Consider the following 115,343-nt stretch of genomic DNA (forward strand, 5'->3'; position numbering starts at 1 on the left):
CTGGCGCAGCCCCGTGCGCGGCCCCTGGCTCACCTCGGTGCTGGGCCTCGTCCTGCTCGGCGGCATCACGCTGCTGTTCGTGACGGGACTGCTGTCGTACGCCGCCTACAACCCGGACCTGTCGCCGGTGAACGACAAGACACCCGGCAAGGGCCTCCTCGGCTTCTACCTCTTCGCCTGGCCGACCGACCCGCACTGGCTGTACCGCCTCACCCAGGGCGTCCACGTCACGCTCGGCATCACCCTGATCCCCGTGCTCCTGGCCAAGCTGTGGTCGGTCGTGCCGAAGCTCTTCGCGCTGCCGCCGGCCCGTTCCGTGGCCCACGCCCTGGAGCGGATCTCGCTGCTCCTGCTCGTCGGGGGCGGCCTGTTCGAGTTCGTCACCGGCGTGCTCAACGTCCAGCTCGACTACCTCTTCCCCGGCTCCTTCTACCCCCTGCACTTCTACGGCGCCTGGATCTTCTTCGCCGCGTTCGCCGCGCACGCCGTGCTCAAGACACCGGCCGCCTTGCGCAACCTGCGGCAACTACGGGAGGAGGAGCGGGATGAGTTGACGTCTCCGGCGCCCGACGCGCCGACCGTCTCCCGCAGGGGTGCGCTGGGGCTGGTCGGGGGCGGCTCGCTGCTGCTCTTCGCCACGACCGTCGGGCAGGACTTCGACGGACTGCGCTGGACGGCGCTCTTCGCTCCCCACGGCCGCCGCGACCCCGGCACCGGACCGGGCGGCTTCCAGATCAACAAGACCGCCGCGTACGCCGGCATCCACCCGGCCGAGACCGGCGAGGAGGCATGGCGGCTGGTGGTGACGGGACGCACCGGCACCGTGCGCCTGAGCCGTGCCGAACTCCTCCAACTCCCCCTGCACAGTGCCGCGTTGCCCATCGCCTGTGTGGAGGGCTGGTCCACCTCCGACCAGTGGTGGCGGGGCGTACGACTGCGGGACCTCGCGGCGCTCGTCGGGTACGACGCCGATCCGCCCGACGTGTTCGTTCAGTCGTTGCAACGGCACGGCTCCTTCCGGCGGGCCGCCCTGCGGGCCAACCAGGTCGCCGACCCGCGTTCCCTGCTCGCCCTGTCCGTGAACGGCGCGGACCTGACCCCCGACCACGGCCACCCCGCCCGGATCATCGTGCCCGCGGCACCCGGTGTGCTCAACACCAAGTGGGTGGCCCGACTGACCTTCGGAGACCTGTGATGCGCCCACGGACCGTCATCGGCAGCCCCCTGCGCATCCTGCTGCTCACCTGCACGTTCGCGCTCGCCGCCTACGCGGGGCTGCGCCTGTTCGACGGGGACTGGTTCGGGATCGCGCTGTGGATCGTGGGCGCGGCCCTCCTGCACGACCTGGTGCTGCTGCCGCTGTACGCGGCGGCGGACCGGGCGCTGATCTCGGTGGCGGGCCGGGAACGGGTCATGTACGTCCGGGTGCCGGCCGCGCTCTCCCTGCTGCTCCTGCTCGTGTGGTTCCCGCTGATCGGCGGACAGGTGGCGGCGCGCTACACCGCCGCCACCGGCCTGTCCGCCGACGGCTACCTCGCCCGCTGGCTGCTGGTGACCGCCGCGCTCTTCGGCGGCTCGGCGCTGCTGTTCGTGCTGCGCCGGACGCGTCGGCCGCGCTGGGCGCGGGGGACGCGGGGGCTGCGCAGGGCGACGAAGGAGCGGCCGCCGGTCGTCCACTGAGCGCCGGGCCGCCAGCGGTGTGCGTGCCGCAGCAGGGCCGCCGTGCCGAGCCGGGCCCAGGGGAAGGGGGTGCCGGCGGCTCCCCGGGCGTCGGTGACGTGCACGAGGACGCGTTCGTCGACGTCCGGGTCCGTGACCGTCTCGACGATCAACAGGCCGCCGGGGATGAGGAGTTGGGTCATCCTGTCGAGCAGGGCTCGCGGGTCGCCGCCGATGCCGATGTTGCCGTCGATCAGCAGGGCCGTGCCCCAGCGGCCCTCGGCGGGGAGCTCGTCGAAGACGCTGCGGTGCAGGGCCCGGCCGCCGAGGGTTCTGGTGCGGCGGACGGCCTCGGCGCTCACGTCGATGCCGAGGGCGGGGTGGCCGCGGGTGGTCAGGGCCGCGACGAGGCGGCCGGGGCCGCAGCCGACGTCCAGGACCGTGCCCTCGCAGCGGCGCAGTACGTCCAGGTCGGCGGCGTCGGCTTCGGCGCACCAGCGTTCCACGTCCAGGGGGAGGAGCCAGCCGTCGGGGCGGCGGAGGAAGAGGGGGCCCTGGCCGGTGTGGAGGGCGTGGGTGTAGGGGTCGGTGGACCAGGGGTGGGTGTCGAGGGTTGTGGGTGCCGTTGTCGTCATTTGGCTGCGGGTTCGTTGTGGTTGATCGCCCCCCGCGGCGGAGCCGCAAACCGGTGCAGCCCCGCGACCCTTCGGGGCGCGTTCAGTTCCGCCAATTTGGTTGCGAACCGGCTGTTCGGGGCCTGCTTGGCGACCAACGTCGCGTCGTGCGCCGTGTCCACGTCCCGGAGGGGCGGTAGGTCCCGGACGCGCAGGCCCGTCAGTCGTGCCCTCTGGATCGCGCCCGTCTGAGGCGTCGACATGGGGACGCCCCGCAGGAGCCCGGGATCCGGGGTCGCCAGGCCCAAGGCCCAGAAGCCGCCGTCCTCCGCCGGGCCGAAGTACGCGTCGCAGGTGGTCCAGTCGACGGCCAGGAGCTGTGGGGTCACCTGGGGGGTGTCCATGCCGATGAGGAGGGTCGGGCCCGTGCAGTGGGCGAAGGCGGCGGCCAGGCGTTCGTCGAGGGTGCCCGCGCACTGCCGTACGACCTCGAAGCCGGGCGGCAGCCAGGGGCCGGGGTCGCCCTCCAGGGCCAGGACGCGGCGGTGGGCCGGGGTGCGGGCGACCGTGTGCAGGGTGTCCGTGAGGGCCGCCTCGGCCAGCGCGGCGGCCTGGTGCGGGGTGAACGGCGGTGTCAGGCGGGTCTTGACCCGGCCGGGGCGGGGTTCCTTGGCGATGACGAGGAGGGTGGTCACGCGCCGGCCTCCTTCTCGGCCAGGACGCGGCTCATGTCCCGCACCGCCTGCCAGGTGCCGCGCCAGGTGCCCGTGACCTTCGAGGCGCCGGTGCGGGGGCGGTACGGGACGTCGTACTCGGCGATCCGCCAGCCCGCGTCGGCGGCGCGGACGACCATCTGGAGCGGGTAGCCGCTGCGCCGGTCGGAGAGGCCGAGGGCGAGCAGCGGCTCGCGGCGGGCGGCGCGCAGCGGGCCGAGGTCGCGCAGGCTCAGGCCGGTGCGGCGGCGCAGGAGGCGGGCGAGGGCGAGGTTGCCGGCGCGGGCGTGCGGCGGCCAGGCGCCCCGTGACTGCGGGCGGCGGCGGCCGAGCACCAGGTCCGCCTCGCCGGTCAGGATGCGGTGGGTGAAGGGCACCAGGTCGGCCGGGTCGAGGGAGGCGTCGCAGTCGCAGAAGCAGACGAGGTCGGCGGTGGCCGCCAGCAGGCCCGCGTGGCAGGCGGCGCCGAAACCGCGCCGCCGCTCGGACACGACGGTCGCGCCGAGGGACCGGGCGAGGTCGGCCGAGCCGTCGGTCGATCCGTTGTCCACGACGAGCGCGCGCCAGCCGGGCGGGATGCGGCGCAGCACCCACGGCAGGGCCTCGGCCTCGTCGAGACAGGGAAGGACGACGTCCACGGACGCCGCGACCGGTTCTCTTTCGTTGGAAGGGGTCGTCACCCGTCTCACCCTACGGACGCAAAACGGGTGAAACGGGCGGCGGCTCCTTACGAAACGCGGACGTCGGAAGCCGGGGAGCCCGCTCGCGCGCGGGGGGTGCGAGGCTGGCTCCATGGAGCAGCAGCAGGGTGCACGGGCCGGGGCCAGGGTGCTCGTCGTGGACGACGACCCCACCGTGGCCGAGGTCGTCACCGGGTATCTCGACCGGGCCGGATACGTCGTCGACCGGGCCGGCGACGGCCCCGACGCGCTCGCCCGGGCCGCCGCGCACTGGCCGGACCTGGTGGTCCTCGACCTGATGCTGCCCGGAATGGACGGCCTCGAGGTGTGCCGGCGGATGCGCGGGTACGGGCCCGTGCCGGTCATCATGCTCACCGCGCGCGGCGACGAGGACGACCGCATCCTCGGCCTGGAGGTCGGCGCCGACGACTACGTCACCAAGCCCTTCAGCCCCAGGGAACTGGTGCTGCGCGTGGAGTCCGTGCTGCGCCGCAGCAGGCCCGCCCAGCCGGCCGGCCCGCTGCGCGCGGGCGGGCTCTCGGTGGACCCCGGGGCCCGTCGTGCGCTCAAGGGAGGCACCGAACTCGCCCTCACCATCCGCGAGTTCGACCTGCTCGCGTTCCTCCTGCGCCATCCCGGCCGGGTCTTCAGCCGGGAGGACCTGATGCGCGAGGTGTGGGGCTGGGACTTCGGCGACCTGTCGACCGTCACCGTCCATGTGCGGCGGCTGCGCGGCAAGGTCGAGGACGATCCGGCCCGGCCCCGGCTGATCCAGACCGTGTGGGGCGTCGGCTACCGCTTCGACGCCTCGGACCAGGGGGCCTGACCGTGCGCGCCGACCTGCTCATCGCCCTCTTCGCCTTCCTCGGCGCCGCCGTGGCCGGTCTGCTCGGCGCCGGTGTGCTGCTGCTGATCCGGCGCCGCTCGCTCGCGCTGCACCTCGGCGTCGTCGCGGCCGTCGGCGTCACCGCCATGTTCGCGGGCACCCTCGCGGTCGCGCAGGCCATGTTCCTGTCCGGGCACGACCTGAAGGTGGTCACGACCGTCGTCGCGATGGCCGCCGTGGTCTCCCTGGCCACCGCCGTCCTGCTCGGCCGCTGGGTCGCGGCCCGCAGCCGCGCCCTCACCCTCGCCGCCCGCTCCTTCGGCGACGGCGGCGACTTCCACTCTCCCGCCGGCCCCGCCACCGCCGAACTGGCCGAGCTCAGCCGCGAGTTGGAGATCACCAGCGCCAAGCTCGCCGAGTCCCGGGAACGCGAGCGGGCGCTGGAGTCCTCCCGGCGTGAACTCGTCGCCTGGATCTCCCACGACCTGCGCACCCCGCTCGCCGGTCTGCGCGCGATGTCCGAGGCCCTGGAGGACGGTGTCGCCGCCGATCCCGACCGCTACCTCAAGCAGATCCGCACCGAGGTCGAGCGTCTCAACGACATGGTCGGCGACCTCTTCGAACTCTCCCGCATCCACGCGGGCGCGCTGGCGCTGAGCCCGAGCCGTATCTCCCTGTACGACCTCGTCGGCGACGCGCTCGCGGGCGCCGACCCGCTGGCGCGCGAGCACGGCGTACGGCTCGTCGGGGACGGGGTCGAGCCGGTGCCGGTGGAGGTGGACGGCAAGGAGATGAGCCGGGTGCTGGGCAACCTGCTGGTCAACGCCATCCGCCGGACCCCGGCCGACGGCACGGTCGCGGTGGCCGCCGAGCGCTCGCCCGAGGGGGTCGTGCTGTCCGTCACCGACGGCTGCGGTGGCATCCCCGAGGAGGACCTGCCGCGCGTCTTCGACACCGGCTGGCGCGGCACGGACGCCCGGACTCCTCCCGCCGGCGCGGGACTCGGCCTCGCCATCGTCCGGGGCATCGTGGAGGCGCACCGGGGCACGGCGACCGTGCGCAACGTCCCGGGCGGCTGCCGCTTCGAGGTGGTGCTGCCCGCCGCCGCTTCCTGAAAGGCGGACAGCACCACCGGTCCGGTAGGGGCCGGGCCGGCCCTATGCCTCCCGCATCCCGGCCCGCGCGAACTCCCGCATCCCCTCCGCGAAGCCCACCTCCGGCTTCCAGCCCAGTTCGGCGCGGATGCGCGTCGAGTCCGCGGTGATGTGCCGTACGTCGCCGAGGCGGTACCCGCCCGCGACGACCGGCTCGGGACCGCCGTACGCGGCCGCCAGTTCCCGTGCCATCTCGCCGACGGTGTGCGGCTCGCCGCTGCCGGTGTTGTACGCCCTCAGCGCGCCCGGGGGTGAATCCGCTCGCAGGGCGGCCACGTTGGCCGCCGCGACGTCCCGCACGTGGACGAAGTCGCGGCGCTGGCGCCCGTCCTCGAAGACGCGCGGGGACTCGCCGCGGGCCAGGGCCGAGCGGAAGAAGGAGGCGACCCCGGCGTACGGGGTGTCGCGGGGCATGCCCGGCCCGTACACGTTGTGGTAGCGCAGGGACACGGCCGAGCCGCCCGTGGCGCGGGCCCAGGCGGCCGCGAGGTGTTCCTGGGCGAGCTTGGTCGTGGCGTACACGTTGCGCGGGTCGACCGGGGCGTCCTCGTCGACCAGTCCGGGGGCGAGATCCGCGCCGCACTGCGGACACGGGGGCTCGTAGCGGCCCGCGTCCAGGTCGGCGACGGCGCGCGGGCCGGGGCGTACGACGCCGTGGCGCTCGCAGGTGTAGCGCCCCTCGCCGTAGACCACCATGGACCCGGCCAGCACCAGCCGCCGTACGCCCGCCTCGGCCATCGCGGTGAGCAGGACGGCCGTACCGAGGTCGTTGCGGGAGACGTACTCCGCCGCGTCCGCGAAGCCCGTGCCGAGTCCGACCATCGCGGCCTGGTGGCACACGGCGTCCACACCGGCCAGCGCCCGGCCGACGGCACAGGGGTCGCGCACGTCCGACGGAGGGGCGGAGCGGACGTCGTAGACGACGGGCTCGTGCCCGTGGGTGCGCAGAGCGCTCACGACATGGGACCCGATGAATCCGGCACCGCCGGTGACCAGTACGCGCATGCGGCCACGCTAGGGCCGTGCGCGGCCGGAACAGGCGGGCCGCGCACGTGATGTCACCGGTCCGTAAGACCTCCCGGCGGCAGCCGCACCGTGAAGACGGTCGAGCCGGGCTCGCCGCTCAGCTCGATCGTGCCGCCGTGGGCGCGCACCAGGGCGCTCGCCACCGACAGGCCCAGCCCGCTGCCGCCCCGGTCGCGGCTGCGGGCCTTGTCGACGCGGTAGAACCGGTCGAAGATCCGTTCCCGGTCGGCGGCCGGGATGCCGGGGCCGGCGTCCTCGACCCGGACGACCGCCGTCTCCCCTTCCAGCGCGACCGCCACCGACACCTCGGTGCCGGCCGGTGTGTGCACGGCCGCGTTGGTGAGCAGGTTGTCCAGGACCTGCCGGATGCGGTGCGGGTCCAGGCGCAGCCGCAGCGCGGGCGGACCCGGCCGCACCGTCAGCGGGCGCTGCGGGTGACTCGCCCGGAAGGCGGCGGACGCCTCCCCGACCAGCTCCACCAGGTCCGCCTCCCGCACCCGCAGCGGCGCGTCCACCTCCGCCGCGTCCAGCCGGGCGAGCAGCAGCAGGTCGTCGAGGAGCACCCCCATCCGGGCGGCCTCGGCACGCAGCCGGGCCAGGTGCTTCTCGCGCTCCTCGGGGGCGTTGGCGGCGGCGTACTGGAAGAGGTCCGCGTAGCCCCGTACGGACATCAGGGGCGTGCGCAGCTCGTGCGAGGCGTCGGCCACGAACCGGCGCAGCCGCTGCTCCGCCTCCGCGCGCACCGCGAGAGAGCCGTCGATGTGCTCCAGCATGGTGTTGAAGGCCGTGCGCAGCTCCTCCACCTCGGGCCCGCCGCCCCGCTCGTCGGCGCGCAGCGGCAGCCGGGCCGCGGACTCGGTCAGGTCGTGCGAGGCGATGCCGTGCGCGGTGTGCGCCATGTCGCTGAGCGGGTTCAGACCGCGTCTGAGCATCCTGCGGCCGAACACCACCAGCGCCGCCAGCGCCAGCCCGAAGGCGACCACCTGCACGGTGATCAGCCGCCGTACGGTGGCGTCGATGTCGTCCGTCGGCGCCCCGCTGACCAGCACCACACCGGGCTCGACCTCGCAGGCCCGCAGCCGGTACTCGCCCTCGCCCGCGATCCGCGCGGTGCGCAGCACCTCGGTCCGCCCGCCCGCCTGGGCCCGGGCCAGGGAGGTGAGGGGGGCGAGGTCCGCGGGCAGGTCGCCGGCCTCCTCCGGCTTGCGCAGCACGGCGGCGCCGCCGGACACGTCGTACACCGCGTAGTACCAGCGGTAGTACTTCTTGCCCTGCAGGGTGCCGTTCTCCGCGATGCTCTTGGACTGCGCGACCTGGGCCAGGCCCAGCTGGTCGTCGAGCTGGGCGGAGAGATAGTCCCGCATGTAGGTCGTCAGGGCCGTGCCGACGACCGCGAACACCACCAGCGCCAGCGCGCCCAACCCCAGCGCCAGCCGGGTCCCGAGCCGCATCCCGCGGTACGCCCGGCGCAGCCGCCGTATCACTCGGCCGCCTGCCGGACGACGTAGCCGAAGCCCCGCACGGTGTGGATCAGCGGTGCGCCGGTGTCGTCCAGCTTGCGGCGCAGCCGGCTGACGACCAGCTCGACGACGTTCGAGCGGCCCCCGAAGCCGTACTCCCACACATGGTCGAGGATCTGCGCCTTGGTCATCACAGTCGGCGACTTGCGCATCAGGAAGCGCAGCACCTCGTACTCGGTCGGGGTGAGCGTGAGCAGTCGCTCGCCCCGGCGGACCTCGCGGGTGTCCTCGTCCATCGTCAGGTCCGCGACCCGCAGCACCGAGCGCTGGAAGGCGGGGCCGGCGCTGCGCCGCAGCACCGTGCGCAGCCGCGCCATCAGCTCCTCCACCGCGAACGGCTTGACCAGGTAGTCGTCGCCGCCCCGGGTCAGCCCCGCCACCCGGTCGGCCACCCCGTCCCGCGCGGTCAGGAACACCACCGGCACCATCGTGCCCGAGCGCCGCAGCCGGTCGAGCACACCGAAGCCGTCCACGTCCGGCAGCATCAGGTCCAGCACCACGATGTCCGGGCGGAACTGACCGGCCAGGGCGATCGCCTCCTCACCGGTGTTCGCGGTGACCGCGTCCCAGCCCTCGTAGCGGGCGACGGTCGCGACGAGATCGGCGATGGGCGGGTCGTCGTCCACGACCAGGAGGCGTACTTTGTCCACCCGCTCATACTGCGGCACACGGCCGGGCGGACCGTGTGGTCCAGAACACAGCGAGCACATCGATAAGTACTTGAAAGTTGTCCGACAGCTCCTCGACAGCTCCCACCGGCCAAGCTCGGTCACCCAGGATCCGATCAAGGAGCTGCCGTCACCGTGACGACCGTCCAATCACCCCCTGCGCCCCCCACGGCGACACGCCCCAGGGTGGTGGCCCGCACGGGCCTGTTCGCCGTGCTCGCCGCGAACGCGGCCGTGGTCGCCTACTTCTTCGCCCAGGCGGGCTTCGCCTCCAACGCGCTCATCGTCCTCGGCCGCCTCGCCGGCCTGTACGGCGCCCTGGTCATGGCCTTCCAGCTGGTGCTGGTGGCCCGGCTGCCCTGGCTCGACCGGCGCATCGGCATGGACCGGCTGACCTCCTGGCACCGCTGGACGGGCTTCGCCCTGCTGTGGACCCTCCTCGCCCACGCCGTCTTCATCAGCTTCGGGTACGCCGACGGGGCGGGCGTCGGTCCCGTCACCGAACTCGTGGACCTCGCCGAGACCACCGAGGGAGTGCTGCGCGCGATCGTCGCCCTCGGCCTGATCCTCGTGGTCGGCGCCGTCTCGGCCCGCTACGCCCGCCGCCGGCTCGCCTACGAGACCTGGCACTTCATCCACCTCTACACCTACGTCGCCGTGGTGCTCGCCTTCACCCACCAGGTCGCCGTCGGTACGACGTTCACCGCGTCGTCCGCCGCGAAGGCGTACTGGTACGGGCTGTGGGCCGTGGCCCTCGGCGCCCTGGTCCTGGGGCGGCTCGTGCTGCCGCTGTGGCGCAACACCCGCCACCAGTTCCGGGTCTCCGCGGTCGTCCCCGAGTCCGACAACGTCGTCTCGGTCCACGTCACCGGCAAGGACCTGGACAAGCTGCCCGCCCAGGCCGGCCAGTTCTTCCTGTGGCGGTTCCTGACCGCCGACCGCTGGTGGCAGGCCAACCCCTTCTCCCTCTCCGCCGCCCCCGACGGCCGCACCCTGCGCCTGACCGTCAAGGCGGCCGGCGCGGGCAGCGCCGCCCTGCGCCATGTGAAGGTCGGCACACGCGTCTTCGCCGAGGGCCCCTACGGCGCCTTCACCACGCTGCACCGCACCAGGACCGAGTCCCTGCTGATCGCGGGCGGTGTCGGCGTGACCCCGATCCGGGCGCTCCTGGAGGACATCGAGGGCCACGCGGTCGTCGTCTACCGCGTGGCCGGCGAACGGGACGCCGTGCTCTACGACGAACTGCGCGACCTCGCCGTCGCCAAGGGCGCCGAGCTGCACCTGGTCACCGGCCCGCCCGTCCCCGACAAGCTGGCCCCCCGCGAACTGGCCCGGCTCGTGCCCGACATCGTCGAGCGGGACGTCTTCCTGTGCGGGCCGCCGCCGATGATGAAGGCGGTGCTGGGCAGCCTGGACGAGCTGGGCGTGCCCAAGCGGCAGATCCACTTCGAACGCTTCAGCCTGGCGGGATGAGGAAGAGAACGTGAAGCGAGCCATACCCGTCGTCGTCCTCAGCATCGCGGGCCTGGTCCCGGTCTGGCGCTACGAGCCATCGGCCGGGGGTACGACGTCCACCACCGCCGAGCCCGCGGTGACACCGTCCTCCTCGGCCTCCTCCTCCGGTTCGGGATCGTCCTCGGCCTCCGGGAAGGTCGTGAAGGGCACGACCGTGAACACGGACAAGGGGCCCGTGCAGGTGCAGGTCACCTTCGCGGGCGACCGGATCACCGCCGTGTCGATGCTCCAGCAGCCCAACCACCCCCAGACCACGGCCGCCGTGCCGAAGCTGATCGCGGAGACGCTCCAGGCGCAGAGCGCGGACATCGACTCGGTGTCCGGGGCGACCATCACCAGCGAGGGGTACAAGCAGTCGCTCCAGGCCGCGATCGACGCCAAGGGCGCCTGACGTGCGCCGCGTCGAACACGTCATGGGGTTCCCGGTCTCGCTGCGGGTGGACGACGAGGGCGTGTCGGAGGAGGCAGCGGACGCGGTGTTCGCCTGGCTGCGCGAGGTCGACTCCCGCTTCAGCCCCTTCAGGGCCGACAGCGAGGTGTCCCGCCACGGCCGGGGCGAGCTGCGGCGGGACCAACTCAGCGCGGACCTGGCCGAGGTGCTCGACCTGTGCGAGCACTACCGCGTCGCCACGGGCGGCGCGTTCGACGCGTGGCCGCCGGGGCGGGGGTTCGACCCCTGCGCGGTGGTCAAGGGCTGGTCGGTGCAGCGGGCCGCGGACCTGCTGAGGGCGGCCGGGGCCGGTCGGTTCGTGCTGAACGCCGGCGGTGACGTCGTCGCCTCCGGCGGGCCCTGGCGGGTGGGCGTACGACACCCCGAACAGGCCGACAAGCTGTGCACGGTCGCGGAGCTGACCGACGGCGCGGTGGCCACCTCCGCCCGCTACGAGCGCGGCGACCACATCGTCGACGGCCGCACGGGACGCCCGGCGACCGGACTGCTCAGCATGACGGTGGTGGCCGCCTCGCTGACCGAGGCCGACTCCGTGGCCACGGCCGCCTTCGCGCTGGGCGCCGAGGGCGTCGCATGGGCCGCCGCGCGGCCCGGCTGCGAGGTGTTCGCCGTGGACGCGGCGGGAGGGGTGCTGCGGACGGAGGGGTTCCCGGTGGCCTCGCGGTCCCGGGCCGCATGATCCACCGGGCTGGCTAACCTGGCCCGGTGACCATCGAGTTGACGCTCCTGTCCGCCGTCTCCCACCGCGGCCGGGAGATCACCGCGCCCCGGCTGCGGGGGCTGCTCGCGCTGCTGGCCGGCGAGCTCAGGGCGGGGTGCGGCACGGCCCGGCTGGTCGAGGGGCTGTGGCCGGAGGAACGGCCCGAGAACCCGGCCAAGGCCCTGCAGATCCTCGTCTCGCGGGCCCGCCGCCGGCTCGGCGCCGACGTCATCGCCAGCACTCCCACCGGCTACCGGCTCGCCCTGCGCGAGGACCAGGTCGACACCGCCGCCGCCCGGCTGTTCGCGGCCGCGGCCGCCGAGAAGAGCCGCGCGGGGGACCACGCGGGCGCCCTGGCGGAGGCCGAGGAGGGGCTCGCGCTGTGGGACGACGCCCCGGCCGTCGAGGAACCCCCTCTCGGTGACCCGGTCGCCGAGCTGCGCGCCGAGCACGCCGGCACCCACCGCGCGCTCGTCCGCTCCCGTGCCCTCGCCCTCGCCCGCACCGGCCGCCGCGAGGAGGCCGTCGGTCCGCTCACCGACCTGGCCGCCGCACGGCCGCACGACGAGGAAGTCCTGCTGGAGCTGATGCGCTGCCGGACCGCCACCGCGGGACCGGCCGCCGCCCTCGCCACGTACGACGTCCACCGCCGCCGGCTGCGCGACGAACTCGGCACCGACCCCGCACCCGCCCTCCAGGAACTGCACCAGGAGCTGCTGCGCGGCGAGGCCCCGGCCGTCCGGCGCGGGGTGCCGCACGAACCCAACCCGCTGCTCGGCCGGGACGCCGACGTCGCCGCCGTGACCCGCCTGCTGCACGGCGCCCGCGTCGTCTCCGTCGTCGGCGCCGGCGGTCTCGGCAAGACCCGGCTCGCGGCCGCCGTCGCCCGGGACGCCGAACAGCGGGTCGTGCACCTGCTGCCGCTCGCCGGTGTCCGCCGCGACGCGGACGTCGCCGCCGAGGTCGCCTCCGCGCTGGGCGCCGGCGAGAGCCTGCGGCCCGGCGTCGGGGGCGACGCGGTCACCGGGATTCTGGCCGCCCTGGGTTCCGGGCCCGCGCTGCTGGTCCTGGACAACTGCGAGCAGGTCGTCCAAGGCGTCGCCGACCTCGTCCAGGCGCTGGTGTCGCGGACCAGGGACCTGCGCGTCCTCACCACCAGCCGCGCCCCGCTCGGCCTGTCCTCCGAGACCGTCCATCCCCTGCCGGAACTCGATCTCGCCACCACCGTCGAGCTGTTCGAGCAGCGGGCCCGCGCCGCCCGCCCCGACGCCGAGCTGCCCGCCGACACCGTCGCCGCCCTCTGCCGCCGCCTCGACGGACTGCCGCTCGCCGCCGAACTGGCCGCCGCCCGGGTGCGGGTGATGTCGGTCGCCGAGATCGCCCGCCGGCTCCAGGACCGGTTCGCGCTGCTGCGGGGCGGGCGGCGGGACGCACCCGAACGCCACCGCACCCTGCACGCCGTCGTCGACTGGAGCTGGAACCTCCTCGACGAGCGCGGGCGGTCCGCGCTGCGCGCCCTGTCCGTCTTCCCGGACGGCTTCACGGCCGGGGCGGCGGAGCAACTCGTCGGCGATCCGGACGTGCTGGAGATCCTGGAGGACCTCGTCGACCAGTCCCTGCTCAAGGTGACCGAGCTCAAGGTGACCGACACCGCGACCGGCACCCGCTTCCGGATGCTGGAGACGGTACGGGAGTTCGCCGCCGCGCACCGGGAGGGAGCCGGGGAGGACGCGGCCGTCACGGAGCGGTTCCTCGGCTGGGCACGGGAGTTCGGCGTCGCCCACCACGACGCGCCCTTCGGGGCCGAGCCGTTCGCGTCCTGGCGGCTCCTGCGCGCCGAGCAGGACAACCTCGTCCACGCCCTACGGCGGGCGCTCGGCCTCGCCGACCAGGACACCGTCGTCGCGGTCACGGCCGTCCTGGGCAGCCTGTGGTCCACCGAGGCGGGCGCCAACCACGCCCGCCTCCGCGCCCTCACCGAGGACACCGCACCGCTGCTCTCCCACTACCGGCCCGCCCCCGGACACGTGGAACCGGCGCGCACGGCGGCCGCCCTGCTGGCCGCCAACTCCCTGCTGGGCCTCGGCCCCGGCGCCGGGCGGGTCCTCGTCACGCTGCGCCGCCTGCCGCCCGCCCCGCCGGACACCGTCATCCGGGCCGTGGCCACCGTGCTCAGCGCCCTCCCCGAGGTGCTCGCGCCCGGCGGCCGACCCGTCCTCGACGCGCTGTGCGACAGCGACCGGCCCCTGCTCGCGGCCATCGCCAACGGCGTCGCCGGCTACGTCGACGAGCACGACCGGGACCCCGAGCGGGCCCTCACGGCCGCCCGCCGGATGCTCGACGCGGTCGCCGGGCAGGACATCCCGCTGCTCCGGATCTGGCCGCGGGCCCGGTTCGCCGAACTGTGCCTGCAGACGGAACGCGGAGCGGAGGCGATCGGGCCGATGAAGGCCGCCCTCGAAGCCCTCGAGGAGTTCGGCGAGTGGACCGACACGATCGGACTGCGCTGGGGCATCATGCTCGCCAGTCTGCAGGCCGGGGAGATCGACGAGGCGGAACACTGGCTGGAGCAGGCACTGCGGCACCAGCCCGAGGGCGCCGTCTCCGATCCCTTCACCCCCGACCTGGGAGCCCGCGCTGAGATGGCGCTCGCGCGCGGCGACATCGAGACCGGACTCGGCCTGTGGCGCCGGGCCCTGGACCGGCTGGCGCACACCGCCGACCCGGCACCCGGCGGGGAACCGGTGATGGAGGCCTGGGGACCCGAGCTCCAGGCGGTCGCCGTGACCGCCCACGCCCGCCACGGCCGCACCGACCTCGTCGACCGGGTCCTCGCCGGCTTCCCCGGCCGCGTCACGCACCTGCTGACCCGCTCCCCGGCCGCCCGGACCGCGTACCTCCCGCTGTGCGGCGCGCTGCTGCTCGCCCTCGGCACGGCCGACCTGGCGCGGGGGGACACGGGCGGCGTACGGCTGATCGCGCTCGCCGAGCGGCTGCGGTACCTGCGCAACTTCCAGCCCACCATGTCCCTGGCCCGGGCCCGCGAGGACGCCCGGAACGCCGACAGGGCGACGTACGAGGACGCGGTGTCCCGGTACGCCGCCCTGGACGACGACGGGTTGTGCGAGGCCGTGCTCGGCCTGGTGCGGCAGCGGGTCACAGACTGACCGGGAGCGCCAGCAGGTGGAAGCCGTCGCCGGGCCAGTGCCCGAAGGCGAGTTCGGTCCGGTCCACGGCGAGCTTCGGGGCGGTGGGCCGCCGAACCACCAGCTCGTCGAGGACGACGCCCGTCACCAGCCGGCCGAGGGCCGCGCCGATGCAGTAGTGCGGGCCGTGCCCGAAGGCGAGATGACCGTCGCCCCGCCCGAACTCCCTTGACACGTCGAGGCGTTCGGGGCAGTCGTAGGCGGCCGGATCGTGGTCGGCGGCGAACAGCGCGACCGTCACCGCCTCGCCCTTCCTCAGGAGGGTCCCGGCGAACTCGAAGTCCTCGGTGGCGTACAGGGTGGCGCCCATGCGCACCAGCGTGACGAACCGCAGGAGTTCGGGCACCGCCCGGCCGAGCAGCTCCGGCTCGGCGCGCAGCCGCTCCAGCTGGTCGGGGTGGTCCAGCAGGGCGAGCATCGCGTGCGCCAGGAACAGGGCGGGCGGGGTGATGCCGGTGTTGACCAGCAGGAAGAAGACGGTGACGATCTCGTCGTCGGTCATGCCGCCGTCGGCCAGCAGCGCCGACACCAGGTCACCGGCGGGCTCGGCCCGGCGCCGGGCGACCAGGTCCTTGGTGTACTCCACGAGCGCGCCGAGCCCTTCGAGGACCCGGCTGCCGTCGCCGTACGCGAAGTCCCGGATCCAGCCGCAGACCCTCTCCTGGTCGCCCGCGTCCACACCGACCAGCGCGCAGATCACGGCAGTGCTCAGCGGATAGGCGAACTCGCCCAGCAGATCGGCCTGTTCCCGCCCGGCGAGGGTGTCGGCCAGGTCCCGCGCCGTCTTCTCCACGAAGGGGCGCAGGGCGGCCACCCGGCGGGCGGTGAAGGCCCGGGTGAGGGGGCCGCGCCGTCTGCTGTGCTCGTCGCCGTCGAAGAGGGCGAGGTGGCCGGAGAGGTACCGGGCGTACTCGGGCGGGAGGCCGTCGGCGCCCTGGGCCAGCAACTCGGCCTGGGGGTCGGGCATGGCGGAGCCGGAGACCGTCGACCGGTCCCGGACCAGGCGCGGTTCGGTGAGCGCGGCCTTCACGTCCTCGTGCCGGGTGACCAGACGGACGGGGGTGCTCAGGCCCGGCAGGACGACATGGCCGAGGCCGGGGCGGGAGCGCAGGGCGGCGTAGGCGCCGACGGGGTTCTCGACGAGTTCGGGGGTGAGGGAGACGGCGTCCATGGCGACTGCCTTTCGGTAGAGGGAGGTTCAGCGGGGGTCGCGGTCGAAGAGGCGGAGCGACCACACGAAGCCGAGGACCGCGATCGCGAGGCTCCACGCCACCGCCATCCAGCCGTTGTGCCCGATCGGCGTGCCGGTGAGCAGGCCGCGCACGGTCTCGATGACCGTGGTGAAGGGCTGGTACTCGGCGAACCAGCGGATCCAGGACGGCATCGAGGAGACCGGCACGAAGGTGCTGCTGACGAAGGGCAGCAGGAAGGAGATCGGCAGCGGGGCGTTGCTGGCTCCCTCGGGCGTCCTGCTGATCAGCCCCAGGGCGACCGAGAGCCAGGTCAGCGCGAGGACGAAGAGGACGAGCAGACCGCAGGCCGCCAGCCACTCCGCGGGGCCCGCGTCGGGCCGGAACCCGATGGCCAGGGCGACCGCCGTGACCAGGGTCAGGTTGACGACCGTCTGGATGACACTGCCGACCACATGGCCCACCAGGATCGACGCCCGGGAGATCGCCATGGTGCGGAAGCGGGCGACGATGCCCTCGGCCATGTCCGTGCACACGGCGACCGCGGTCGGCACCGACCCGGTGCCCGCCGTCATCAGCAGGATGCCGGGGACGAGATAGGCGAGATAGGCGGTGCGGCCGCCGCCCTGGCCGATTCCGGCGCCGAGCGCGGAGCCGAAGACGTACACGAAGAGCAGCAGCAGGAAGACGGGGATGAGCGCGACCTGGAGCGTCATCGAGGGGTAGCGGCGGGCGTGCAGCAGATTGCGCCGCAGCATGGTGAGGGAGTCGCGCAGGTGCGGGGTCGCGGGCTGGACGGCACTGCTCATCGGCTCTGCACCTTCTCGTGCTCGGGGCGGCCGGTGACCGCGAAGAAGACGTCGTCGAGATCGGGGGTGTGGACGGTGAGGGAGTCCACGGCGACACCGTGGGCGTCCAGGACGTCCAGCAGGGCGCGCAGGGTGTGCACGCCGCCGTCGCCCGGCACCTGGAGGGTGAGCGCCTCGTCGTCGCGCAGACCCAGGTCCAGCACCCGGGCGGCGCGGTCGAGTTCGGCCGGGTCGAGGAACCGGAGGCGCACATGGCCGCCGGGGACGAGACGCTTGAGCTCGTCGGGCGTGCCCTCGGCGACGATCCGGCCGCCGTTCAGCACCGCGACGCGGTCCGCGAGCTGGTCGGCCTCCTCCAGGTACTGCGTGGTGAGGAAGACGGTGACCCCGCCGGCGACGAGCTCGCGCACGATCCCCCACACCGCGTGCCGGGAGCGCGGATCCAGCCCTGTGGTCGGCTCGTCGAGAAAGATCACGTGGGGCGAGCCGATCAGCGTCATGGCGATGTCGAGGCGCCGCCGCATGCCGCCGGAGTAGGTGGCCGCCGGCTTCTTCGCGGCCTGAACGAGGTCGAAGCGGGCCAGCAGTTCGGCGGTGACGCGGCGGCCCTCGGCGCGGGGGAGGTGGTGCAGGTCCGCCATCAGCGCCAGGTTCTCCTCGCCGGTGATCAGCTGGTCGACGGCGGAGAACTGGCCGGTGACGCCGATCGCGGCGCGCACGGACTGCGCTGCCGCGCGCACGTCGTGCCCGGCGACGCGGGCCTCGCCGGCGTCGGCGCGGATCAGGGTGGAGAGGATCTGGACGGTGGTGGTCTTGCCGGCGCCGTTGGGGCCGAGCAGCGAGAAGATCGTGCCGCGCGGGACCGAGAGGTCGATCCCGTCGAGGACGACCTTGTCGCCGTACGCCTTGCTCAGGCGGGTGACCTCGATGGCCGGTGTCGTGGTCTGGTTCATGCCGCAGAGCGTGCCGGGGGCCGGCTTCAGGGCGGCTTCACGGCGGTTTCAGCGGGGGGCCGCGGGCTGAAACCGGGGGCGCGTGCGCAAGGGCGGGCCGCCGGCAGGGAGTCCGGCGGCCCGCCCGCTGGGGGTGGGGGAGGAAGGGTCAGCCGACGTCGGAGGCGTCCAGGCGGTACAGGCCGCTGTACGCGCTCACCGCCGTGCCGTGCTTCTTCACCCAGGTGGCGATCTCGGAGTTGGTGGACTGGCCGCCGTTGCTGCTGACCACGACGTAGTGCAACTTGCCCGACTTCACCAGGGACTTGAGCTTGGCGAGGGTCATCGCGTTGTCGCTGCCGGACCAGCCGCCCATGGAGATCACCGGCTGACCGGACTCCAGGATGATCGAGGACGCGGTCTGGTCGGTGGCCACGGCGACCAGCCAGGTGGCGCCGTCCTGGTGCTTCTTCAGGTACGAGACCATCGCGGAGGAGACCTCACCGCCCATGCCGCCGGCGGTACGACCGCTCTGCGACTGGCTGTTGCTGTTGTTGCTGCTACTACTGCTGTTGCTGCCGCTGCCGCTGCCGCTGCTGCTGCCTCCCGTACCGGACGGCGGCTGCCCCATGGACTGCCCACCGGTGCTGCCCGATCCGCTCGGCGCGCTGCCACCGGGCTTGCTTCCGCTCGGACCTCCGCCCATGCCGCCGCCCATCCCGCCACCCGTGTTCGGGCCGGCCGTCGGATTGGTGCCGTTGGTGCTCGCGGTGGTCGCCGCCGAGACCGAGTAGGCGGCAGGACCGGCGAGCAGCGCCACGATGGCCGTCAGCGCCGCGAGACCGACCAGCTTCCGCCGCCGCGTGAACCGCCCGGCCACCAGACCGAGCACCGCCGCGGCGCCGGCGAGCGCGACCACGACCTCCGCGACCGTGTACAGCGTTCCGGAACCGGATGCCCGCCGCAGCAGGACGACCGCCCAGACCGCGCTGACCGCCACCGCACCCGGCAGCACCCAACCCCATGTCGCCGAACCCTCCTTGAAGGCGCGGTACAGCATCACCCCGCCCGCGCCGGCCAGCGCGGCGATACCGGGGGCCATGGCGGTGACGTAGTACGGGTGGAAGGTGCCCTCGGCGAGGGAGAAGGTCAGGTAGTGCAGGACGAACCAGCCGCCCCACAGCATCAGCGCGGCCCGCCTGGCGTCCGTGCGCGGCGCCCGGCCGCGCAGCACCAGCGCGCCGGTCAGGGCGATGGCCGCGAAGGGGATCAGCCAGGAGATCTGGCCGCCCATGATCTCGTTGAACATCCGGTAGAAGCCAGCGGTGCCGCCGAAGCTCGCCCCGTTGCCCTGCGCGCCCACCGAGGAACTCGCCCCGAAGATACGGCCGAAGCCGTTGTAGCCGATGACCAGGTCCCAGACCGTGTTGTCGGTCGAACCGCCGATGTAGGGACGCGAGGACGCCGGGATCAGGTCGACGACCACCATCCACCAGGCGCTGGAGACCACCAACGCCACCGTGGCGACGGCCAGGTTGCGGATCCGGCGGCCCAGCCCGCACCGGGCCGCCCACACGTAGACCAGGAAGAACGCGGGCAGGACGACGTACGCCTGCATCATCTTGGTGTTGAACGCGAAGCCGATCGCGACCGCCGACCACACCAGCGGCATCAGCCGGCCGGTCCGCACCGCCTTCAGCAGCGCGGCCGTCCCGAGCAGCATCAGGAAGACCAGGATGGGGTCCGGGTTGGTGTCGCGGTTGATGGCGACCGTGATCGGGGTCAGGGTGAGCGTGAGGGCCGCGATCGTGCCCGCCACGACCCCGAAGTCCCGCTTGACCATCCGGTACAGCAGCGCCACCGATCCGGTGCCGACGGCCACCATCGGCAGCATCAACTGCCAGGTGCCGTAACCGAACACGCGGGCCGACAGGCCCATCACCCACAGCGCGAACGGCGGTTTGTCGACCGTGATGAAGCTGCCGGAGTCCAGCGCGCCGAAGAAGAACGCCTTCCAGCTCTTGGTGCCGGAGTAGACGGCCGCGTCGTAGAAGGTGTTGCCGGTGATGGAGGTCAGGTTCCAGGCGTACAGGGCCGTGGCCAGCACCAGGATCGCCCACAGCGCCGGGCGGGCCCAGCGGGGGTCCTCGGGGGCGCCGGTGAACAGCCTCCTGATGCGGGAGGCGGGCGGGGTCGAGGCCCGATGCCTGCCCTCCCGGGCCGGCGCGGGAGGCGGGGCGAGGGTCGTCATGACGCGTTCTCCAGTTCGCTCATGGCCATGACGATCGGGGCCGTCGCTGTGAACTCGCTGAGCCGGCGCTGAGGGAGAGTTGAGAATCAGTGGACTCACAGGTCGGTCACAGAGTGATACCGCCTCGCTGCATACCGGTTTTCGCCAGGTTCCCGACTGAATTCGGAAACACATACGGTCTAGAATCTGCACCCAACGATCCAGTCCCGAAGGGCGTTCGGCGTTTTGATACGGATAGATTCAGTCACCAAGCGCTACCCCGATGGCACGGTGGCGGTCGACAACCTCTCCCTGGAGATACCCGACCGATCCATCACGGTCTTCGTGGGCCCGTCGGGCTGCGGCAAGACGACAACTCTGCGCATGATCAACCGGATGATCGAGCCGAGCGAGGGCACGATCACGATCGACGGCAAGGACATCACCCAGCAGCCGGTGAACACGCTGCGCCGGTCGATGGGGTACGTCATCCAGAACGCGGGCCTCTTCCAGCACCGCACGATCATCGACAACATCGCCACCGTGCCCCGCCTGCTGGGCTGGGACAAGGCCAGGGCCCGGGCGCGCGCCCGCGAGTTGATGGAGCGGGTCGGCCTCGACGGATCCCTCGCCAAGCGGTACCCCTACCAGCTCTCCGGCGGCCAGCAGCAGCGCGTCGGCGTGGCCCGGGCGCTCGCCGCCGACCCGCCGGTCCTGCTGATGGACGAGCCCTTCTCCGCCGTCGACCCGGTGGTGCGCAAGGGCCTCCAGGACGAACTCCTGCGCATCCAGGACGAGTTGGGCAAGACCATCGTCTTCGTCACCCATGACATCGACGAGGCCGTGAAGATCGGCACCATGGTCGCCGTGATGCGCACCGGCGGCCATCTCGCCCAGTTCGCCCCGCCCGCCGAGTTGCTGACCGACCCCGCAGACGCCTTCGTCGAGGACTTCCTCGGCGCCGACCGGGGCATCCGCCGCCTGTCCTTCTTCTCCTCGGCGGGCCTCGACCTGCTGACCACCCCGATCGTCGCCGTCGACGCCACCGCCGAGCAGATCGCCGCCCGCACCTCCAAGGACGTGCCCTACCTCCTCGTCACCGACGTCGACGGCAGGCCCCTCGGCTGGAGCGAGCCGGCCACGCTGACCGCCGGGTCGGTCGACCCGGCCCGACTCCTCTCCCACGGCCGCCCCTTCGAGCACGGCAAGGAGTCCCTGCGCGCCGCCCTCGACGGCGCCGTGCTCTCGCCGACCGGCTGGGCCGTCGCCGTCGGCGCCGACGGCCGGGTCACCGGCGTGGTCTCGCAGCAGACCATCGGCGAGGCCATCCGCGCCGCCCACGCAGAGGGCCGTACGGAAAAGGTCGCCGGATGAGCGGCGGCCTCTTCGACATCCCGAGCGACCTGCAGAACACGTACTGGGGCCTGGTCGGACTGCATCTGCGCGAGGCGCTGATCCCGGTCGCCGTCGGCCTGGTGGTGGCGCTGCCCGTCGCCCAGCTCTGCGTGCGGCTGAGATGGCTGTACCCGCCGGTGCTGTGGGTGACGACCGTCCTCTACGCCATCCCCTCACTGGCCTTCTTCGTCGTGCTCATCGACTACACCGGCCAGACCGAGACCACCGTGATGATCCCGCTGGGCGTCTACAGCCTGGTGGTCTTCGTCCCCGCGATCGTGGACGGCGTCCGCTCGGTCCCGCAGGAGACCCTGGACGCGGCCACCGCGATGGGCCTCGGGCCCGTACGCCGCTACTTCCAGGTCCAGTTGCCCATCGCCGCGCCCGCCATCATCGCCGGCCTGCGCGTGGCGACCGTCTCCAGCATCTCCCTCGTCAGCGTCGGCATGCTGATCGGCAACCAGGGCGGGCTCGGCAACCTCCTCAACGACGGCATGATCTACCACCAGAACCGCCTGATCTGGCTGTCCGTGATCGGCACGGCCGTCCTCGCCATCCTCGCGGACGCCCTGCTGGTCCTCGTGCGCGTCCTCGTCACCCCCTGGATGCCGCGCGGAAACCGCACACCCCGCCCCGTCGACGAACCCGAGCCCCTGCAGGCCGCCCTGGAGGACGCCGTCCGATGAACGTCCTCCACTTCATCAACAACTTCTTCAGCGACAGCGCCCACTGGCACGGCTACGACGGCATCCCCACCCGGCTGCGCGAGCACATCCAGTACTCCCTGATCGCCCTCGCCATCGCGGCCGCCATCGGCCTGCCGGTCGGCCTGCTCACCGGCCACACCGGCCGGGGCGGCAACACCGTCGCCTTCATCGCCACCGCGGGACGCGCCCTGCCCAGCTTCGGCCTGCTGGTGCTGATGTTCGTCCTGCTGGGTCTCGGCCTCACCCCGGTGATGATCCCGCTGGTCGTGCTCGCCGTACCGCCGATCCTGGTCACCACCTACGAGGCGGTGCGCTCCGTCGACCCGTCCCCCGTGGACGCGGCCCGCGGCATGGGCATGGCCGAGTCACGGGTCCTCTTCCAGGTCGAACTCCCCGTCGCCCTCCCCCTGATCCTCAGCGGCCTGCGCTCGGCGGCCATCCAGATCGTCTCGACGGCCACGATCGCGGCCTACGTCTCCCTCGGCGGCCTCGGCCGCTACATCGTGGACGGCCTCTACCAACGCAACTACGAGAAGGTGGTGGGCGGAGCGACCCTGGTGGCGGTACTCGCTCTGCTGGCACTCGGGTTCTTCTGGCTGGTGGCGAGGTTCACCGTGTCACCGGGGGTACGCCGAAGCGCCCGCTGAGGGGCGCGGGGCTGTGCTCGATGTGCGGCTACCGCCGCGCGGGCGCGACAAGCCCCCACCGGCCCGCGGTTGACCACGAGCCGATGGGGGCTTGTCGCAATGTCATCCTCCGCTGCGCGCCAACGCCTGCTCCAGCACAACCAGCAGAGCGTCCCGCACGGACCCCCGCTCCCGCGCGTCGAACACCACCACCGGCACCCGCTCGGCGACGTCCAGCGCCCAGCGGACCTCCTCCAGCGTGTGCTCGACCTTCCCGTCGAACGCGTTGACGGCGACCGCGAACGGGATCTGCTTGTGCTCGAAGTAGTCCACGGCGGCGTAACAGTCGTCGAGCCGGCGGGTGTCGACGATGACCAGCCCGCCCACCGCGCCCTCGACGATGTCGTCCCACATGAAGCCGAACCGCTCCTGACCGGGCGTGCCGAACAGGTACAGCTTCAGCGTCGGGTCGATGGTGATGCAGCCGAAGTCCATCGCCACCGTGGTGGTGGTCTTGCGCGGCGTGTGGCTGAGGTCGTCCACGCCCGCCGCGACCTCCGTGATGGCGGCCTCGGTGGTCAGCGGCTCGATCTCGGAGATGGAGCCCACGGCGGTGGTCTTGCCCACGCCGAAGCCGCCCGCGATCACCAGCTTGACCGGCAGCGGCGGTGCTACGGCGGCCACCGGGGCGGCCACGGCGGGGGCGGCCGGTTCAGTCCGAGTCACGGAGAACCCCTCGGGAGTCGGGGATGGCACGCAGGGCCTCGATGACCCTGCGCAGGACGGAGGCGTCGTGGGTGACGCCGGAGTCGGGCACGTGCACCGTCAGATGGCCGGCGGCACGCAGGTCCTCGGTGAGGACCCGGACCACGTTGAGGTGCAGCCGCAGCCGGGCCGCGAGTTCCGCGACGGACTGCGGCCGCCGGCAGGCGGCGACGATGTCGTGCTGCTCGAAGGTGAGTTCGTCGAGCACGAGGAGACCCTCGGCGGTGGCCACCACCTGGGTCTCCACCGGCACCGGCCGGTCGGACGCGGTGGGCGCGACCCGGCCGGCGGTGACCAGGAACGGCCGTACGGCGGGGGCGGGCCCGACCGGGTCCGGGTCGTCCGGCGGTGGGGAGCCGTCCGCCATGGGGTGTCTTCCTCCTCGATCGCGCCCTCAGGACGTAGTCCCGGGGGCGGCAACCGGTCAGCGCGCGGATGCCGCGCCGACGCTGTTCTTGAGCTGGAGCACCAGCTGGGGGCTGAGGGCGCTGCCGGCCCGGTTGGCGAACAGCGTCATCTCGTAGGCGATGTTGCCCAGCTTGGCCTCCTTGTCGGTGACCACGCCGAGCACGGCGCCGCTGCCGATGGCGGAGACCAGGACATGACCGCCCTCCAGGTCGATGATGACCTTGTTGAGGGCGCCCAGTCCGTAGTTGCCGGAGGCGCCGGCGGCCAGGGACGTGATGCCGGAGACGATCGCGGCCAGCCGCTCCGAGTCGGCGTGCTCACGCAGCTCGGAGACGGCGATGAGCAGTCCGTCGGAGGAGACGGCGATGGCGTCCACGACGCCCGCGGTCTCGGTCGCGAAGCGGTTCAACAGCCAGGTGAAGTCGGCTGCCGCGGCCTGCAGTTCGGCCGGCGTGGTGGCTCCCGCGGGGGGAGTGTCACCTGTCGACGTGCTCACTGCTCGGCTCCTTCCGGGAGGTGGTTCTGGTCGTGCGGATCGGTGGTCCGATGGGCGGCACCGGGCGAGGCGCCCGCACCGCCGGCGTTGCCGTCGGCTGCGACGGCACTGTCGCGGTTGGCCCGTTCCACGGCGGCCTCGAACTCGTCGAGCGCGTCGCGGACGGCGTCCGCGTCGGCGGGCCGGGCGGCCTGCCGCGCCGCGTGCTGGGCGGCGGCGTCGACGGTCGTCCGAAGGGTCGCGCCCTTCACCCGCCGCCGCAGCGGACGGGTGGAGCCGTCACCGGGGAACGCCGGGCTCGCGCCGCCGCTCGTGTCCTCGGGGGACAACGCCGTCTCGCCGCCCGGGGCCGCGCCCGACGATACCCAGTCGCCGGCACCGGGACGACGCGCGGGGCTCGCGTCCTCGCTCCAGCGGGAGCGGGTCGGGCTCGCGGGCTCGTGGGACGCCGGGGCGTCGGTCCACCGGGAGGGCGTCTCACCGACCGCCTCGTGCGCGTGCGCGCTGTCCTCGGACCGGAGCGGTTCGGTGTCCCTGGCCCAGCTCGGGCGGCTCGCCTCCTTCGCCCCGGACTGCGGCGGTGCCTCGCTGCGGGCCTGGGGGATGAAGGGGGCACGTTCACCGGCGGGTTCGGCTGCGGGAGCAGGGGCGTCGAGCGGGGCCGCCGGCCGGGACGCGGAGGCGTCCGTGCCCGTCGGGATCTCGCGGCGCGGCACGCGGCGGGGCAGCGGGCCCGGCTGAGCGCCCCGCGCGGTGCCGGACGACACCCGGGCGTTCTCCTCGACGGCGGACGAGGGACGGGGTCCGGACGCGGCTGCCGACGCCGAGGCGATGGAGCCCCGTCGGCCCGTCGAACCGCCGACGGCGACCTCCACCGGGCTCATCGCGAGCAGCAGCGACGGCGGCACCGTCACCTCGGCCGTCACACCGCCGCCCGGGGTGCGGGAGAGGTTGACCCCGACGTCCCAGCGTCGCGCCAGGGTGCCGACCACGAACAGGCCGAGCACCTTCGTCGGTACGACGTCCAGCCGCTCGCGGCGGACCAGCCGGGCGTTCTCCTCGGCGAGCCGGTCGGCGCTCATCCCGAGGCCGTGGTCGGCGATGACGATCGCCGCGCCGCCCGGCGCCTCCTCACCGGAGGTGTCCCGTACGTACACCTCGACGGGGCTGCCGGCGGGCGAGAACGACACCGCGTTCTCCAGCAGTTCGGCCACCATCAGCGTGAGGTCGCCGATGATGTCCGGCTCGACCATGACCTCGGTGCGCGCGTGCAGCCGTACCCGCTGGAAGCCCTCGATCTGGCCCAGCGCGGCGCGTACGACGTTGGTCAGCGCCGTCGGTCCGGAGTCCAGGACCGTCTCGCGGATGCCGGCCAGCAGCATCAGGCTGTCGGCGTTGCGGCGCAGCCGGACGGCGATGTGGTCGATGGAGTAGAGGCGCTCCAGCAGGGCCGGATCGGTCTCACCGCGCTCCACCGCGTCGATCAACGCGAGCTGACGGGTCGTCAGGTTGCTGACGCGGCGGCCCACGTTGCCGAACATCTCGGCGACGTTGCGCCGGCTGAGCACCTGGCGTTCCAGCAGGGCGATCGAGGTGGTCTGCACACGGTTGAACACCTCGGCCAGCTCGCCGATCTCGTCGTTCGCGGTGACCGGCATCTCCCGCAGCTTCGGCGGGCTGTCGTCCTCGGCGTCGTCGTCGGCGACCCGGGCCAGTTCGCGCCCGGCCACGTCGGCGACCTCCTGCGCGGCACCGGTGAGGGCCTGCACCGGCCGCACCACCGAGCGGCGCACCAGCACCGAGAAGGCGATCCACAGCGCGAAGCCGAGCAGACCGATGGCGAGCAGCAGTCCGGCCCGCCACTTCGCGTCGCTGGAGGCGCTGTCGGCGCGGTGGGCGATCTGGCCGATGAGCGAGGAGGTGATCTGCAGTCGGCCCTGCGCCTGTTCGGGGTAGGCGGGGTAGTCGCTGAGGGCGTCCTGGAAGGCGGCCTTGATCTCGGCGGGGGTGGTGGCCTGCAGGGTGCTGGGCGCGACCTGGAGTTCGGCGTACGCCTCGGAGATGTCCCGCATCGCGCTGGTGTGCTCGACGCCGTTGAGCTCGTCGGCCTGGTCGGCGGTGGCGAACCGGGCGAAGCGGTCGGCCTGGTTGCCGTAGAGCTCGTAGGCGCCGACGGCGGTGGTGAACTCGATGAGCGCGTTGGTGTCACCGGTCGTCGCCGAGAACACGCCGGTCTCGAAGGAGCCGTGCGCGGCGTCGGCGCGCAGCAGGGAGTCCAGGAGGTTGCCGGTGAAGGTCGCGGCCAGCTCGGGGTTGCGGTCCAGGCCGAGACCGTCGATCAGGGTCTTGGCGGCGTTGTCGTAGGCGGGGTCGATGTTGCTGGCGGGCAGATAGCTCTGCTCGACCGTGCCGCGCAGGCTGGTGAGGCCCTCGACCTCCTTCAGCGCCTGCGCCTCGCCGTCCGGCAGAGCCCCGCCGAAGACCGACCGCACCTTGGCGATCTGGTCGTCGACCGCCCGCTGTGCCTTGCGGTAGGCGGTCCGGGTGGCCTCGGCGCCCTTGCCGCCGGCCTCGTAGCGCACGGAGAGCAGGATCGCCAGCTGGTGCTCGCTCTCCACCTCGTTGACCAGGGTGGCCACCTGCTCGCTGTTGCGCACCAGGTCCGCCGCGGACGTGGCGTCCTGCGCCTGGCCGATCTGGTCGGCGATCAGATACGAGAGCAGGGCGGCTACGACGGCCAGCGGAACGCCGACCAGGAGGTTGAGCTTGCGCCGGAACGGCCACCGGTCGGCGAACCCCCGGATGCCGCCTACGGGCGACGGCGGGGCGGGCCGGGCGGTCGCGTCCACCTCTTTCGTGGACACCGGGCCTCCTTCGTGCGGTCTCGGTCGCGCGCGACGACGCGCCCTGACCGATTCTGATCGATGTCTGGATCATGAGGATTGGTGCGGATGACACCGCAGCGGCCCCCGCACACCGCTGTGACCGACGCCAACTTCGGTGAGACTACCGTCTCTTTGAATGGTCAAGCGCATCGCCCTACGTCAAGAATCCGTTACAAAGCGCCTCCGCTTCCGCTTCAGTCCGTTCACACTGCATTCACAACCGATCACGCATTGAGGCCAATTGGTGACCGGGCTGCTCTTGACTGAGGGAGAACCGGCTGGATTGGATCAGTGGCAACGCTTGCTTCTCATCAATCCCCCGAGTCCGGAACGGGAATCGTGACTTCCAACGCCCCACGCCCCAGGTCCTTCAGGAGCTACCCCGCGGCGGCCGTCGCGCTCGCCGCGACCACGGCCCTGCTGGCGGGATGTGGTTCCTCCTCGTCCTCCGACAGCACGTCCTCCGACCCGCTGCAGGGCGGCAAGTCGGACGGCAAGACCGTCGTCGTCGGATCCAACAACTTCCCCGAGAGCATCCTGATCGCCGACATCTACGGCGAGGCCCTGAAGGCCAAGGGTGTCAAGGTCACCTACAAGCCGAACATCGGCAGCCGCGAGACGACGTACGGACTGCTGAAGAACGGCTCCATCACCGTGCTGCCGGAGTACAACGGCGCGCTGCTGGCCTACCTCGACCCGAAGGCCACGCCGAAGACGGTGGAGGCCACGACGGCGGCCATCGAGGCCAAGCTGGACTCCAAGCTGACGCTTCTCGACCCGGCGTCCGCGCAGGACAAGGACTCGGTGACGCTCAACAAGGCCACCGCCGACAAGTACAAACTGACGTCCCAGTCCTCCATCGCGGACCTCAAGAGCATCGCGAAGGACCTGACCATCGGCGCCTCGCCGGAGTTCCAGACCCGGCAGCAGGGCCTGGTGGGCCTGAAGTCGGTGTACGGCCTGGAGTTCAAGGGCTTCAAGGCGCTGGACGCGGGCGGCCCGCTGACCCTGGCGGCGCTGAAGAAGAACACCGTGCAGGCCGCGGACATCTTCACCACGGACCCGAACATCACCAAGGAGAAGTTCGTCGTCCTGCAGGACCCGCAGAACCTGTTCGGCTTCGAGAACGTCCAGCCGCTCGTCTACAAGAGCGGGCTGTCCTCGGACGGTGTCGCCGCGCTGAACGCGGTCTCGGCCAAGCTCGACACCAAGGCCCTGCTCGAGCTGGACTCGCAGGTCCAGCTCGAGAACAAGGACCCGCTGAACGTGGCCAAGGCCTGGCTGAAGACGGCCGGCCTGAGCTGAGCCCCTTCGCACGATCCGGCGCGGGTGCCCCCTTCTCGGGGGCACCCGCGCCGCCGTTCGGTATCCGACGTGGAAGGTCGCGGCCTGCCGGTCGGTCGAGGTGGAGAGTCAGTTGACCGCCGCGGCGATCAACTGGTCCAGCAGCGCGATGAGTACGTCCCGGCACGAGCCGCGCTCCCGCGCGTCGCACAGCAGGACCTGGACGTGCTCGGGAAGGGCCAGGGCCTCGCGGATCTCCTCGGGCGGGTAGGGGTGTTCGCCGTAGAAACCGTTGACGCCCACGACGAAGGGGATGCCGCGGCGTTCGAAGAAGTCGATCGCGGCGAAACTGGTCTCCGGACGGCGGACGTCGATGAGCACGACCGCACCCAGCGCGCCGATCGCGAGGTCGTTCCACATGAACCAGAAGCGCTGCTGGCCGGGGGTGCCGAAGAGATACAGGACGAGGTCGTCGCCGATGGTGATCCGGCCGAAGTCCAGGGCCACGGTGGTGGCCTGCTTCTCCTCGATGCCCTCCAGGTCGTCGACGCCGAGGCCGGCGGTGGTCAGCCGTTCCTCGGTGCGCAGCGGCGCGATCTCGCTGACCGACCCGACCATGGTGGTCTTGCCCACGCCGAAACCGCCGGCGATCAGGATCTTGACCGTGTCGGGTGCCGACCGGGTGATGGTGTCAGAGTCGGCCAAGGCCGTCCCTCACTTTCTGCAACAGGTCCAGGTCCGGGGTCCGGGTCACCGGATGGGGCGGACGGAACGTGATCCGGCCCGACTCCAGGAGATCGCAGAGCATGATCACGATCACGCTCACCGGGAGGTCGAGCCGGGCGGCGAGTTCCGCGACGGCGATCGGCTCGGCGCAGTGGCGCAGGATGCGCTGCTGCTCCGGCTGAGGTCGGGTGGCCCAGGTCGGCGGCGGGTCCACCGCGGTAACCGTCGTGATGAGCGTGAAGTCGGCGCGGCTCGGCCGGGTGCGTCCGCCCGTCAGCGCGAACGGCCGTACCAGGCGGCCTGCCGTGTCGCCTCCGCCCACCTCACGCGCCGGAATCGACGGTGGGGCCGATACCGGCCCGTGGTGCGGCGCTGAGATGCTCACCGATCTTCTTGACGAGCATGTTCATCTGGTACGCCACGACGCCGACGTCGGCGCCCTGGCTGGTGAGCACGACGAGATGGGCGCCGGGCCCGGCGGAGGTGAGGATCAGATAGCTGTGGGCCATCTCGATCAGCGCCTGCCGCACCGGCCCGCCGCGGAAGTCCATGCTGACGCCCTTGCTGAGGCTCATCAGCCCGGAGGCGGTGGCCGCGAGCCGCTCGGCGTCGTCCCTCAGGAAACCGGTGGACTTGCTGACGACCAGGCCGTCCTCGGAGAGCACCACGGCGTGGTTCACCTCGGCGACCCGGTCCACAAGGCCGGTCAGCAGCTGATCGAGCGCGGTATGGGTGGCTGGGATGGGGCGTGTCATGACGTTTCCTTCGTCAGCGATCGGCGGGGGTGCCTGCGGCGGATGTACCGGGGGCGGGGCTGGATGCGTCCGTGTCGTCCGTGTCGTCCGTTACGGCGGCCTCCTCCTGGTCGTACTCCGTCGCGGCGCCCTCGTCACGTGCCCGGAGCGTCCCCCGCTGGAATCCCCCGAGCGAGGAAGCGGCATGCTCGGGGGTGAACTCCGCGAAGGGGCCCTGCTGTTCGCCGCTCGGGCCGTCCTCGAGGAGCTCGGCGACCAGACTGGTCTGCGGGACCCGCCGGGGGAGCGGGGCGAGCCCGGGCCGACGGGCGTGTCTGCCGGGCTGCCCGGCACGGTCCCCGGTGCCCGCCTCACGCTCGGCCTCACCGCCCCGCGCGGCGGCCGCGGCATGCCGGGCGTCCGACACCCAGCGCTCCTCCCCCGGATACCGAGCCCGTCCCGGACGCCCGGGAGCGGGCACGGCCCCTTCGGGGCGACCGGCACCGGGTACGGCCCTCTCGGCATGTCCGGTGGCGGGGACGGTTCCTTCGGGGCGCCCGGCCCCGGGTGCGGTCCCTTCGGCGCGTCCAGCCCCGCGTGCGGCCCCTTCGGGGCGTCCGGCACCCGGAACGGCCCCATCGACGCCCCCCGTACCGGGTACGGCCTCCGCGGGGCGTCCGCCCGTGGGGATGGCCCCCTCAGCGCGCCAGCCGGCGGATACGGCCTCATCCCCGCGCCCGGCGTCCCCCACGTCCTCGGTGCCGTAGGCGCCTGCCGTTGCCGCGTCTCCGGTGCCGTGGAGGCCGGTGTCCGTCGCGCCTGGGGTGCCGTAGGCGCCGGCCGTTTCCGCGCGTCCCGTGCCGTAGGTGTTGTTGTCCCCCGTGCCTGCGGCGCCGCCGTACGGGTCGGACGTGGGGCCGGTGCCGTGGACGCCGGTGTCTGTCGCCCCTGGGGTGCCGTAGTGGCCGGTCGTTGCCGTGGGGCCGGTGCCATGAAGGTCCGTGTCCGCCATGCCCCCGGTGCCGTAGGGGCCGTTGTCCGCCGTACCCCCGATGCCGTAGGCGCCGGTCGCCTCCGTGGGCCCGGTCTTCTCCGCGCGGGCGTGTTCCGTGCCGTTGAGGGCGCCGGGCTGCGGGCGTGGGCCGGGGGCCGTGCCGCCGCGCGTGTACGCGGCGTCCCCGGTCCGCGCGGTCGGCGTCCCGACAGTGCTCTCGTGCCACTCCGGCCCGTCCGTGCCGGTGACCCCGTCCCAGGCCTGTCCGGCGGACCGGGCCGGCTCCGGCACCTCGCGCACCACGATGTCGTGCGGCAGCAGGACGATCGCCGTGGTGCCGCCGTACGGCGACGGGCGCAGGGTGACGGCGATGCCGTGCCGGGTGGCCAGTCGGGCGATCACGAACATGCCGAGGCGCAGGTCGTCGGCGAGGGCGACCACGTCGAACTTCGGCTCCACCGCCAACTGGGCGTTGAAGGAGGCGTAGTCCTCCTCCGCCATCCCGAGCCCACGGTCCTCCACCTCGACGACCAGGCCCTTGGCGACCAGCGCGGCCCGGACACCGACCGGCGACGGCGCGGGCGAGTACGCGGTGGCGTTGTCGATAAGCTCGGCCAGCAGATGGATCACGTCGGCCACCGCCGGCGGCACCAGGTACACGTCCTCGTCGGTGTGCACCTCCACCCGCTGGTACTGGGCGACCTCCCCGACCGCGCTGCGCAGGATGTCGATCAGCGCGACCGGCTCCCGCCAGCTGCGCCGGGGCTGCTCCCCGCTGATGATGACCAGGTTCTCCTCGTACCGCCGCAACTGGCTGGCCGTGGAGTCCAGTTCGTACAGGCCCTTGAGGACGTCCGGGTCGGTGTGCTCGCGCTCCAGCGTGTCCAGCTTGGTCAGCTGCAGGTTCACCAGGTTCTGCGACTGCCGCGCGATACCGAGGATCACCTTCTGGAAACCCCGCCGGATGTCGGCGAGTTCGACCGCCGTGTGCACGGCCGTCCGCTGCGCCTTGTTGAACGCCCGCGCCACCTGGCCCAGTTCGTCACGGCCGTAGTCGAGCGGCGGGGTCGCCAGATCCGCGTCCACCGTCTCGCCCCGGTCCAGCCGCGCCACCACGTCCGGCAGCCGCTCCTCCGCCAGGCTCAGCGTGGCCTCCCTCAGGCCCCGCAGCCGGCGCGACAGCGAGCGGGTGATCCGCCAGGACATGCCCACGCACAGCAGCAGCGCCACCAGCCCGCCCGCGCTCAGCGACGCGGCCGTCACCAGCAGGCTGTGCGCCTTGTCCCCGCTGCGGTCCAGCAGCCCGGACGTCTGGGCCCGGATCATCCGGCCGTACTCGTCGCCGACCTTCGCGAAGGCCGCCGCCCACTGGTCGCGCGCGGCGGGCAGGGCCACCTTGCCGTCCGCGCCCGGCCGGGCCGCGAGCACCTTGTCCTCGATGCTCTGCACGCTCTGCCACTCGGCGCTCTGCAGGATCCGCTCGGTCTGGGTCTTGGCGCTGCCCTGCAGCGAGGGCACGATCTGGTCCTGGACCAGCCAGCGCCTGGTGTCGACCAACTGCGTGAAGGTCGCCCACGACTTGTCGGTCAGCCGGCCGGCCGGCCAGGCCAGGGTGAGCTGCGCGTCCTCCTGGGCGACCAGCTCCGCCGCGTGCTCCAGGGCGACCAGCGGACCGGCCTGCGAGGTCAGGTCGCCGTCGTCGACCTGGGACAGCTCCTGGAAGGCGTGGATCTGGTCGTCGATGATCGAGCTGTACTGGTCCAGCGCCTGCGCCGCGGTGATGTCGGTCGGGTCGTCCACCTGACCCCGGTAGTACTCGAGGCTGCCCACCGAACCGAGCACCGAGTACAGCCGGTCCGAGATGCGCGCCGGGGCCATCTTGATCGCGTCCGACTGGCCGACCAGTTTGCCGACCGCCCGGTCCGTCTCCTTGCGCTGCGTCTCCAGCGCGGCCCGCGAGCCGCGCGGGTCGCCGGCCAGCCAGGCCGCCGACAGACTGCGCTCCCGCTGCAGAGCGAGCGTCGCCTCGGTGCCCATCGCGCCGGTCGACCGGCTCAACTGCGTCTGCGAGCGCAGCCGCAGCCCCTCCGTGAACATCTGCGTCGTCGTCACGCCCCACATCGCGGCGAGGGTGACGCTGGGCACCAGGGCCAGCAGGATCAGCGACAGACGTATGGAGCCGAGACGGCGGGGCTGGGCACCTGTCCGTGGAGACATGGTCGTCCTAGGCGGTCAGCGGAGCGGAGCGGAGAGTGACGGGGGTGGCCGTGAGCAGGGCGAGAAGGGGTGCACAGGATGCTATCCGCACAAGTGACCGCACGCGCCACGGGTCTCCGGAATCTTTCGCGACATCGGCATACGAAATGTCGCGCACAGGGCGGCTCAGCGGGTCCCGCCGTCGGCGAACCGGGCGACGGAGGCGACGTTGGCCTTCGTCACGAACGCCGGGCCGGTGAGCACCGGCGAGACACCGCCGCCGCTGATGTTGCCGTTGGTCCGGTACAGCCACAGCCCGTCCACGGCGAGGTAGCCCTGCAGATACGGCTGTTGGTCCACCGCGAACTGCACGTCCCCGCTCTGCACGGCCTTGACCAGGTCCTTGTTGAGATCGAAGGTCGCGACCCTGGCACTGCTGCCGGCCGCCTGCACGGCCTTGACGGCCAGCAGCGCGAACTGGGCGCCGTTGGTGACCACTTCGTCGATGCTCGGGTCCTGCCGCAGCTTGGCGGTGATCGCGGCGGAGGTGGCGGTCGGGTCGGTGCCCTCCACGTAGAGGTTCTCGGTCTGGCCGCCGAAGGTCTTCTTCACTCCGGCGCAGCGGGCCTCCAGCCCCACGTTGCCGCGCTCGTGGATGACGCACAGCGCGTGCTTGGCGTCGAGGCCGTTGAGCTTGTCGCCGACGGCCCGCCCGGCCACGCTCTCGTCCTGACCGAAGAACTCCAGGAGCCCGTCCGGCCGCCATGAGTCGGTCCCCGAGTTCAGGCCCACGACGGGTATGCCCACCGACTTGGCCTGGGCGACCGGCCCCCGCATCGCCTGCGGTTTGGCCAGGGTCACGGCGATGCCGTCGACCTTCTCCCTGATGGCGTCGCGCACCAGCTCGGCCTGCCCCGCCCCGTCCGGGTCGCTGGTGTACGTCAGGTCGACGTCGTCCTTCGCGGCCGCCTCCTCGGCGCCCTTCTTCACCAGGTCCCAGAAGGCGTCGCCCTTCGCGCCGTGCGTGACCATGGCGATCCTGATACGCCCGCCGCTGCCGGCCTTGCCCGCGGAGCCGGCGTCGGACTCCGACTGACCGCCGAAGACGGAGCACCCCGTCACGAGAAGCCCGACGGCCACCGCGAGAGCGGCGACACGCACGGATCTGTGGGAGGCGGGAGGCGGGGGAGGAGTGTTCATGAGGGTGCGGCACCTCGCTGTGCGGCCGAACAGGAGAAACGGCGAGAGGAGCCCCCGGACGCCGCCCGGCCTGCCGTGCGCCGTCCGCGTGACTCTCGTTGGCCGGAGCCAATCGTGTGTGACCTCCGGTAGTCAAGTGAGCAGCCACTTTCAGTGAGTTGCCGCTGCCGCATCGTGATGTCCGCGGCCCCCCCGAGTACGGTGGGCCGCTTGCGGACCGGTCGGCCGAACAGTTCGTGTCAGAGCCGCGCGGAGATGAACTTCCTGACCTTGTCGGCCACGGCCTTCGAGCCGCCGTTCGAGGTGGTGATGGCCGAGACGTGGGCCTGCGCGGAAACGGCGCCCACCAGGACGAACTGCTGGCGGGGGTTGGCCTTCGCGGCGGCCTCCGTCGCTCCCCTCATGCCGGTGCCCACGGCGAAGATCAGGCCGCATTGGTGCTGCACGGCACCGTTGACGTACGGGAGCGAGCCCGTGGCATCGATGGTCGGGTCCGGGTAGCGCTGTGCGTTGACCTTGCCCGTGGCGGCGGCGCCCTGCATACCCTGCCAGGTCGCCCGGGTGAGAACGGCGTCGGTGGAGTTCGCGGGAGTATCCAGCAGACAGACGCGCAGATTGCGGGAGACGTTGGCGGCCCGTGGGGCGGAAGGGCCGGCGGGCAGGACGAGCGCGAGCACCACGGCGGTCAGCACGGCCAGTGCGACGACTGCGCCGCTCAGCGCAGGATGGCGGCGTGCCAGGGCGACGAGGCGGACGGCGGGAGAGGATGCTTGCATGGAAGTCCTTGGTGGGCGATGGGATCAGCGGGCGCGCGCAGTGCGCCGACGGTGACGGGCGAGGACGAGGGCGGCCGCCGTGAGGCTGGCCACCCCGGCACCGCCCGCCGCCCAGACCGTCGGCCCCCAGCCCCTTGCCGGACCGCGGTTTGCTGCGGGAGTGGCCGCGGAAAGCAGCGGGTTGGCGCGGGAGGCGGGTTCGGGTGCCCGCAGCGCCTTCAGCGGGTCCACGATGCCGTAACCCATTCGCTCATCGCGCCGGGATGTGCTCCCGGAACGGTCGGCGGTGTCGATGAGCCTGGCGACGATCTGCCCGGCACTCTCTTCGGGGTACCGGGAGCGCAGCAGCGCGGCCGTGGCCGCGACGTAGGGTGCCGAGTAACTGGTGCCGTCCTCGGTGAGGTGGCCACCGCTGCTCCTCGTGGAGTAGATGCCGACCGCGGGCCCGGCCAGGGCGACGTACGGGCCCGACTCGCTGGTTGGCCAGAAGCTTCCCTCGGGGGTGGTTCCGGAGACGGCGACGACGCCCGGGAAGCCCGCCGGATAGGTCACCGGATTCCCTGTGCGGCCGTTGTTGCCCGCGGCGGCTACGACGATGACGTCGTGCCGGACGGCGTAGGCGACGGCGTCACGCAGTTGCGGGTCGGCGCTAGTGGTGACCATGGACACGTTGATCACAGCGGCGCCGTGTCGAGCCGCGTAGACGATCCCCTCGGCCAGGGCGAGGGGATCCGCGGCAGCGCCGACGCTGACGCGGACCGGTAGGACGCTTGCCCTCGGAGCCAGGCCGGCTACAGCCCCGTCCGTGCCGTCGCCGGCGATGACCCCGGCGACGGAGGTGCCGTGGGAGTCACCGGAGAGGTCCACCTGCCCGGACGCGGCCTGGTGGGTGAGGTCCGTGCCCGGCAGTACCCGGCCGGTCAGATCCGGATGCCGGGCGTTGACGCCGGTGTCCACCACGGCCACGGTGACGTGCTCTCCCTGGCTCAGCGACCAGACCCGAGAAGCGTTGAAGTGCCGGGCGTCCAGCGGCCATTGCCCGGCGGCCGGCACGGGTGCCGACGGGGCCGACGCCGTGGACAGCGCCAGCAGCGACGGCAGGACGGCGTACGCCCAAGACCTGACAAGCCCCCGTGTCACATCCGCTCCCGCGCTTCCTCTGACGGAACATCAACTTTGCTCTGCCAAAGGTAGATTGACCGCCAAGCTGACATGGATCAGTCAAGACTGACTCATGAGATCTTCAAACTTGCGAGTGCCTTGTGGTGTTTCTGTGGCGATGTCCGGAGTTGCATGACTGTTGCAGCGATGTGACCCGCTGGTACAACCCCTCGCTGACAGCCGTCAGTTGACGGACCATTGCGGTGGCGGGGGAATCCACATGGCTCGCTCTTGGGCATCTCATCGGCGTGCACGCCTGTCACCGAGGTCGACGGCGCTGGTCGCGGCCGGTGCCTTGATCGCCGTGCTGGCAGGACAGTCCGCCCAGGCCCTGCCCGCCGATGCCGGCCGGCCGGCGACCCCGCAGCAGCAGGTCGGCACGGCCGCGGGCAAGAAGCACGAGGTGTCCGCCGCCGTGACCGGGAGCAGAGCCCGGTCGAAGATCGGAGCCTTCGGCCCCGGCAAGGTGAAGGGTGCCGTCAAGTCATATCGGCCCCATGGCAGACAGGGTGATCCGGTCAACTCCGGCAGCAGGGTCCACAAGGCCCCGAAGTCCGTCTCGGCCCCGTCGGCGACGAAGCCTCGGGGCTTCGAGGTTTCAACCAGTGTGGAACAACACGGGCTCGACACCGCTACCACGACCGTATACAAGAACGCCGACGGCACCTACACGGCCCAGATCCACACTCACGCCGTCAATTACCGTAGGGCTGACGGGAGCTGGGCGCGTATCACCGGGACCGTGCCGAACGGCGCGAGCACCGCTTCCTACCGCACGAGCCGCCCGGCGCTGATGAGTGCCGGCAACCCGACGGGCCAGGGCAACGCCTCCTCCTCGACCTACGTCGAGTCGGGTGTCACCCAGAACTTCCACGGCAACGGTCAGTTGTACGTCGGCAAGTACCAGAGCCACGACTACAACTCGTTCCTCCAGTTCGGCGGCTTCGGCGCACAGTTCGCCAATGACTACATCGTCAACTCGACACTGTGGCTGGACACCGAGTACTCGGGTCAGGACACGACCGGCACCTGCTCCTCCCAGGCTGTGAACGTCGCCCCGGTCTCCGCCTCCTGGGATCCGGCGAAGATCGACACCTACCCCGGACCCGCGGCCGGAGCGCAGATCGGCACCGCCGGCTTCGCCGCCGGGACCGACTGCTCCAACGGACGTCAGTGGGAGGGCGTCAGCCTCGACACCAAGACGGTGATGAACTGGGCACACGGCTGGACGTCGAACTACGGTCTGCGGCTCAGTGCGGCGTCCACCGCGGCGGCGGCCAAGGAGTTCTACGCCGACGACCCCTACCTGGCCATCGAGTACACGCCCAACGGTGCGGGCGCCTCCTACTCCGAGGTCAGCTACGCGTCGCCGTGGAACAACCAGCCCGGTTGGGGCAAGGTCACCGTGCAGAACCGCGGCACCGCCACCTGGACGCCGACCAACGGCTACAAGCTGTCGTACCAGCTCTACACCGTCTCCGGCACCACCCGCACGCTGCTCACCAGCCCCGCCGCGACGCCGGCCGCGATGCCCTCGACGGTGGCGCCGAACAAGCCCGTCACCGTCACGGCGTCCATACCAGCGCTCACCGCCGGCAAGACCTACCTGATCTGCTGGGACATGTCCTACAACGGGACGCTCTTCTCCACCTACGGGGTCCCGCAGACCTGTTACTCACTGCCGGTGGTGAACAACCCGCCCATCATCGACACGTTCGATCCGGGCAACAACGGCTCGGTGTTCAGCCTCACCCCGACGCTGGCGGTGACGGCCCACGACCCGGACAACTACCCCGGTACCGGCCTCAGTTACTCCTTCAACGTGTACGCCAACGGCTCGACGACCGCCCTGGCGAGTTCCGGCTCGCTCACCACACCGGTGTGGACCGTCCCAGCGGGCAAGCTCGCCTACGGCAAGACGTTCTACTGGACCGCCCAGGTCAGTGACGGCAACGCCGCCTCGCTCTGGTCGGCGCCCGACTACTTCACCATCCCCTCCGCACCCCAGCCACTGGTCACCGCACACCTGGGTGCGTCCCCCTACGACGCCACCGTCAAGGGTGTCGACCCGCAACTGGGCGACTACTCGACGCAGACCACCGACGCGATCGTCCCCGGCCCGGCCGACGGACCCACCCTGAGCGTCCAGCGGACGTACAACAGCCTGGACCCGGGCGTCTTCAAGGCGTTCGGCGCGGGTTGGTCGTCCCTGCTGGACATGCGCGCCACCGAGGACGCCGACGGCACCGGCAACGTCGTGGTCACCCTGGCTGACGGGCGCCAGGAACGGTTCGGCGCCAACGGCGACGGCACGTACACCGCACCGGCAGGCACGTACGCCGTCCTGTCCGCGCCCCCGGCCGCTTACGGCTCCAGTGGCTTCATGCTGACCGAGAGATCGGGCACGCGGTACATCTTCAACAACCAGGTAACCGACCCGGTCACCGGCCAGACATACTGGGCCCTCACGGAGACGGGCAACCGCAACGGCCACGGTGTGGACCTGGAATGGCTGCCGGTCACCCTGACCCTGCCCGACGGAAGCACCCTCAAGACGCAGGAGCCGACCCGGGTCGGCTACCTGCTGAACCAGGACAACGGCTACAACGACGGCGCCGCCAACGAACTGCCCGACCAGACGGTGCTGCTCGACCTCACCTGGGGCGTCCAACAGGTCACCGCCTCCGACGGCACGGTCAAGAACGTGCCGCACGTCACCCAGGTGTCCACCCGCAGGGTCTCCGGCACCGTCAACCCCTGGACGTACGGCTACGACGGCGCGGGCGACCTGAGCTCGGTGTGCCCGCCCGCGTCCAGTTCCACCACCTCCACGGCCTGCACCCAGTACGGCTACACCTCCGGCAGCGGCTCAGGGTCGCACTTCGCCTCGATGGTCCTGGACTCCAACCCCACCGACTACTGGCGGCTCGGCGACGCGGCCGGCTCGACCACCGCCAAGGACGCGGTCGTCGTCCACGAGGGCACCACCGACGCCACCCTGGCCAACGTCACCCTGGCGCAGACCGGCCCACTGGCCGGCACCCCCGCCACCGCCGGTTCCTTCAACGGCACCAGCTCGTACATGACCCTGCCCGACAACCTGCCGGCCAACAGCACCAACCTCGCGGTCGGCATGTGGTTCAGGACCACGCAGGCGGGCGGCACACTGTTCTCGTACCAGAGCGGCAAACCCGGAACCTCCGTCTCCTCCGGCTACGTCCCGTCGATGTACATCGGCACCGACGGCAAGCTGCGCGCCGAGTTCTGGAACGGGCACGCCGCACCGATGACGTCCCCGAACGCTGTCAACGACGGCAAATGGCACTACGCCGTCCTTTCCGGCGCCCGGACCGACCAGACCCTCTTCCTGGACGGCGCCAAGGTCGCCGGCCTCACCGGCAGCACCATCAGCTTCGGGGCCTGGCCCTATACCACCGTCGGCGCCGGCGAACTCGCCGGTTCCTGGCCCTCGGTGCCGTCCGGCAACGCGCTGGGCTGGTTCAACGGCCAGATCGAGGACGTCTCCTTCCTGCAGCACCCGCTCGGCCTGCCCGCCGTCCAACAGGAGTACTCCTCCGCCACCCTCGCCTCCCGCGAACTGACCGGCACCACCCTGCCCTCCGGCAAGACCGCGCTCGCCGTCGGCTACGACGCGCTCACCGACCGCGCGTCGACGGTCACCGACGCCGACGGCGGCAGCTACCAGTTCGCCACCCCCGTCACCACCGGCAGCGACGACTACTACTACGGCACCGTCCGCGGCACCCGGCCCGCCCTCGACTATCCGCTGGCCGAGTCCGCCGGCCTCACCGCCGTCAACCAGTACGGCGTCGACAACACGGCCGGCGGCGCCTCCGACGGCATCTACAACGACGTCATGCTGGGCGAGCCCGGCATCTTCGGCCCCGGTGGGGACTCCGCGGCCGGCTTCAACGGCACCGACTCCTACCTCTCGTTGCCCACCGGCGCCCTCGACGACAGCAGCGGAAACGCGTCCGTCGCCCTCTGGTTCAACACCAAACAGGCAGGCGGCGTCCTCTTCTCGTACCAGAACGGCCAGATAGGAAGCACCCTCAGCGGCAATTACACTCCGGCGCTCTATGTCGGTTCAGACGGCCTGCTGCACGGCCAGTTCTGGGACGGCAGCACCTCGCCCATGGCGTCCAAGGCGGCGGTCAACGACGGCAACTGGCACCTGGTCGTGCTCACCGCGAGCGGCACCACCCAGACCCTCTGGCTCGACGGACAGAGCCAGGCCACCCGCAGCGGCAAGTCCATCGCCGGACAGGTCAAGACCTCGGGCGAGACCACGGTGAGCGTCGGCGCCGGATACGTCGCCGGCTCCTGGCCCAAGCCCCCGAGCAACGCGCTCGGTTACTTCAACGGCGAGATCGGCCAGGTCGGGCTCTACCGGACCGACCTCGGGCAGTCCGCCGTGGAGGCCGCGCTCGGGCTCTACAAGGCCAAGGGCTCGGCGACCACCCTCATGCCGTCCACCACACTCACGGTCACCGATCCGGCGCAGCACACCGAGACGTACGCCTTCGACCCGGCGAACGGCAACCGCACCACCGCCGTCACCGACGCCGACGGCGGCCGAACGACGTTCGCCTACGACTCCCTCGGCTTCCAGGACGCCGTCACCGACCCCGACGGACACTCGACCACCCGTCAGCACGACTCCTACGGCAACGTCCTGGCGACGACCACCTGCCGCCAGAAGGACTCCTGCCAGACCTCCTACTTCAGCTACCACACCAACGCGACCGACCCGCTGGACCCGCTGAACGGCAAGGTCCTCTACGCCGCCGACGCCCGCTCCGGCCCGACCGGCACCGCCAGCCCGGCCTACCGGACGGCCTACACCTACACGCCCTTCGGCGCCCTGGCCTCCGTCACCACACCGCCCACGCCGGACTACCCGAGCGGGCGGACCACCCGCTACTGGTACTACGGCAAGAGCGAGACCTACACCGACAACGTCGGACGCGTGGACACCGAGCCGTTCGGCATGCTTGCCTCGGTCACCGACCCGAGCGGCAAGGTCACCCGCTACCACTACTGCGGCACCTACGCGCTCGGCCAGGTCTGCGGCCAGACGGACCCGTCCGGCCAGACCACTTACTACGGCATCGACACCCTCGGCCACCGCACCTGGAAAGCCGTCAGCTCCGACACGTATCCGGTGACGTTCTCGGGCTCCGGGGCCCCCGTCGGTGGTGTGCAGACCCAGTACACCTACGACGCTCTGGGCCGCACTGCCACCCTGACCGGTCCGGCGACCACCGACGCGGTCAGGGGCGTCACCCACACCCCGAAGACCACCTACACCTACGACGCCGACGGTGACCTCAAGTCGTCCTCGACGGCCGACACCACAGGCCACGACACCACCCGCACCACCGGCTACGACTACGACGACAACGACCGTGTCAAGACGGTGACCGACCCGGCCGGATCGGTGACCCGCTTCACGTACGACTCGTTCGGCCGGAAGAGCACGGAGACGAACGCGGCCGGCACCACCTACCGCTACGACTACTCGCCCACCGGACATCTGCTGACCACCACCCTGCTCGGCTGGACCGGCGATCCGACCGCGCCGTCCGACCAGAAGAACCTGATCGTTCAGTCCCGGGCCTACGACCCCGCCGGACGGCTCGCCTCCGTAACCGACTCCATGGGCCGGAGCACCGCCTACAGCTACTTCGACGACGACCTGCTGCAGTCCCAGACCGACGCCGCCGGCACCGCCGACGCGACGACCACCAAGGCCTACGACTACGACGCCGCCGGCAACTTGACCTGGGAGTGCGACGTCTGGTCCGGCACCGCCTGCCTCAAGCAGACCCAGCACACCGTCGACGCGGCCGGCCGCACGACGCGGACCGTGGTGGACCCCTCAGGCGTCGACCGCGTGGTCGTCGACAGCTTCGACCCGGACGGCAACGTCCTGTCCCGCATTCTCACCGGCGGCGGCCAGACCCGGCAGATCGGGTACTCCTACGACGCAGCCGGCAACCGCACCGCGCAGTCCGTACGCACCGACGCCACCGGCCCGACCGGCTACTGGCCGCTGGACGAGGGCGCGGTGAGCGCCGCCGACTCCTCGGGGAACGGTTTCACCGGCACCCCGGGCACCGGGGCTTCCTGGGGGCCGCCGGGCAGCGGTTACACGTCCTTCAACGGCACCTCCGGTGCGATCCTGACCAGCGGCACGCCCGTGGTGGACACCACCAGGGGCTTCACCGTCTCGGCGTGGGCGTACTTGAGCGCGACCAGCACCACGAAGGACTTCACCGTCGTCAGCCAGCAGGGCGCCCAGAACAGCGCTTTCCAGCTCCAGTACAACCACACCACCAAATCCTGGGCGTTCGTCCGCGCGAGCAACGACACCGCCTCGGCCACCACCTACGTCGCCAGCGACCCCACCCCGGCGACGGCCGGCACATGGACCCAGCTGGTCGGCGTGTACGACGCCCTCGGTGCAATGAGCCTCTACGTCAACGGCGTCGAGGTCAGTGGCAACTGCCTCAACTGCACACTGGTCTCCGACCCCACGCCGATGGCCAGTACCACGGGCGTGGCGATCGGCCGGGGCAAGGCGGCGGGCGCCTCCGTCAACTGGTTCACCGGCCGGATCCGCGACGTGCAGCTGTACGGCCGCGAACTCGACGACGCGGAGATCAGCCAGCTGTACAAGTCGTCCACCACCGCGGGTGAGTCCCCGGTGTCACTCGGCGCGGCGGGCTGGTGGAAGCTGGACGACGGCGAGAACCCGACCGCAGGGGACCACTCCGGGGCCGGGAACGCCGGCACGCTCAACGCGTCGACGAGCTGGTCACCGGAGAACGGCGGCTCCGCCGTCTTCGCGGGCGCGGGGCAGATCACCACCGGCGGACCGGTGCTGGACACCACCAGGTCCTTCTCGGTGTCCGCCTGGGCGAAGATCACCACCACCCCCAGCGGTACCTGGCAGACCGTGCTGGCCCAACAAGGCGCCCAGGCGGCGGGATTCTCCCTCGACTACAACCCGACCGCCGGCCGATGGGCCTTCGACCGCGCCACCACCGACGTCGCGTCACCGACCCTCGCGGGCGCCACCTCCACCGCGGCCCCCACCCTGAACACGTGGACCCACCTGGTCGGTACGTACGACGCGAACAGCGGCAAGATGACGCTGTACGTCAACGGCACCGCCCAGAACACCGCGACGGACACCACTCCCATCGCCGGCTCCGGACCGCTCGTCATCGGCCGCGGATACACGGCGGGAGCAGCCGGGCAGTACTTCAACGGCTCGGTCAGCAAGGTCCAGACGTACAACCGCGTCCTGTCCGCCGCCGAGGTCTCCGCCCTCCGCACCTCGGGCGGTACCGCGGGCTCCGCGCCGCTGACCACCACCTGGACCTACGACCAGCGGGGTCTGCCGCTGACGATGACCGACCCGCGCGGCAACGCCGCCGGCGCGACGGCGGCCGCCTACACCACCACCTACGCCTACGACGAAGACGGCCGGCTCACCAGCACGACCTCACCGCCGGTCAGCACCGAGTCCGGCGGCGGCGCCGCCCAGCAGACCGTGGCCGTCGCCGAGTCGGGTTACGACACCTTCGGCGAACAGGTCGAGTCCGACGACGCCGACGGGAACATCGTCACCACCACCTACGACCTCGACGGCCGCGTCCAGGCCGTCTCCCAGCCCGCGTACACCCCGCCGGACGGCTCCGGCACGGTCACCCCGACCACCTCCTACACGTACGACGCCCTCGGCGCCGTGCACACCGAGACCGACCCGCTGAACCACACGGCGTCATACGTCTACGACCAGCTCGGCGACCGGGTCCAGCAGACCCTGCCGGGCGGCCAGGTCACGCACGTCGGCTACGACACCGACGGCGAGGTCCTGAACACCACCGACCCCACCGGCGCCCGCACCGAGTCCACCTACGACGGGCTCGGCCGCCGGGCCACGAGCACCCAGGTGGAGCGCGCGCCCACCCCGGCCGCGTACACCACCCACTACGGCTACGACGGTCTGGGGGACCTGAACTCGATCGAGGACCCGCTGGGCAACACCGCGACCGCGACCTACGACGCTCTCGGCGAGACCAGCACCGTCACGGACCCGTTGGGGAACACCACCGCGTACTCCTACGACGTCTCCGGGCAACTCGTCAGGACCACGGCCGCCGACTCCACAGCGGCCACACTGAGCTACGACCAGGCGGAGCGCCTCGTCGCCACGGCTCAGCTCGACGCGGACGGCACGACCCTCAGCTCCACCTCGTACGGCTACGACGCGGCGGGCAACCAGACCTCGGCCACCGATGCCCGGCAGCACACGACCACCGCCACCTTCGACGCGCTCGACCGAACCGTCAGCCAGACCCAGCCGGTGGACGCGAACTCCTCGATCACGACCTCCTTCGGCTATGACGCCGCGGGCAACGAGACCCGTTACACCGACGCCGACAAGAACGTCACCTACTACACCTACAACCCGCTGGGCCTGCAGGAGACCAGCGTCGCCCCCAGCGTCACCGGCCTGACCTCTGCCGCCGACCGCACCACGGCCTTCTCCTACGACGCCGACGGCCACCAGCACGTCATTTCCCGCCCCGGCGGGGTCACGCTCACCGAGTCCTACGACGACAACGGTCTGCTGACCGCCGAGTCCGGCAGCGGCGCCGAAGCGGCCACCGCGACCCGTGCCTTCCGCTACGACGACGACGGCCGCCTCACCTCCCTCTCCGCGCCGACCGGCAACGACACCTTCACCTACGACGACCGCGGTCTCCTCCTCACCATGGGCGGCCCCGGCGGCAGCGCGACCTACGCCTACGACGCGAACGGTGAGATCGCCACTCGTACCGACGCCACCGGCAACGCCACCTTCGGCTACGACGCCGACGGGCGCGTCAACAGTGAGACCGACCCGCTAACCGGCACCACGGCGACGCTGGACTACACCAAGCTCGGCCAACCGAAAACCGTCAGCTACGGCAAGAACGGCGCGACCCGCGGTTACGACTACAACGGGCTCCACCAACTCACCACCGACGTCCTGAAGACCCCCTCCGGGACCGTCGAGGCGTCCGCCGCGTACACGTACAACGCGGACGGCCAGATGGCCACCCGGACCACCACCGGCACGGCGGGCTCCGGCACCAGCACCTTCGACTACGACTACGCGGGACGCCTGAAGTCGGCCACCACCGGCTCCGCGACGACCAGTTACGGCTACGACGCCAACGGAAACCGCACCAGCGCCGGTTCCGACACCGCCACCTACAACGCCCGAAACGAGCTCACGTCCGTAACCAGGGGATCGGCCACCACCACCTACGGCTACACCGCGCGCGGCACGACGTCGAGCATCACCTCCGGTGGGTCCACCACCACGTACACCTCCGACGCCTTCGACGAGCTGACCGGCACCAGCGCGGGCGGCAGCTACTCCTACGACGGACTCGGCCGGCTCGCCACGGCCACCTCCGGCGGCAAGAACGCCACCTTCTCCTACGCCGACGGCACGAACAACGCCGTCTCCGACGGTGCCCAGGACTTCGCCCGGGACCCGGCTGGCGCTCTGCTCGCGGTCAGCGCGCCCGACGGCACGGGCGCCGGCCTCGCCCTGACGGACAGCCACGGCGACGTCACCGGCACCTTCACCGCCACCGGCACGGCCCTCACCGGCTCCACCGCCTACGACGCCTACGGCGCGCCCACTGCCACCAGCGGCAGCCGGACCGACCTCGGCTACCAGTCCGGCTGGACCGACCCGGGGACGGGTTACGTCAACGCGGCCGCCCGCTGGTACAACCCGGCCAACGGCGACTTCACCAGCGCCGACACGGTGACCAACCCGTCCACCCCGGCCGTCAACGCCAACCCGTACGCCTACGGCAACGACGACCCGCTCGACGCCACCGACACCTCCGGCCACGACGCCTGCACCAGTGACGACATCAAGGCCCAAGAGGAGGCCTACGAGGCCCAGCAGGCCTGGCTGAAGCAGTGGCAGGCGGGCGCCTGGGGCCGGATGGAGAAGTACTCCCAGGACCAGCACGCGGCGTGGGAGCGGGAGAACGCCCGCGAGCAGGCCCGCAACGAGGCCGACGAACGGGCGCTGCAGCAGCAGATCTCCGACGAGGAACGGCAGTTCCAGAACGAGTTCGACGACGCGATGAACTGGCAGCCGTCGGGACACTCGGGCGGCCACGGTTCCGGCTCCGACTCGGGCTCGTACAGCGTCTCGTACGGCAATTCCTACGGCGTGTACGGCTCGTCCGGCGGCAGCTACTCGTCCCTCTACTACGGCGTCGCCCTAGGCGGCGGAGCCCTGACCTACGGCTATGGAGCCACCCGGGCGGCGAGCATGGGCGCGGCCGAGGACTCGGTCGGCGAGCTCATCGTGGAAGAACTCAGCTCGATGAGTGCTGAGGAAGTCCTGGAGGCCGCCGCCCTGGCGCTGGCCGCCTCGGCCGCCGACGACTGCGGCGCCCACGGCATCCCCACCCGCCCCAAGAACCAGAACCTCGGCGGCGTCAACACCACCCCCGTCCTCGGGGTGACCCCGGACGAGGACCCGGCAGCGGCGTCGGGGCATCTGGCGACCAGTTCGTCTGCGGCCGTGGACACGAGCGTCGCGACGGCCACGAACGGCTCAACCGGCAACGGCACCTCGACCGACGAGGACGACCAGTGTGGCACCCTCTCGCGTGACATCCGCTATCAGTACCAGGACCTGGACGAGGAGAACCGGGCACAAGGGGCTACCGCGTTGATCTGTCCCTCGGATCTGAAACCCAGCGGCAGTAAACGCGACAGCATCGCCTCAGTCCCCGTGGCTGGATTCCCTGACGGACCCTCGAACAGTCTCGGGCCCGGTAAATCGATATACAACAAGACCCACATCATCGGCGACCAGTTCAACGGGGCGCCGAAGGCTGAGAACCTGTTCACCGGATTCGACCGTATGAACAAGAGCGGCATGCGGCGCTGCGAGAAGAAGATGGAGGCGCAACTCAAGCAGGGAAACTGGGTTCAGTACTCCGGGCAGCTGGAGTACGCCAACGACACCGATCCCATACCCACCGGGATACGAATGACGGCCAGCACCAAGGCCGGACCGCTGTTCGACGTGACAGTGGAGAACAACTCAAGCTGGCAGGACACATGCTGAACGTTTCGGACCTCGAAAACACGATCCAGGGGCTGAGGGTGCTGCGCCCGGCCTCGGCCCGCCGGGTCGACTGGACCGCTCTCGAACGTTCACTGGGCGTCGGCCTTCCCACGGACTTCAAGGAGTTCGCCGAGGCCTACCCCGCGGTCGAGATCGACGAGTTCCTCCGGGTCTGGAGTCCAACGCCCGGACGGGAGGAGGAGTTCATCGAAGTAGTGCAGTACTGCTTGGAAATGCTTCGTGACCTGCAGGAGGCCGGCGACACCGAGCACTACGCAGCCTATCCGGAGCCTGAAGGGCTGCTTCCTTGGGGGGAGTCACTCGAAGGCGACGTCTTCTACTGGCGTACGACGGGCCCGGACCCGGAGCGGTGGCCCGTGGTCGCGAGTGGCCGCAATGGAGCCTGGTGGGAGTGCGCGGGGGGCATGCTCGCGTTTCTGGTCGGCGTGGTCGACGGAACTGGCGAGAGATCCGAGCTGCCTGACGGCGTACTCGGGCCGAACGCCTCCGTGCTCCTGCTCGACACATGAAGTCGCGCGGGCGGCGCGCTCGGCTCACGGAGTTTGAACCCGGCAGCGTTCAGGTCGGAGTTTTCTGCTCACAGGCCCCAGGCTCGTACGTAATGCAGTGACGTTCCTCATCGCGGATCATGCTGACTCTATGCCGTCAGGAACTTCCTGCTGGGCCCGGACGAGACCCGGTTCAACGAGTCAGCCCCCGCAGGCTTTGGTGAGCGGACGCGCGGAGGCGGCGCGATGACGAGTGCCGTCTGACGGTCATGGCGACCGCCACCTCAGGTGTCGGCCGCCGCTTTAGCGCCGCATCAGCCAACGTCCGCCTCGTTGGGTGCCTGACAGACAGGTCCTGTGCCTCCCCCGGGGCCCCATCCCGGGGAGGGGGGACCACTGGTGCGGCTGTGCGGGGATGTGGGATGCCGGAAGCGGAAGCCTCCCCGCTGCCGCGCGGTCACCCGTATCGTTCGGGGATGGGTGACAGGCTGACAAGTATCGAAGTCCCTGACGTGGTCGGGATGACGGGGCGAGAGGCGCACGCCCTCTGCCGTGGGCTGGGGCTGTTCCTGGGCTACTACAACATGGATCGGCAACTGCCACAGAGCATGGTCATCGCCCATCAAGAGCCCTCACCCGGCACCATGGCAGCACCAGCCACGGCCATCAGGATCTGGACGACGTGGGATCCGCTGCCGGGGACCGGGGCTCAGTAGCCGGGGTGGGCGTTTGTCGGATGCGGCACTAGCCGCAGGACACGAGCCCCGTACCCGTCGCCATCAGACGGACAGACATGGCACGGGGTCCGGTCGCTCCGCGGTCCTACAGCTGTACGGCCTCCGCCGAGGCCTTCGCTTCCTTCCTGCGTTTGCGCCTGCTGACCCGCGGCTCCTGGTCCGGCAGCCAGCCGAAGGCCATGCAGCTGCCGACGGCGCCGAGGGCGAGGCCGACGAAGAAGCCGCCCAGGTTGGAGGTGAGCCAGGTGCCCAGGGAGCACAGGATGCCGATGATCGAGTAGAAGAGCCGCTGGGACGGGCTGAACAGGGTCAGCAGTCCGCACAGCACCATCACCGTCGGCAGCAGATAGCCGGCCAGGCCCTGCATGCCGACGTGCATGATGACCTTCATCGAGGCCTTCTCGGTGAGCAGGATCCACCCACCGCCCAGGGTCAGCAACAGCCCGCCCCAGAACGGCCGACGGGCCCGCCATCCGCGGAAGGCGGGCCGCCACCCCTGTTGTGGAGTGTCCGACATCAGCAACCCGAGTCGCTGAAGCTGAGTTTCAGGCCCGGAAGCTTGAACACGCCAGCGGTGGTCGCGTAGTTGGTCTGCCGCAGGTTGTCGATGTGCACGGTGTCGGACTGCTGGCCGAAGACACCCGCCGGTCCCTTGACGCCGGCCTTGTTGAGCTGGTTCGCGTCGTTGCCGATCTCGATGTTGGTGAACGACGCGTCGCCCGACAGCTGCGTCGAGTCGGTCGTCAGATCGGTCGCCTGCACCTTTGACGAGCCGCTGCCCGCCTTGATCAGCAGGTTGGTGCCGCCCAGGTCGACGCTCTGGCACAGACTGTCCAGCGTCGCGTTCTTGATGGCAGAGGTGACGACCAGCACCTGACCGCCGGTGTCACCGGCGTTCGGGCTGCCGTCGGGCATGTTGTCGAGGGCCCCGAACTGCTCGAAGCCTGTGCCGTCCAGTGACTTCGCGGTAACCGTGAAGGGCATGCCGGAGATGAAGAACGACACGCCCAGAGCACCCTGGGCGGTGAGGATCGCGAGGCCGGCGAGGGCTCCGACGGCGGGGACCGCCATCACCGCGGCGCGGCGCAGCCGGACCCGCCCGCGTCTTGCGGGGTCGGGCGAGGAACCGCTTTCCGGGTTCCCTGGTGTGAGGTCGGCGGACGAGGCCATTTCTGCTCCCATGTGCATAGTCAGTGCGGGTTGGGCATCAGCGGCGCGTTGTCCTGGCGCGGACAGCGGCTGCGAGCGCACGCCTCCTCCCAACTCCCGGACGGATGGAAGGGCTTTCTCGTACTCCGCAGTAGCCAACCCGGAAGTTACCCGTGGTTACTTTGGGGGGTCAAGGGAGTTGTGAAAAAAGGATGTTGATTGTGCACCGCGTGTGTCCCGCTGCTGGCTGGGACTTTGCCTGGGTGTCTCGCGTCGGCTGCGGGATTCCTTGAATGATCGTCAACTCGCTTGTGTGTGCTTGACGTTGACTGACCATCAGGTCTACAACTCTCCCTGGCTTCCCCCGGATCCGTGGCGCCGGATCCAGCTACGCGGCACCGTCCGCGTTTCCCGGACCTCAGTTGTCCATCACGGGCGCAGCGCCGCCCGGCACGAACCCTCCACGGCCCGGCACGGGCACTTCCCCCCTGCTCCATGCCGGGCCGCATCTTCCGTCCGGCCCGGCCGCCGGCCCTCCCCACGGGTCTTCGGCCGGTCCCGGCCGGTCGTCGTTGCCGGTCCGTGACGTACGGAGAAGGCGTCACGGACCGGCAACGACGAGTGCCGGCACGCGCCGTCGTTTCCAGCCACCCCCCACGTTCCACCTCACCCCCCAACCCCCACTTTTCGAAAGAGGCACTCGCATGCGCACTCGCACCCTCCTCACCCTCGTCGGCACCGTCGCCGCCCTCTCCATCCCGGCCGCGATGCCGGCGTCGGCGGCCGACACCCCCGTGCTGACCACCGGCGCCACCGGCGGCACCGCCGTCGCGGTCGGCGACGTCCTCACCGCGCCCCTGGCCAGCGGCACCTCCGCCACGCTGTACTCCAGCGCGACCGGCACCAGCGGTGTCTCCTGCACGTCCTCGACGTTCACCGCCACGGTCACGGACAACCCCAGCGCCCCCGGCACGGCCACCGAGTCCGTCGGTGCGCAGACCTTCGACAGCAGCAGCTGCACCAGCAACGTCCTCGGCGTGACCGGCGTCACCAGCATCACGGTCGACAACCTGCCGTACACCACCACCGTGGCCTCCGACGGCACGCTCACAGTGACCCCGGCGAGCGGCTCCACCATCCAGACCACTGTCAAGCTGAAGACCCTGCTGGGCTCCATCTCCTGCGTCTACCAGGCCCCCAGCCTGACCGGCACCACCAGCAACACCGACGCCAGCATCAACTTCACCAACCAGCAGTTCACCAAGACGTCCGGCTCGTCGCTCTGCTTCAGCAGCGGCTACTTCACCGCCAAGTACGCCCCGGTGACGGACAACGGCGCGACGGTCTACGTCAACTGACCCTTGTAGCCCGATACTTCAGCGTCGACGCAGACGCAGGGCCAGGGCGGCGCCCCCGGTGAGCACCAGCACCGCGGCGGCGCCGCCCGCCACCATGGGCGCGGACGGACCCGAGTCGGCGCTCTCGGTGGCGGCGACGGGCGTGCTGTCGGGCTGCGACGGCGCCGCGGCCGCCGCCGTCGTCGTCTCCTGTGCCGGACTCGCCGACGTACGCGGTTTCTCGGCCGTCGGCGAGGGCGTCCCGCTCGCGGTCCGCCCGCCGCCGCTCGACGCGCGCGCCGAGGTCGAGGCCGATGCCGTCGAACCGCCGCTGCTCGCCCCCGGGAACACCACGTCCGAGCAGGAGTAGTACGTGTCCGGCGTGCTGCTGGTCTGCCAGATCGTGAAGAGGACCTGACGTCCGGTGCGGTTCGCCGGGAGCTTCGCCGTGAAGTGGTAGGCGCCGCCGGTCATCGCCGGGTCCTTGACCGAGGCGAACGGCTGGGCCGGCAGATCGGACCAGGTAAGCGGTTTCGTCGGGTCGTACCCCGGCTTGGAGAGATAGAGCCGGAAGGTTCCCGCGTGCGGGATCGGAGCCGCGTACGTCATGTTCAGCGTCGCGCCCGGCTTCAGGCTCGTCGACGGCCAGTCGGCGCGGGCGAGGTCGAGGCCCTTGAACTCCGCCAGCCCGCCGCTGCACAGCTTTCCGTCCGGGATGGTCTGCCGGTCGCGGCCGTTGACGTCCGAGACCCGTACGTCGTCCCAAAAGGTGAACGGGGCGCCGTTCGCCGCCACCGCCGCCTTGCAGGCCGCCGACTTGGCGTTCGCCCCGCCGCCCGGGGAGCAGGCGTAGCCCCGGCTGACCGGATCCGTGGGCGCACCGTGCGCCTGCGCGGGGCCGGCCGCCCACAGCGGCAGCAGGAACGGGGTCACGACGGCGGCCGCCAGGGCGGTGCGGTATGCGGTCATCCGGACCATCCGGAACGTCTCCTCGGCCGACACGGGAACGGGCTGCTCCCGTGGAGTACGGGAAACCGGCGCGACGCGTTCAGACCGGCGCGACGTGTTCAGGGGGGAGCGCCGCGTTCGGCGCCGAGTGAACGTGGGGCGCGGGCGACGCGTACGGGACACGGCACGCCGTACATGGGGAGGCGGGCCCTCGACGGACGGGCCGGTGCGAATGGGACCGGCCCGCCCGCCCTCCGCGCCCGGTGGTATGTGACCCGGTGGTATGTGACATGGCACTGCGCCTCGCCCGGCGAAGGCCCCCAACGTCCACGCCTGGACGGAGTCGCAAGTGCCCCTCTGCTGACCCGAGTTGGAGGTCACTCTGGTCTCATTGGCAAACCAACCGGTCGCCTCGTACTGTAGGCGCTGCGTCCGCTGCGGGGATCGCGGAAGGCTCTGCCTCAACCGGCCCTGACAGTCGTCCTCCACCGACGTCTCGTACGCGGCGGTGACGTGTCGCGGCAGGATCCGGTGGTGTGTCCGTACCGCGCGTGCTGTTTTCCTCGGCGATGCCCGGCTCGCGTCCAACTCCCGTCCCGGCAGGGCCGGTCGACGTTCTCGGGGTGGGTCGTCAACGCCGTCGTACGGTGAGATATCGTGTACGGGGAGTGAGAAACATACTGTACGACCCGTTTTCCCAGTCCCAGGAGTGTTCAGTCGATGCCGAGGCAGTTACGTGCCGAACAGACCCGCGCGACGATCATCACGGCCGCAGCAGAACTGTTCGACCGCCACGGCTATGAATCGACCAGCCTGAGCGACATCGTGGAGCACGCCCAAGTCACCAAGGGCGCCCTGTACTTCCACTTCGCGGCCAAGGAGGACCTGGCCCACGCCATCATGGAGCTCCAGTCCAGGGCCTCGCGCGAGATAGCGCAGGAACTGGAGGGCCGGGGCTACTCCTCGCTCGAGACCCTGATCCGCGTCACCTTCCGCATCTCCCGCATGTCCGTCGAGGGGCCCATCCAGCGGGCCGGACTCCGCCTCGCCACCGGCGCCATCGAGGTGCGCCCGCCGCTGGCCCACCCCTTCACCGAGTGGCGCGAGCTCGCCTCCCGCAAGCTGCACGGCGCGGTCAGGGAGTCCGACATCCACCCCGACATCGATATCGAGGCCACCGCCCACGCCCTGGTCAGCTGGTTCGTCGGAACCCGCGTCGTCGGCCGCCACCTGGAACCGGTCGCCCGCCAGCCGCGCCGCGTCGCCGAGATGTGGCACGTCATGATCCGCGGCCTGGTCCCGGTCACCCGCCGTGCCCGCTATCTGAACCTCACCGCACGCCTGGAGCGGGAGATCAGGACCGTCTGACCCGCGCGGTACGGTGAGGCGCATGCCCGACACCCCGTCCGCGCCGCCCGTGATCCTCGGCAACGAGCCGGGCACCTTCCCGCACGGCGTCCTCGCCGAGCGGCACCCCGCGATCATCCGGCAGGTCCGGGAGGCCTTCCCCTACGGCCCCGCCCGGCACCGCGCCCTCGACGCCCTCCTGGAAAGCTGCGCCAAGGGCGTCGTCGAACCGCTCCCGACCGACGCCCACGACCGTGACCGCTGGACGCGGTGGGGTCTGGACGAGTACGTCGGCCGTTCCTGGTACGACCTCCCCTGGCTGTGGTCCGAGAGCTACTTCTACCGCCAACTCCTCGAAGCGGTCGGCTACTTCGCCGAAGGACCCTGGCAGGGCATCGACCCCTTCCGCCCCTCCAAACTGGCCGAGCTGGACGCCCCGGAGACGGCGGAGGAACTGGCCGCACTCGACCGCCTCGCCGGCCTGCCGCCCGCCGAACAGGCGCATGCCCTGCTGCACGGCTCCCTCTGGGGCAACCGCGCCGACCTCGGCTTCCGTCTCTCCGACGCGAGCGCCGGCGCCAAGGAGGCCGCACCCGGCCTGGTCGCCGACGACAGCGACCTGCTCTGGTCCCTGCTCCCGCCCTCCGGCGCCGCCACCCTGTCCCTGATCGCCGACAACGTGGGCCGCGAACTCATCCCCGACCTGCTCCTCATCGCCCACCTCCTCCGGAGCGGCCGGGTGGAGCGGGCGTTCCTGCACGTGAAGCCGTACCCGTACTACGTCTCCGACGCGACGACCGCCGACGTGCTCGACGCGCTGCGACGGCTGAACGGGGCGGAGGGCGCGGCGGCCGCGTACGGGCAGGTGCTGTGGTCGGCGATGACCGACGGGCGTCTCACCCTCCGTGCCCACCCCTTCGCCGCCGCCCCGCTGCCCTTCGCCGACCTGCCCGCCGACCTCCGCGACGACCTCGCCCCGAGCACCCTGACCATCGTCAAGGGCGACCTCAACTACCGTCGCCTGGTGGGCGACCGCCTCTGGCCGCCCACCACCCCGTTCGCCGGGGTCACCGCTCACTTCCCCACACCCGTGGCGGCCCTGCGCACCCTGAAGTCCGACGTGATCACGGGTCTCGCCGCGGACACGGAGTCCGCTCTGGTGGCGGCGGAGGGGCAGCGCTGGCGTACCGGCGGGACCCACGCGCTGATCCAGGTGCGGACCTGATCCGCCTCAACACACCTGCTCAACAGACCTGTGTGGGCAGCGACTTGATGCCGTTGATGAAGTTCGACACCAGGCGCCGGGCCGGTCCGGCCGGGCGCAGGACCGGCAGGGTGTGCAGCGCCTCGGCGTAGAGGACCCGCAGTTGCAGCCGGGCGAAGTGGGCGCCCAGACAGACGTGGGGGCCGTCGCCGAAGGACACGTGCGGGTTCGGGGTGCGGGCGAGATCGAGGCGGTCGGGGTCGGTGAAGACCCGCTCGTCGTGGTTGGCGGAGGCGTGGAAGACGACCACCTTGTCCCCGGCGCGGATGCGGCGCCCGGCAAGGATGGTGTCCTGGGCGGCGGTCCGGCGGAAGGTGAGCACGGGCGGATGCAGGCGCAGCAACTCCTCCACCGCGAGGGGCAGTTCGGCCTTCCCGGCGCGGAGCCGCTCGTACGCCTCCGGGTGCTCGGCCAGGATCCGCAGGCCGCCCGGGGCCGCGCTGCGTACGGTGTCGTTGCCCGCGACCGTGAGCAGGAAGAAGAACATCTCCAGCTCCGTGTCGGCGAGTTCGGGCTCGTGGGCGAGCGTCGTCATCACGTCGTCGGCGGGATGGCGGCGCTTGTGGGCGGCCAGCCGCTGGGCGTAGGCGAACATGTCGGCCAGGGCGGCGGGGGAGCGGGGGTTGACCGGCTTGCCCGCCGCGTCGAGCGCGGGTGGACCGGCCTCGTCCGGGTCCTGGTAGCCGATGATGCGCCGGGTCCAGTGCAGCAGCAGATCCCGGTCGGAGTCCGGGACGCCGAGCAGGTCGGACAGGTTGAGCAGCGCGTAGTCGTCGGTGACGACGCCGACGAGATCCACGGTGCCGTCCGCCGCCCGCGCCGTGCGCAGGGCCTCGTCGAGCAGGGTGCGGGCCCGCTCCCGGGCGACGGCGGTGAACCGGTCGACGCGGCCCGGGGTGAACGCGCGACTGACCAGACGCCGCAACCTGCCGTGCTGCGGCGGATCCTGATTGAGCATCATGCGCCGGATGAACGGCAGGTCCGCCGGATCGGGGTCGCGGATCTGCGTGGCGCCGAGACGGGAGGAGTACGTCCCCGAGTCCTTCAGCACCCGGACGACGTCCGCGTGCCGGGTCACCGCCCAGAACCCGGGACCGGCGGGCCAGCCCAGCACCTCCGGCTCCTCCTGCCAGGCCACGGGATGGTGGTCGCGCAGCACGCGGTAGGCGTCGTACGGCACCCCGGCGGCATAGCGCCGCGGATCGAAGACGTCCGGGACGGCCGGGTCCTCGCGCATGGTCATGCGACCACGGTGACGTCACGGCCGGGGCCCGGGCAAGGGAACGCGCCCGGCGCACACGTTGCTGCGCCTGTCGCCGGGCCGCTCACCGGCCGCATGTGACCCTCCGCCTCGACGCCCTCGGCCAGCGCTACGGCGACCACCCCGTCCTGCACGACATCACCCTCACCGTCCCCGACGGCCAACTGCTGTGCGTCGTCGGCCCGTCGGGCTGCGGCAAGTCCACACCGCTGCGCACCGTCGCCGGCTCCTCCAGGCGCCCCGCGCAGGCACGGTCACCCTGGACGGGGTGCCCGTCTCCGGCGTACCCGACCATCTCGCCGTCGTCTTCCAGGACTACGGCCGCTCCCTCTTCCCCTGGCTCACCGTCCGCGACAACGTGGCGCTCCCGCGGCTCCGCCGGGGCCTTGACCGGGCCGCGCGGCGGGCCGAGGCCGACCGCATCCTGGAGCGCGTCGGCCTGGACGGCGCCGCCCGCCGCCACCCCTGGCAGCTCTCCGGCGGCATGCGGCAACGCGTCGCCATCGCCCGCGCCCTGGTCCGCCGTCCCTCGCTGCTGCTGATGGACGAACCCCTCGGCTCCCTGGACGCCCAGACCCGGGAGGACCTGAAGGACCTCCTCCTTCAGGTGCACCTCACCGACGACACCACCATCGTGTTCGTCACCCACGACATCGACGAGAGCGTCTACGTCGGCGACCGCGTCGTCGTCCTCTCGCCGGGCCCCGCCTCCCGCGTCGTCCTCGAACTCCCCGTCGAACTCCCCGGCAAACGCGAGCAGATCGGCACCCGAGGCCTGCCGGAGTTCATCGCGCTGCGGGCGGAGGTGGGGCGGGCCGTGCGGGGAGCATGAGCCCCGGCCCGGTTGCCGCATTCCCCGGTTCCCGCTTTCCCCGGTTCCCGCATTCCCCGTCGATTCACGCGATGGTGTGATCACGCCCCGGCTGGCGGATGCCCCCCGAAGGCCCGGGGTAGGGCCCGGCCATGACGCAGCAGCCCTTCGAACTCCCGCACTTCTACATGCCGTACCCCGCGCGGCTGAACCCGCATGTCGACGAGGCGCGCGCCCACTCGACGGCGTGGGCGCGCGAGATGGGCATGCTGGAGGGGTCCGGGATCTGGGAGCAGTCCGACCTCGACGCGCACGACTACGGACTGCTGTGCGCCTACACCCACCCCGACTGCGACGGCCCGGCGCTCTCCCTGATCACCGACTGGTACGTGTGGGTGTTCTTCTTCGACGACCACTTCCTGGAGACCTTCAAACGCACCCAGGACCGGGCCGGCGGCAAGGCCTACCTGGACCGGCTGCCGCTGTTCATGCCGATGGACCCGGCGACCCCCGTGCCCGAGCCGCACAACCCGGTCGAGGCGGGCCTCGCGGACCTGTGGACGCGCACCGTGCCGTCGATGTCCGCCGACTGGCGCCGCCGTTTCGCCGTGGCGACCGAGCATCTGCTGAACGAGTCCTTGTGGGAGCTGTCCAACATCAACGAGGGCCGGATCGCCAACCCGGTCGAGTACATCGAGATGCGCCGCAAGGTCGGCGGCGCGCCCTGGTCGGCGGGCCTCGTGGAGTACGCGACGGCCGAGGTCCCGGCGTCGGTCGCCGCGTCGAGGCCGCTGCGGGTGCTGATGGAGACCTTCTCCGACGCCGTCCATCTGCGCAACGACCTGTTCTCCTACCAGCGCGAGGTCGAGGACGAGGGCGAGCTCAGCAACGGCGTGCTGGTCCTGGAGACCTTCTTCGGCTGCACCACCCAGGAGGCCGCCGACACCGTCAACGACGTCCTGACCTCCCGTCTGCACCAGTTCGAGCACACCGCGCTCACCGAGGTCCCCGCCGTCGCCCTGGACCAGGGACTCACCCCGCCCGAGGTCGCCGCCGTCGCCCGGTACGCCCAGGGCCTGCAGGACTGGCAGTCCGGCGGCCACGAGTGGCACATGCGCTCGAGCCGCTACATGAACGCACGCGCGCGTGCCGTCAGGCCCTGGCACGGCCTGACCGGCCCCGGATCCTCCGCCGCCGACGTCGGGGCGCTGCTCGCCGCGGCCGGCGCCGAGCGCCTGCGCGCGTACACGCACGTGCCGTACCAGAAGGTCGGACCGTCCCTGCTGCCCGACTTCCCCATGCCCTTCCAGGTCGAGCTGAGCCCGCACCTGCCCGGCGCCCGCGAGCACCTCACCGGCTGGATGCACCGCATGGGCATGCTGCGGGAGGGCGTCTGGGACGAGGACAGGCTCGCCGCCGCCGACCTCGCCCTGTGCGCCGCCGGCCTCGACCCGGACGCCACGCCCGAGGCCCTCGACCTCGCCTCCCAGTGGCTCGCCTGGGGCACGTACGGCGACGACTACTACCCGCTGGTCCACGGCCACCGCCGCGACCTGGCCGCCGCCCGCCTCACCACCCGCCGCCTGGCGGACTGCATGCCCGTCGAGGGCGAACCGGTCCTCGTCCCGGCCAACGGCATGGAGCGCGGACTGGCCGACCTGTGGGCGCGCACCACGGCGGAGATGACCCCCGACGAGAGGCGCTTCCTCAAGGACGCGGTCAACGTCATGACCGAGAGCTGGGTGTGGGAGCTGTCCAACCAGCTGCAGAACCGCATCCCCGACCCGGTCGACTACCTGGAGATGCGCCGCGCCACCTTCGGCTCCGACCTCACCCTCAGCCTGTGCCGCCTGGGCCACGGCCCCGCCGTACCGCCCGAGGTCTACCGCAGCGGACCCGTCCGCTCCCTGGAGAACGCCGCCGTCGACTACGCCTGCCTCCTCAACGACGTCTTCTCGTACCAGAAGGAGATCGAGTACGAGGGCGAGATCCACAACGCGATCCTCGTCGTGCAGAACTTCTTCGGCGTCGACTACCCGAGCGCGCTGTCGGTCGTCCACGACCTCATGACCCAGCGGATGCGCCAGTTCCAGCACGTCGCCGCCCACGAACTGCCCGTCGTGTACGACGACTTCGACCTGTCGGAGGAGGCCCGCGAGGTCATGCGCGGCTATGTGGCCGACCTGGAGAACTGGATGGCCGGCATCCTCAACTGGCACCGCTTGGTGGACCGTTACAAGGCGGACCACCTCGCCCGGCGCACCCACGGTTTCCTGCCCGATCCGCGAGCCGCTGTCACCCTCCAGTGAAACCTGCCGTGCGGAACGGGACATTCAGGGAACTTCGCCGGGATGCCAGGAGTCTTCTGAGGCAAGGGGGAACAGACAAGCGGCCACGGCGAGGGTCACACGGGCTGAGACTCCGCCCGCGCCGCGTGCTCCACCGCGGCTCGCGCCAGCGCCCGGATCATCGGGTGCGGGCGCGAGCCGTCCTCGGACAGCTCGGGCTGGAAGAGGGAGGCCAGGAAGAAGGGGTGGCCGGGGAGTTCGGCCATGCGGACGTGGCCGTCCTCGTCGTGCCCGGAGAAGCGCATGCCGTGCGCGCGCAGGGTGTCGAGGTGGCGGGAGGGGCCGTAGCTGCAGAAGTAGCGTTCGACGGTCCGCTCCGAGCCGATGACCGACTGGGCGAGCGAACCAGGCTCCAGCAGGACCGCGCCCTCGTGGCCGACGAGGGAACAGGCCAGCGGTTCGATGAGCAGGTCCTCGGCGTCCGGGTCGCTCTCCGCGTGCGCCACCCCGGTCAGCCCGCACACGGTGTGCGCGAACTCCAGCAGGGCGTGCTGGAAGCCGCCGCACGTGCCGAGGAACGGGATGCCCTCCTCGCGGGCCGTGCGGATGGCGGCGAGCACGCCCTCCTGGCCGCGGTAGGGGCTGCCCGGCACCACCCACACGGCGTCGAACCCGCGCACCGCGCCCGCGGAGCCGGCGTCCTCGGAGGGGATCCAGTAGGCGTCGAGGACCAGCCGGTCGATTTCGGCGAGGGCGTCGAGCCGGCGGGGGATGCGCGTGTGCGCCACGACATGGGGGGAGCGGTCGCCGACCAGGGCGATCCGAGCTGTGGTCGTCATGCCGATCATCCTGGGCGCGCCCGCCCGATCGCGTCCAACGATGATTCGTGCACACTCGATAAGCACTCCTGATGAGACGATGCCGCGCATGGACCCGCACCTCCTGCGCACGTACGTCACCGTCGCCCGCCTCGCGTCCTTCTCCGAGGCCGCGCGCGAGCTCGGCTACACCCAGTCGGCGGTGTCCCAGCACATCGCCGCGCTCGAACAGGACCTCGGCGCCACGCTGCTGACCCGCCGCCCGGTCGCCCCGACCGCGGCCGGGGAGCGGCTGCTGGACCACGCGGGACCGCTGCTGCTGCGACTGGACGCGGCCCGCGCCGACGTCGTACGGATGGCCGCCGCGCCCGCCCACGGGCTTTCCCTCGCCGCCGCCCCCACCGCCCTCACCGCGCGTGCCGTCGCCGCGCTCCCGGCCGCCGGCGTGACCCTGCGCGTACTGCCGCGCGAGGAGATCCCGGCCGCCGTCGCCACCGGCACCGCGGACCTGGGCCTGGTCGACGGCCTGGCCGCCCCCAGCGACCCCCTGCGGCTGCCCGACGTGGCCCCGCTGACCACGCACGGCGCCGGGGAGGAGCCCGTCCGCGTCCTCCTGCCCACCGGCCACCCTCTCGCCCGGCGACCCGGGCTGCGCCTCGGCGACCTCGCCGACGCCCGGTGGCTGGACGCCCCCGACGCGGGGCTGCCGCTCGCCCACCTCCGCGCCGCGAACGGCGGCCACGGCTTCCGCCCCGCCCTGCGCTACGAGGGCACCGACGTCCGCACCCTCACCACCCTCGCCGCCGCGGGCCACGGCCTGGCCCTGCTGCCCGAGTCGGCGGCCACGGCGGTCCCCGGCGCGACGGCCGTCCCGCTCACCCACCCGCGCGTGGTGCACCGTATGGAACTGGTGTACGTGGGGTCACTCGCCGGGGCGGCGGCGACGCTGGCGCGGGCGCTGGGCGCCCGCGGGTGACCTCGCGCGCACGCCGGGCGGCGCGCGCCTTCCCGCCCTTGACCGCGGGTCAGTCTCACTCGTTCGTGGCTCGTCGTGCGCCGGCGCCCCGGGTAGTGCTCCAGCCGGAGGCGATCCATGGAACAGACTGCATTGCGTCCCAAGCCGATGCCCGGCCGGGACCCCGGCGGCGGTGCCCGCCCCGGCGCCCCGGCCCGTCGCCCGCATGCCGCGCGCCGGCGCGCGAGGCGGCTCAGGGCCGTCCTGTTCGGCCTGTTCGTAGGGGCGGTCCTGGTGCTGACCGGCGTCGGCATCGGCACCGTCGGCGCGACGGTCATCGGCATGAGCAGGCTCGCCGACCTGCAGCGCGGGGCGCACACCCCGGTGACGGCCCACCCCGTCCCCTCACCGCCGTCCGCGTCCCCGGCGCCCGCCGCAGCGACCCTCGGCCTGGAGGCCGTCGACGACCGCGGGCCGGGCGCCCTGGTCGTCGGCGTCCACGTCCCCGGCCCCGCCTGCGCGGCCGGCCTGGTCCGCGGCGACGTCCTCCTCGCGTTCGGCGGGACCCGCGTCGACACGGCCGCGGACCTCGCCCGCGCCGTAGCCCACGCCCGCCCCGGCACACGGGTCACGCTGACCGTGCGTCACCGCGGCGGCGCATACCAGCAGCTGACGGCCGTACCCGGAGTCGTCACCTGACCCCTCGGAGCCGGCCCGCGCCGGTTCGGCGAAAACCGCTGGCCGGCTCCCCGGGCACCGACCACCATGGGGCGCATGCTGAGCACCCTCCCCGCCTTCCTCGGCGCCTGCACCCTCATCGCCGCCTCGCCCGGCCCCAGCACGGTGCTGATCATCAAGCAGTCGCTGCGCAGCAGGCGCTCCGGTCTGCTGACCGTGCTCGGCAACGAGACGGGGGTCTTCGTCTGGGGAGTCGTCGCCGCCTTCGGCCTGACCGCGCTGCTCGCGGCCTCCGAGGTGGCGTACGACGTGACGCGGATTCTCGGCGCGGTCGTCCTGATCGCCTTCGGCGTCCAGGCGCTGCGGCAGGCGCGGCACACCGAGGACGCCGCGGCCGGCTGGGAGGGCGGCGAGAAGAGCGGCTGGGCCGCCTACCGGGGCGGGCTGCTGCTGAACCTCGCCAACCCCAAGGCGGCGATCTTCGCCATGTCCTTCCTGCCGCAGTTCGTGCCCCGGGGAGCCCCGCACCTGCCCGCCATGATCGGCCTCGCCGCGCTGTGGGCGGTCTACGAGATCGGTTACTACGGCCTGTACGTGTGGTTCGTCGGCCGGCTGCGGACCGTGCTCTCCCGCGCCGGGGTGCGCCGGCGCCTGGAACAGGTCTCCGGGGGCGTGCTGCTGCTCCTCGGCGTGCGCCTCGCCCTGGAGAGCTGACGCCATGACCGGCGAAGGCGCCCCAGGACCCGCAGACCGGTCGCGCCGCCCCCGCTGTCCGGGCAGGATGCTGCCCGTAGTCCCTTGTGGTCCCTCAACCCGCCCAGGGAGGCCCGGATGACCGGCACCGCGCCCGCGCCCTTCACCGCCGACGACTACCGGGCCCGCATGGACCGCGCCGCGCGCGCCGCGGCCGACGCCGGTCTCGCCGGGCTTCTCGTGGCCCCGGGGCCGGACCTGGTGTGGCTGACCGGCTACACGCCCCCCGCGGCCACCGAACGGCTCACCCTGCTGGTCCTCGCCCCCGGACGCGCCCCCGTCCTGGTCGTCCCCACCCTGGAGGCGCCCGACGCGGCGAGGGCACCCGGCGCGGGCGCCCTGAGCCTGCGGGACTGGACCGACGGCAAGGACCCCTACGCCGCCACCGCCGCGCTCCTCGACGTCAGCGGGCGCTTCGGGATCAGCGACAACGCCTGGGCGATGCACCTGCTCGGCCTGCAGCGGGTGCTGCCCGGCACCAGCCACGTCTCCCTCACCGAGGCCCTGCCGATGCTGCGCGCGGTCAAGGACGCGGCGGAACTGGACCTGATGGCGGCCGCGGGCGCGGCCGCCGACGCGACGTTCGAGGAGATCAGGAAGGTTCCCTTCGCGGGTCGCACGGAGTCCGAGGTCGGCGCCGACCTCGCCGGTCTGCTGCGGCGCTTCGGCCACTCCCAGGTCGACTTCACCATCGTCGCCTCCGGCCCGAACGGCGCCAACCCGCACCACGAGGTCGGCGACCGGGTCATCGAGCGCGGCGACATGGTCGTCCTCGACTTCGGCGGTCTCAAGGACGGGTACGGCTCCGACACCTCCCGCACCGTGCACGTGGGCGAGCCCACCGACGAGGAGCGCCGGGTGCACGACCTGGTCCGCGAGGCCCAGGAGGCCGGGTTCCGGGCGGTGCAGCCGGGCGCGGCCTGCCAGGAGGTCGACCGGGCCGCCCGCGCGGTCATCGAGGCCGCCGGGTACGGCGAGTACTTCATCCACCGCACCGGGCACGGCATCGGCGTCACCACGCACGAGCCGCCGTACATGATCGAGGGCGAACGACAGCCGCTCGTGCCCGGTATGTGCTTCTCGGTGGAGCCCGGCGTCTACCTTCCCGGCCGGTTCGGGGTGCGGATCGAGGACATCGTGACGGTCACCGAGGACGGCGGCCGGCGGCTGAACACCACCGACCGCGAGATGGTCATAGTGGACTGAGCGACCCAGCAGCCTCCGCACACCCCCGAGCGACAACGGCGCGACCATGACCCAGGCACCGACACCCACCGCGGACACCGTCCGCCGGCTGGTCAGTTCCCTGCTCAAGGACGGCGGGGGGACGGCCGGTCCGGAGGTGCGGCCCGTCGCCGCGGGCGCAGAGCACTCCACCTGGTGGGTCGGCACCCGCCATGTGCTGCGCCTCGCCCCCGACCGCGAGGCCGCCCTGCGCCAGCGCCGGGAACTGCGGCTGCGCGACCTCGTCCGACCCCACCTCCCGCTCGCCGTCCCGGCCAGCGTGGCGCACGGCGAGTGGGCGCCGGGGCTGACGTACACGCTCGACACCAGGGTGCCGGGCGGCACGGCGGAGGAGCACGACGTCTCCGCCGTCGGCGAAGCGGACCTCGCGGGGCTGCTCACCGGGCTGCGCGAGGTGCCCGTACGGCAGGCCGAGACGCTCGGCGTCCCGCGCACCGCCCCGCGCTCCCTGGAGGGCCTGCGCCGGGCGGCCGAGAAGGCCGCCCACCTGCTCGCCGGAACCGACGAGTCCGATTCGGTACGGCTGCACCAGCTCAGCTCCGCGGCCGCCGTCCAGCTCGCCGCGCAGCCCGGCACCGCGGTCCTCGTCCACCACGGCCTTTGGGGCGAGCACCTCGTCGTCAGCGCCGACGGGCGGGTGCGCGGCGTCCTCGACTGGACCGACGCGGCCGTCGGCGACCCCGCCGAGGACATCGCGGGCCTCGCGGTCGCCGTCGGCTCCCCGGCCGCCGTCCGCGCCGCCACCCTCGCCGGGTACGGCGCCCGCCCCTGCCTGCGGGGCCTGTGGCTGGCCCGCTGCGACACGGTGATCCGCCTCGCCACCCACCTCGAACGGGGCGACCCGGCCCCCCTCCCCGTGCTCGGCCTCCAACTCCACCGCGCCTGGGAGCCGATCCTGCTGGAACGAGTGACGGAACTACGGGAGACCGAAGGCGGCGAGGAGCCGTAACCCCACCGGCTCGGCCTTGCCCGCAGGCCCCGCCCTGTCACCCGCCCCCGCACGGGACCTGCCGGGGCCGTGGTCAGGGGGCCCGAGGGACCTGCCGGAGTCCCCGGCCGGGGACCCGCGTGCGGCAGCTGCGGAGCCCCGGTTGGGTACGCGAGGGGAACTTGCACGACCCCCGTTTCGGTGGCCCGCGCACTGGGCCTTCAGAGCCCCGGTTCACCGAGCCGCGTGCGGCAGCTGCAGAGCCTCGGTTAACCGCCCGCGCGCGGGCTTGCACGAATCCCCGTTGGCGGTATGCGTACTGGGGCCTTCAGAGCCCCGATCCGGCAGCCCGCGCGCGGCAGCAGAGCCCTGGTTGGCCCGCGTGCGGAACCTGCGCCCCCCGTTCACCGGCCCGCGTGCGGGGCCTTCAGAGCGCCGGTTCGCAGGCCCGCGTGCGGGAGCTGCAGGGCCCCGGTCCGGCGGCCCGCGCGCGGCAGCAGAGCCCTGGTTGGCCCGCGTGCGGAACCTGCGCCCCCCGTTCACCGGCCCGCGTGCGGGGCCTTCAGAGCGCCGGTTCGCAGGCCCGCGTGCGGGAGCTGCAGAGCCCCGGTTCACCGGCCCGCGCGCGGGACCCGCACCAGCCCCGTTCGCCGCGGGCGCGGTGGGCTTTTGTCAGCTCTGGAGGAGGATCACGGCCGATTCGCCGGGTACGTGCAGGACCCCGTCGGTGCCCGGGGCCCGTACCGGCTCCCACGCGGCCAGTACCTGTGCCTCGCGGGGGCCCAGCGGGATCGCCGCCGGTTCCTTCGCGAGGTTCACCGCGACCCGTACGTCACCGCGGCGGAAGGCGATCCAGCGGTCCTGCTCGTCGTAGGCGACCTTGATGTCGCCGAGGTCGGGGTCGGTGAGGTCGGCCTGTTCGTGGCGCAGGGCGATGAGACGCCGGTACCAGTCGAGCACGCGCGCGTGGGGCTCGCGTTCCGGCTCGCTCCAGTCGAGGCAGGAGCGGTCCCGGGTCGCCGGGTCCTGCGGGTCCGGCACGTCCTCCTCGGCCCAGCCGTGCGCCGCGAACTCCCGCCGCCGGCCCCGCCGTACCGCCTCGGCGAGCTCCGGGTCGGTGTGGTCGGTGAAGAACTGCCAGGGCGTCCCCGCCGCCCACTCCTCGCCCATGAACAGCATCGGCGTGAAGGGTGCCGTCAGGACGAGGGCGGCCGCGCAGGCCAGCAGGCCGGGGGAGAGGGTGGCGGACAGGCGGTCGCCCTGGGCGCGGTTGCCGACCTGGTCGTGCGTCTGGGTGTAGCCCAGCAGCCGGTGCGCGGCCACGCGCGTGGTGTCCAGCGGGCGCCCGTGACGGCGGCCCCGGAAGCTCGAGTACGTGCCGTCGTGGAAGTAGCCGCCGGTGAGCGTCTTGGCGACCGCGGCCAGCGGCGCGCGCCCGAAGTCGGCGTAGTAGCCCTGCGCCTCGCCGGTCAGCGCGGTGTGCAGGGCGTGGTGGAAGTCGTCGTTCCACTGCGCGTCCAGCCCGAGGCCGCCCTCCGCGCGCGGGGCGATCAGCCGCGGGTCGTTCAGGTCGGACTCGGCGATCAGGAACAGCGGGCGCCCCAGGTCGCCCGAGAGGGCGTCCACGGCGGTCGACAGCTCCTCCAGGAAGTGGCACGCGCGCGTGTCCGCCAGCGCGTGCACCGCGTCCAGCCGCAACCCGTCGATCCGGTAGTCCCGCAGCCAGGACAGGGCACTGTCCACCAGATACGTCCGTACCTCGTCCGAGCCGGGCGCGTCCAGGTTCACGGCGGAACCCCACGGCGTGTGGTGCGTGTCCGTGAAGTACGGCCCGAACGCCGGCAGGTAGTTGCCCGACGGCCCGAGATGGTTGTGCACGACGTCCAGGACCACCCCCAGTCCCAGCTCGTGCGCCCGGTCGACGAACCGTTTCAGCCCCTCGGGCCCGCCGTACGGCTCGTGCACGGCCCACAGCGAGACGCCCTCGTACCCCCAGCCGTGCCGCCCCGGGAACGGGCACAGCGGCATCAACTCGACGTGCGTGACGCCCAGTTCCACGAGATGACCGAGCCGCTCGGCGGCGGCGTCCAGGGTGCCCTCACGGGTGTACGTGCCCACGTGCAGCTCGTACAGCACGGCGCCCGGAAGCTGCCGTCCCGCCCACTCGGAGCGCCACGTGTACCCGCCCTGGTCGACGACCGCGCTCAGCCCGTCCGGGCCGTCCGGCTGGCGGCGCGAGCGCGGGTCGGGCAGCACGGGACCGTCGTCCAGCGCGAACCCGTAGCGCGAGCCGTCCCGCGCGTCGGCCTCGCCCCGCCACCAGCCCTCCCGCTCCGGATCGCGCTCCAACGCGCGCGTGGCGCCGTCGCAATGGAGCGTCACACGGCCGGCCTGCGGTGCCCACACCTCGAACTGCACGGACGGTTCCCCTTCGTCTGCTCACCGTGATGTAGCCCGTCCATGGTGCTTCAAACGAGATCAGTACGCCTTCGAATCCTCCCTTTCCCCGCCGGTGTCGCCGGACACGCGCGCGTGGCGGCCGTGAATACGCGCGCGTGGCGGCCCTTTTCTCGTTTTCTGGACACCCGGGGTTCACTGACCGACAATCACCAACGTGACGTCGTCCTTCGAGTTCAACACGTACCCCGCGCGACTGTCCGACGCGGAGCGCGACAAGGCGCTGAAGGTGCTTCGGGACGGCGTCGCCATGGGGCGGCTCTCGCACGACACGTTCATCCGCCGCATGGAGCTGGCCCTCGCCGCCCGCCGCTCCGACGAGCTCGTGGCGCTCACCGCGGACCTCCCCCAGGAGAGCCGTCTTGCGCGCCTGGTCTTCGGCGGCGTGGAGGCCGTCTCCGGGTTCACCGTACGGCTGCGCAGGGCCTGGCAGGCCGAGCGTCTGCCCAAGCTGCTGCTGCCGCACCCGGCGGGCGGCCACCCGCTGCGCATCGGTCGGGATCCGGCCAACGGGCTGCGGCTGACCCACGAGACGGTCTCCCGCGTGCACGCCGAACTGAGCCGCCAGGGCGGCATGTGGGTGCTGCGGGACCTCGGTTCCACCAACGGCACCACGGTCAACGGACGGCGTGTCATCGGCGCCGCCGTGGTCCGCGAGGGCGACCAGGTCGGCTTCGGGCGGATGTCGTTCCGGCTCGCCGCCGACTGAGCCACCCCTTAGCTTTGGCCTGAGCATGACACGGCGTTGAGCTGCTGTGATGGCTCAAATCCCTTTCCTCTCCGCGGTGTTGACGTACCCCCCAACTCGTGACTGACTGTGCGTACGTCATGCACGTCAGGTGAGCCGACGGCACAGCATCGGGGAGGTGTGCCCTGCCGCCCCTCCTGCGCTATCCGACCGTCGACGAGCTCGGCGCGCGGGCGGCGGCACTGGTCGCCCGCCGCCCCCGTGACGCCCGTCTGCGCCGCGTCGGCACCTCCCGGGCCGGCATCCCCATGTGGCTGCTTTCCGTCGGTCACGGCAGCCGTCAGGCCCTCGTGGTCGCCGGTCCGCACGCCAACGAACCCGTCGGCGGCGCCACCGTGCTGCGGCTCGCCGAACGGGCCCTGGCCGACCCCCGGTTCACCGAGGGCGTCGACGCCACCTGGAACCTGCTGCTCTGCCTCGACCCGGACGGCCTGCGCCGCAACGAGGGCTGGCTGTCGGGCCCGTACACCCTCGGCCGGTACTTCCGGAACTTCTTCCGGCCCGGCTTCCACGAACAGCCCGAATGGCTGCCCGCCGGAGCGGCGGGGGCCGCCCTGCCGGAGACCCGCACCCTGCTCGACCTCCAGGACGAGCTGCGGCCCTTTCTGCAGTGCTCGCTGCACGGCGTCGACGTCGGCGGCGGTTTCGTCGAACTCACCCGCGACCTGCCCGGCCTCGCCCAGCGCGTCGCGCTCACCGCCGCCCGCCTCGGCGTCCCGCGCGAACTGGGCCCCTACGACACCCTGTACTGGCCGAACATCGGTCCGGCCGTCTACCGAATCCCGCCGCCCCGCCCCGGCGACCTGGCCGCCGCCATCACCGAGGCCGCCGTCGAGTCGACCTGGTACCACCCGCACCGGTACGGCACGGTCACGGCCGTCGTCGAGGCCCCCATGTGGGGCGTGGCCGCCGTCGAGGACGGCTCCCCGCCCGCCGACCGCGCCGCCGTGCTGCGCACGGTCAGCCACACCCTGCGGCGCGACGCGCAACTGCTGGAGCGGCTCCTCGCGCGGATGCGCCCGCACACCACGGGCGCGCCGGACGCGGCCCGCCTGCTCGCCCCGGTGGACGACTATTTACTGGTCTGCCCCGGACTCGCCGACACCTGGGACCCCGACATCGCCGACGGGACGCGCCCGCTCCCGCCGCTGAGCACCGCCCATCTGGCCGCCCTGCGCATCGCCGGCCGGCGGCTCGCCCTGCGCACGGCGGGCCTGCTGCACCAGCTCGTCACCGGCGCCGGACGCGATCCGGCCGGGGTGCTGCCCGACCTGGACCGGCTCATCGGCGAGTGGTGCGCCGACTACCTCGACGGCTGCGGGGCCCGCTGGATCCCGGTCGCGCGCCAGGTCGAGTACCAGTCGAGCGTCGTCCTGCACGCGTTCGAACTCGCCGAACGGTACCCGCCCGCGTGCTCCCGTTCGGGTGAGCCGGGGTGGGGTTCCGGGGCCGCCGTGCCGATGCACTTGGAATGACGATCAGCACCACAGCGAAAGCGGTACGCGGCGCTCTGCTCGCGGCCGCGCTGCTCCTCGCCGCCGCGCCACTGGCCCAGGCGGCGCCCGGCCACCACCTGCCGGGCAACTGGCTCTACCTCACCGTCACCCAGGGCGACTCACGTGCCGACGGCACCCGGGGCTCCCTGCTGCTGTGCGATCTGCCCCACAGGCACGCGCGCGCGGCCAGGGCCTGCGCCGATCTGGCGGCGGTCGGCGGCGACATCGGCGCGCTCCCGGCCAGGGACGTGATGTGCCCGATGATCTACGCGCCGGTCACCGTGCACGCGCGCGGAAGGTGGAGCGGCCGGGCGGTCGAGTACGCCCACACCTTCCCCAACCGGTGCGCCATGCGGGCACGCACGGGGGAGGTGTTCGCGCTCGACGGGTGACGCGAGCGGGGGCCGCATCCGCTCGTCGCGGCCCCGGCCTTGTGCCGCGGGCCCCGCACGCGCGCGTGGGCGCTGTTTCTCAGGCGGTCTCCTCGCGCGCGTGCAGGGCGGCCGCCACGACCGTGCGGGACTGGTGCTCCACCTGGTGCTCCAGGGGCACCCAGCGGGCGCGGAAGCGTTCGGCGAAGGAGTCGCTCCAGGTCGCCACGAGCCGCTCCAGGTGGGGTGCCGCACGGTCGTCGGTCTCCCGCAGGACCCGCAGCAGCATCGCGGCCGCCCGCAACGGCAACCGCCGCCCGAACGCGTCCACGCTCCCGACGTACGCCATGGTGTCGTCGGCGGGCGGGGTGTGCATCCAGTCCGCGGCCAGCCCCGGAACCAGCTCCAGCGCCCACCTCGCGGACCGCAGCAGCGGCCCGTCGACGCCCTCCAGGCGCGGCAGCGCGTCGGTGAGCACCCGCTCCACCTCCAGCCCGTCCCGCAGCAGCCGCCGCGCCAGCCGGCGTATCGCGGCGGCCGGCGCGGGATGCGGCGCCGGGTCGTCCACCAGGTCGCTCGCCCACATCGGCACCTCGACGACCGCGGTCAGGCCGCCGTAGCGGTGGGTGTGGTACCAGGTGCTTTGCCGCGCGTCGTCCGGCATGCTCGGGTACGCGGCCCCCGCGCCCGGCGACGGCATCACATGCACGCCCGGCCCGGACGCGGACCAGCCCGCGGCGTCCGAGGCGCCCGTCTCCACCGGGATGTGCAGCTGGGCGGCGGACTTGGCGAACGGTTCGGCGAGCCCCGGGATGTCCTTCGTCAGCTGCACCCAGCTGCCGCCCAGGTCGGTCCCGTGCAGCGTCACCTGGAGGTAGGGCCGCAGCTCGTCGATGACCCGGGTCAGCGCCCGGGTCTCGGGCGGCAGGCGGTGCGGCGGCAGCACCGCCGGCGACCACTCCGGCTGCTCCTCGGCGGCCGGCCGGAAGAAGCCGAGGTGGTAGTCGAGCAGACTGCGCGGCGCCGGGGTGACGTGGAGGCTGGCGCCGTCGGGGTCGGCGCAGAGCAGGAAGTGCCAGGAGGTGTCGGTGCGCAGCTCCCGCTCCCGCAGCACCCGTTCGGCAAGTGCGAGGAGGGTGGAGCCGCCGGTCGGCTCGTTGGCGTGGGCGCCGGCGACGACCAGCACGGCCCGTCGGGCATGGCCCACGGACAGCAGGTGCAGGGGGCGCCCGGCGCGGGAGACACCCACCTGTCTCAGGGTGCACAGGGCGGGCCGATGGATGGCCAACGCCCTGGCGGACGAGACGAGTTGGGGCACGGTGGGGTAACGCAGCTGCGGCAGGAGACTCACCCCCGTCACGTCCGCCTGGCTTCGCAATCCGCAGTACCCCACGCTCTCCGCCCCCTGTCAAGGCCGCCCCGGGGGAGCCTGAAGGGGGCGCCCAGGTGCTTCACCTCCGGCCGGAACAACCGTGACCCCCCGCCCCAGAGGCTCTCCGCCCCCTGCCCTCAGTCGGAGTCCGTCCGCTCCAGCAGAGCCACCGGCAACCGTGCGAAAAGCTCCTCCACGCGTGCGTGCCCCGTGAACTCCCGCTGCGGAGCCAGCACGTCCGCCCAGCGTCCCGGTGGCAGCGGCAGCACGGTGTCCCGCCAGCCGCCGGCCTCCGCGAGCCGCAGGGACAGGCGGGTCACCGCCGTGACGGCCTTCCCGGAGCGCGTGAAGGCCAGACAGTGCTCCGCCGCGGGGCCCTCCGCGGCGAGCGGCGTGTACGTCGCCGCCTCCCCGAAGGCCCCGGGCCGCCGGGCGCGCAGCCCGAGGGCGGCCGCCGTCAGCGCCCCCTTGTCGCCGGGGGCGTCGGGCGGGAAGGACACCGGGCGACGGTTGTCCGGGTCGACGAGGGCCAGGTACTCGCTCTCCGTGCCCTGGTAGAGGTCCGGCACGCCGGGCATCGTCAGGTGGACCAGGGCCGCGCCGAGCACGTTGGCCCGGATGTGCGGCTCCAGCGCCTCCCGCAGGGCGCTGACGTGCTCGCCGGGCGCCCCGCACGGGCCCGCCGCGACGAACGCCGCCACCGCCTCCTCGTACGCCGGTTCCTGCTCGGTCCAGCTCGTGAACAGTCCCGCCTCGCGCACATGCTTCAGCAGCGCCCGCCGCACCCGCTCCTCGTCCGCCGGACCGAGCCCGAACACCGTCTGCCAGGCCGCCCACGCCAGCTGCGCGTCCGGTACGCCCTCACCGGTGCGCGTCACCTCCGCCAGGACGTCCGCCCAGCGCCCGGGGCACTCGGTGAGCACCTCCAGCGCCGCCCGTACGTCGGCGCTGCGCTTGGTGTCGTGCGTGGACAGCACCGTCCCGGTCGCCGGCCAGTCGCGCTGCACGCGCGCGCAGTACGCGTGGAACTCCTCCGGCGACAGCGCGGGGCCGCCCGGATTCCCGCCCACCTCGTTCGCCGACAGCAGCGGCACATAGCGGTAGTACGCGGTGTCCTCCACGGACTTGGCGCGCAGCGCGGACGCCGTCTGGGCGAACCGGGTGCGGAACTCGACGTGCTCGGGTCCGTCACCGCCCCGCCCGAGCAGCAGGCCCCGCACCACGTCCACGGCGCCGGCCTCCTCCGGGACGACGAAGGCCGGCCGTGCCTCGGCCGCGGCCTCCTCGGTGACCACGGAGGCGGCGTCACCGGAGGCGTAGGGCCGGTAGACCTCCAGCCGCACCAGCAGCTCCGTCAGGGCCGTGCGCAGCACCCAGGGGGCCCGGTCGCGCAGTCCGGGGTCGGGCGAGGTCGCGCACAGCCTGCTCGCCACCCGGGTCAGCCGGTCGACCTCGGCGGCCAGCTCGTGCGTGAGCACCTTGTACGCCGCCCGCCGCACCGTCGCCGCCCAGTCCCCGCCCCGGTCGGTCTGCGGGGCCGCGAACCGCCGGTACTGGCCGAGGAGTTCCCCGAAGCCCGCCGGGTCGGTGAACAGCCCGTCGACGTGCCGCAGGGCGTCGTACCCGGTGGTGCCCGCGACGGGCCAGGAGGCCGGGAGGTGCTCGCCGGCGGAGAGGATCTTCTCCACGACCGTCCAGCGGCCGCCGGTCGCCTCGTGCAGCCGCCGCAGATAGCCGTCCGGGTCGGCGAGCCCGTCCGGGTGGTCCACGCGCAGCCCGTCGACGACCCCCTCGTGCAGCAGCTGGAGGATCTTGTCGTGGGTGGCCTCGAAGACCTCCGGGTCCTCCACCCGCACCCCGATGAGCTCGGAGATGCTGAAGAAACGCCGGTAGTTGAGCTCCGTGCGGGCCAGCCGCCACCACACCGGGCGGTACCACTGGGCGTCCAGGAGCTGCGGCAGCGGCAGCTCCTCGGTGCCCTCGCGGAGGGGGAGGACATGGTCGTAGTAGCGCAGCACGTCCCCGTCGACGCGCAGCTCGCCGAGGACCGAGCCGAGCGGCCCGCCCAGCACCGGCAGCAGCACCTGCCCGCCCTGCGCCTCCCAGTCGATGTCGAACCAGCGCGCGTACGGCGACTTCGGGCCCTCCCGCAGCACCTCCCACAGGGCGCGGTTGTGCCGCGGCGCCATCGCCATGTGGTTCGGCACGATGTCCACGACCAGCCCGAGCCCGTGCTCGCGCGCCGTGCGCGCCAGCGCGCGCAACCCCTCCTCACCCCCCAGCTCCTCCCGCACGCGCGTGTGGTCGACGACGTCGTACCCGTGCGCGGAGCCGGGCACCGCCTCCAGGACGGGGGAGAGATGCAGATGGGAGACGCCCAGCGAGGCCAGGTACGGCACCGCCGTCGCGGCGGCCGCGAACGGGAACTCGGGCTGCAGCTGCAGCCGGTAGGTGGCCGTGGGCACCGGGGGGAGGGGACGCTCAGGTGTCATGCAGAGCTACGTACCCCTCCCGCCGGCTTTCGTGTCATGGCGCCCGCCACGCGTGCGTGCCCGGGTCGCTCACACGGGACGCTGCAGCACCGCCAGGCTCCGGTCCACCAGGGTCAGCCGGTCGCCGGCCTGCACCTTCGGGCCCGTGTCCGGCGGTACTCCGTCCGGGCGGGCGGTGTCGACCACCACCTGCCACTGCCGGCCGTGGTTGACCGGCACCACGAAGTCCAGCGTCTCGGGCGAGGCGTTGAACATCAGCAGGAACGAGTCGTCGGTGATCCGCTCCCCGCGTGCGCCGGGCTCGGAGATCGCGTTGCCGTTCAGGAACACGGCCAGCGCCGAGGCCTGCGCCGAGTCCCAGTCCTGCTGGGTCATCTCCCGGCCCTCGGGGGTGAACCAGGCGATGTCCGACAGCTCGTCGTGGGTGCCCTCCACCGGCCGCCCGTGGAAGAAGCGCCGTCGGCGCAGGACGGGGTGGTCCTTGCGCAGCCACACCATCGCGCGCGTGAAGGCCAGCAGCTGGGCGTCGAGCCCGTCGGAGTCCGGATCGGGCCACCGCACCCAGGACAGCTCGTTGTCCTGGCAGTAGGCGTTGTTGTTGCCCTGCTGGGTGCGGGCCACCTCGTCCCCGTGGCTGATCATCGGCACGCCCTGGGACAGCATCAGCGTGGCGATGAAGTTGCGCATCTGGCGGGCGCGCAGCTCCAGCACCGCCGGATCGTCGGTCTCGCCCTCCGCCCCGCAGTTCCAGGACCGGTTGTGGCTCTCGCCGTCCCGGTTGTCCTCGCCGTTGGCCCGGTTGCGCTTGTCGTTGTAGGACACCAGGTCGCGCAGGGTGAAGCCGTCGTGGCAGGTGACGAAGTTGATCGAGGCCAGCGGGCGCCGCCCGTCGTCCTGGTAGAGGTCCGAGGAGCCGGTCAGCCGGGACGCGAACTCCGCGAGCGCGCGCTGCTCGCCCCGCCACAGGTCCCGCACCGTGTCGCGGTACTTGCCGTTCCACTCGGTCCACAGCGGCGGGAAGTTGCCGACCTGGTAGCCGCCCTCGCCGACGTCCCAGGGCTCGGCGATCAGCTTCACCTGGGAGACCACCGGGTCCTGCTGCACCAGGTCGAAGAACGACGACAGCCGGTCCACCTCGTGGAACTGCCGGGCCAGGGTCGCCGCGAGGTCGAAGCGGAAGCCGTCGACATGCATCTCGGTGACCCAGTACCGCAGCGAGTCCATGATCAGCTGCAGCACGTGCGGGGACCGCATGAGCAGGGAGTTCCCCGTCCCCGTGGTGTCCATGTAGTAGCGGGGATCGTCGGTGAGGCGGTAGTACTGCGGGTTGTCGATGCCCTTGAAGGACAGCGTGGGGCCCAGATGGTTGCCCTCGGCGGTGTGGTTGTAGACCACGTCGAGGATGACCTCGATGCCGGCCTCGTGCAGCGCCCGGACCGCCGACTTGAACTCCAGGACCTGCTGGCCGCGGTCACCCCAGGAGGCGTACGCGTTGTGCGGGGCGAAGAAACCGATCGTGTTGTAGCCCCAGTAGTTGTTCAGGCCCATGTCGACCAGCCGGTGGTCGTTCACGAACTGGTGCACCGGCATCAGCTCCAGCGTGGTCACGCCGAGCTCCACCAGGTGCTCGATGATCGCCGGGTGCGCGAGCGCCGCGTAGGTGCCGCGCAGCTCCTTCGGCAGCCCCGGGTGCCGCATGGTCAGGCCCTTGACATGGGCCTCGTAGATCACCGTCTCGTGGTAGCCGCGCCGCGGCCGGCGGTCGTCGCCCCAGTCGAAGTACGGGTTGACCACCACCGACGTCATGGTGTGCGGCGCCGAGTCCAGGTCGTTGCGCTCCTCGGGCGCGTCGAAGTGGTAGCCGTACACCTCCTCGCCCCAGCGGACCGAACCACTGATCGCACGCGCGTACGGGTCGAGCAGCAGCTTCGCCGAGTTGCAGCGCAGTCCGCGTCCGGGGTCGTACGGACCGTGCACCCGGAAGCCGTAACGCTGCCCGGGCATGATCCCGGGCACGTACGCGTGCCGTACGAACGCGTCGCTCTCACGCAGTTCCACCGCCGTCTCCGAGCCGTCGTCGTGCAGCAGACACAGCTCTACTCGGTCCGCGGCCTCCGTGAAGACCGCGAAGTTGGTGCCGGCGCCGTCGTACGTGGCACCGAGCGGATACGCCTCGCCAGGCCAGACCTGCATGGATACGACTCTTTCAGGTGCGGAGCGCCCTCGTGGCGCCTTGGCGTCGAGTCTCCCCGAAACTGATGGAACCACCTATGACTTACGTCCCTCTTACCGATAGACCAGTGCATACGCGGTATGCCCGTTCCAAGGCTTACCGGTGGGGCAGACGAATACTCCCGTGACCGAAGGGGGAGTAGGGGGAGAATGTGCGCACGATAGTGCACCGCCACCTGGGCAAGATGGTGGCCGGTGCGGCCGTGGCGGTGGCCGCGACCGCCGTGATGGTCGCAGTCACGCTGCCGGGGACCGCGGGGGCCGACGAGTCCGGCGGGGCCGCCGGCGCGCGGACCGCGAACCAGGCGGCCCGGGCGGACGGCACACCCGCGCCCGGGGTCGTCCAGCAGGCGCCGGCCGAGGGGGACAAGGGCAAGGGCCTCGACCCGCTGACCGACGACGAGACCGAGCGGGTCGAGAAGATCGCGCTGAGCCCGCAGCTGCTCAACACCGGCGAGAACGTCCGGGGCGCCCGCGGACCGCAGCGCCTCACCGTCGAGCTGGCCGAGCCCGACACCGACCAGCCGGACAGCCTGACAGCGCCCCGGCGGGCGGACGTGACGTTCTACGACTACCGCGACGACAGCGTCGTCACCAGGACCGTCAACCTGGACACGGGCAAGGTCGAGGGGACCAGCACCCAGCACGACGTCCAGCCGCCGCTGAGCATCGCCGAGCAGACCGAGGCCGCCCGGCTGCTGATCGCCGACCCGCTGGGCGCGGGCCTGAAGGCCGACTACAAGGACGCCACCGGCAAGGAGCTCACCTCCCCGGACCAGCTGACGCTGACCAGCATGGTGTTCCGGGCCACCCCGGGCATCCGGCCGGCCGCGCTCGACAAGTGCGGCGAGCACCGCTGCACCCGGCTGTTCCCGAAGGTCAAGAACGGCGCCTGGATCGACACCCGGGACTTCGTGATCGACCTCAGCGCCCGCAAGGTCGTCCGGATCGGCTGACCCGGCCTCCGTCCACCTTTCACACCCGCATCTCCTGTAAGGGAGCCATTCCTTCATGCGCGTCAACAGAGACAGCCGTGCCCGCCAGGGGGCGCTGCGCAGGCGGGCCATGGTGGGCCCGCTCGCGGTCGGACTCGTCCTCGGCGGCACGGCGTCCGCCCACGCCTTCGCCGACCACAAGGAGGCCGCCGCCCCGGCCGCCGCCCCGGCGTGCAGCGCGGCCTACCAGATCGAGCAGAAGCTCTCCACCGGGACGACCTGGCGCATGTGCTGGCGCTTCGAGAGCAGGTCCGGGGTCATGCTGGACGACATCTCCTACCAGCCGCCGGGCGAGTCCCAGCCGATCAAGGTGCTGAACAACGCCAAGCTCGCCCAGATCGACGTGCCCTACGACGACGGCAGCATCGAGTACAACGACGTCACGGACTACAGCTTCGGCAACGGCCTGCTGAACCTCACGCCCGCCGAGTGCCCGGGCGGCACCATCAAGACCGTCAAGGTGCCCGAGCCCTTCTACTCGGACTCGCCGAACATCAAGGGCCTGTGCGCCACCACGCGCTCGCGCGGACACGCCTACCACATGCTCTCCGACGCCAACAAGACCTACCAGGCGCAGGGCAAGGACCTGCTGCTCTACACGGTCAACAAGGTCGGCTGGTACGAGTACATCACCGAGTGGCGCTTCCAGGACGACGGCACGATGACCATGAACGCCGGCGCGACGGGCAGCCTCTCGCCCGACGACTACGACGCGGGCGACGGCCGCGGCTGGCCCATCGGCAAGGGCGCCCGCGCGTACGCCACCAGCCACAGCCACAACATCTTCTGGCGGCTCGACTTCGGTCTCGACGGCTCCTCCAAGGCCAAGGTCGAGCAGTACGACTCGGTCGTCAGCCCGCCGGTGGGCGGCCAGCAGGCGCCGACCAACAAGACGACGCTGACCAAGGTCACCAAGGAACTGGCCGGCGACGCCAAGGACATGCGCTGGTGGCGGGTGGTCAGCACGGCCGGCAAGAACAAGGACGGCCACGCGCGCTCGTACGAGATCGTGCAGGGCCCGACGGCCAAGTACCTGGGGCACAACCTCACCAAGCACGACGTGTACTTCACCGAGTACAACCCGTGCGAGCAGTACGCCAGCGGCAACCCGCTCAACTGCGGTGCCGGACACGGCAAGTCGGTCGACACCTGGGTGAACGGGCAGACCCTGACCCACCCGATCGTCTGGGTCAACGTCGGCTTCCACCACATCGCCCGGGACGAGGACCAGCAGCCGATGCCGGTCCACTGGCAGGGCTTCTCCATCGCCCCGCGCGACGTCACCGCTATGAATCCGCTCACTCCGGCCGCCCTCGCCGGTGAGAACGGACACTGGCACTAAGGTAGTTGAGAATCGACCTGCCCATCCTGCTGCACCGCCGCCCGCTCGCGGAGTACGCTCCTTGATCGTCGACCTGGGGTGTGCTCGGGGGAGTGGAAGGCGGTGCTTGGGTGGGCTCGGGAGGGCTGGAGCTGCCCCCTGGTGACGAGGGTCACGAGGGGAACTCCCAAGACGTCCCGCCCGGCACGGTGTCCCTGGCCAGGCCCATGGAGACCGGTTCCATCGGGCCGGAGCTGGACTGGGACGCCGAGGCCTGGCGCGAGGTGCGTGTACGCGCCCAGCGAGCCGGCCGCGCCTACATCTGGCTGAACCTCGTCGAACAGCGGCTGCGCGCGGTCGTGGCCGCCGTTCTGCGCCCCATCTACGAACCGGTCCACGGCGACGAGTGGGTGATCGCCGCGGCCGGACCGGCCGGCCAGGAGTGGGTGCAGCGGGCGGTCGCGGTACGCGAAGTCAGCCGCCGCAAGGGCTACTTGCTCGACCCGGCCGACGACAACGTCCTCAGCTTCCTCACCCTGCCCCAGCTGCGCGAGCTGATGGTGCAGCACTGGCCGTGCTTCGAGCCGTACATAGACGACCGCCGCGACGTCGAACTGGCCCTGGACGAGCTGGAGGTGACCCGCAACGTCGTCTCCCGCAACCGGGCCCTGTCCGAGGCCGTCCTGAACCAGGCCGAACGGGCCTCGGCCCGGCTGCTGGACATGCTCGGCGCGGCCGGCGACGTGCCCTCGGCCCGCCGGCTGCCCGTGGACGCGGTGGAGGACCTGGTCGGCGACCGGTACGCGGACGTGGTCGCCGTGCACCCCGACCGGGTGCGGCTGCTGCGCCAGTTCCCCGCCGAGGACATCTTCGGCGGCGCCCGCCGCCTGGACGCCGTGGGCATCGGCCTCAACCTGCTCGTGCAGAACTTCTCCGGCCGCCGGCTGGTCCGCCTGGCCGAGGCGGGCTGCCGGGTGCGGCTGCTGTTCCTCAACCCGGCCTCCAGCGCCGTCAAGCGCCGCGAGCGCGAACTGGGCATGAAACGCGGCGAGTTGAGCCGCTCGGTCGAGATGAACATCCTGCACATGCGCCGGGTGCGCTCCCGGCTGCGCGATCCCGGCGCCTTCGAGATCCAGGTCTACGACGAGACACCGCGCTTCTCCGCCTACCTGGTCGACGGCGACGGCTCGGACGGCATCGCCGTCGTGCAGTCCTATCTGCGCAGGTCCCGGGGGATGGAGGCGCCGGTGCTCGTGCTGCGCAACGGCAACCGCGTGGTCAAGTCGGACGAGAAGAGCGAAGGGGTCGACAACGGACTCTTCCCGACATACCGCGAGGAGTTCGAGACGACGTGGGTGGATTCGCGCCCGGTGTCCTGAACTGTCCGGGGCGGTAGGGCCTGGAACAGGCCCTGAGCGGAACGCGGTCCCCTGATTGTCAGTGGCCCATGGGAAGGTGGAGACCACTGGGGGAAAGCACCACCAAGAAGGGGGGCCGCCCATGGGCTGGCACCGGGAGCTGCTGATCGGCTTCGACCTGGAGACGACCGGGACGGACCCGCGCGAGGCGCGCATCGTCACGGGGGCCGTGATCGAGGTCAGGGGCGGGCAGCCCATAGGGCGCCGGGAGTGGCTGGCGGACCCGGGCGTGGAGATCCCGGCGGACGCGGTGGCGGTCCACGGGATCAGCAACGAACGGGCGGCCGCCGAGGGCCTGCCCGCCGACCGCGTGGCGGACGCCATCGCGGACGTCCTCACCACCTACTGGAAGAACGGCGTTCCGGTCGTCGCCTACAACGCGGCCTTCGACCTCAGCCTGCTCTCCGCCGAACTGCGGCGCCACCAACTGCCGTCCCTGCGCGACCGCCTGGGCGGCCTCGATCCCGCCCCCGTCGTCGACCCGTACACCATCGACCGCCGGGTGGACCGCTACCGCCCCGGCAAGCGCAACCTCGAAGCCGTCTGCACCGAGTACGGCGTCGCGCTCGACGCCGCACACAACGCCTCCGCCGACGCCCTCGCCGCGGCCGGACTGGCCTGCGCGATAGCCGACCGTCACCCCAAGATCGCGGCCCTCGGCCCGGCGGAACTGCACCGCCGCCAGATCGAGTGGTATGCCGAGTGGGCGGCGGACTTCCAGAAGTTCCTGCGCGGCAAGGGCGACGCCACCGCCGTGGTCGACGGCACATGGCCGCTGCGGGAGTTGACGGACGAGCCGGTGTGAGCGCCGCTCAGGCCGGCGCGGGTGTCGAGACCGGCACGACACGGGGCCGCGCGACCCGCTCGTAGTCCGCACCGGACAGGCGCAGCGACCGGTCCAGACGGGCCGCGTTGAAGTACAGCCGCGGCCGCCCGACGACCTCCGGGTCGGCGACCAGCTCCAGTTCGGGATCGAAGCTGAACGGCAGCACGGTCCCGGGCACCGCCCGCGCCAGCCGCTCGGCCGTCCCCGCGTCGCTGAAGCCGGCGTACCGGGCCGCGTACAGCGTCCGTACGGCGTCCAGGTCCACGCGCCGGTCACCGGGGACGACCGCCAGCACGTGCCGGGTCGTGCGGCGGTCGACCTTGACCCGCAGCACGATGCACTTCGCGGCCTCCGACACCGGATGCCCGCGCAGCGCGCTGACGGCCTCGGTGGTGCCCTCCGGGGCATGGTCGATCAGCTCGTAGTCGGCACGCGCGCTGTCGAGCAGGCCGATCAGACGCTGGTAGGTGTCGTGGTCGTGGTCCGGCATCGGACGTCCTTGTCGTGTGCGGGGACTTCGGTTTCGCGTGGGGCGGCGGTGCGATGGGCGCGTTCGATCGCCTGGCCCCAGTAGGTCCCACCGACCATCAGGGCCGCGCCGAGGGCGGTGAGCAGGGTGAGCCGCTCACCACCGAGGGCGATGCCCACGGCGACGGCCCAGACCGGCTCCGTGCCCAGCAGCAGACTGGCCCGGCTGGCGGAGGTGCGCTGCACGGCCCAGGTCTGCGCGAGAAAGGCGAACACACTGCAGAACAGCGCGAGATACACGAGCTGGAACCAGGTCGCCGTACCGGCCCGGGCCAGGTCCGGCATACCGGGCACGGCGACCGGCAGGAACAGGGCGGTGCCGACGAGCGTCTGCACGGTGGTCAGACGCAGCGGACGCACGGCCCGGCCGACGGTCAGCCGACCCACCAGCGCGACATGCCCGGCCCGGACCACCGCGGCCCCCAGCATCAGCACGTCACCCAGCCGCGGGGCGTGGAACCCGTGACCGGACATGAGCAGCCCGACGGCCACCACACACACCCCGGCGGCGGCGAAGAAGACCGGAGGCGGCCCACCGCGCCGACGGTCGAGGAGCGGGGTGAGCACGATGGTCAGGCTGATGATCAGCCCCGCGTTGGCGGCGCTGGTGTGGGCGACACCATACGTCTCCACGACCAGCACCGCGGCCTGCGTCACCCCCAGCGGCACGCCGAGCCGCAGCTCGTCGCGCGTCCACCGGCGCGGCCCCGGACCCACGGAGACCAGCCCGAGACAGGCGAGCGCGGACAGGGCGTACCGCGCGAACAGCACCACCAGGACGGGCAGGGCGGAGGTGGCCGTCTGGGCCGACAGATAGCTCGAACCCCAGACGACGGCAACCAGGAGAAGTACCGCATCGGTACGGCGGACGTCGGACATGGACCCACCGTGCACCGCGACCGTCCATGAAGCCCAGTACCAGTCTCTAAAACGATCTTTTAGAAGTCCTACATCGTGCTCCTAGACTGCAGCCATGGACGAACGGCAACTGCGGATCCTGCGGGAGCTCGGCGAACTCGGCAGCGTCACCGCGGTCGCCGAGGCGCTGCTGGTCACCCCCTCGGCGATCTCCCAGCAGCTACGGCTGCTGCAGCGCGCGATCCCGGTGCCGCTCACCGAGCGCCAGGGACGCCGGCTGGTGCTCACGGACGCCGGGCAGACCCTGGCCGGCGCGGCGATCGAGGTGGAGTCGGCACTGGAGCGGGCCCGGCACAGCGTCGAGGAGTTCCTGAACCGGCCCGACGGCCAGGTGTCGGTGGCCGCGTTCCACAGCGCGGGCGCGGCCTTCTTCCCGCTCCTGCTGCGCGCGCTCGACGGCCCGGACCACCCCGTCCTGGCACTCGCAGACGAGGACGTGACGCAGAGCGACTTCCCCCGCCTCACCCGGGAGTACGACCTGGTCCTGGCCCACCGCCTGGACCACGCCCCGCCCTGGCCGGACACGGTGACGGCGACGACGCTCCTGCGTGAACCCCTCGACGTCGCGATGCCGGCCGACCACCCCCTCGCCGCCAGACGCCGGGTGACTCCGCGCGACGTGGCCGACCAGCCCTGGATCACCGTGCACGACGGGTTCCCGGTCATGGCCACCATCGAGGCGATCGGCGCGGCAGCCGGCCGCCGCCTCCACCTCGCCCACCGCATCAACGAGTTCGCGGTGGCGGCGGAGGCCGTAGCGGCGGGCGGCGGCCTGGCCCTGATGCCCCGCTGGACGACCCGCCCGCACCCGGACCTGGTCCTGAGACCCCTGAGCGGAGTTCGGGCCAGACGCCACATCGACGTCCTCCACCGCCCGGAACGCACGGCCAGGGCGGCGGTCCGAAGGGTCCTGACGGAGCTACGGCAGGCGGCGCGAAGAATCCAGATCAGAGATGAAGACAGTGGGACGACGCGCCCCGAAGGGGCGCAGGGCGGTATCGAACCTGCGGCTACCGCCGCGCGGGCGCGAGCAGCCACAAGAAGCCGGCAGTCGCCCGGCCATGAACAGCCCCCCACTCATTGAGCGCTCAGAACGAATACCACCGCACCGCCTCGTCCCCCTCCCGCAACGACGCCACCCGCCGCTCGAACTCGACCAACGCCGCGGGATTGCTGGGCGCATGCTGAGCCACCCACGCACAGCTCGCCGTCTCCCGAGCCCCCCGCAACACCGAGCACCCCTCCCACTCCCGCACATCCCACCCGTAAACAGCCACGAACCCGTCATAAGCCGCTGCCGGCACCCCGTACCGGTCCCGCGACAGAGCCATCACCACCAGATCGTGCTCCCGCAGATCCGCCGAGAACGTCTCCAGATCCACCAGCACCGGCCCCTCCGGCCCGACGTACACGTTCCGGGGCAACGCGTCCCCGTGAATCGGCCCCGGAGCCAGCCGCGGCGTCAACGCGGCCGCGGCCGCCGCGAACCCGTCCCGCCGCTCGCGCAGATACGCCGCGTCCGCCGGATCGATGGCATCCCCCGCCAGCCGCAGCCACCGCTCCACCCCGCCCAGCAACTCCCGTGACGGCAGGGCGAACGGAGGCGAGGGCAGCGCGTGCACGACCCGCAGCAGTTCGGCCAGATCCCGTGGTTCGGCGGGCCGTACGGGATCCGGCAGACGGTGCCACACGGTCACCGGATGCCCCTCGACCGACAACGGCTTCGGCTCAGCCGCCCGTACGGCCGCGACCCCCTCCTCGGCCAGCCACAGCGCGACGTCCACCTCCCGCCGCGCCCGCTCCAGCAGCTCAGCGTCCCGGCCCACCTTGACCACCAGGTCACCGGCGGCGAACACCGCGTTCTCGCCCAGGGCGAGCAGCTCCGCCGTCGCGGGCAGCACCCCCGCCGCGCTCAGTACGTCCCGCGCCGTCGCCTCGTCCATCGCCCGCCTCCGTGTCCGGCCTCGTGGTGGCGTCGCGTTCTCGCCAACCGCGGGTCAGTCTCGCATCCGCACAGGTCCGGGACGTGTGCCCGCGCCCTTGACGGGACACACGGCTTTCACGACCATGACCGGGCTCGACTGTCCCGTACACGAAGAGCGTCCCGTACACAGAGGGGAACCTGTGGCAGCGGAGATCGATGCGGGGAGGGTGGGGGAACGCCCCGCCGACCGTGCCGTCTGGTTCCTCGTCCTGCCCGCCCTGATCCCCATCCTCGTGCTGAGCGTCGGCCCCCTTCTCTACGGCGTCCTGCTGGCCTTCACCGACTCCCAGTCCGGCCGGACCGAGCCGAGCCGGTGGATCGGCGGCCTCAACTTCCAGGACCTCCTGCACGACACGCTGTTCTGGGAGTCGTTCCGGATCGGGCTGGTGTGGGCCGTGGCGGTGACCGTGCCGCAGTTCCTGCTCGCCCTCGGTCTCGCGCTGCTGCTCAACGAGGACCTGCGGCTGCGCTGGCTGGCCCGCGCCCTCGCGATCGTCCCGTGGGCGATGCCCGAGGTCGTCGTCGGGATCATGTGGCGGCTGGTCTACAACCCCGACGCGGGCGTCCTCAACGAGACCCTGCGCCACCTCGGCCTTGGCGAGGGCCACGACTGGCTCAGCGGGCTTGCGACCGCGCTGCCCGCCGTGGTCGTGGTCGGCGTGTGGGCGGGCATGCCGCAGACCACCGTCGCGCTGCTCGCCGGACTGCAGAACACCCCGCGCGAACTGCACGAGGCGGCTGCGGTGGACGGCGCGGGCGCCTGGCGCCGCTTCCGCACGGTGACATGGCCGGCGCTGAGACCCGTCGCCCTCGCCATCACCGCCCTCAACCTGATCTGGAACTTCAACTCCTTCGCGCTGGTCTACGTGCTGACCAACGGCGGTCCGGGCGGCCGTACCCGGCTGCCGATGCTCTTCGCCTACGAAGAGGCCTTCCGGTACGGGCAGTTCGGGTACGCGGCGGCGATGGGCTGCGTGATGGTCGCGGTCATCTCGGTGCTGCTCGCCCTGTTCCTCGCGGGCCGACTGAAGGGAGGCGGCGACGCATGAGAGTCAACTCCCGTATCCGGGCCGGTCAGTACGTCGCCCTGCTCGCGTATCTCGTCTTCCTCGCCTTCCCCTTCCTCTGGTTGCTCTCCACCGCCTTCAAGTCACCTCGTGAGCTGGGCAGTCCGCATCCCACCTGGATTCCCCGCCACCCCACGCTCGGCAACTTCCGCCAGGCCTTCGACGAGCAGCCGCTGCTGCACGCGGCCCTCAACTCCCTGCTCGCGGCGGCCGGCGCGGCCCTCGTCGCCGTACTGATCGCCACCCCGCTCGCCTATGTCATGGCCCGGCGCCGCACCGCACTGACCCGGGCCGCCACCGGCTGGGTCGTGGTCAGTCAGACGTTCCCGCTGGTCCTGGTGATCATCCCGCTGTTCCTCGTGCTCAAGAACCTGCGGCTGATCGACTCACTGGCCGGGCTGACCCTCGTGTACGTCGTGTGGGCGCTGCCCTTCGCGCTGTGGATGCTCGCAGGGTACGTCCGCGCGGTGCCGGCGGAGATCGAGGAGGCGGCGGCGGTGGACGGGGCCGGGCGGGTGCGGACCCTCGTCTCCGTGGTCGCCCCGCTGCTCGCACCGGGCATCACGGCGACGGCCCTGTTCGCGTTCGTCACCGCGTGGAACGAGTTCTTCTTCGCCCTCGTCCTGCTGAAAACGCCGGAGAAACAGACGCTGCCGGTGGTGCTCACCCATTTCATCGGCGCGGAGGGCGTCGCCGACCTCGGCCCGCTGGCGGCGGCCGCGTTCCTCGCGACGGTGCCCTCCCTCGTCGTCTTCGCCCTCATCCAGCGGCGGATCACCGGCGGCATGCTCACCGGGGCGGTGAAGAACTGATGCGCGGCAAGACGGTCTGCCTCCTCGGCCTCGTCCTCGCCCTGCTCCTGTCCGGCTGCACCGGCGGCGGCGACGGCACCGCGCACGGCCGTATCACCCTCCGCTTCCAGTCGCTGGCCTGGCAGCAGGAGTCGGTCGAGGCCAACAAGCAGCTGGTGAAGGAGTGGAACGCGAGCCATCCAGACGTCAAGGTCGAGTACGTCCAGGGAAGTTGGGACAGCGTCCACGACCAGCTCCTCACCGCCTTCGAGGGCGGCGAGGCCCCCGACATCATCCACGACGCCTCGGACGACCTCGCCGACTTCGCCTACGGCGGCTACCTCGCCGACCTGCGGGGCCTGCTGGCCGCCCGGCTCAAGGCCGATATCCCCCGGCGCAGTTGGCAGACCACCACCTTCGGCGACGGCGTCTACGGCGTGCCCTTCCTCCAGGAACCACGCGTCCTCGTCGCCAACGCGGCCTGGCTGAAACGGTCCGGCGTACGCATCCCGACGCCCGAACGCCCCTGGTCGTGGCCGGAGTTCAGGGCCGTCACCCGGCAGCTCAGCGGCAAGGGCACGTACGGCGTCGCCTGGCCGCTGAAGGAACCGGTCTCGGCGACCCTCAACCTGTCGCTGTCGACGGGCGGCCGGCTCTTCCACCGGGGAGCCGACGGCAAGGTCACCATCCGCTTCGGCGCGGGCGACGAAGTGGTGCCCCGCACCATCCACGACCAGGCGAACACCGACCGCAGCGCCTCGCCCACGACCCTCGGCAGCGGAGGCTCGGACACGCTGCCCGGCTTCTTCGGCGGCAAGTACGCGATGGTCCCGCTCGGGTTCTCCTACCGCCAGCAGATCGTCCAGCAGGCGCCGAAGGGTTTCCGCTGGCAGGTGCTGCCCGCCCCGGCCGGGGCCGACGGCCTCGCTCAGGGCGTCAGCCCGCAGACCCTCTCCATCGCCGAGGACAGCCCGCACAAGAAGGAGGCCGCCGCGTTCCTCGACTTCCTGCTGCGGCCGAAGAACATGGTGCGGCTGGCGCTCGGGGACTGGATGCTGCCCACCGGCACCGCGGCCCTCCGGGATCCGGCCCTGCACACAGCCAAGGACGGCTGGGCCACCGGCACGGCCCTGGCCGCCGACCTGCGCCCCGCGCCCGCACAGTCCGTACGCGGCTACCCCGAGTGGAAGGACAAGGTGGCAACTCCCGCCTTCCAGGAGTACTACAGCGGCGCGATCGGCCTCGCCGAACTGCGCGACCGGCTGGAAAACGACGGAAACCTGGTGCTCGCCCGTTACCAGCGGTGAGCGCGACACCGGCGGTGCGCGCGACACCAGCGGTGCGCGCGACACGGAAAACCAGTTGTCCGCCGTGCGGAAGCAAACCTAGCGTTGCGTTCGTGGCAGCGAACAACGCGATCATCATCACCGGTCTCGGCCGGGACTGCACGCACTCCCTTCGGATGCGTCGTGGCCCCGGTGCCCTGACCGGTACGGGAAGCCACGCCCGCTGATTCCTTCGCGCCTGTTTCCCCTCCTCTGTCTTCCGGTCAGGGCCTTCGGCTGCCCTTCTCACCGTTCACGGAAGACAAGGACCGCAGGCCATGGCCCGCCCCACCCGTACCACCCGCGCGCTCTCGCAGAACTTCCTCGCCGACCGCGCCACCGCCGAACACCTCGCCCACGTCGCCGTCCCGCACGGACGACAGGCACCCCTGCTGCTCGAAGTCGGCGCGGGAAAGGGCGCGTTGACCGAACGCCTCGCCCCACGCTGCCGGGAACTGCGCGCCTACGAGATCGACCGACGCCTCCTGCCCACGCTGCACACCCGGTTCTCCGGCACACCCCACGTGCGCGTGATCGGCGCCGACTTCCTCACCGCGAGAGCACCCCGCACCCCCTTCTCCGTCGCCGGAAACGTGCCCTTCTCCCGCACCGCCGCCATCGTCGACTGGTGCCTGCGGGCACCGGCCCTCACCGACGCCACCCTGCTCACCCAGCTCGAGTACGCCCGCAAACGCACCGGTGACTACGGGAGTTGGACCCTGCTCACCGTGCGCAGCTGGCCCCGTTACGAATGGCGGTTGGCCGGGCGCGTCGCGCGGACGCGGTTCCGGCCCGTACCCCGCGTCGACGCCGGGATCGTACGGATCGAGCGGCGCCGCACCCCGCTGCTCGAACCGGCCGCGTACGACGGCTGGCGGCGGCTGGTGGAGCTGGGGTTCTCGGGCGTCGGGGGTTCGCTGCAGGCCTCGCTGCGGCGAGCCCATCCCCGCCGCCGGGTGGACACGGCGTTCCGGGCGGCCGGCCTGGACGCCGGGGTCCTCGTGGGCGAGGTGTCCCCACAGCAGTGGCTGCGGCTGCACGAGGTGCTGTGCGCATGAGAGGGCGTGGACCGGGGGGTCGGCCTGAGCGAGCCGTAATGTACTTGAACGAGACGTCTCGTCTCGTCTACCGTTCCTCGCATGACCACCCGGACCCCAGCCCCCCGCCCCGCCCACATCGCGATGTTCTCCGTGGCCGCTCACGGCCATGTCAACCCCAGCCTGGAGGTGATCCGTGAGCTCGTCGCGCGGGGGCACCGGGTGACGTACGCGATCCCGCCTGTGTTCGCGGAGAAGGTCGCCGAGACCGGTGCCGAGCCCCGGCTGTGGAACTCCACACTGCCGGCGCCCGGCGCCGACCCGGCGGCCTGGGGGAGCGAGCTGCTGGACCACGTCGAGCTGTTCCTGGCCGACGCGATCCAGGCCTTGCCCCAGCTGACCGAGGCGTACGAGGGGGACGTACCCGATCTCGTGCTGCACGACATCACCGCGTACCCCGCCCGGGTCCTCGCCCACCGCTGGGGCGTGCCCGCGATCTCGCTGTCGCCCAACCTCGTCGCCTGGGAGGGATACGAGGAGGAGGTCGCCGAGCCGATGTGGGCGGAGCCGAGAAGTACCGAGCGCGGAAAGGCTTACTACGCCCGTTTCCGGGCCTGGCTGGAGGAGAACGGCATCGAGCGGCACCCCGACTCCTTCGTGGGCCGGCCGGAGCGCTCGATCGTCCTGATCCCCAGGGCCCTGCAGCCCAACGCCGACCGGGTCGACGAAAGCGTTTACACGTTCGTCGGCGCCTGCCAGGGCGCCCGGGCAGCGCAGGGGGAGTGGCAGCGACCCGAGGGGGCCGAGAAGGTGGTGCTCGTGTCGCTGGGCTCCACCTTCACCGACCAGCCCGGCTTCTACCGGGAGTGCCTCCGGGCCTTCGGCGACCTCGACGGCTGGCATCTCGTGCTGCAGACCGGCGGACAGCTGGACCCGGCCGCCCTCGGTGACGTGCCGGCCAATGTCGAAGTGCACTCATGGGTACCGCAGTTGGCGATCCTGCGACAGGCCGACCTGTTCGTCACGCACGCCGGGGCCGGCGGCAGCCAGGAGGGACTGGCGACCGCCACGCCGATGATCGCCGTACCGCAGGCCGTCGACCAGTTCGGCAACGCGGACATGCTGCGGGGCCTCGGGGTCGCGCGCCGTCTCGCGACGGAGGAGGCGACTGCCGAGACCCTGCGGGAGACCGCCCTCGCACTCGTCGACGACCCCGAAGTGTCCCGGCGGCTCAAGGAGGTCCGGGCCGGGATGGCCGAGGAGGGCGGCACCCGGCGGGCCGCCGACCTGATCGAGGCGGAACTGCTCCGGCTCCAGGCGTGATCGAGGGCCCGTTGGTTCCCCCGGGATACCAACGGGCCCTCTGTCAGGGGTAGTTCTCAGACCGTCAGTCGCTCACCACCGTGCTCCGGCGCCGAGTGGGCGATGACCTCCGGCGACTCGTCGTGCGTGAGGTCGGGCAGACGGTTCAGCCACTTCGGCAGGTACCAGTTGCGCTCGCCGAGCAGGGCCATCACCGCCGGGAGCAGCACGCCCCGGATGATCGTCGCGTCGATGAGCACCGCGGCCGCCAGGCCCACGCCCATCTGCTTCATGGACTGCATGGACAGTGTGCCGAAGATCGCGAACACGGCGACCATGATGACCGCGGCGCTGGTGACGACACCGGCCGTGGTGACCACGCCGTGCTGGATCGCGTCCCTCGTCGTACGGCCCCGCATCCGCGCCTCGCGGATCCGCGAGACCACGAACACGTGGTAGTCCATCGACAGGCCGAACAGGATCACGAAGAGGAACAGCGGCAGCCAGGTGATGATCGCGCCGACGCCCTCCGCGCCCACCAGCGAGGCGCCCCAGCCGTGCTGGAAGACGGCGACGAGGATGCCGTAAGCGGCGCCCACGGAAAGGAGGTTGAGCACGATCGAGGTGATCGCGACAGTCAGCGAGCGGAACGACAGCAGCATCAGCGCGAAGGCGAAGACCACGACGAACGCGAAGACCGGGACGACGGCGCCGCCGAGCTGGTCGTTGAAGTCCTTCGAACCGGCCACCTGCCCCGTGATCGGGGCCTGGAGGCCGTCCACCTTGCCGAGCGTGGCGGGCCGCACCTCGTCGCGCAGCTTCTCCAGGCTGGCGCCCGCCTTGTCCAGGTCGGAGCCGCCGACCAGGGGGACGTAGACGTAGGCGATGTTCTGCGCGTCGTGCAGGGTGATCTGGACCGGGCCGCGCGAGGCGCCCGAACTGATCGCCCGCGCCTTGAAGTCGGCGAGCGCGGACTTCACCTCGGGAGCGTTGATGTCCTTCGCCTTGACGACCACCTCGGCCGGCTCGGAGCCGCCCGGGAAGGCGTCGTTGACACGGTTGTACGTCTGCACGATGGGCAGCGAGTCACCGAACTCCTGGTCCAGCGTGAGGTTCTGGGTCTTCATGCCGAGGGCGGGGGCCGCCACGGCGAGCAGCGCGCCGGCCGCGACCACCACCGACACCAGCGGCCGGGCGAGCACGCCCCTGAGGACCGCTCCCCAGAACCGGCTCTCCCCGCCCGTGCGGGCGGCGCGGCGTTCCATGGCCTTGCGCAGGAACGGCACCCTGCCCTTCTCCACCCGCTCGCCCAGCAGCGACAGCAGCGCCGGCAGGACGGTCACCGAGCCGACCATGGCGACGGCGACGACCATCAGCGAGGCCAGGCCCATGCCCTCGAACGTGGCGAGCCCGGTGAGCAGCATGCCCGCCATCGCCACGCACACCGTGATGCCCGAGACGATGATCGCGCGGCCACTGGTCGCGGCGGCGACCCGCAGGGCCGTCTGCGCGTCGCGTCCCGCGGCCCGCTCCTCGCGCTCGCGGCGCAGATAGAACAGGCAGTAGTCGACGCCCACGGCCAGACCCACCAGCAGCATCACGGAGTTGGCGGTGTCGGTCATCGGCTGGACATGGCTGACGATGCCGATCAGACCCATCGTCGCCATGATCGCGGTGATCGCCAGCGCGACCGGCAGCAGCGCGGCCACCAGCGCGCCGAAGGCGATCAGCAGGATGCCGAGGGCCACCGGGACCGCGGAGTACTCGGCCTGCTTGAAGTCGTCGCCGAACGCGTCGTCGAACGTCTTCTGCATGCTCGCGCCGCCGATCTCCTCGATCCGCAGCGTCTCGTGGTCCTTCTGCACCCCGGCGACGGCCTTCAGCACGGGCTCCACCCGGTCGCCCGCGGTCTCGGAGTCGCCGCGCATGTCGAACTGCACCAGCGCGCTGCGCCCGTCCTTGGAGATCGTGTCCGCTGTGTACGGCGACTTGACGTCCGAGACCTTGCCGGTCCCGTCGACGGCCTTGACGACGGCGCCGACGGCCGCCCTGAACTCGGCGTCGGTGGCCTTGAGTCGTCCGTCCTTCGCCTGGATCAGGACCGTCTCGCTCGCCGGTTCCTTGATCCCCGCGTCATCGATGATCTGCGCGGCGGTGTGCGTCTCGCCCTTCAGTTGGTCGCTGTCCTTCAGATCGACCCGGCCCGCGGCGGAACCGATCCCCATCGCCAGGACGACGAACAGCACCCAGATGCCGACGGCAGCCCATCGATGGCGGGCGCTCCAGCCGCCGGCCCGGGCGGCTATGCCCCGTACCCGTGTTTCTCCGTTCCCCATGACGGGCTTGCCCCCTTGTGCGCGGTGGCAGCCCCCTGCCGCCACCTTTCATTTCGAAGGTATGGGCGGTGTAAGAGCAACTCGTCGTGCTGCCCGGTGAAGTGCCGTGGCCCCGACTCATCCCCTCGTACCCGGGCGCCTCACCGCCCAGGAGGACGGCGGCCCCTTACATCTATCCGGGCTACTCATGAGTAGTGATCGGGGTGGCGGGCCGGTGTCCGGTCCGTCGTCATCGCTCCGTCTTTGTCATTACGAAAGCTTGTTGAGTAAGTAACAGCTGCGTGTAGCTGTTGCTCACGGCCGCGCTCGTCCGTCAGAGTTTCGCGCAGTCCACCCCCGGGTGGACGCCGGCCGTCGTGCCCACCCCCACGGGGCACGACGGCCGCCCTATGGTGTCCGCCATGACGACGACGTATGCGGCGCTGCTGCGCGGGATCAATGTGGGCGGCAGGAAGAAGCTGCCGATGGCCGAGCTGCGGCAGCTGATGGAGGGCCTGGGGTACGACCGCGTCCGCACCCATCTGCAGAGCGGTCAGGCCGTCTTCGCCTCGGGCCACGGCGACGAGGAGTCGCTGGCCACCGAACTCAGGCACGCGATCGAGAAGCACTTCGGTTTCGCCGTCGACGTGATCGTCCGCGACCACGCCTATCTGCAGGCGGTCGTCGAGGCCTGCCCCTTCCCGGCCGCCGAGCTGGAGGCCAGGCAGCTGCACGTCACCTACCTCTCGGCGCCGGTCGACGCCGCGCGGTTCGCGGAGATCGACCGGGAGACCTATCTGCCCGAGGAGTTCCGGCTCGGCGAGCGCGAACTGTATCTCTACGCGCCCGAGGGGCTGGGCCGCTCCAAGCTCGCCGAAGCGCTCTCCAGGCCCCGGATCAACAAGGGCGTGATCGCCACGACCCGCAACTGGAACACCGTCGTGAAACTGGTCGAGCTCACGGCAGAGTGACCTTGCGCAGGCCGAGGTAGGGGGCGAGGGAGAGGATCTCGCGGGGCGGGGTCAGCCGGGGGTCCTCGAACAGGCGCCCCGCCTCGTCGTCGGTGGCGACGGCGACCGCGTCCAGCAGGGCGAGCTCGTCCGCGGAAGGCGACCCCGGCTCCTCGACCCCGGCCAGGGGGAGCCAGCCGTCCCACGGGAGGGTCTCGACGCCGCCCCGGCAGGCCAGGTCGAGGACGAGGCTGTGCCGGACGAACCAGGCACCCCGCAGGGACTCGTCCCACGACAGCCCGAACGTCGCCGGATCCGCGGCCCCGCCCCGGACGGCCCGCCACGCCTCGCCGGCCACCAGAAACCGGTTCCGCGGCACATCCAGCGGATCGAAGTCCACCTCGTGTCCCGGTCGCATGACCTGCGGGTCGGCCAGCCGCCACGTCCCGTCCGGTAGGCGGTACTCGGTGATCCAGTGATCCTCGTGGAATCCGTCGACGAAGTACGTGGCGAAGCCCCCGCGTACCCGGGCCGGCGTCCCGGTGGCCCGCAGCAGCGAGACGTGCAACAGGGCGAAGTCCCGGCACGTGCCGACGAACCGCTCCTCGTACGGGCGGGCCTCGGTGAGCGGCCGGTTCGAGCGTGCGCGCAGGATCCGCAGGATCTCGGTGACGTAGCGCGACTCCGCGTCGTGGTGCAGCCGCTCCGGCGGGATCTCGTACCCGAGGGGTTCACCCTCGCCCCGGTGGATGACCAACCCCCGGACCAGTCGGGCGAGTTCACCGGGATCGCGCGGCAGCACGCCGGTGTCCAGGCCGCCGGGACCGCTGTACGGCGTCTGCTTCAGCCAGGTGTCCATGCCGGGACGCTCGACCCTGCCCCAGGGGCAGGGTCAAGGGCTGTGCGAGGCTCGTCCCATGCGCTACATCATCATCGGAGCAGGGGCCGTCGGCGGTGCGATCGGCGGGCGGCTCGCCGGTTCGGGGCACGAGGTCGTCCTGGTCGCGCGGGGCGCGCATCTGGCCGCGCTGCGGGAGGGCGGGCTGCGGCTCACGGTGCCCGACGGGCGGTACACCCACCGGCTGCCCGCGGTCGAAGGGCCCGCCGAACTGGGCGAGTTGAGGACCGACGACGTGCTGGTCCTCGCCGTCAAGGTGCAGGACACCGTGGCAGCGCTGCAGACCTGGGGCCCGGCCCCGGTCGCGGGCGGCGGCACGGCGGCCGAGCGGCTGCCGCTGCTGTGCGCGCAGAACGGCGTGGAGGGCCAGCGCCTCGCACTGCGCGTTTTCCGAAACGTTTACGGCGTCTGCGTCTGGCTGCCGTCCACCTATCTCGAACCGGGCTCTGTCTCCGCCGGCGGCGCCCCGCTCACCGGCATGCTCCACCTCGGCCGCCATCCCCACGGCACCGACGACACGGCCCGGCTGATCGCCGCCGACCTGGAGAAGTCCCACTTCGAGTCGCCGGTCGTGCCCGATGTGGCACGGTGGCAGTACGCCAAGCTGCTGTCCAACCTCGGCAACGCCCTGGAGGCCGTCGCCGGTCCCGTCGCGGGCGACAAGGCCGGGGAGTTGTACCGGGACGTGCGGGCCGAGGGCAGGGCCGTGCTCGACGCCGCCGGGATCCCGTACGCGAGCGTCGAGGAACAGCGGGCGCTGCGCGGCAACAAGGTCGACCTGGTGCCGCTCGAAGGCGCACCGCGCGGCGGCGGCTCCTCCTGGCAGTCCCTCAGCCGCGCCACCGGCACCATCGAGGCCGACTACCTCAACGGCGAGATCGGTCTGCTGGGCCGTCTGCACGGCGTCCCGACCCCGCTCAACGACCTGCTCCAGCAGCTCGCCAAAACCTTCGCGCGCGAGCGCCGCGCGCCCGGTTCGATGCCGATCGAGGAGCTGGCCCGGCTGGCCGGCGAGGCTGTCGCGTTTGTTCAAGAGTCCTGAACGCGCCCTTCCTAGCGTGGGGGCATGACGTACGACGACCCCAAGCAGCTGCACGCGTACATGACCGAATGCGCCGCCGAGGCGGCCCGTGTGGCACGCGGTGTGCCCGCGGACCGGCTCGGTGAGCCCACCCACTGCCCCGACTGGGACGTCCGCGCCCTGGTCAACCACTGGGTCCTCTACACCTCCCACGGCCTGGAGCACCGGGCGCTGCGCAAGCAGCTCCCCGAGGAGCTGACCGCCCGGGACTTCACCGCCGACCCGGACTGGCCCGCGGCCTACGCCGCCCAGCTGGACCGGGCCGTGGCGGCCTGGGCCGATCCGGCGGTCTGGGAGGGCGAGGTCGACCTGGGGACGGCGAAGATGCCGGCCCTGCAGATCGCCTCGATGGTCGTCAAGGAGATGGCCGTACACGGCTGGGACGTCGCCACCGCCACCGGCCAGGAGTACCACGTCTCGGACGACGCGGCCCGGTTCGTGCTGCACGTGGTCGAGGAGCACGGCGCCCTCTACCGCCAGTACGACGGTTTCGCCGACCCGGTGCCGGCGCCCGACGACGCCCCCGCCTTCGACCGCGCGCTCGCCGCCAGCGGACGGGACCCCCAGCTCGCCCGCGCGTGATGAGGCCAAGAAAACCACGGGGCTGATGAGGCCAAGAAAACCACGGGGCCGATGGGGCCAAGAGAACCACGGGGCCAATTGGGTCAAGGAAACAGTGCATGATTGGGCCAGGAGACTGAACCAATCCCCGACTACCGTCGACCGCATGACGAACACCTCTCCCGTCCGCGTCGACTTCTGGTTCGACCCCGCCTGCCCCTTCGCCTGGATCACCTCCCGCTGGCTGACGGAGGTCGGGCGTGAGCGCCCGCTCGACCTCCGCTTCCACGTCATGAGCCTGTATCTGCACAACCTCGGCAACGAACTCCCCGACTGGTACCGGGACCTGGTCGACCGGTCGATAGGCCCGGTGCGGGTCGCCGTGGCCGCGGCCGAACGGCACGGGGAGAAGGTCTTGCGCGATCTCTACACCGCTTTCGGCACCCGTATCCACGAGCGCGGGGCCGAGGACTTCGACGAGGTGATCGCCGAGTCGCTGGCCGAGCTGGGCCTGCCGGCCGATCTCGCCGCCGCCGCGCACGACCCGTCCCGCGACGAGGCCGTCCGCCGCAGCCACGCGGCCGGCGTCGAGCCCGAGTCCGGCGGCTACGTGGGCACCCCGACGCTGCACGTCGACTCGACCGTGTGGTTCGGGCCCGTGCTCAGGGCCGTTCCCCGCGGCGAGCGGGCGGCCGAACTCTTCGACAGCTTCCGGGCCCTGGCCTCCCACCCCGACTTCTTCGAGTTGAAGCGCACCCGAACCGGCTCCCTGCGCTTCGACTGATCCGATGAATCTCCCTTGAGAGCCTGGATCTCGCGGCAAATTCCGTCCAGTTCATTGACTGGGGCACCCAAGTGCTCCTACCTTTCCCGGCATTGGGTACCGGCTTATCCCACGGGAGGGGTACATGCCCACGCACCGAAGAGCCGCCCTGGTCACCCTGGTCACCGCCGTGCTGGCCCTCGGGGTCCCGGACCTCGTGGCCCCGGCCCAGGCGGCCGCGTCCTTGGACCTCTATGTCTCACCCACCGGCGACGACCATGCCGACGGCAGCGCACGACATCCCGTGCGCACACTGCAGCACGCCCGCGACCTGGTCCGCGCCCGGACCGCCCGCCTGAAGTCCGACCTCACCGTCCACCTCGCCTCCGGCACCTACCGTCAGTCCGGCCCCCTGGTCCTCGACGCCCGCGACTCCGGCACGAACGGTCACCGGGTGATCTGGCAGGGCACCGGCGCCACCGTCGTCAGCGGCGGACGCCAGGTCGTCGGCTGGCACCAGGTCCCCGGCCGCAAGGGACTGTGGGCCGCCCGCGCGCCCCAAGGGCTCACCGACACCCGGCAGTTGTACGTCGACGGAGTGCGCGCCCAGCGGGCCCGCGGGGCCGTTCCGGTCACGCTCACCCAGACCGCAACCGGTTACACCGCCTCCTCGGACACCATCGCCCACTGGAAGCACCCGTCCGACGCCGAGTTCGTCTACACCAGCGGCGAGGCGTTGTGGAACATCGAGCGCAACGGACTCGGCCAGTGGACCGAACCGCGCTGCCGGATCGCCTCCGCCGAGGGCACCGCCATCACCATGGCCCAGCCCTGCTGGGACAACTCCAACAAGCGGGTCGAGTTCCCCGACATCCCCGGCCGCACGGTCAGCATGGTCGGCCCGGGCCATCTGACCAACAACGGCAGGGCGACATACGTCGAGAACGCTTACGAACTCCTCGACCAGCCCGGTGAGTGGTACCTCGACAAAAGCGCCCGAACCGTTTACTACCTGCCGCGCAAGGGCGAGAACCTCGCCCGCGCCGATGTGGAGGCGGCGGCGGCCGAGAAACTCGTCGACGGACGCGGCACGTCCGACGCGCCCGTGCACGACATCGCCTTCCGCGGCATCCAGTTCAGCTACGCGACCTGGCTGACGCCCTCGCGGCCCGAGGGCTTCTCCGAGATCCAGGCCGGCTACACCATCACCGGCGACAGAGGCTGGGCCACGCAGGGCCTGTGCCAGTACGTCGAGGGCGGCACCTGCCCCTTCGCCTCCTGGACGAAGATGCCCGGCAACGTGTCCTTCGCGTACGGGCAGCGCATCCAGTTCGCCGACGACGTCTTCGCGCATCTCGGCGCGTCCGGACTGGATCTGGGCACCGGAAGCAAGGACTCCTCCGTCAGCGGGAGCGTCTTCACCGACATCTCCGGCAACGGACTGGAGATCGGCGGGGTGGACGGCCGGACGCCCGCCTCCGGCGTCCAGGTGACGGACAACCACCTCTACGCCCTGCCCCGCGAGTACCACGGCGGAGTCGCCATCCTCAACGGATACACCCAGCACAACACCATCGCCCACAACCAGATCGACCACGTCGGCTACAGCGCCGTCTCCATGGGCTGGGGCGGCTGGCCGGACAAGATCGGCGACCCGGCCACCCCGAACCCCAGCCACGACAACGCCGTGCGCGACAACCTGATCTTCGACTACATGCAGGGGCTCGACGACGGCGGCGGCATCTACACCCAGGGACTGACCGGCACCTCCATGGCCGACGGCGAGAAGGTCACCGGAAACGTCATCCACGACCAGTGGGGCCTGGGCAAGAACGTCTACACCGACAACGGCTGCACCTACGAGACCGTCGAGGGAAACGTCCTCTACAACGCTTCCTACGCCAATGTCGCCTCCCGGCACACCGACTACCGCGACGCCCTCGGCAACAACGACCCGACCCTCGTCAAGGACAACTGGTGGGAGGAGGGCACGGCCGACAGCGACAACAAGGGGCTCGTGACGACCGGGAACCACATCATGAGCGCCCTGTCCGACGTGCCGTCGGCGATCCTCGCCAATGCGGGACTCGAACCCGCATACCGGGGCCTGCTGGGCCGCCGTGTCGCAGCCCCGTCCGTGCCGGAGGCGCCGACCCGCGTCGGCACCGGCACCGCCGGCGCGGACGCGCTGTACGTCACCTTCAACCCGGCCTTCGTGGACAACGGTTCACCGGTGACGTCGTACACGGCACGGGCTTACGACGCGACGGGCAAGGCCGTCGCCCAACAGGGTGTGTCGGCCGCCGAGTTCAAGCGGACCGCGCTGGTGCGGATCGGTGGACTTCCGTCGTCCGGCGGGCCGTTCACGGTGACGGTCACCGCGAGCAACGCCCGCGGCAGCAGCGAGCCGTCCCTCGCCTCACTGCCGCTGGCGCCCACCGCGGCGATCGTCCTGCCGGGCGCGCCCACCGGCCCCAAGCTGCGCACGTCGGCCACGGCGGCCACCCTCGCCTGGACCCCGCCGACCGCGACCGGGGACGCCAAGGTGACCGGCTACCGGGTCACCGTCTCCGACGGACGTGACCCGATCGACGTCACCGGCCGGGACGTCCTGGTCACCCAGCCCTCCGCCAAGGGCATGTTCCGGGTCATCGGCGGACTGCAACCGGGCACGTCGTACAAGGTCACCGTCGCCGCGGTGACGGCGGCCGGAGTCGGCCCCGCGGCCACGGTGACGGCGACGACGACGTCCTGAGCCCACGCTCCCGGGTCATGGTCGGCCGGGGCGGCGACCGTGACCCGGGCCGAGCGCGCTGGCGGTAGGCTCCCCATCATGACCATGACCGATGACTGGTCCCACACCCGCCGGTGGGTGGAGCGGAGTCTGCGGCCGGGGGAGCGCATCCGGGACGTCGGCGCACTGCGGGGCGGCTGGACGTCGAGGATGCGGCGGCTGGAGATGACCGGCCGGGGCAGCCGTACACGCTCGTGCTGCGGTCCTTCGTCAAACCCTTCTATCTCAGGGCCGCTTCGGGACTGCTCACCCGCGAGGCCGACATCCTCCGTCTCCTCGCCCCGACGAGCGTCCCGGCCGCCCGGCTGCACGCCGTCGACGCGGCGGGGGAGCACTGCGACCATCCGTCGCTGCTGATGTCGCTGCTGCCGGGGGGCCTGCGCCTGGACGACGATGACGACGATGACGTGGAGCGCAGAAGCCGCCTGCTCGCCCGGCAGCTGGTCGCCCTCCACCACCTGCGGGTGCCGGAGGCGGACCGGCCGCGGACGTACGAGGCGTGGACCGCCCCGGACCGGGTGCGGGTTCCCGAGAACACCTCGCGGCCTCAGCTGTGGCGCCGGGCCGTGGACGTCATCCGGCGTCCCGCGCCCGACCACCGACCGTGTTTCCTGCACCGTGACTTCCACCCCGGAAACGTTCTCTTCACGGGCTCCGGAACGGACCTCGCCGTCACGGGGGTCGTCGACTGGGTGGAGACGTCCTGGGGGCCCGCCGACCTCGACGTGGCGCACTGCTCGTCCGCGCTCACCCTGCTGCACGGCGTTCCCGCCGGCCTGCGCTTCGCCGACCACTACCTGGCCGCAGGCGGCACCCTCACCGACGATCCCGACGCCCGCCGCTACTGGCGCGTCCTGGACGCCCTCGGCTTCGCCCCCGACGCCGAGAAGGTCGCCGTCCCCTGGCGGGAACTCGGCCGCACGGACCTGACCCCGGCCCTGCTCGCCCGACGCCTTGAGGACTATCTGCTGGCGTTGCTCGACTGCTTGCCGGGGTACTAAGCCCCGATCGCGGCCAGTCGGGGCAACCGCGCCCCGTCGTACCGCTCCAGCAGCACCCGCGCCACCTCCGGCGCCGGACCCAGCACGTCGGCCAGGACGTCCGCCTCGGTCGCGCCCCGGGCGATGCGGTCCGGGAGGAAACCGGGGGCGAGGACATACGGAGCGACGGCCACGCGCTCGCAGCCCAGCGCCCGCAACTCCCGTACCGCGTCCTCGGTCCGGGGGAGGGACGCGGAGGCGAACGCAGGTCGCACGGCGCACCAACCGGTGTGCCGCCACTCCCGCGCGATGTCAGCGATCACTGCGATCGCCTCCGGGTCGGAGGACCCCGCCGAGGCCAGGACGACCCCGGTCGAGGACTTGTCGGCGGGCCTCAACCCCGCCTCATGCAAACGCCGTTCGAGGGCCCGCAGGAGCAGCGGGGACGGGCCGAGCACCTCCGCCTGCCGGATGCGCAGCTGCGGCGGCGCGTCACGCAGGACCGCCGGGATGTCTGCCTTCGCGTGGAAGGCGCGGGTCAGCAGAAGGGGGAGGGCCACGACGTCACGGACACCCTCCTCCGCCAGCGACTCCAACACCCCGTGCACGGACGGGACGTTGAAGTCCAAGAAGCCCGTCTCCACGCGCAGCCCGGGCCGCAGCGACCGTACCCGGCGCACCAGGGCGTGCACGGTCGCCGCGTGCCGCGGATCGCGGCTGCCGTGGGCGATGACGAGGAGAACGGGCTTGTCGTACACCGGCGTTCAGCTCTTCACGAGCAGACCGCGGCTGCGCAGCACCCAGCGCTCCAGCGGGCTGAAGATCAGCAGGTCGATGGCGATGCCGACGAACAGGATCAGGATGATGGCCTCGAACACCATGGCCATGTCGCTGGCGGTGCGCGCGTTCTCCAGCAACTGGCCCAGGCCCACGCCGAGATCGGGGAAGCTGGCGATGATCTCCGCCGCCATCAGGGAGCGCCAGGAGAACGCCCAGCCCTGCTTCAACCCCGCCACATAGCCGGGCATCGCGGCCGGCAGGACGACGTGCCAGACGCCCTTGACGCCCGTCGCGCCCATCGTGCGGCCCGCCCTCAGGAACAGCGGCGGCACCTGGTCGACGCCGGACACCAGGCCGTTGGCGATCGAGGGGACCGCGCCGAGCAGGATGACGGCGTACATCATCGAGTTGTTCAGACCCAGCCAGATCACGGCCGGCGGCACCCACGCCACCGACGGCAGCGACTGCAGCCCGGACAGGATCGGGCCGATCGCCGCCCGCACGAACCTCACCCGCGCCACCAGCAGACCCAGCGGGGTACCGATCAGCAACGCGAAGAAGAAGCCCAGCAGACCGCGCGAGACGCTGGTCCAGATGTAACCCAGCAGATCGCCCTTCAGCCAGGCGTCCTTGAACTCGGCGGCCACGGCGCCCGGCGAGGGCAGCTTCGTCGGGTCGTTCACGATCGGGTACAGCACGAACCAGGCGACGACCACCACCCCGAGGGCGATGAGGGGCGGCAGGATCTTGTTGACCAGGGTCTGCCGGAGCGTCGGCCGGCCGACGGCCGCGGTCTCCAGTGCGTCCAGGCCGGCCTCGACGCTCCCGGCGTCCTGGGCCGGCGTCGTCTCAGTGCTGGCCATGACGGCGGATCTCCCCACGCAGTACATCGGTGATCTCAAGGGACAGTTCGGCCACGGGCGCGTCCTCGATGCGCCGCGGCTGCGGGATGTCGACCGCCCACTCGCGAGCGATCCGGCCCGGACGCGACGACAGCAGGATCACCCGCTGCGCCAGCCGTACCGCCTCGCGCACGTTGTGCGTCACGAACAGCACCGACACGCCCGTCTCCGCCCAGATCCGGGTGAGTTCGTCGTGCAGCACGTCCCGGGTGATGGCGTCGAGCGCGGAGAACGGCTCGTCCATCAGCAGCAGGTTGCTCTCCTGGGCGAGGGCCCGCGCCAGTGCCGCGCGCTGGCGCATACCGCCGGAGAGTTCGTGGACCCGCTTGCCGTACGCGCCCTTCAGCCGGACGAGTTCGAGCAGGCGCTCCGCCTTGTCACGGCGGTCGCTCTTGGGAACTCCCCTGAGCTTGAGGGCGAGTTCGATGTTCTTGCCCGCGGTGAGCCACGGGAACAGGGCGTGCTCCTGGAACATCAGGGCGGGGCGCCCGTCCGTGGTGATGGAGCCCGCGCTGGGCGCGTCCAGTCCCGCCACCAGGTTCAGCAGCGTGGACTTTCCGCAGCCCGAGGCTCCCAGGAGGGTGACGAACTCTCCCGGCGCGACATCGATGCTGATGTCGTCCAGGACGAGCTGCTGCCCACCAGGTGTCGCGAAGGACTTCGAGACGTGCTCGAGGCGCGCCGCGTATTCGACGGACTCGTCGGCCTTGGCGAGCGTCGTGGTCGTGGCCATGGTCGTCACCTCCTGGGATCCGATCGGGACGTGTGTCAGCTGGTGCCGAGACCGGCGGCGTCGACCGTGGGCTCACCCTCGGCCTTGAGGACCTTGTTGAGGATGGTCAGGTCGTAGATGCCCTTGAGGTCGGGCTTCGCCAGCAGACCGGCCTTCACCGCGTGCTCCGCCTCGGTGTTGAGGGTGGAGGCCAGCGGGTCGTTCGTGAACTGGATCGACTTCCACGCCGGGTCCAGGACGTTCGGCTTGAGGGCCTTGCCGGAGTCCGCCTCCAGCTGCTTGTTCGCCGCGGCCTTCGCCTGGTCCGGGTTGGCGTTGATCCACTTGTTGGCCTCGACGGAGGCCTTCAGCACCGCCTCGACCGCCTTCGGGTGCTCCTTGAGGAACTGCTGCCGCACGATGATGTTCGTGATCACGAACTTCTTGTCCGGCCACAGCGACGCCTCGTCCAGCAGGACCTTGCCGCCCTCGGCCACCAGCTTCGACGCCGTCGGCTCCGGCACCCACGCGCCGTCGATCGAACCGGCCTTGAAGGCGTCCGGCGTGATCTTGTTGTCCGTGCGGACGACCGTGACGTCGCCCTTGCCGCTCTGCGCGTCGACCTTCCAGCCCTGCTCCGCGATCCAGTTGAGGAACGCCACGTCCTGCGTGTTGCCCAGCTGGGGCGTCGCGATCTTCTTGCCCTTGACGTCCTTCAGGGACGTGACCTTCTTCGGATTCACGACCAGCTTCACACCGCCGGAGGCCGAACCGCCGATGATCTTCAGGCTCTTGCCGTTCGACTTGGTGTAGCCGTTGATCGCCGGGGAGGGGCCGATCCAGCCGATGTCGATGGAGCCCGAGTTGAGCGCCTCGATCTCCGACGGGCCCGCGTTGAAGGTCGCGTAGTCCGCCTTGGTGGCGCCCAGCTCCTTCTGGAACAGGCCCTGCTCGCGGGCGACGAGCGCGGTCCCGTGGGTCAGGTTGCCGAAGTAACCGATCTTCACGGAGTCGAGACCGTCGATCTTCGACGACCCGGCGGCGACCTTCTGCTTGGAGGAGTCCTCGCTCTTGCTGGAGTCGGACCCGTAGCCGCAGGCGGCGAGAGTGAGAAGGGGAAGGGCGGCGACCACGGCGACTCCGCGGCGCAGGAGGGTGGAGCGGTTGACAGGCACGGGAGGCTTTCCTCTCGTTGGCCCGGCGGTCACGGTCTCTCAGGTCGTGGCCGGGAGTTCGGCAGGGGTCTTCGTCGCTTCCGGGACGTCGGGTGGGGGGACGGGGCGCGCAGGCAGTGCGCGTACGTCAGCGCGCACATCGCGCCACTCCGCCCTGCCCGCTGCCGAGGGCGCCGCTGCCGACGCGGCCGCCCTCCTTCGCGAACGTGGAGTAGACATCGGGGGAGTTCATGTCAGAAGTCCCACCCGTCGTCCTCGGCCTCGTCCTTGACGGGCTCGGGGGACGCGAACGACTCGCCGACCATGCCCGCGGTGAGCGTGGTGCCGTCGCTGGGGTCGATCAGGATGAACGAACCGGTGCGGCGGGAGTCGGCGTAGGAGTCCACCGGCAGCGGCTCCGCGGTGCGGATCTTCACCCGGCCGATGTCGTTGGCGACGAGCTGTCCCGGGTGCGGGTGCAGGGACAGGTCGTCGAGCGTGAGCCGGGACGGGATGTCCTTGACGATCGCCTTGACCGTGCGGGTGCCGTGCTTGAGCAGCACCCGGTGGTTGACGGTCAGCGCCTGGTCGGCGACGTGGCAGACGGTCGCCTCGATGTCCTGCGTGGTCGCCGGGGCGTCCTTGCTGGGCACGATCAGGTCGCCGCGCGAGATGTCGACGTCGTCCTCCAGCAGGATCGTCACCGACTGCGTCGTCCAGGCGACGTCGACGGGCTCGCCGAGCAGGTCGATGCCGGAGATGCGGGAGGCGCGGCCCGAGGGCAGCACGGTCACGGCCTCGCCGACGCGGAACGAACCGGCGGCGATCTGACCGGCGTAACCGCGGTAGTCGGGGTGCTCGGCGGTCTGCGGCCGGATCACGTACTGCACGGGCAGCCGGGCGTGGCAGTGGCTGAGGTCATGGCTCACGGGAACGCTTTCCAGGTGTTCCAGGACCGTCGGGCCGCCGTACCAGTCCATGTTCGCCGACGGCTCCACCACGTTGTCGCCGGCCAGTGCGGAGATCGGGATCGCGGTGACCTCGGGGACGCCGAGTTCGGTCGCGTACGCCGTGAACTCCTCGGCGATCGCGGCGAAGACGGTTTCCCGGTATTCGACCAGGTCCATCTTGTTGACCGCGAGCACCACGTGCGGCACGCGCAGCAGCGCGGCGATCGCCGCGTGCCGGCGGGTCTGCTCGACCACGCCGTTGCGGGCGTCCACGAGGATCACCGTCAGCTCGGCCGTCGAGGCACCGGTGACCATGTTGCGCGTGTACTGCACATGGCCCGGCGTGTCGGCGAGGATGAACCGCCGCTTCGGCGTGGCGAAGTAGCGGTAGGCTACGTCGATGGTGATGCCCTGCTCGCGTTCGGCCCGCAGACCGTCCGTCAGCAGCGCGAGATCGGGGGCCTCCTGGCCGCGGTTGCGGGAGGCGTGCTCGACGGCCTCCAGCTGGTCGGCCAGCACCGACTTGGAGTCGTGCAGCAGCCGTCCCACGAGCGTGGACTTGCCGTCGTCGACCGAACCGGCCGTCGCGAACCGCAGCAGGGTGGTCTCGGAGAGTTCCGTGGTCGTGGTCATGGCTAGAAGTACCCCTCGCGCTTGCGGTCTTCCATCGCGGCCTCGGACAGCTTGTCGTCGGCGCGGGTGGCGCCCCGCTCGGTCAGCCGGGACGCGGCGATCTCCGCGATGACCTGCTCCAGCGTCACCGCGTCCGAGTCCACCGCGCCCGTGCAGGACATGTCACCGACGGTCCGGTAGCGCACGAGCCGCTTCTCGACGCTCTCGCCGTCCTTCGGGCCGCCCCACTCGCCGGCGGTCAGCCACATGCCGTTACGGCTGAACACCTCCCGCTCGTGCGCGAAGTAGATCTCCGGCAGCTCGATGCCCTCACGGGCGATGTACTGCCACACGTCCAGCTCGGTCCAGTTGGACAGCGGGAACACCCGCACGTGCTCGCCGGGCGCGTGCCGGCCGTTGTACAGGTTCCACAGCTCGGGGCGCTGGCGGCGCGGGTCCCACTGGGAGAACTCGTCCCGCAGCGAGAACACCCGCTCCTTCGCGCGGGCCTTCTCCTCGTCCCGGCGCCCTCCGCCGAAGACCGCGTCGAACCGCTCCGCCTGGATCTTCTCCGTCAGCGGCAGCGTCTGCAGCGGGTTGCGGGTGCCGTCCGGACGCTCCTTGAGCACACCCCGGTCGATGTAGTCCTGTACGGAAGCCACATGGAGACGCAGCCCATGTGCGGCCACCACACGGTCCCGGTACTCGAGGACCTCGGGGAAGTTGTGTCCGGTGTCCACATGCAGCAGCGAGAAGGGCACACCGGCCGGCGCGAACGCCTTCAGCGCCAGGTGCAGCATGAGGATGGAGTCCTTGCCGCCGGAGAACAGGATCACCGGCCGCTCGAACTCGCCCGCCACCTCACGGAAGATGTGCACCGCCTCCGACTCCAGCGCGTCCAGGTGCGACAGCGCGTACGGGGCGTCCGTCCCCTCGTGCACGGATGCGACGGTCGTCATGCCAGTCCCCTCTCGGTGAGCAGCGCGTGGACCGCGGCCGCGGACTCCTGGACGGTCTGGTGCTGCGACTCGATGCGCAGATCCGGCGACTCGGGCTCCTCGTACGGGTCGTCCACACCCGTCAGCCCGGTCAGCTCGCCCGCCGCCTGCTTGGCGTACAGACCCTTCACATCGCGTACGGAGCACACCTCGACCGGGGTCGCCACATGCACCTCGACGTACGGCGCCCCGCTCTCCTGGTGCCGCTTGCGGACCGCGTCGCGGCTGTCGGCGTACGGCGCGATGACCGGGACCAGCGCCTTGACGCCGTTGCGGGCGAGCAGTTCGGCGAGGAAACCGATGCGCTGCACGTTGGTGTGCCGGTCCTCGCGGCTGAAGCCGAGGCCCGCGGAGATGAACTCGCGGATCTCGTCGCCGTCGAGCACCTCGACGCGATGGCCCTCGGCGCGCAGCCGGCCGGCCAGTTCGTACGCGATGGTGGTCTTGCCGGCACTCGGCAGACCCGTGAGCCAGACGGTGGCTCCGGTCGTCACCTGCAACTCCTCGGTCGTCGTCATTCGTGCAGCCCGCACTCGGTCTTGGCCCGGCCCGCCCAGCGCCCGGCCCGCGCGTCCTCGCCCTCAAGGACCCGGCGGGTGCAGGGGGCGCAGCCCACGGAGGCGTAGCCGTCCATCAGCAACGGGTTGGTCAGCACGCCGTGTTCGGCCACGTAGGCGTCCACGTCGTCCTGGCTCCAGCGGGCGATCGGCGAGATCTTGACCTTCTGCCGCTTCTCGTCCCACCCGACGACCGGGGTGTTCGCCCGGGTCGGGGACTCGTCACGGCGCAGACCGGTCGCCCAGGCCGTGTAGTGCGCGAGGCCCTGCTCCAGCGGCTGGACCTTGCGCAGTTTGCAGCACAGGTCGGGGTCGCGGTCGTGCAGCTTCGGGCCGTACTCCGCGTCCTGCTCGGCGACCGTCTGACGGGGGGTGAGGGTGATGACGTTGACGTCCATCACCGCCTCGACCGCGTCACGGGTGCCGATGGTCTCCGGGAAGTGGTAACCGGTGTCGAGGAACACGACGTCGACACCGGGCATCGCGCGGGAGGCGAGGTGGGCGACCACCGCGTCCTCCATCGACGAGGTCACGCAGAAACGCTTCCCGAAGGTTTCCGCGGCCCACTGGAGGATCTCCAGCGCGGAGGCGTCCTCCAGGTCGCGGCCCGCCTGCTCGGCGAGCGCCTTGAGCTGCTCGGTCGTACGGTCTTCCGTCACGGCGTTCATATCTGGTCTCCCCCTGCGTCGGAGTGCTGAAGGCCCCGGGCGAGCAGCCCGAGGAACTTCAACTGGAAGGCCCGGTTGCACGCCGCGCATTCCCAGGCGCCGTGGCCCTGTTCGGCCGGACGCAGATCCTCGTCGCCGCAGTAGGGGCAGTAGAAGGGGGCGGCCCGCTCGCTCACGACAGGGCCTCCTCGGAGGCGCGCGCGGCCCAGGCGGCGAACCGCTCGCCCTCTTCGCGCTCGGCCCGGAACCGCTTCAGGACCCGCTCGACGTAGTCCGGCAGCTCCTCGGACGTCACCTTCAGACCACGGACCTTGCGGCCGAAGCCGGCGTCCAGACCGAGCGCGCCGCCCAGGTGCACCTGGTAGCCCTCGACCTGCTCGCCCCGGTCGTTGAGGACCAGCTGGCCCTTGAGACCGATGTCCGCCACCTGGATACGGGCGCAGGCGTTCGGGCAGCCGTTGAGGTTGATGGTGATCGGCTCGTCGAAGTCCGGGATGCGACGCTCGAGTTCCTCGATCAGCGCGGAACCGCGCTGCTTGGTCTCGACGATGGCGAGCTTGCAGTACTCGATGCCGGTGCAGGCCATCGTGCCGCGCCGGAACGGGGACGGCTTGGCCGTGAGGTCCAGCGCCTCCAGCGCCGCGACCAGCGGCTCGACCTGCTCCTCGGCGACGTCGAGGACGATCATCTTCTGCTCGACGGTGGTGCGCACCCGGCCCGAGCCGTGGGCCTCCGCCAGGTCGGCGATCTTGGTGAGGGTGGTGCCGTCGACGCGGCCGACGCGCGGTGCGAAACCGACGTAGTAACGGCCGTCCTTCTGCCGGTGCACACCGACGTGGTCACGCCAGCGCTGCAGCGGCTCGGCGGGCGGCGGGCCGTCGACCAGCGCGCGCTTGAGGTACTGCTCCTCCAGCACCTGCCGGAACTTCTCCGCGCCCCAGTCGGCGACCAGGAACTTCAGCCGGGCCCTGGTCCGAAGGCGCCGGTAACCGTAGTCGCGGAAGATACCGACGACACCCGCCCAGACCTCGGGGACCTCCTCCAGCGGCACCCAGGCGCCGAGCCGGACGCCGATCTTCGGGTTGGTGGACAGGCCGCCGCCGACCCACAGGTCGAACCCGGGGCCGTGCTCGGGGTGCTCGACGCCCACGAAGGCGACGTCGTTGATCTCGTGGACCACGTCGAGGAGCGGGGAACCGGAGATCGCCGTCTTGAACTTGCGCGGCAGGTTGGAGAACTCCTTGCTGCCGATGTAACGGTTGTGGATCTCGTCGATCGCCCAGCTGCCGTCGATGATCTCGTCCTCGGCGATGCCCGCGACCGGCGAGCCGATGACGACACGCGGGCAGTCGCCGCAGGCCTCGGTGGTGGACAGCCCGACCGCCTCCAGGCGGTTCCAGATCTCCGGCACGTCCTCGATGCGGATCCAGTGCAGCTGGATGTTCTGCCGGTCGGTGATGTCCGCGCTGCCCCGCGCGAACTCCTCGGAGATCCCACCGATCACCCGCAGCTGCTGGGTGGTGAGACGGCCGCCGTCGATCCGTACCCGCAGCATGAAGTACTTGTCGTCCAGCTCCTCCGGCTCCAGGATCGCGGTCTTGCCGCCGTCGATCCCGGGCTTGCGCTGGGTGTACAGGCCCCACCAGCGCATCCGCCCGCGCAGGTCGTTGGGGTCGATGGAGTCGAAGCCCCGCTTGGAGTAGATCGTCTCAATGCGTGTCCGCACATTGAGACCGTCGTCGTCCTTCTTGAACTGCTCGTTGCCGTTGAGCGGGGTGTGGTGCCCCATCGCCCACTGGCCCTCACCGCGGTGACGGCTCACCTTGCGGCGGACTGGCGCGGCGGCGGGCTTCTGCGGGGTGGCGGCCATGGTGGTTACGTCCTTCGGGACAGGCGGGAATTCGGCTCTGACCTGCGCGTTCGGGCGCATGGGCATACGTGCGCGGCGCTGCGCAAAAGAGAGGGAATGTCAGGAGATGTCGGGCTTCGCTGTGGCGGTCAGCTCGCCGGACAGATGGCGCTGGACATGCGGCCGAGGTCGACGTGCCGCCGACTCACCAAGGCAATTCCAGTTCCAGACATGACGGAAGCGTGTCATGGCAATCTGGACACAGTCCAGCTTCGTCCGCCATGCGGACACCCTTGTCTCGATGGGCAAGACATGGGTGTCATCGATCACATGCTCCGCACACGGTCTTGTCCTCGCAGGTCAGACGGGGTATGCGCCCGGCCACGGGCCCGGTGCGGCCACCTCCGGCTGCTCCTCGACCTTGGTGTCGAAGAGCCTGAAGCCCCGCCGGAGGTAGTTGTCCATCGCGTGCTCCCCGTCCAGGCTGCACGTATGCAACCAGACCCGCTTGGTCCCGGCCAGCCCCGGCCAGCGGTCCGCGAGGTCCCAGGCCCGGGCGACGCCGTACGACAGCAGGTGCCCGCCGACGCGCCGGCCGCGGAAGGCCGGGATGAGCCCGAAGTAAACGATCTCCACGACCCCGTCGTCCTGCGGCTCCAGCTCCACGTAACCGGCGGGCGTGCCCCGGTCGTGGGCGACCCAGGTCTCCACGCCCGGCCGCCGAAGGTGCTCCAGCCACCGCGCGTGACTCCAGCCGAGCCGGTCGATCCAGCGGATGTCGCCGCCCACGGACGCGTACAGGAAACGGCTGAACTCGGGGGAGGGCACCTCGGAGCGGACGATCCGCACGTCCCCCTCGGGCGCGGCGGCCGGCAGGAGGTCGGTCGGGGCGGTCTGCTCCAGCGACCAGGTGGTCACGGGGATGTTCGTCATGCCCGCCAGAAAATCATTCGGCCATGGATCTGTCGATCGAGCTCAGCGGCAGCGCGTACAGCATCCGCCCCGACTGGGACCAGACCTCGCCGGTCTCCTCCCAGAACGACAACGAGCCAGCCTGGCCGCCCCAGCAGTAGTGCGAGTCGTCCGAACCGCACTCGGTGGCCCTCGCCTCCCGCCGGTCCTGCCGCCAGAGCGTGCCCCGCCCGTCTCGACTGTCGGACGGCTGGTCCAGATACCAGTCGGAGCCGTACGACAGGACACCGGTGACACCGGTCGTCTTCGACTCGTACGCCTCACTGGCGACCGCCCGCCCCTCGGCGTCGGTGGCCAGCAGGCCGGCGCGGGCCGGGTCGCTGCTGAAGGGGTAGCGCCACAGCCGGGTGTGCCGGTCGCTGTTCGCGGGCACCGCCTCGCTCGCCACCAGGCTGTCGGGCGCGGTACTGCGGTCGAGGGAGACCGCCGCCGGACGCGGGGTGCCCCGGCCGAGCGCGTACGACCCCACGGCGGGCAGCACGTAGCGGGCCCCGTACGCCGACCAGCCGCCGCGGACCCGGCCGACCCGGTCGCTGTCCACGGAGGCCCGCTGGACGCGGCGCAGATCGTAGACATACAGGCTCTCGGCGGCGGTGACCAGCAGCTTGTCCTGGTACCAGACCAGTCCCGAGACGGCGGAGGACAGGCCCGTGTAGTTGCGGCCGCCGTCGGTCGGCACGGCCAGCAGCGCCCAGGTGTAGGTGAGGCGGTCGGGGTCGTCGGCGTTGACGAAGGCGACCCGCGCCAGACCCGGACTGCCCGCGCGGCCGGTGTCGTGGCTCCAGCCGGAGAGGATCACCCGGTCGTCGCCCCAGTGGCCGTCGTCGTCGGCGTCCCCGGAGGTCGTCACCGCGCCGGCCCGCCAGCCGCGGGTGTCGGCGGCGTCCCAGCAGTACGCGCGCGTGGCCGCCGGTTCGACCGGCAGCGCCGAGCGGTCGGCGGTCGTGCAGTCGGCCGGGGTGCGCAGCGAGCGGTCGGTGTCCGCGAGGACGGAGCGCACCCCGACGGGTCTGCCCATCACCGAGGCGAGCCGGTCCAGGGTGGCCCGCGGGACCAGATGCTCCTGGAGCGGGAACCCGGAGGCCCGGGCCATGTCGAGCGCCTTCAGACCGCCCGGGTCCTCACTCACCGTGGCCTGCGAGGCGCTGATCATGGTGGCGGCCGCGGTGAGCGCGAGAGCGGTCCCGGCCAGGAAAGCGCGCAGCGCGCGGCCACGCTTCTGCCGACGGTGCCTGCCACGACTCTTCATAGGTCCTCCCGAGGCGAGCCAACTGCGGCCAATGGTCCGTGTGTTGACCAAAGGCGCAGGTGGGGTGGCCCGTAGAGGGATGCTACGGCAGTCAAGGGCGGCTCGGCACGAAGACCCTGCAAATATGCGGAAGATGGTGCGTCACGGTCACTCGGTGAGACCGGAAGGACACATTCGGGGCATCCCGTCCGTCATCCGCGCGTTGACGACCGCGGGCGCCGTCGAGTGCGGCAGCAGATCGTGCGGGTCCTCCGGCAGCACCAGTCCGACCTCCGCGCCCTCCCCGAAGCGGTACGGCCGGTGCTCCAGCACACTGCCCAGGTAGCGCCGCACACGCGACATCTCGGCGCGCACGGTCACCGTGCGCGCCGGATCACCGAACACCTCCTCGGCCAGCCCCGCGGCACTGTGCCCGACCCGCCGCAGCGCCAGCAGGTACAGCAACTCCGCGTGCCGGGGACTCAGTTCGCGGCTCCAGGAGCCCGCGCTCCCGGACACCGTCACCGACCAGCGGCGCGGCTGGGAGAGGTCCAGCACGACCCGGGTCGCCGTCCTCGGCTCCGGCTCGGCCGAGGCGCGCACCAACCAGCCCCCGGCCAGCGGCTCCACCGAGCACAGCCCGAGCGGCGGCAGCCACCGGCGGCCCGCCGACAGGGACTTGGGCAGGGCGATCCGGCCGGTGTACGGCATCCCGGTGACCGCGGCCGTCCAGCCGTCCCGGTCCACCACCAGCGCCTTCCCGCTCAGCCGGGCCAGCACCGGGGCCGCCGTGGCCCGCAGCCGCTCCAGCGCACCCAGATGCAGCTCGCGCAACCGGGACTCGGCGAGCTTGGCCACCGAGTCGACCCAGGCGAGCGTCGCCGGGTGCATCGTCTCCAGCGGCCCGCTGACGTCCACCACACCGAGCAGCCGGCCGTCGCGCGGATCGGTGATCGGGGCGCCGCTGCAGGTCCAGCTGGTCTGCGAACGCACGAAGTGCTCGGAGGCGAAGACCTGCACCGGCCGCCGTACGACCGCCGGGGTGCCGATGCCGTTGGTACCGACGACGTTCTCCCGCCAGTCCGCGCCCAGTTCGAAGCCGAGCCCGTCGGCCCGGCGCAGCACCGGGGGACTGCCCTCCCGCCACAGCACCCGGCCGTCCTGGTCGGCGACCACCATGATGTGGTGGGCGACGTCCGCCACCGACAGCAGACCCTCCCGCAGCACCGGCAGGACGTGCCGCAGCTCCGTGCTCTCCCGGCGCCTGCGCACCTCCTCGGGCGAGAGCAGGCCGGAGCGCCGGTCCCGGTCCGGATCGATGCCGCCGCGCAGCATGCGCTCCCAGGACTGTTCGATCACCGGGCGCGGGGCGACGGGCCCGCGTCCGCCGGCGAGCGTGGCGGAACGGACCTCGCTGAGTACCCGCGCCGCACGCGCCGTGTCGACCACGGCGAGCTGCGCCACGTCCGTCGGCGAGAGTGCCACTGGTCCTCCCCGGGGTCGTCTTGACTGTCCGTCTCATAGTGCCGGTCCCGGGTGACGGACGGACACAGTCCGGCCACAGACAGCACCAAGTTGCAACCCCTTGCAACCCTGGTGAACGCTCCGAGCTTGTTTGAATATTGAGCGACGCCGTCCCGAGCGGCGTTCACGGCCTCGAACGGGCCAGTGCGGCGGGGGTGGTGCCGTGTCGGCGCAGCACCACCTCCGCCTTCGGCGATTCGGCCGGGGGCGCCTCCTGGGGTGCGGCTTGGTGTGGTGTGGCGGGTGCGGGCTGTGTGTGGCTTGTCGCGCCCGCGCGGCGGAGCCGCACATGGACACAGCCCCGCGCCCCTTGGGGGTGTTGGGCCTCTCGTCAGTTCGTAGGGCGGGCTCGGTCCACTACTGATGCCAGGTTCAGCGTGTGGGGCAGCGTGCCGAAGGCTGCTCCTCCGTCCGATCCCAGGCGGGAGGCGCAGAAGGCGTCGGCCACTTCGGGTGGGGCGAAGCGGGCCAGGAGGGAGCCCTGGAGGACCAGGGCGAGGCGTTCCGTCAGGCGGCGGGCTCGGGTCTCGATGCCGTCCAGGTCGGCGAGTTCGGTCAGCAGGTCCTTGATCGCGCCGTCGAGGCGGTGGTCGGCGCCGCGGGCCTTGCCGACCTCCTGGAGATACGCGTTCAGGGCGTGCGGTTCGCGCTGCAGCGCGCGCAGCACGTCCAGCGCCTGGACGTTTCCGGCGCCCTCCCAGACCGAGTTCAGCGGCGACTCGCGGACCAGCCGGGGCATGCCGGACTCCTCGACGTAACCGTTGCCACCGAGGCACTCCGCGGCCTCCACGACGACCGGCGCGCACCGCTTCGTCACCCAGTACTTGGCGGCCGGCACGGCGATCCGCAGCAGCGCCCGCTCCTGCTCGCCGCCCTCGTCGCAGGCGGCCGCGAGCCTGAGCGCGAGGGTGGTCGCCGCCTCCGACTCCAGCGCCAGGTCGGCCAGCACGTTGCGCATCAGCGGCTGGTCGGCGAGCTTCGCGCCGAACGCCTCCCGGTGGGCGCAGTGGTGCACGGCCTGCGCGACCGCCTGCCGCATCAGGCCCGCCGAGCCCAGCACGCAGTCCAGCCGGGTCGCGGCCACCATGTCGATGATGGTGCGCACCCCGCGCCCCTCCTCGCCGACCCGGCGCGCCCAGGTCCCGTCGAACTCGACCTCGCTCGACGCGTTCGACCGGTTGCCGAGCTTGTCCTTGAGGCGCTGGATGAGGAAAACGTTGCGGGAACCGTCTTCCAGCACCCGCGGCACAAGGAAACAGGTCAGTCCGCCGGGCGCCTGCGCGAGCACCAGGAACCCGTCGGACATGGGCGCCGAACAGAACCACTTGTGACCGGTGAGCTCGTACTCCCCGTCCCCGGTGAGCGGCCGGGCGGCCGTCGTGTTCGCCCGTACGTCGCTGCCGCCCTGCTTCTCGGTCATGCCCATGCCGAACAGGGATCCGGCCTTGAGCCGGGCCGGCCTGAGCTCGCGGTCGTAGATCATCGACGTCAGCCGGGGCTCCCACTCCGCGGCGAGAGCGGGATCGGTGCGCAGGGCGGGGACGGCGGCGTGCGTCATCGACAGCGGGCAGAGATTGCCGGCGTCCACCTGGGTCCACACCACGAACGCCGCCGCTCTGCGCACATGGCCGCCCGGCCGGGTCCAGGCAGCGGTCAGCCCGGCCGCGACGCCCTTGCCGAGCAGCCGGTGCCAGGCGGGGTGGAAGTCGACCTCGTCGACACGGTGGCCGTAGCGGTCGTGCGTGCGCAGCCGGGGCGGGTTCTCGTCGGCCTGGGCGGCCCACTCCTGCAGTTGCGCCGACCCGGCGGACCGCCCGAGCGCCGACAGCTCGGCCCGGACCTCGTCGAGCAGATCCGGGGCGAGATGGCGAGCGACGGCCGCGGTCAGGGCACGGTCGGCGCCGTAGACGTCGTAGCCGGTCAGAGGCGGGGGCTGGTTGGTCACGGTGTGCGTGGTGCCTGCCATGCCGCGAAAGTACCCCGTAGCGGCGCCGGTCAGCACACTTCGGTGCGCCGGGCGGTGCGTCACGCGAGCCGGGCCATCGCCGGCTCCCGCTCCAGCGCGTCCGACGGCCACCCCTCCCGGTACACCGTGTCCAGGTAGCGCTCGCCGAGGTCCGGGGCGATCGCCACCGCCGTGAGGCCCTTGCGGCCATGTTCCGCCAGCCACTGGCCCGCGCCGCTGATCACCGTTCCCGTCGAGCCGCCGAACAGGAAGCCCCGGGCGGCGAGCCGCCGGCACGCCAGCACCGTGTCGCTCTCCTCCACCCGGACCAGGTCGTCGACGTACGACTCGTCGAGCAGCCGCGGCGGCACGCTCGCACCCAGCCCGGGGATCATCCGGCGCCCGGGCGCCCCGCCGAAACTCACCGAGCCCACGCTGTCGACGGCCACGATCCGCACCCGGCGCCGCCACTGCCAGAACCAGCGGGCGCAGCCCATCAGGGTCCCGGTCGTGCCCGCCCCGACGAACAGGACGTCCAGGTGCGGGAAGCGGCGGCCGATGGCCGGCGCGGTCGTCCGGTAGTGCGCCTTCCAGTTTCCGTGGTTGGTGTACTGGTTGAGCCACACGTATCTGTCGTCGGACGCGCACAACGCGCCCACGTACGCCATCCGCGCGCCCAGGAAACCGCCGCGCGGATCCGGCTCCTCGATCACGTGCACCTCGCTGCCCAGCGCCTCCATCAGCCGGATCGTGGGCTCGTTGCAGCGCGCGTCGGTAACGCACAGGAACCGGTGTCCACGACTGGCCGCGATCACGCTGAGCGCGACACCCAGGTTCCCGGACGACGACTCGACCAGCACGGAGCCGGGCCGCAGCAGCCCCTCCCGCTCGGCCGCGTCCACCATCTCGGCGGCCGCCTTGATCTTGATGGAGCCGGCGAAGTTGAACCCCTCGCACTTCAGGTACAGCGGCAGCCCCAGCGCGGCCCGCAGGTCGACATAGAGCTCC

At 71.8% G+C, this 115,343-nt stretch carries 89 protein-coding genes and 5 pseudogenes (2 of these 94 running past the window's edge); 43 read left to right on the forward strand and 51 right to left on the reverse strand.

The annotated features are described in order from the left end of the window. Both MKW14_RS10840 and MKW14_RS10845 read left to right on the forward strand, forming a co-directional pair. A protein-coding gene (locus MKW14_RS10840) for a molybdopterin-dependent oxidoreductase (RefSeq protein ID WP_240861609.1) crosses the window boundary here: on the forward strand, positions 1-1,195 show its 3' portion. 29 nt of this gene lie to the left of the window's left edge; 1,195 of the gene's 1,224 nt are visible here — the last part of the coding sequence; its start codon lies beyond the left edge, outside the window; its stop codon occupies positions 1,193-1,195. After that, a complete protein-coding gene (locus MKW14_RS10845) occupies positions 1,195-1,680 on the forward strand; it encodes a hypothetical protein (protein WP_374116553.1) in 486 nt (161 codons plus the stop codon). The genes MKW14_RS10840 and MKW14_RS10845 overlap by 1 nt, the downstream gene beginning before the upstream one ends. Positions 1,681-1,802: 122 nt before the next feature. Here MKW14_RS10845 and MKW14_RS41530 read toward each other — a convergent pair. The 3 genes and pseudogenes from MKW14_RS41530 to MKW14_RS10860 form a co-directional block, all read right to left on the reverse strand. Next, positions 1,803-2,294: pseudogene (locus MKW14_RS41530) on the reverse strand (class I SAM-dependent methyltransferase); the annotation flags it as partial. After that, entirely contained in the window at positions 2,291-2,968 is a 678-nt protein-coding gene (locus tag MKW14_RS10855) for a TIGR04282 family arsenosugar biosynthesis glycosyltransferase (protein WP_240861614.1), read from the reverse strand. The pseudogene MKW14_RS41530 and the gene MKW14_RS10855, both read right to left, overlap by 4 nt. Further along, entirely contained in the window at positions 2,965-3,675 is a 711-nt protein-coding gene (locus tag MKW14_RS10860) for a glycosyltransferase family 2 protein (protein WP_240861616.1), read from the reverse strand. Before MKW14_RS10860 ends, MKW14_RS10855 begins: the two co-directional genes overlap by 4 nt. Before the next feature lie 103 nt (positions 3,676-3,778). On the opposite strand from MKW14_RS10860, the gene MKW14_RS10865 reads away from it, so the two are divergent. Beyond that, positions 3,779-4,492 carry a response regulator transcription factor gene (locus MKW14_RS10865; RefSeq protein ID WP_240861618.1) on the forward strand — a complete coding sequence of 238 codons (714 nt, stop codon included), beginning with the start codon at positions 3,779-3,781 and terminating at the stop codon, positions 4,490-4,492. A gap of 2 nt (positions 4,493-4,494) precedes the next feature. Next, positions 4,495-5,607 carry a sensor histidine kinase gene (locus MKW14_RS10870; RefSeq protein ID WP_240861620.1) on the forward strand — a complete coding sequence of 371 codons (1,113 nt, stop codon included), beginning with the start codon at positions 4,495-4,497 and terminating at the stop codon, positions 5,605-5,607. A gap of 42 nt (positions 5,608-5,649) precedes the next feature. Here the strand turns inward: MKW14_RS10870 and MKW14_RS10875 are convergent, their stop codons facing one another. The 3 genes from MKW14_RS10875 to MKW14_RS10885 are packed head-to-tail and all read right to left on the reverse strand — an operon-like array spanning position 5,650 to position 8,842. Beyond that, the gene (locus tag MKW14_RS10875) at positions 5,650-6,651 is read right to left on the reverse strand and encodes an NAD-dependent epimerase/dehydratase family protein (RefSeq protein ID WP_240861621.1); all 1,002 of its coding nucleotides are present in this window, start codon (positions 6,649-6,651) and stop codon (positions 5,650-5,652) included. 53 nt (positions 6,652-6,704) lie between these two features. Further along, positions 6,705-8,156: a sensor histidine kinase gene (locus MKW14_RS10880; RefSeq protein ID WP_240861623.1), complete on the reverse strand. Its 1,452-nt coding sequence runs from the start codon at positions 8,154-8,156 to the stop codon at positions 6,705-6,707. After that, complete coding sequence (locus MKW14_RS10885; RefSeq protein WP_308314591.1) at positions 8,153-8,842, reverse strand: response regulator transcription factor; 690 nt, start codon at positions 8,840-8,842, stop codon at positions 8,153-8,155. The genes MKW14_RS10880 and MKW14_RS10885 overlap by 4 nt, the downstream gene beginning before the upstream one ends. A 153-nt stretch (positions 8,843-8,995) precedes the next feature. Between MKW14_RS10885 and MKW14_RS10890 the strand changes: the two genes are divergently transcribed. Genes MKW14_RS10890 through MKW14_RS10905 form a run of 4 tightly spaced genes read left to right on the forward strand, consistent with a single transcriptional unit; the run spans position 8,996 to position 14,693 of the window. Further along, on the forward strand, positions 8,996-10,333 hold the full coding sequence (locus tag MKW14_RS10890; protein WP_240861627.1) for a ferredoxin reductase family protein: 1,338 nt from the start codon (positions 8,996-8,998) through the stop codon (positions 10,331-10,333). A 10-nt stretch (positions 10,334-10,343) separates the two neighbouring features. Then, entirely contained in the window at positions 10,344-10,766 is a 423-nt protein-coding gene (locus MKW14_RS10895; RefSeq protein ID WP_240861630.1) for an FMN-binding protein, read from the forward strand. Between the two features lie 22 nt (positions 10,767-10,788). After that, positions 10,789-11,505 carry an FAD:protein FMN transferase gene (locus MKW14_RS10900; RefSeq protein ID WP_240861826.1) on the forward strand — a complete coding sequence of 239 codons (717 nt, stop codon included), beginning with the start codon at positions 10,789-10,791 and terminating at the stop codon, positions 11,503-11,505. A 26-nt stretch (positions 11,506-11,531) separates the two neighbouring features. Beyond that, positions 11,532-14,693, forward strand: a complete 3,162-nt coding sequence (locus tag MKW14_RS10905) for an ATP-binding protein (RefSeq protein ID WP_240861634.1) — start codon at positions 11,532-11,534, stop codon at positions 14,691-14,693. Here MKW14_RS10905 and MKW14_RS10910 read toward each other — a convergent pair. The 4 genes from MKW14_RS10910 to MKW14_RS10925 all read right to left on the reverse strand — a co-directional run bounded on the left by MKW14_RS10910 (position 14,683) and on the right by MKW14_RS10925 (position 19,914). Next, positions 14,683-15,903 carry a cytochrome P450 gene (locus MKW14_RS10910; RefSeq protein ID WP_240861636.1) on the reverse strand — a complete coding sequence of 407 codons (1,221 nt, stop codon included), beginning with the start codon at positions 15,901-15,903 and terminating at the stop codon, positions 14,683-14,685. The two genes, MKW14_RS10905 and MKW14_RS10910, sit on opposite strands and share 11 nt — an antisense overlap. A 27-nt stretch (positions 15,904-15,930) precedes the next feature. Further along, positions 15,931-16,731, reverse strand: coding sequence for an ABC transporter permease (locus MKW14_RS10915; protein WP_240861637.1), 801 nt, complete (start codon positions 16,729-16,731; stop codon positions 15,931-15,933). Beyond that, entirely contained in the window at positions 16,728-17,684 is a 957-nt protein-coding gene (locus tag MKW14_RS10920; RefSeq protein ID WP_240861638.1) for an ATP-binding cassette domain-containing protein, read from the reverse strand. Before MKW14_RS10920 ends, MKW14_RS10915 begins: the two co-directional genes overlap by 4 nt. A gap of 148 nt (positions 17,685-17,832) precedes the next feature. Then, on the reverse strand, positions 17,833-19,914 hold the full coding sequence (locus tag MKW14_RS10925) for an ArnT family glycosyltransferase (RefSeq protein WP_240861640.1): 2,082 nt from the start codon (positions 19,912-19,914) through the stop codon (positions 17,833-17,835). Positions 19,915-20,139: 225 nt separating this feature from the next. Here MKW14_RS10925 and MKW14_RS10930 point away from each other — a divergent pair, with 225 nt between their 5' ends. The 3 genes from MKW14_RS10930 to MKW14_RS10940 are packed head-to-tail and all read left to right on the forward strand — an operon-like array spanning position 20,140 to position 22,642. After that, entirely contained in the window at positions 20,140-21,267 is a 1,128-nt protein-coding gene (locus MKW14_RS10930) for an ABC transporter ATP-binding protein (protein WP_240861642.1), read from the forward strand. Beyond that, on the forward strand, positions 21,264-21,974 hold the full coding sequence (locus MKW14_RS10935; RefSeq protein ID WP_240861644.1) for an ABC transporter permease: 711 nt from the start codon (positions 21,264-21,266) through the stop codon (positions 21,972-21,974). The genes MKW14_RS10930 and MKW14_RS10935 overlap by 4 nt, the downstream gene beginning before the upstream one ends. After that, positions 21,971-22,642, forward strand: a complete 672-nt coding sequence (locus tag MKW14_RS10940) for an ABC transporter permease (protein WP_240861647.1) — start codon at positions 21,971-21,973, stop codon at positions 22,640-22,642. The genes MKW14_RS10935 and MKW14_RS10940 overlap by 4 nt, the downstream gene beginning before the upstream one ends. Before the next feature lie 102 nt (positions 22,643-22,744). Here MKW14_RS10940 and MKW14_RS10945 read toward each other — a convergent pair whose 3' ends face one another. The 4 genes from MKW14_RS10945 to MKW14_RS10960 are packed head-to-tail and all read right to left on the reverse strand — an operon-like array spanning position 22,745 to position 27,154. Continuing rightward, on the reverse strand, positions 22,745-23,347 hold the full coding sequence (locus MKW14_RS10945; RefSeq protein ID WP_240861649.1) for a GTP-binding protein: 603 nt from the start codon (positions 23,345-23,347) through the stop codon (positions 22,745-22,747). Then, the gene (locus MKW14_RS10950; protein ID WP_240861651.1) at positions 23,334-23,753 is read right to left on the reverse strand and encodes a DUF742 domain-containing protein; all 420 of its coding nucleotides are present in this window, start codon (positions 23,751-23,753) and stop codon (positions 23,334-23,336) included. The genes MKW14_RS10945 and MKW14_RS10950 overlap by 14 nt, the downstream gene beginning before the upstream one ends. 57 nt (positions 23,754-23,810) lie before the next feature. After that, entirely contained in the window at positions 23,811-24,290 is a 480-nt protein-coding gene (locus MKW14_RS10955; RefSeq protein WP_133041590.1) for a roadblock/LC7 domain-containing protein, read from the reverse strand. Next, on the reverse strand, positions 24,287-27,154 hold the full coding sequence (locus tag MKW14_RS10960; protein ID WP_240861653.1) for a sensor histidine kinase: 2,868 nt from the start codon (positions 27,152-27,154) through the stop codon (positions 24,287-24,289). Before MKW14_RS10960 ends, MKW14_RS10955 begins: the two co-directional genes overlap by 4 nt. Before the next feature lie 360 nt (positions 27,155-27,514). Here MKW14_RS10960 and MKW14_RS10965 point away from each other — a divergent pair, with 360 nt between their 5' ends. After that, positions 27,515-28,480, forward strand: coding sequence for an ABC transporter substrate-binding protein (locus MKW14_RS10965; protein ID WP_240861655.1), 966 nt, complete (start codon positions 27,515-27,517; stop codon positions 28,478-28,480). Between the two features lie 108 nt (positions 28,481-28,588). On the opposite strand, the gene MKW14_RS10970 is transcribed toward MKW14_RS10965, so the two are convergent. The 7 genes and pseudogenes from MKW14_RS10970 to MKW14_RS11000 form a co-directional block, all read right to left on the reverse strand. Continuing rightward, positions 28,589-29,164, reverse strand: coding sequence for a GTP-binding protein (locus tag MKW14_RS10970; RefSeq protein WP_240861658.1), 576 nt, complete (start codon positions 29,162-29,164; stop codon positions 28,589-28,591). Then, complete coding sequence (locus MKW14_RS10975; RefSeq protein ID WP_133041599.1) at positions 29,151-29,507, reverse strand: DUF742 domain-containing protein; 357 nt, start codon at positions 29,505-29,507, stop codon at positions 29,151-29,153. Before MKW14_RS10975 ends, MKW14_RS10970 begins: the two co-directional genes overlap by 14 nt. 1 nt (position 29,508) lies before the next feature. Further along, positions 29,509-29,940, reverse strand: a complete 432-nt coding sequence (locus MKW14_RS10980; protein WP_133041600.1) for a roadblock/LC7 domain-containing protein — start codon at positions 29,938-29,940, stop codon at positions 29,509-29,511. Positions 29,941-31,195: 1,255 nt separating this feature from the next. Continuing rightward, positions 31,196-33,130, reverse strand: a pseudogene (locus tag MKW14_RS41240) (sensor histidine kinase); the annotation flags it as partial. Positions 33,131-33,295: 165 nt separating this feature from the next. Then, positions 33,296-34,309 carry a sugar ABC transporter substrate-binding protein gene (locus MKW14_RS10990; RefSeq protein ID WP_240861661.1) on the reverse strand — a complete coding sequence of 338 codons (1,014 nt, stop codon included), beginning with the start codon at positions 34,307-34,309 and terminating at the stop codon, positions 33,296-33,298. Between the two features lie 239 nt (positions 34,310-34,548). Next, the gene (locus tag MKW14_RS10995) at positions 34,549-35,085 is read right to left on the reverse strand and encodes a type 1 periplasmic-binding domain-containing protein (protein WP_240861663.1); all 537 of its coding nucleotides are present in this window, start codon (positions 35,083-35,085) and stop codon (positions 34,549-34,551) included. Positions 35,086-35,109: 24 nt separating this feature from the next. Continuing rightward, positions 35,110-36,225: a S8 family serine peptidase gene (locus tag MKW14_RS11000; RefSeq protein WP_240861665.1), complete on the reverse strand. Its 1,116-nt coding sequence runs from the start codon at positions 36,223-36,225 to the stop codon at positions 35,110-35,112. Between the two features lie 325 nt (positions 36,226-36,550). Here MKW14_RS11000 and MKW14_RS11005 point away from each other — a divergent pair, with 325 nt between their 5' ends. Both MKW14_RS11005 and MKW14_RS11010 read left to right on the forward strand, forming a co-directional pair. Beyond that, the gene (locus MKW14_RS11005) at positions 36,551-47,434 is read left to right on the forward strand and encodes a LamG-like jellyroll fold domain-containing protein (RefSeq protein ID WP_240861666.1); all 10,884 of its coding nucleotides are present in this window, start codon (positions 36,551-36,553) and stop codon (positions 47,432-47,434) included. Then, positions 47,428-47,964, forward strand: coding sequence for an SMI1/KNR4 family protein (locus MKW14_RS11010; protein ID WP_240861668.1), 537 nt, complete (start codon positions 47,428-47,430; stop codon positions 47,962-47,964). Before MKW14_RS11005 ends, MKW14_RS11010 begins: the two co-directional genes overlap by 7 nt. An 801-nt stretch (positions 47,965-48,765) precedes the next feature. Here MKW14_RS11010 and MKW14_RS11015 read toward each other — a convergent pair. Beyond that, on the reverse strand, positions 48,766-49,197 hold the full coding sequence (locus MKW14_RS11015; RefSeq protein ID WP_240861670.1) for a DUF6114 domain-containing protein: 432 nt from the start codon (positions 49,195-49,197) through the stop codon (positions 48,766-48,768). Beyond that, positions 49,197-49,850, reverse strand: coding sequence for a DUF6230 family protein (locus tag MKW14_RS11020; RefSeq protein WP_374116556.1), 654 nt, complete (start codon positions 49,848-49,850; stop codon positions 49,197-49,199). The genes MKW14_RS11015 and MKW14_RS11020 overlap by 1 nt, the downstream gene beginning before the upstream one ends. Positions 49,851-50,533: 683 nt before the next feature. On the opposite strand from MKW14_RS11020, the gene MKW14_RS11025 reads away from it, so the two are divergent. Next, positions 50,534-51,187, forward strand: a complete 654-nt coding sequence (locus tag MKW14_RS11025) for a Tat pathway signal sequence domain protein (protein ID WP_240861672.1) — start codon at positions 50,534-50,536, stop codon at positions 51,185-51,187. 18 nt (positions 51,188-51,205) lie between these two features. Here MKW14_RS11025 and MKW14_RS11030 read toward each other — a convergent pair whose 3' ends face one another. Further along, the gene (locus tag MKW14_RS11030; RefSeq protein ID WP_240861674.1) at positions 51,206-52,144 is read right to left on the reverse strand and encodes a lytic polysaccharide monooxygenase auxiliary activity family 9 protein; all 939 of its coding nucleotides are present in this window, start codon (positions 52,142-52,144) and stop codon (positions 51,206-51,208) included. Between the two features lie 690 nt (positions 52,145-52,834). Between MKW14_RS11030 and MKW14_RS11035 the strand changes: the two genes are divergently transcribed. Both MKW14_RS11035 and MKW14_RS11040 read left to right on the forward strand, forming a co-directional pair. Beyond that, positions 52,835-53,482 (forward strand): ScbR family autoregulator-binding transcription factor, encoded by a 648-nt coding sequence (locus MKW14_RS11035; protein ID WP_240861676.1) that lies wholly within the window; start codon positions 52,835-52,837, stop codon positions 53,480-53,482. Positions 53,483-53,504: 22 nt separating this feature from the next. Next, positions 53,505-54,686 (forward strand): damage-control phosphatase ARMT1 family protein, encoded by a 1,182-nt coding sequence (locus MKW14_RS11040; protein WP_240861678.1) that lies wholly within the window; start codon positions 53,505-53,507, stop codon positions 54,684-54,686. 19 nt (positions 54,687-54,705) lie between these two features. On the opposite strand, the gene MKW14_RS11045 is transcribed toward MKW14_RS11040, so the two are convergent. Then, positions 54,706-55,968 carry a cytochrome P450 gene (locus MKW14_RS11045; RefSeq protein WP_240861680.1) on the reverse strand — a complete coding sequence of 421 codons (1,263 nt, stop codon included), beginning with the start codon at positions 55,966-55,968 and terminating at the stop codon, positions 54,706-54,708. A 95-nt stretch (positions 55,969-56,063) separates the two neighbouring features. Between MKW14_RS11045 and MKW14_RS11050 the strand changes: the two are divergent. Together MKW14_RS11050 and cyc2 are read left to right on the forward strand one after the other, a co-directional pair. Beyond that, a pseudogene (locus tag MKW14_RS11050) lies at positions 56,064-56,818 on the forward strand (ABC transporter ATP-binding protein). 131 nt (positions 56,819-56,949) lie between these two features. Further along, on the forward strand, positions 56,950-59,106 hold the full coding sequence (cyc2, locus tag MKW14_RS11055) for a germacradienol/geosmin synthase Cyc2 (protein WP_240861682.1): 2,157 nt from the start codon (positions 56,950-56,952) through the stop codon (positions 59,104-59,106). 95 nt (positions 59,107-59,201) lie between these two features. Here the strand turns inward: cyc2 and MKW14_RS11060 are convergent, their stop codons facing one another. Beyond that, a complete protein-coding gene (locus MKW14_RS11060; RefSeq protein WP_240861683.1) occupies positions 59,202-59,924 on the reverse strand; it encodes a CTP synthase C-terminal region-related (seleno)protein in 723 nt (240 codons plus the stop codon). 88 nt (positions 59,925-60,012) lie between these two features. On the opposite strand from MKW14_RS11060, the gene MKW14_RS11065 reads away from it, so the two are divergent. The 5 genes from MKW14_RS11065 (at position 60,013) to MKW14_RS11085 (ending at position 64,483) form a co-directional block, all read left to right on the forward strand. Then, positions 60,013-60,879 carry a LysR family transcriptional regulator gene (locus MKW14_RS11065; protein ID WP_240861685.1) on the forward strand — a complete coding sequence of 289 codons (867 nt, stop codon included), beginning with the start codon at positions 60,013-60,015 and terminating at the stop codon, positions 60,877-60,879. 117 nt (positions 60,880-60,996) lie between these two features. Continuing rightward, on the forward strand, positions 60,997-61,557 hold the full coding sequence (locus MKW14_RS11070) for a PDZ domain-containing protein (RefSeq protein ID WP_240861688.1): 561 nt from the start codon (positions 60,997-60,999) through the stop codon (positions 61,555-61,557). Positions 61,558-61,632: 75 nt separating this feature from the next. Next, positions 61,633-62,250 carry a LysE family translocator gene (locus MKW14_RS11075; RefSeq protein WP_240861689.1) on the forward strand — a complete coding sequence of 206 codons (618 nt, stop codon included), beginning with the start codon at positions 61,633-61,635 and terminating at the stop codon, positions 62,248-62,250. 117 nt (positions 62,251-62,367) lie between these two features. Next, positions 62,368-63,495 carry an aminopeptidase P family protein gene (locus MKW14_RS11080; protein WP_240861692.1) on the forward strand — a complete coding sequence of 376 codons (1,128 nt, stop codon included), beginning with the start codon at positions 62,368-62,370 and terminating at the stop codon, positions 63,493-63,495. 46 nt (positions 63,496-63,541) lie between these two features. After that, entirely contained in the window at positions 63,542-64,483 is a 942-nt protein-coding gene (locus MKW14_RS11085; protein WP_240861693.1) for an aminoglycoside phosphotransferase family protein, read from the forward strand. 651 nt (positions 64,484-65,134) lie between these two features. Here the strand turns inward: MKW14_RS11085 and treZ are convergent. Then, on the reverse strand, positions 65,135-66,880 hold the full coding sequence (gene treZ / locus MKW14_RS11090) for a malto-oligosyltrehalose trehalohydrolase (protein WP_240861694.1): 1,746 nt from the start codon (positions 66,878-66,880) through the stop codon (positions 65,135-65,137). 196 nt (positions 66,881-67,076) lie between these two features. Here treZ and MKW14_RS11095 point away from each other — a divergent pair, with 196 nt between their 5' ends. The 3 genes from MKW14_RS11095 to MKW14_RS11105 all read left to right on the forward strand — a co-directional run bounded on the left by MKW14_RS11095 (position 67,077) and on the right by MKW14_RS11105 (position 69,555). After that, positions 67,077-67,628 carry an FHA domain-containing protein gene (locus tag MKW14_RS11095; RefSeq protein WP_240861695.1) on the forward strand — a complete coding sequence of 184 codons (552 nt, stop codon included), beginning with the start codon at positions 67,077-67,079 and terminating at the stop codon, positions 67,626-67,628. 164 nt (positions 67,629-67,792) lie between these two features. Further along, on the forward strand, positions 67,793-69,142 hold the full coding sequence (locus tag MKW14_RS11100; RefSeq protein ID WP_240861831.1) for a M14 family zinc carboxypeptidase: 1,350 nt from the start codon (positions 67,793-67,795) through the stop codon (positions 69,140-69,142). Beyond that, entirely contained in the window at positions 69,139-69,555 is a 417-nt protein-coding gene (locus tag MKW14_RS11105; protein WP_240861696.1) for an SSI family serine proteinase inhibitor, read from the forward strand. Before MKW14_RS11100 ends, MKW14_RS11105 begins: the two co-directional genes overlap by 4 nt. Positions 69,556-69,634: 79 nt before the next feature. On the opposite strand, the gene MKW14_RS11110 is transcribed toward MKW14_RS11105, so the two are convergent. From MKW14_RS11110 to glgX, 3 genes are all read right to left on the reverse strand, one after another. Beyond that, positions 69,635-70,885 carry a M14 family zinc carboxypeptidase gene (locus tag MKW14_RS11110; RefSeq protein ID WP_240861697.1) on the reverse strand — a complete coding sequence of 417 codons (1,251 nt, stop codon included), beginning with the start codon at positions 70,883-70,885 and terminating at the stop codon, positions 69,635-69,637. A 158-nt stretch (positions 70,886-71,043) separates the two neighbouring features. Then, positions 71,044-73,398, reverse strand: coding sequence for a malto-oligosyltrehalose synthase (gene treY, locus MKW14_RS11115; protein WP_240861698.1), 2,355 nt, complete (start codon positions 73,396-73,398; stop codon positions 71,044-71,046). A gap of 69 nt (positions 73,399-73,467) precedes the next feature. Next, the gene (glgX, locus tag MKW14_RS11120; protein ID WP_240861699.1) at positions 73,468-75,591 is read right to left on the reverse strand and encodes a glycogen debranching protein GlgX; all 2,124 of its coding nucleotides are present in this window, start codon (positions 75,589-75,591) and stop codon (positions 73,468-73,470) included. Between the two features lie 191 nt (positions 75,592-75,782). Here glgX and MKW14_RS11125 point away from each other — a divergent pair, with 191 nt between their 5' ends. From MKW14_RS11125 to MKW14_RS11140, 4 genes are all read left to right on the forward strand, one after another. Further along, positions 75,783-76,586: a Tat pathway signal sequence domain protein gene (locus MKW14_RS11125; RefSeq protein ID WP_240861700.1), complete on the forward strand. Its 804-nt coding sequence runs from the start codon at positions 75,783-75,785 to the stop codon at positions 76,584-76,586. Between the two features lie 55 nt (positions 76,587-76,641). After that, complete coding sequence (locus MKW14_RS11130; RefSeq protein WP_240861701.1) at positions 76,642-77,967, forward strand: copper amine oxidase; 1,326 nt, start codon at positions 76,642-76,644, stop codon at positions 77,965-77,967. 110 nt (positions 77,968-78,077) lie between these two features. Beyond that, positions 78,078-79,325, forward strand: a complete 1,248-nt coding sequence (locus tag MKW14_RS11135) for a DUF5919 domain-containing protein (RefSeq protein ID WP_240861702.1) — start codon at positions 78,078-78,080, stop codon at positions 79,323-79,325. Between the two features lie 121 nt (positions 79,326-79,446). After that, entirely contained in the window at positions 79,447-80,169 is a 723-nt protein-coding gene (locus MKW14_RS11140) for a 3'-5' exonuclease (RefSeq protein ID WP_240861703.1), read from the forward strand. Between the two features lie 7 nt (positions 80,170-80,176). Here the strand turns inward: MKW14_RS11140 and MKW14_RS11145 are convergent, their stop codons facing one another. Beyond that, positions 80,177-80,680: a YbaK/EbsC family protein gene (locus tag MKW14_RS11145; protein WP_240861704.1), complete on the reverse strand. Its 504-nt coding sequence runs from the start codon at positions 80,678-80,680 to the stop codon at positions 80,177-80,179. Beyond that, complete coding sequence (locus MKW14_RS11150) at positions 80,644-81,597, reverse strand: DMT family transporter (RefSeq protein WP_240861705.1); 954 nt, start codon at positions 81,595-81,597, stop codon at positions 80,644-80,646. The genes MKW14_RS11145 and MKW14_RS11150 overlap by 37 nt, the downstream gene beginning before the upstream one ends. 94 nt (positions 81,598-81,691) lie before the next feature. Between MKW14_RS11150 and MKW14_RS11155 the strand changes: the two genes are divergently transcribed. Next, positions 81,692-82,720, forward strand: coding sequence for a LysR family transcriptional regulator (locus MKW14_RS11155; RefSeq protein WP_240861706.1), 1,029 nt, complete (start codon positions 81,692-81,694; stop codon positions 82,718-82,720). Between the two features lie 4 nt (positions 82,721-82,724). On the opposite strand, the gene MKW14_RS11160 is transcribed toward MKW14_RS11155, so the two are convergent. Next, complete coding sequence (locus MKW14_RS11160) at positions 82,725-83,579, reverse strand: phosphotransferase enzyme family protein (protein WP_240861708.1); 855 nt, start codon at positions 83,577-83,579, stop codon at positions 82,725-82,727. Positions 83,580-83,703: 124 nt separating this feature from the next. Here MKW14_RS11160 and MKW14_RS11165 point away from each other — a divergent pair, with 124 nt between their 5' ends. The 5 genes and pseudogenes from MKW14_RS11165 to mgt all read left to right on the forward strand — a co-directional run bounded on the left by MKW14_RS11165 (position 83,704) and on the right by mgt (position 89,163). Continuing rightward, positions 83,704-84,669 carry a carbohydrate ABC transporter permease gene (locus tag MKW14_RS11165; protein WP_276619149.1) on the forward strand — a complete coding sequence of 322 codons (966 nt, stop codon included), beginning with the start codon at positions 83,704-83,706 and terminating at the stop codon, positions 84,667-84,669. After that, on the forward strand, positions 84,666-85,499 hold the full coding sequence (locus tag MKW14_RS11170) for a carbohydrate ABC transporter permease (RefSeq protein ID WP_240861711.1): 834 nt from the start codon (positions 84,666-84,668) through the stop codon (positions 85,497-85,499). Before MKW14_RS11165 ends, MKW14_RS11170 begins: the two co-directional genes overlap by 4 nt. Then, the gene (locus MKW14_RS11175; protein ID WP_240861713.1) at positions 85,499-86,785 is read left to right on the forward strand and encodes an ABC transporter substrate-binding protein; all 1,287 of its coding nucleotides are present in this window, start codon (positions 85,499-85,501) and stop codon (positions 86,783-86,785) included. The genes MKW14_RS11170 and MKW14_RS11175 overlap by 1 nt, the downstream gene beginning before the upstream one ends. A 296-nt stretch (positions 86,786-87,081) precedes the next feature. Continuing rightward, positions 87,082-87,861 (forward strand): ErmE/ErmH/ErmO/ErmR family 23S rRNA (adenine(2058)-N(6))-methyltransferase, encoded by a 780-nt coding sequence (gene erm, locus MKW14_RS11180; RefSeq protein ID WP_240861715.1) that lies wholly within the window; start codon positions 87,082-87,084, stop codon positions 87,859-87,861. Positions 87,862-87,899: 38 nt separating this feature from the next. After that, a pseudogene (gene mgt / locus MKW14_RS11185) lies at positions 87,900-89,163 on the forward strand (macrolide-inactivating glycosyltransferase). A 56-nt stretch (positions 89,164-89,219) separates the two neighbouring features. Here the strand turns inward: mgt and MKW14_RS11190 are convergent. After that, the gene (locus MKW14_RS11190; protein WP_240861717.1) at positions 89,220-91,478 is read right to left on the reverse strand and encodes an MMPL family transporter; all 2,259 of its coding nucleotides are present in this window, start codon (positions 91,476-91,478) and stop codon (positions 89,220-89,222) included. Positions 91,479-91,879: 401 nt separating this feature from the next. On the opposite strand from MKW14_RS11190, the gene MKW14_RS11195 reads away from it, so the two are divergent. Beyond that, the gene (locus MKW14_RS11195) at positions 91,880-92,428 is read left to right on the forward strand and encodes a DUF1697 domain-containing protein (RefSeq protein WP_240861718.1); all 549 of its coding nucleotides are present in this window, start codon (positions 91,880-91,882) and stop codon (positions 92,426-92,428) included. Here the strand turns inward: MKW14_RS11195 and MKW14_RS11200 are convergent. Next, positions 92,415-93,266, reverse strand: coding sequence for a transglutaminase-like domain-containing protein (locus tag MKW14_RS11200; protein WP_240861720.1), 852 nt, complete (start codon positions 93,264-93,266; stop codon positions 92,415-92,417). The genes MKW14_RS11195 and MKW14_RS11200 overlap by 14 nt on opposite strands. A gap of 58 nt (positions 93,267-93,324) precedes the next feature. On the opposite strand from MKW14_RS11200, the gene MKW14_RS11205 reads away from it, so the two are divergent. The 5 genes and pseudogenes from MKW14_RS11205 to MKW14_RS11225 all read left to right on the forward strand — a co-directional run bounded on the left by MKW14_RS11205 (position 93,325) and on the right by MKW14_RS11225 (position 99,505). Beyond that, the gene (locus MKW14_RS11205) at positions 93,325-94,347 is read left to right on the forward strand and encodes a ketopantoate reductase family protein (RefSeq protein WP_240861721.1); all 1,023 of its coding nucleotides are present in this window, start codon (positions 93,325-93,327) and stop codon (positions 94,345-94,347) included. A 24-nt stretch (positions 94,348-94,371) separates the two neighbouring features. Next, positions 94,372-94,968, forward strand: coding sequence for a TIGR03086 family metal-binding protein (locus tag MKW14_RS11210; RefSeq protein ID WP_240861722.1), 597 nt, complete (start codon positions 94,372-94,374; stop codon positions 94,966-94,968). A gap of 145 nt (positions 94,969-95,113) precedes the next feature. Further along, a complete protein-coding gene (locus MKW14_RS11215) occupies positions 95,114-95,731 on the forward strand; it encodes a mycothiol-dependent nitroreductase Rv2466c family protein (RefSeq protein WP_240861724.1) in 618 nt (205 codons plus the stop codon). A gap of 124 nt (positions 95,732-95,855) precedes the next feature. After that, positions 95,856-98,465, forward strand: coding sequence for a fibronectin type III domain-containing protein (locus tag MKW14_RS11220; protein WP_240861726.1), 2,610 nt, complete (start codon positions 95,856-95,858; stop codon positions 98,463-98,465). A gap of 78 nt (positions 98,466-98,543) precedes the next feature. Further along, a pseudogene (locus tag MKW14_RS11225) lies at positions 98,544-99,505 on the forward strand (phosphotransferase family protein). On the opposite strand, the gene MKW14_RS11230 reads toward MKW14_RS11225, so the two are convergent. The 16 genes from MKW14_RS11230 to sbnA all read right to left on the reverse strand — a co-directional run. Beyond that, entirely contained in the window at positions 99,502-100,242 is a 741-nt protein-coding gene (locus MKW14_RS11230; protein ID WP_240861728.1) for a sirohydrochlorin chelatase, read from the reverse strand. The pseudogene MKW14_RS11225 and the gene MKW14_RS11230 sit on opposite strands and share 4 nt — an antisense overlap. Before the next feature lie 6 nt (positions 100,243-100,248). Beyond that, entirely contained in the window at positions 100,249-101,127 is an 879-nt protein-coding gene (locus MKW14_RS11235) for an ABC transporter permease (protein ID WP_240861731.1), read from the reverse strand. Continuing rightward, entirely contained in the window at positions 101,114-101,899 is a 786-nt protein-coding gene (locus MKW14_RS11240; protein ID WP_240861733.1) for an ABC transporter ATP-binding protein, read from the reverse strand. Before MKW14_RS11240 ends, MKW14_RS11235 begins: the two co-directional genes overlap by 14 nt. A 35-nt stretch (positions 101,900-101,934) precedes the next feature. Continuing rightward, positions 101,935-103,053 (reverse strand): aliphatic sulfonate ABC transporter substrate-binding protein, encoded by a 1,119-nt coding sequence (locus tag MKW14_RS11245; RefSeq protein WP_240861735.1) that lies wholly within the window; start codon positions 103,051-103,053, stop codon positions 101,935-101,937. 233 nt (positions 103,054-103,286) lie between these two features. After that, the gene (locus tag MKW14_RS11255) at positions 103,287-104,615 is read right to left on the reverse strand and encodes a sulfate adenylyltransferase subunit 1 (RefSeq protein WP_240861738.1); all 1,329 of its coding nucleotides are present in this window, start codon (positions 104,613-104,615) and stop codon (positions 103,287-103,289) included. Positions 104,616-104,617: 2 nt separating this feature from the next. Beyond that, the gene (cysD, locus tag MKW14_RS11260; RefSeq protein ID WP_240861739.1) at positions 104,618-105,553 is read right to left on the reverse strand and encodes a sulfate adenylyltransferase subunit CysD; all 936 of its coding nucleotides are present in this window, start codon (positions 105,551-105,553) and stop codon (positions 104,618-104,620) included. Continuing rightward, positions 105,550-106,086, reverse strand: coding sequence for an adenylyl-sulfate kinase (gene cysC / locus MKW14_RS11265; RefSeq protein ID WP_240861741.1), 537 nt, complete (start codon positions 106,084-106,086; stop codon positions 105,550-105,552). Before cysC ends, cysD begins: the two co-directional genes overlap by 4 nt. Before the next feature lie 20 nt (positions 106,087-106,106). Then, on the reverse strand, positions 106,107-106,817 hold the full coding sequence (locus MKW14_RS11270; protein ID WP_240861743.1) for a phosphoadenylyl-sulfate reductase: 711 nt from the start codon (positions 106,815-106,817) through the stop codon (positions 106,107-106,109). Continuing rightward, a complete protein-coding gene (locus tag MKW14_RS11275; RefSeq protein WP_240861745.1) occupies positions 106,814-106,993 on the reverse strand; it encodes a hypothetical protein in 180 nt (59 codons plus the stop codon). The genes MKW14_RS11270 and MKW14_RS11275 overlap by 4 nt, the downstream gene beginning before the upstream one ends. Continuing rightward, the gene (locus tag MKW14_RS11280; protein ID WP_240861747.1) at positions 106,990-108,687 is read right to left on the reverse strand and encodes a nitrite/sulfite reductase; all 1,698 of its coding nucleotides are present in this window, start codon (positions 108,685-108,687) and stop codon (positions 106,990-106,992) included. The genes MKW14_RS11275 and MKW14_RS11280 overlap by 4 nt, the downstream gene beginning before the upstream one ends. A 128-nt stretch (positions 108,688-108,815) precedes the next feature. Next, a complete protein-coding gene (locus tag MKW14_RS41535; RefSeq protein WP_309486338.1) occupies positions 108,816-108,899 on the reverse strand; it encodes a putative leader peptide in 84 nt (27 codons plus the stop codon). Between the two features lie 127 nt (positions 108,900-109,026). After that, positions 109,027-109,599 (reverse strand): GNAT family N-acetyltransferase, encoded by a 573-nt coding sequence (locus MKW14_RS11285; RefSeq protein WP_240861749.1) that lies wholly within the window; start codon positions 109,597-109,599, stop codon positions 109,027-109,029. 13 nt (positions 109,600-109,612) lie between these two features. Beyond that, positions 109,613-110,887, reverse strand: a complete 1,275-nt coding sequence (locus tag MKW14_RS11290; RefSeq protein WP_240861751.1) for a hypothetical protein — start codon at positions 110,885-110,887, stop codon at positions 109,613-109,615. A gap of 147 nt (positions 110,888-111,034) precedes the next feature. Next, positions 111,035-112,351, reverse strand: a complete 1,317-nt coding sequence (locus MKW14_RS11295) for a GAF domain-containing protein (protein WP_240861753.1) — start codon at positions 112,349-112,351, stop codon at positions 111,035-111,037. Positions 112,352-112,721: 370 nt separating this feature from the next. Next, entirely contained in the window at positions 112,722-114,356 is a 1,635-nt protein-coding gene (locus tag MKW14_RS11300) for an acyl-CoA dehydrogenase family protein (RefSeq protein ID WP_240861754.1), read from the reverse strand. Between the two features lie 59 nt (positions 114,357-114,415). Beyond that, positions 114,416-115,343, reverse strand: the 3' portion of a protein-coding gene (gene sbnA, locus MKW14_RS11305; RefSeq protein WP_240861756.1) for a 2,3-diaminopropionate biosynthesis protein SbnA. It continues 38 nt past the right edge of the window; the window shows 928 of its 966 coding nt (coding positions 39-966); its start codon lies beyond the right edge, outside the window; its stop codon occupies positions 114,416-114,418.

Origin of the sequence: Streptomyces gilvus (assembly GCF_022513565.1) — a bacterium.
In the GTDB taxonomy this organism is placed as follows: domain Bacteria; phylum Actinomycetota; class Actinomycetes; order Streptomycetales; family Streptomycetaceae; genus Streptomyces; species Streptomyces gilvus.

What these genes read in the sequence shown, in the direction of transcription:
- MKW14_RS10845 (WP_374116553.1), top strand. Translation starts at nt 1,195, where the DNA reads ATGCGCCCACGGACCGTCATCGGCAGCCCCCTGCGCATCCTGCTGCTC.
- MKW14_RS10865 (WP_240861618.1), top strand. Translation starts at nt 3,779, where the DNA reads ATGGAGCAGCAGCAGGGTGCACGGGCCGGGGCCAGGGTGCTCGTCGTG.
- MKW14_RS10875 (WP_240861621.1), bottom strand. Translation starts at nt 6,651, where the DNA reads ATGCGCGTACTGGTCACCGGCGGTGCCGGATTCATCGGGTCCCATGTC.
- MKW14_RS10900 (WP_240861826.1), top strand. Translation starts at nt 10,789, where the DNA reads ATGGGGTTCCCGGTCTCGCTGCGGGTGGACGACGAGGGCGTGTCGGAG.
- MKW14_RS10910 (WP_240861636.1), bottom strand. Translation starts at nt 15,903, where the DNA reads ATGGACGCCGTCTCCCTCACCCCCGAACTCGTCGAGAACCCCGTCGGC.
- MKW14_RS10915 (WP_240861637.1), bottom strand. Translation starts at nt 16,731, where the DNA reads ATGAGCAGTGCCGTCCAGCCCGCGACCCCGCACCTGCGCGACTCCCTC.
- MKW14_RS10920 (WP_240861638.1), bottom strand. Translation starts at nt 17,684, where the DNA reads ATGAACCAGACCACGACACCGGCCATCGAGGTCACCCGCCTGAGCAAG.
- MKW14_RS10925 (WP_240861640.1), bottom strand. Translation starts at nt 19,914, where the DNA reads ATGACGACCCTCGCCCCGCCTCCCGCGCCGGCCCGGGAGGGCAGGCAT.
- MKW14_RS10935 (WP_240861644.1), top strand. Translation starts at nt 21,264, where the DNA reads ATGAGCGGCGGCCTCTTCGACATCCCGAGCGACCTGCAGAACACGTAC.
- MKW14_RS10940 (WP_240861647.1), top strand. Translation starts at nt 21,971, where the DNA reads ATGAACGTCCTCCACTTCATCAACAACTTCTTCAGCGACAGCGCCCAC.
- MKW14_RS10950 (WP_240861651.1), bottom strand. Translation starts at nt 23,753, where the DNA reads ATGGCGGACGGCTCCCCACCGCCGGACGACCCGGACCCGGTCGGGCCC.
- MKW14_RS10980 (WP_133041600.1), bottom strand. Translation starts at nt 29,940, where the DNA reads ATGACACGCCCCATCCCAGCCACCCATACCGCGCTCGATCAGCTGCTG.
- MKW14_RS10990 (WP_240861661.1), bottom strand. Translation starts at nt 34,309, where the DNA reads ATGAACACTCCTCCCCCGCCTCCCGCCTCCCACAGATCCGTGCGTGTC.
- MKW14_RS10995 (WP_240861663.1), bottom strand. Translation starts at nt 35,085, where the DNA reads ATGCAAGCATCCTCTCCCGCCGTCCGCCTCGTCGCCCTGGCACGCCGC.
- MKW14_RS11010 (WP_240861668.1), top strand. Translation starts at nt 47,428, where the DNA reads ATGCTGAACGTTTCGGACCTCGAAAACACGATCCAGGGGCTGAGGGTG.
- MKW14_RS11015 (WP_240861670.1), bottom strand. Translation starts at nt 49,197, where the DNA reads ATGTCGGACACTCCACAACAGGGGTGGCGGCCCGCCTTCCGCGGATGG.
- MKW14_RS11020 (WP_374116556.1), bottom strand. Translation starts at nt 49,850, where the DNA reads ATGGCCTCGTCCGCCGACCTCACACCAGGGAACCCGGAAAGCGGTTCC.
- MKW14_RS11025 (WP_240861672.1), top strand. Translation starts at nt 50,534, where the DNA reads ATGCGCACTCGCACCCTCCTCACCCTCGTCGGCACCGTCGCCGCCCTC.
- MKW14_RS11030 (WP_240861674.1), bottom strand. Translation starts at nt 52,144, where the DNA reads ATGGTCCGGATGACCGCATACCGCACCGCCCTGGCGGCCGCCGTCGTG.
- MKW14_RS11035 (WP_240861676.1), top strand. Translation starts at nt 52,835, where the DNA reads ATGCCGAGGCAGTTACGTGCCGAACAGACCCGCGCGACGATCATCACG.
- MKW14_RS11040 (WP_240861678.1), top strand. Translation starts at nt 53,505, where the DNA reads ATGCCCGACACCCCGTCCGCGCCGCCCGTGATCCTCGGCAACGAGCCG.
- MKW14_RS11045 (WP_240861680.1), bottom strand. Translation starts at nt 55,968, where the DNA reads ATGACCATGCGCGAGGACCCGGCCGTCCCGGACGTCTTCGATCCGCGG.
- cyc2 (WP_240861682.1), top strand. Translation starts at nt 56,950, where the DNA reads ATGACGCAGCAGCCCTTCGAACTCCCGCACTTCTACATGCCGTACCCC.
- MKW14_RS11060 (WP_240861683.1), bottom strand. Translation starts at nt 59,924, where the DNA reads ATGACGACCACAGCTCGGATCGCCCTGGTCGGCGACCGCTCCCCCCAT.
- MKW14_RS11065 (WP_240861685.1), top strand. Translation starts at nt 60,013, where the DNA reads ATGGACCCGCACCTCCTGCGCACGTACGTCACCGTCGCCCGCCTCGCG.
- MKW14_RS11070 (WP_240861688.1), top strand. Translation starts at nt 60,997, where the DNA reads ATGGAACAGACTGCATTGCGTCCCAAGCCGATGCCCGGCCGGGACCCC.
- MKW14_RS11075 (WP_240861689.1), top strand. Translation starts at nt 61,633, where the DNA reads ATGCTGAGCACCCTCCCCGCCTTCCTCGGCGCCTGCACCCTCATCGCC.
- MKW14_RS11080 (WP_240861692.1), top strand. Translation starts at nt 62,368, where the DNA reads ATGACCGGCACCGCGCCCGCGCCCTTCACCGCCGACGACTACCGGGCC.
- MKW14_RS11085 (WP_240861693.1), top strand. Translation starts at nt 63,542, where the DNA reads ATGACCCAGGCACCGACACCCACCGCGGACACCGTCCGCCGGCTGGTC.
- MKW14_RS11105 (WP_240861696.1), top strand. Translation starts at nt 69,139, where the DNA reads ATGACGATCAGCACCACAGCGAAAGCGGTACGCGGCGCTCTGCTCGCG.
- treY (WP_240861698.1), bottom strand. Translation starts at nt 73,398, where the DNA reads ATGACACCTGAGCGTCCCCTCCCCCCGGTGCCCACGGCCACCTACCGG.
- glgX (WP_240861699.1), bottom strand. Translation starts at nt 75,591, where the DNA reads ATGCAGGTCTGGCCTGGCGAGGCGTATCCGCTCGGTGCCACGTACGAC.
- MKW14_RS11130 (WP_240861701.1), top strand. Translation starts at nt 76,642, where the DNA reads ATGCGCGTCAACAGAGACAGCCGTGCCCGCCAGGGGGCGCTGCGCAGG.
- MKW14_RS11140 (WP_240861703.1), top strand. Translation starts at nt 79,447, where the DNA reads ATGGGCTGGCACCGGGAGCTGCTGATCGGCTTCGACCTGGAGACGACC.
- MKW14_RS11145 (WP_240861704.1), bottom strand. Translation starts at nt 80,680, where the DNA reads ATGCCGGACCACGACCACGACACCTACCAGCGTCTGATCGGCCTGCTC.
- MKW14_RS11150 (WP_240861705.1), bottom strand. Translation starts at nt 81,597, where the DNA reads ATGTCCGACGTCCGCCGTACCGATGCGGTACTTCTCCTGGTTGCCGTC.
- MKW14_RS11155 (WP_240861706.1), top strand. Translation starts at nt 81,692, where the DNA reads ATGGACGAACGGCAACTGCGGATCCTGCGGGAGCTCGGCGAACTCGGC.
- MKW14_RS11160 (WP_240861708.1), bottom strand. Translation starts at nt 83,579, where the DNA reads ATGGACGAGGCGACGGCGCGGGACGTACTGAGCGCGGCGGGGGTGCTG.
- MKW14_RS11165 (WP_276619149.1), top strand. Translation starts at nt 83,704, where the DNA reads ATGACCGGGCTCGACTGTCCCGTACACGAAGAGCGTCCCGTACACAGA.
- MKW14_RS11170 (WP_240861711.1), top strand. Translation starts at nt 84,666, where the DNA reads ATGAGAGTCAACTCCCGTATCCGGGCCGGTCAGTACGTCGCCCTGCTC.
- MKW14_RS11175 (WP_240861713.1), top strand. Translation starts at nt 85,499, where the DNA reads ATGCGCGGCAAGACGGTCTGCCTCCTCGGCCTCGTCCTCGCCCTGCTC.
- erm (WP_240861715.1), top strand. Translation starts at nt 87,082, where the DNA reads ATGGCCCGCCCCACCCGTACCACCCGCGCGCTCTCGCAGAACTTCCTC.
- MKW14_RS11190 (WP_240861717.1), bottom strand. Translation starts at nt 91,478, where the DNA reads ATGGGGAACGGAGAAACACGGGTACGGGGCATAGCCGCCCGGGCCGGC.
- MKW14_RS11195 (WP_240861718.1), top strand. Translation starts at nt 91,880, where the DNA reads ATGACGACGACGTATGCGGCGCTGCTGCGCGGGATCAATGTGGGCGGC.
- MKW14_RS11200 (WP_240861720.1), bottom strand. Translation starts at nt 93,266, where the DNA reads ATGGACACCTGGCTGAAGCAGACGCCGTACAGCGGTCCCGGCGGCCTG.
- MKW14_RS11205 (WP_240861721.1), top strand. Translation starts at nt 93,325, where the DNA reads ATGCGCTACATCATCATCGGAGCAGGGGCCGTCGGCGGTGCGATCGGC.
- MKW14_RS11210 (WP_240861722.1), top strand. Translation starts at nt 94,372, where the DNA reads ATGACGTACGACGACCCCAAGCAGCTGCACGCGTACATGACCGAATGC.
- MKW14_RS11215 (WP_240861724.1), top strand. Translation starts at nt 95,114, where the DNA reads ATGACGAACACCTCTCCCGTCCGCGTCGACTTCTGGTTCGACCCCGCC.
- MKW14_RS11220 (WP_240861726.1), top strand. Translation starts at nt 95,856, where the DNA reads ATGCCCACGCACCGAAGAGCCGCCCTGGTCACCCTGGTCACCGCCGTG.
- MKW14_RS11235 (WP_240861731.1), bottom strand. Translation starts at nt 101,127, where the DNA reads ATGGCCAGCACTGAGACGACGCCGGCCCAGGACGCCGGGAGCGTCGAG.
- MKW14_RS11240 (WP_240861733.1), bottom strand. Translation starts at nt 101,899, where the DNA reads ATGGCCACGACCACGACGCTCGCCAAGGCCGACGAGTCCGTCGAATAC.
- MKW14_RS11255 (WP_240861738.1), bottom strand. Translation starts at nt 104,615, where the DNA reads ATGACCACGACCACGGAACTCTCCGAGACCACCCTGCTGCGGTTCGCG.
- cysD (WP_240861739.1), bottom strand. Translation starts at nt 105,553, where the DNA reads ATGACGACCGTCGCATCCGTGCACGAGGGGACGGACGCCCCGTACGCG.
- MKW14_RS11270 (WP_240861743.1), bottom strand. Translation starts at nt 106,817, where the DNA reads ATGAACGCCGTGACGGAAGACCGTACGACCGAGCAGCTCAAGGCGCTC.
- MKW14_RS11280 (WP_240861747.1), bottom strand. Translation starts at nt 108,687, where the DNA reads ATGGCCGCCACCCCGCAGAAGCCCGCCGCCGCGCCAGTCCGCCGCAAG.
- MKW14_RS41535 (WP_309486338.1), bottom strand. Translation starts at nt 108,899, where the DNA reads ATGTCTGGAACTGGAATTGCCTTGGTGAGTCGGCGGCACGTCGACCTC.
- MKW14_RS11285 (WP_240861749.1), bottom strand. Translation starts at nt 109,599, where the DNA reads ATGACGAACATCCCCGTGACCACCTGGTCGCTGGAGCAGACCGCCCCG.
- MKW14_RS11290 (WP_240861751.1), bottom strand. Translation starts at nt 110,887, where the DNA reads ATGAAGAGTCGTGGCAGGCACCGTCGGCAGAAGCGTGGCCGCGCGCTG.
- MKW14_RS11300 (WP_240861754.1), bottom strand. Translation starts at nt 114,356, where the DNA reads ATGGCAGGCACCACGCACACCGTGACCAACCAGCCCCCGCCTCTGACC.